Source organism: Streptomyces sp. NEAU-sy36 (genome assembly GCF_013423905.1).
In the GTDB taxonomy this organism is placed as follows: Bacteria; Actinomycetota; Actinomycetes; order Streptomycetales; family Streptomycetaceae; genus Streptomyces; species Streptomyces misionensis.
In genome coordinates, this window is the sequence record NZ_CP058977.1 from 7,361,551 (window position 1) to 7,472,311 (window position 110,761).

Annotated in this window: 108 protein-coding genes and 1 pseudogene (2 of these 109 running past the window's edge); 51 read left to right on the forward strand and 58 right to left on the reverse strand. The window is 72.7% G+C overall.

Translation table 11 applies throughout. The features are described 5' to 3' along the window. The 4 genes from HZZ00_RS32140 to HZZ00_RS32155 all read left to right on the forward strand — a co-directional run. Positions 1–591: the 3' portion of a hemolysin III family protein gene (locus HZZ00_RS32140; protein ID WP_180329661.1), read on the forward strand. Its footprint begins 123 nt before the window's first position; the window shows 591 of its 714 coding nt (coding positions 124–714); the start codon falls outside the window, past its left edge; the stop codon is at positions 589–591. Between the two features lie 120 nt (positions 592–711). Continuing rightward, the gene (locus tag HZZ00_RS32145; RefSeq protein ID WP_180329662.1) at positions 712–1,362 is read left to right on the forward strand and encodes a TetR/AcrR family transcriptional regulator; all 651 of its coding nucleotides are present in this window, start codon (positions 712–714) and stop codon (positions 1,360–1,362) included. Positions 1,363–1,395: 33 nt separating this feature from the next. Beyond that, positions 1,396–2,127, forward strand: a complete 732-nt coding sequence (locus tag HZZ00_RS32150; protein ID WP_180329663.1) for a Mut7-C RNAse domain-containing protein — start codon at positions 1,396–1,398, stop codon at positions 2,125–2,127. Between the two features lie 47 nt (positions 2,128–2,174). Continuing rightward, complete coding sequence (locus HZZ00_RS32155; RefSeq protein ID WP_180329664.1) at positions 2,175–2,519, forward strand: hypothetical protein; 345 nt, start codon at positions 2,175–2,177, stop codon at positions 2,517–2,519. Between the two features lie 8 nt (positions 2,520–2,527). On the opposite strand, the gene HZZ00_RS32160 is transcribed toward HZZ00_RS32155, so the two are convergent. Beyond that, positions 2,528–4,558 carry a thioredoxin domain-containing protein gene (locus HZZ00_RS32160; protein WP_180329665.1) on the reverse strand — a complete coding sequence of 677 codons (2,031 nt, stop codon included), beginning with the start codon at positions 4,556–4,558 and terminating at the stop codon, positions 2,528–2,530. A gap of 196 nt (positions 4,559–4,754) precedes the next feature. On the opposite strand from HZZ00_RS32160, the gene HZZ00_RS32165 reads away from it, so the two are divergent. Further along, on the forward strand, positions 4,755–5,321 hold the full coding sequence (locus HZZ00_RS32165) for a Uma2 family endonuclease (RefSeq protein WP_180329666.1): 567 nt from the start codon (positions 4,755–4,757) through the stop codon (positions 5,319–5,321). An 89-nt stretch (positions 5,322–5,410) separates the two neighbouring features. Here HZZ00_RS32165 and HZZ00_RS32170 read toward each other — a convergent pair whose 3' ends face one another. The 4 genes and pseudogenes from HZZ00_RS32170 to mca all read right to left on the reverse strand — a co-directional run bounded on the left by HZZ00_RS32170 (position 5,411) and on the right by mca (position 8,212). Then, positions 5,411–6,142 (reverse strand): DUF4365 domain-containing protein, encoded by a 732-nt coding sequence (locus tag HZZ00_RS32170; RefSeq protein ID WP_180329667.1) that lies wholly within the window; start codon positions 6,140–6,142, stop codon positions 5,411–5,413. A 581-nt stretch (positions 6,143–6,723) separates the two neighbouring features. Beyond that, positions 6,724–6,915: pseudogene (locus HZZ00_RS32175) on the reverse strand (DUF255 domain-containing protein); the annotation flags it as partial. 180 nt (positions 6,916–7,095) lie between these two features. After that, positions 7,096–7,338, reverse strand: coding sequence for a hypothetical protein (locus HZZ00_RS32180; RefSeq protein WP_180329668.1), 243 nt, complete (start codon positions 7,336–7,338; stop codon positions 7,096–7,098). Further along, positions 7,331–8,212, reverse strand: a complete 882-nt coding sequence (mca, locus tag HZZ00_RS32185; RefSeq protein WP_180329669.1) for a mycothiol conjugate amidase Mca — start codon at positions 8,210–8,212, stop codon at positions 7,331–7,333. Before mca ends, HZZ00_RS32180 begins: the two co-directional genes overlap by 8 nt. Positions 8,213–8,314: 102 nt before the next feature. Here mca and HZZ00_RS32190 point away from each other — a divergent pair, with 102 nt between their 5' ends. Further along, the gene (locus HZZ00_RS32190; protein ID WP_180329670.1) at positions 8,315–8,713 is read left to right on the forward strand and encodes a DUF4307 domain-containing protein; all 399 of its coding nucleotides are present in this window, start codon (positions 8,315–8,317) and stop codon (positions 8,711–8,713) included. Positions 8,714–8,946: 233 nt separating this feature from the next. Further along, entirely contained in the window at positions 8,947–9,447 is a 501-nt protein-coding gene (greA, locus tag HZZ00_RS32195) for a transcription elongation factor GreA (protein ID WP_070029486.1), read from the forward strand. 116 nt (positions 9,448–9,563) lie between these two features. Here the strand turns inward: greA and ilvA are convergent, their stop codons facing one another. Then, positions 9,564–10,793 (reverse strand): threonine ammonia-lyase, encoded by a 1,230-nt coding sequence (gene ilvA / locus HZZ00_RS32200; RefSeq protein WP_180329671.1) that lies wholly within the window; start codon positions 10,791–10,793, stop codon positions 9,564–9,566. A 144-nt stretch (positions 10,794–10,937) separates the two neighbouring features. On the opposite strand from ilvA, the gene HZZ00_RS32205 reads away from it, so the two are divergent. The 3 genes from HZZ00_RS32205 to HZZ00_RS32215 all read left to right on the forward strand — a co-directional run bounded on the left by HZZ00_RS32205 (position 10,938) and on the right by HZZ00_RS32215 (position 12,453). Continuing rightward, positions 10,938–11,462 carry a MarR family winged helix-turn-helix transcriptional regulator gene (locus tag HZZ00_RS32205; RefSeq protein ID WP_257585485.1) on the forward strand — a complete coding sequence of 175 codons (525 nt, stop codon included), beginning with the start codon at positions 10,938–10,940 and terminating at the stop codon, positions 11,460–11,462. 141 nt (positions 11,463–11,603) lie between these two features. Further along, the gene (locus HZZ00_RS32210) at positions 11,604–12,107 is read left to right on the forward strand and encodes a sigma factor-like helix-turn-helix DNA-binding protein (RefSeq protein WP_180329672.1); all 504 of its coding nucleotides are present in this window, start codon (positions 11,604–11,606) and stop codon (positions 12,105–12,107) included. Between the two features lie 97 nt (positions 12,108–12,204). Then, complete coding sequence (locus HZZ00_RS32215) at positions 12,205–12,453, forward strand: hypothetical protein (protein ID WP_180329673.1); 249 nt, start codon at positions 12,205–12,207, stop codon at positions 12,451–12,453. Positions 12,454–12,493: 40 nt separating this feature from the next. Here the strand turns inward: HZZ00_RS32215 and HZZ00_RS32220 are convergent, their stop codons facing one another. After that, the gene (locus HZZ00_RS32220; RefSeq protein ID WP_180329674.1) at positions 12,494–13,648 is read right to left on the reverse strand and encodes a cystathionine gamma-synthase; all 1,155 of its coding nucleotides are present in this window, start codon (positions 13,646–13,648) and stop codon (positions 12,494–12,496) included. 336 nt (positions 13,649–13,984) lie between these two features. Here HZZ00_RS32220 and HZZ00_RS32225 point away from each other — a divergent pair, with 336 nt between their 5' ends. The 4 genes from HZZ00_RS32225 to HZZ00_RS32240 all read left to right on the forward strand — a co-directional run bounded on the left by HZZ00_RS32225 (position 13,985) and on the right by HZZ00_RS32240 (position 19,426). Next, positions 13,985–15,103, forward strand: coding sequence for a hypothetical protein (locus tag HZZ00_RS32225; protein WP_180329675.1), 1,119 nt, complete (start codon positions 13,985–13,987; stop codon positions 15,101–15,103). A 162-nt stretch (positions 15,104–15,265) separates the two neighbouring features. Further along, entirely contained in the window at positions 15,266–16,903 is a 1,638-nt protein-coding gene (locus tag HZZ00_RS32230) for a M48 family metalloprotease (protein ID WP_180329676.1), read from the forward strand. Positions 16,904–16,967: 64 nt separating this feature from the next. Then, positions 16,968–18,059, forward strand: coding sequence for a hypothetical protein (locus tag HZZ00_RS32235; protein WP_180329677.1), 1,092 nt, complete (start codon positions 16,968–16,970; stop codon positions 18,057–18,059). An 89-nt stretch (positions 18,060–18,148) separates the two neighbouring features. Next, positions 18,149–19,426 (forward strand): ATP-binding protein, encoded by a 1,278-nt coding sequence (locus HZZ00_RS32240; RefSeq protein ID WP_180329678.1) that lies wholly within the window; start codon positions 18,149–18,151, stop codon positions 19,424–19,426. An 85-nt stretch (positions 19,427–19,511) separates the two neighbouring features. Here HZZ00_RS32240 and HZZ00_RS32245 read toward each other — a convergent pair whose 3' ends face one another. After that, complete coding sequence (locus HZZ00_RS32245; RefSeq protein WP_180329679.1) at positions 19,512–20,552, reverse strand: NAD(P)-dependent alcohol dehydrogenase; 1,041 nt, start codon at positions 20,550–20,552, stop codon at positions 19,512–19,514. A gap of 183 nt (positions 20,553–20,735) precedes the next feature. Here HZZ00_RS32245 and HZZ00_RS32250 point away from each other — a divergent pair, with 183 nt between their 5' ends. After that, positions 20,736–21,668: a helix-turn-helix transcriptional regulator gene (locus tag HZZ00_RS32250; protein WP_180329680.1), complete on the forward strand. Its 933-nt coding sequence runs from the start codon at positions 20,736–20,738 to the stop codon at positions 21,666–21,668. On the opposite strand, the gene HZZ00_RS32255 is transcribed toward HZZ00_RS32250, so the two are convergent. The 4 genes from HZZ00_RS32255 to HZZ00_RS32270 all read right to left on the reverse strand — a co-directional run bounded on the left by HZZ00_RS32255 (position 21,640) and on the right by HZZ00_RS32270 (position 25,796). Then, a complete protein-coding gene (locus tag HZZ00_RS32255; protein ID WP_180329681.1) occupies positions 21,640–22,323 on the reverse strand; it encodes an ABC transporter ATP-binding protein in 684 nt (227 codons plus the stop codon). The two genes, HZZ00_RS32250 and HZZ00_RS32255, sit on opposite strands and share 29 nt — an antisense overlap. Positions 22,324–22,365: 42 nt before the next feature. Continuing rightward, the gene (locus HZZ00_RS32260) at positions 22,366–23,838 is read right to left on the reverse strand and encodes an ABC transporter permease (protein WP_180329682.1); all 1,473 of its coding nucleotides are present in this window, start codon (positions 23,836–23,838) and stop codon (positions 22,366–22,368) included. Positions 23,839–23,961: 123 nt separating this feature from the next. Continuing rightward, positions 23,962–25,209, reverse strand: a complete 1,248-nt coding sequence (locus HZZ00_RS32265) for an Ig-like domain-containing protein (protein WP_180329683.1) — start codon at positions 25,207–25,209, stop codon at positions 23,962–23,964. A 242-nt stretch (positions 25,210–25,451) separates the two neighbouring features. Beyond that, entirely contained in the window at positions 25,452–25,796 is a 345-nt protein-coding gene (locus HZZ00_RS32270) for a hypothetical protein (protein ID WP_180329684.1), read from the reverse strand. A 109-nt stretch (positions 25,797–25,905) separates the two neighbouring features. Between HZZ00_RS32270 and HZZ00_RS32275 the strand changes: the two genes are divergently transcribed. Both HZZ00_RS32275 and HZZ00_RS32280 read left to right on the forward strand, forming a co-directional pair. After that, positions 25,906–26,244, forward strand: coding sequence for an LAETG motif-containing sortase-dependent surface protein (locus tag HZZ00_RS32275; protein ID WP_180329685.1), 339 nt, complete (start codon positions 25,906–25,908; stop codon positions 26,242–26,244). Between the two features lie 42 nt (positions 26,245–26,286). Beyond that, on the forward strand, positions 26,287–27,063 hold the full coding sequence (locus HZZ00_RS32280) for a hypothetical protein (RefSeq protein ID WP_257585486.1): 777 nt from the start codon (positions 26,287–26,289) through the stop codon (positions 27,061–27,063). A 68-nt stretch (positions 27,064–27,131) separates the two neighbouring features. Here HZZ00_RS32280 and hutH read toward each other — a convergent pair whose 3' ends face one another. From hutH to HZZ00_RS32295, 3 genes are all read right to left on the reverse strand, one after another. Then, positions 27,132–28,670, reverse strand: a complete 1,539-nt coding sequence (gene hutH, locus HZZ00_RS32285; protein WP_180333795.1) for a histidine ammonia-lyase — start codon at positions 28,668–28,670, stop codon at positions 27,132–27,134. A gap of 148 nt (positions 28,671–28,818) precedes the next feature. Beyond that, complete coding sequence (locus tag HZZ00_RS32290) at positions 28,819–29,961, reverse strand: GGDEF domain-containing protein (protein ID WP_074993101.1); 1,143 nt, start codon at positions 29,959–29,961, stop codon at positions 28,819–28,821. A 76-nt stretch (positions 29,962–30,037) separates the two neighbouring features. Beyond that, entirely contained in the window at positions 30,038–30,832 is a 795-nt protein-coding gene (locus HZZ00_RS32295; RefSeq protein WP_180329686.1) for an enoyl-CoA hydratase/isomerase family protein, read from the reverse strand. Positions 30,833–31,012: 180 nt separating this feature from the next. On the opposite strand from HZZ00_RS32295, the gene HZZ00_RS32300 reads away from it, so the two are divergent. Beyond that, a complete protein-coding gene (locus HZZ00_RS32300) occupies positions 31,013–31,639 on the forward strand; it encodes a hypothetical protein (protein ID WP_257585487.1) in 627 nt (208 codons plus the stop codon). 3 nt (positions 31,640–31,642) lie between these two features. Here HZZ00_RS32300 and HZZ00_RS32305 read toward each other — a convergent pair whose 3' ends face one another. Next, positions 31,643–32,764 carry an adenylate/guanylate cyclase domain-containing protein gene (locus tag HZZ00_RS32305; protein ID WP_070026148.1) on the reverse strand — a complete coding sequence of 374 codons (1,122 nt, stop codon included), beginning with the start codon at positions 32,762–32,764 and terminating at the stop codon, positions 31,643–31,645. 284 nt (positions 32,765–33,048) lie between these two features. Then, positions 33,049–33,915 carry a biotin--[acetyl-CoA-carboxylase] ligase gene (locus HZZ00_RS32310; protein ID WP_180329687.1) on the reverse strand — a complete coding sequence of 289 codons (867 nt, stop codon included), beginning with the start codon at positions 33,913–33,915 and terminating at the stop codon, positions 33,049–33,051. A gap of 110 nt (positions 33,916–34,025) precedes the next feature. Between HZZ00_RS32310 and HZZ00_RS32315 the strand changes: the two genes are divergently transcribed. The 4 genes from HZZ00_RS32315 (at position 34,026) to HZZ00_RS32325 (ending at position 36,824) form a co-directional block, all read left to right on the forward strand. Further along, a complete protein-coding gene (locus HZZ00_RS32315) occupies positions 34,026–35,639 on the forward strand; it encodes an acyl-CoA carboxylase subunit beta (protein ID WP_180329688.1) in 1,614 nt (537 codons plus the stop codon). Positions 35,640–35,663: 24 nt separating this feature from the next. Further along, positions 35,664–35,873, forward strand: coding sequence for an acyl-CoA carboxylase epsilon subunit (locus tag HZZ00_RS32320; protein WP_180329689.1), 210 nt, complete (start codon positions 35,664–35,666; stop codon positions 35,871–35,873). Positions 35,874–36,024: 151 nt separating this feature from the next. Further along, complete coding sequence (mmpB, locus tag HZZ00_RS38890) at positions 36,025–36,153, forward strand: morphogenic membrane protein MmpB (RefSeq protein ID WP_257585489.1); 129 nt, start codon at positions 36,025–36,027, stop codon at positions 36,151–36,153. A 53-nt stretch (positions 36,154–36,206) separates the two neighbouring features. Beyond that, positions 36,207–36,824, forward strand: a complete 618-nt coding sequence (locus HZZ00_RS32325; protein WP_180329690.1) for a nucleoside triphosphate pyrophosphatase — start codon at positions 36,207–36,209, stop codon at positions 36,822–36,824. On the opposite strand, the gene HZZ00_RS32330 is transcribed toward HZZ00_RS32325, so the two are convergent. After that, positions 36,796–37,383, reverse strand: a complete 588-nt coding sequence (locus tag HZZ00_RS32330) for a hypothetical protein (protein WP_257585490.1) — start codon at positions 37,381–37,383, stop codon at positions 36,796–36,798. The genes HZZ00_RS32325 and HZZ00_RS32330 overlap by 29 nt on opposite strands. A gap of 362 nt (positions 37,384–37,745) precedes the next feature. Between HZZ00_RS32330 and HZZ00_RS32335 the strand changes: the two genes are divergently transcribed. Both HZZ00_RS32335 and HZZ00_RS32340 read left to right on the forward strand, forming a co-directional pair. Continuing rightward, positions 37,746–39,518 (forward strand): biotin carboxylase N-terminal domain-containing protein, encoded by a 1,773-nt coding sequence (locus tag HZZ00_RS32335; protein ID WP_180329691.1) that lies wholly within the window; start codon positions 37,746–37,748, stop codon positions 39,516–39,518. Between the two features lie 187 nt (positions 39,519–39,705). After that, on the forward strand, positions 39,706–40,362 hold the full coding sequence (locus HZZ00_RS32340) for a hypothetical protein (RefSeq protein WP_180329692.1): 657 nt from the start codon (positions 39,706–39,708) through the stop codon (positions 40,360–40,362). A gap of 178 nt (positions 40,363–40,540) precedes the next feature. On the opposite strand, the gene HZZ00_RS32345 is transcribed toward HZZ00_RS32340, so the two are convergent. Both HZZ00_RS32345 and HZZ00_RS32350 read right to left on the reverse strand, forming a co-directional pair. After that, positions 40,541–41,449 carry a DeoR/GlpR family DNA-binding transcription regulator gene (locus tag HZZ00_RS32345; RefSeq protein WP_257585491.1) on the reverse strand — a complete coding sequence of 303 codons (909 nt, stop codon included), beginning with the start codon at positions 41,447–41,449 and terminating at the stop codon, positions 40,541–40,543. 201 nt (positions 41,450–41,650) lie between these two features. Next, positions 41,651–43,099: an NAD(P)H-quinone dehydrogenase gene (locus HZZ00_RS32350; RefSeq protein ID WP_071828694.1), complete on the reverse strand. Its 1,449-nt coding sequence runs from the start codon at positions 43,097–43,099 to the stop codon at positions 41,651–41,653. Between the two features lie 142 nt (positions 43,100–43,241). Between HZZ00_RS32350 and HZZ00_RS32355 the strand changes: the two genes are divergently transcribed. The 5 genes from HZZ00_RS32355 (at position 43,242) to HZZ00_RS32375 (ending at position 48,777) form a co-directional block, all read left to right on the forward strand. Next, on the forward strand, positions 43,242–43,679 hold the full coding sequence (locus HZZ00_RS32355) for a gamma-glutamylcyclotransferase (protein WP_180329694.1): 438 nt from the start codon (positions 43,242–43,244) through the stop codon (positions 43,677–43,679). A gap of 126 nt (positions 43,680–43,805) precedes the next feature. Then, positions 43,806–44,630, forward strand: coding sequence for a purine-nucleoside phosphorylase (locus HZZ00_RS32360; protein WP_180329695.1), 825 nt, complete (start codon positions 43,806–43,808; stop codon positions 44,628–44,630). Positions 44,631–44,956: 326 nt separating this feature from the next. Beyond that, positions 44,957–46,603 (forward strand): phospho-sugar mutase, encoded by a 1,647-nt coding sequence (locus HZZ00_RS32365; protein ID WP_180329696.1) that lies wholly within the window; start codon positions 44,957–44,959, stop codon positions 46,601–46,603. 166 nt (positions 46,604–46,769) lie between these two features. Then, a complete protein-coding gene (locus tag HZZ00_RS32370; protein ID WP_180329697.1) occupies positions 46,770–48,359 on the forward strand; it encodes a zinc ribbon domain-containing protein in 1,590 nt (529 codons plus the stop codon). A gap of 46 nt (positions 48,360–48,405) precedes the next feature. After that, positions 48,406–48,777, forward strand: coding sequence for a hypothetical protein (locus tag HZZ00_RS32375; RefSeq protein ID WP_180329698.1), 372 nt, complete (start codon positions 48,406–48,408; stop codon positions 48,775–48,777). A 55-nt stretch (positions 48,778–48,832) separates the two neighbouring features. On the opposite strand, the gene HZZ00_RS32380 is transcribed toward HZZ00_RS32375, so the two are convergent. From HZZ00_RS32380 to HZZ00_RS32390, 3 genes are read right to left on the reverse strand one after another with little or no spacing between them, the layout of a single operon-like run. Continuing rightward, positions 48,833–50,614, reverse strand: a complete 1,782-nt coding sequence (locus tag HZZ00_RS32380; RefSeq protein ID WP_180329699.1) for a hypothetical protein — start codon at positions 50,612–50,614, stop codon at positions 48,833–48,835. Further along, positions 50,611–51,558, reverse strand: a complete 948-nt coding sequence (locus tag HZZ00_RS32385; protein WP_180329700.1) for a protein phosphatase 2C domain-containing protein — start codon at positions 51,556–51,558, stop codon at positions 50,611–50,613. The genes HZZ00_RS32380 and HZZ00_RS32385 overlap by 4 nt, the downstream gene beginning before the upstream one ends. Next, positions 51,555–52,238, reverse strand: coding sequence for a hypothetical protein (locus HZZ00_RS32390; protein WP_180329701.1), 684 nt, complete (start codon positions 52,236–52,238; stop codon positions 51,555–51,557). The genes HZZ00_RS32385 and HZZ00_RS32390 overlap by 4 nt, the downstream gene beginning before the upstream one ends. Positions 52,239–52,771: 533 nt before the next feature. Here HZZ00_RS32390 and HZZ00_RS38895 point away from each other — a divergent pair. Further along, positions 52,772–54,583, forward strand: a complete 1,812-nt coding sequence (locus HZZ00_RS38895) for a DNA/RNA non-specific endonuclease (protein ID WP_257585492.1) — start codon at positions 52,772–52,774, stop codon at positions 54,581–54,583. 424 nt (positions 54,584–55,007) lie between these two features. Here the strand turns inward: HZZ00_RS38895 and HZZ00_RS32400 are convergent, their stop codons facing one another. Further along, the gene (locus HZZ00_RS32400) at positions 55,008–55,694 is read right to left on the reverse strand and encodes a PH domain-containing protein (protein ID WP_180329702.1); all 687 of its coding nucleotides are present in this window, start codon (positions 55,692–55,694) and stop codon (positions 55,008–55,010) included. A 169-nt stretch (positions 55,695–55,863) separates the two neighbouring features. Here HZZ00_RS32400 and deoC point away from each other — a divergent pair, with 169 nt between their 5' ends. The 3 genes from deoC to HZZ00_RS32415 are packed head-to-tail and all read left to right on the forward strand — an operon-like array spanning position 55,864 to position 59,161. Next, positions 55,864–56,823 (forward strand): deoxyribose-phosphate aldolase, encoded by a 960-nt coding sequence (gene deoC, locus HZZ00_RS32405; protein ID WP_074993096.1) that lies wholly within the window; start codon positions 55,864–55,866, stop codon positions 56,821–56,823. A 21-nt stretch (positions 56,824–56,844) separates the two neighbouring features. Beyond that, entirely contained in the window at positions 56,845–58,281 is a 1,437-nt protein-coding gene (locus tag HZZ00_RS32410; protein WP_180333799.1) for an aldehyde dehydrogenase family protein, read from the forward strand. After that, on the forward strand, positions 58,274–59,161 hold the full coding sequence (locus HZZ00_RS32415; protein WP_180329703.1) for an aldehyde dehydrogenase family protein: 888 nt from the start codon (positions 58,274–58,276) through the stop codon (positions 59,159–59,161). Before HZZ00_RS32410 ends, HZZ00_RS32415 begins: the two co-directional genes overlap by 8 nt. Positions 59,162–59,227: 66 nt before the next feature. Here HZZ00_RS32415 and HZZ00_RS32420 read toward each other — a convergent pair whose 3' ends face one another. Further along, on the reverse strand, positions 59,228–59,839 hold the full coding sequence (locus HZZ00_RS32420) for a DUF6879 family protein (protein ID WP_180329704.1): 612 nt from the start codon (positions 59,837–59,839) through the stop codon (positions 59,228–59,230). After that, complete coding sequence (locus HZZ00_RS32425) at positions 59,832–60,104, reverse strand: hypothetical protein (protein ID WP_180329705.1); 273 nt, start codon at positions 60,102–60,104, stop codon at positions 59,832–59,834. Before HZZ00_RS32425 ends, HZZ00_RS32420 begins: the two co-directional genes overlap by 8 nt. Positions 60,105–60,221: 117 nt before the next feature. Between HZZ00_RS32425 and HZZ00_RS32430 the strand changes: the two genes are divergently transcribed. After that, positions 60,222–62,354 carry a tetratricopeptide repeat protein gene (locus tag HZZ00_RS32430; protein WP_180333800.1) on the forward strand — a complete coding sequence of 711 codons (2,133 nt, stop codon included), beginning with the start codon at positions 60,222–60,224 and terminating at the stop codon, positions 62,352–62,354. 30 nt (positions 62,355–62,384) lie between these two features. On the opposite strand, the gene HZZ00_RS32435 is transcribed toward HZZ00_RS32430, so the two are convergent. After that, on the reverse strand, positions 62,385–62,798 hold the full coding sequence (locus HZZ00_RS32435) for a hypothetical protein (RefSeq protein ID WP_180329706.1): 414 nt from the start codon (positions 62,796–62,798) through the stop codon (positions 62,385–62,387). 160 nt (positions 62,799–62,958) lie between these two features. Here HZZ00_RS32435 and HZZ00_RS32440 point away from each other — a divergent pair, with 160 nt between their 5' ends. After that, positions 62,959–63,561 (forward strand): uridine kinase, encoded by a 603-nt coding sequence (locus tag HZZ00_RS32440; protein WP_070026166.1) that lies wholly within the window; start codon positions 62,959–62,961, stop codon positions 63,559–63,561. A gap of 210 nt (positions 63,562–63,771) precedes the next feature. Here the strand turns inward: HZZ00_RS32440 and HZZ00_RS32445 are convergent, their stop codons facing one another. Beyond that, a complete protein-coding gene (locus HZZ00_RS32445; protein WP_180329707.1) occupies positions 63,772–64,557 on the reverse strand; it encodes a SigE family RNA polymerase sigma factor in 786 nt (261 codons plus the stop codon). 306 nt (positions 64,558–64,863) lie between these two features. Here HZZ00_RS32445 and afsQ1 point away from each other — a divergent pair, with 306 nt between their 5' ends. The 5 genes from afsQ1 to HZZ00_RS32470 all read left to right on the forward strand — a co-directional run bounded on the left by afsQ1 (position 64,864) and on the right by HZZ00_RS32470 (position 68,706). After that, a complete protein-coding gene (gene afsQ1, locus HZZ00_RS32450) occupies positions 64,864–65,541 on the forward strand; it encodes a two-component system response regulator AfsQ1 (RefSeq protein ID WP_180329708.1) in 678 nt (225 codons plus the stop codon). Next, complete coding sequence (locus HZZ00_RS32455; protein ID WP_180329709.1) at positions 65,538–67,121, forward strand: cell wall metabolism sensor histidine kinase WalK; 1,584 nt, start codon at positions 65,538–65,540, stop codon at positions 67,119–67,121. Before afsQ1 ends, HZZ00_RS32455 begins: the two co-directional genes overlap by 4 nt. Next, entirely contained in the window at positions 67,118–67,735 is a 618-nt protein-coding gene (locus HZZ00_RS32460) for a hypothetical protein (RefSeq protein ID WP_180329710.1), read from the forward strand. Before HZZ00_RS32455 ends, HZZ00_RS32460 begins: the two co-directional genes overlap by 4 nt. A 124-nt stretch (positions 67,736–67,859) precedes the next feature. After that, on the forward strand, positions 67,860–68,423 hold the full coding sequence (locus tag HZZ00_RS32465; RefSeq protein WP_180329711.1) for a VanZ family protein: 564 nt from the start codon (positions 67,860–67,862) through the stop codon (positions 68,421–68,423). 79 nt (positions 68,424–68,502) lie between these two features. Continuing rightward, a complete protein-coding gene (locus tag HZZ00_RS32470) occupies positions 68,503–68,706 on the forward strand; it encodes a PspC domain-containing protein (protein ID WP_180329712.1) in 204 nt (67 codons plus the stop codon). A gap of 77 nt (positions 68,707–68,783) precedes the next feature. On the opposite strand, the gene HZZ00_RS32475 is transcribed toward HZZ00_RS32470, so the two are convergent. Next, positions 68,784–69,134 carry an ATP-binding protein gene (locus tag HZZ00_RS32475; protein WP_180329713.1) on the reverse strand — a complete coding sequence of 117 codons (351 nt, stop codon included), beginning with the start codon at positions 69,132–69,134 and terminating at the stop codon, positions 68,784–68,786. Between the two features lie 157 nt (positions 69,135–69,291). Next, positions 69,292–70,479 (reverse strand): adenosine deaminase, encoded by a 1,188-nt coding sequence (locus HZZ00_RS32480; RefSeq protein ID WP_180329714.1) that lies wholly within the window; start codon positions 70,477–70,479, stop codon positions 69,292–69,294. Between the two features lie 145 nt (positions 70,480–70,624). Between HZZ00_RS32480 and HZZ00_RS32485 the strand changes: the two genes are divergently transcribed. Continuing rightward, positions 70,625–71,386, forward strand: coding sequence for an alpha/beta fold hydrolase (locus HZZ00_RS32485; protein WP_180329715.1), 762 nt, complete (start codon positions 70,625–70,627; stop codon positions 71,384–71,386). Positions 71,387–71,400: 14 nt separating this feature from the next. Here the strand turns inward: HZZ00_RS32485 and HZZ00_RS32490 are convergent, their stop codons facing one another. Continuing rightward, positions 71,401–72,351 carry a LysR family transcriptional regulator gene (locus HZZ00_RS32490; RefSeq protein ID WP_180329716.1) on the reverse strand — a complete coding sequence of 317 codons (951 nt, stop codon included), beginning with the start codon at positions 72,349–72,351 and terminating at the stop codon, positions 71,401–71,403. A 62-nt stretch (positions 72,352–72,413) separates the two neighbouring features. On the opposite strand from HZZ00_RS32490, the gene HZZ00_RS32495 reads away from it, so the two are divergent. From HZZ00_RS32495 to HZZ00_RS32505, 3 genes are all read left to right on the forward strand, one after another. Next, the gene (locus HZZ00_RS32495; RefSeq protein ID WP_180329717.1) at positions 72,414–73,703 is read left to right on the forward strand and encodes an MFS transporter; all 1,290 of its coding nucleotides are present in this window, start codon (positions 72,414–72,416) and stop codon (positions 73,701–73,703) included. A 98-nt stretch (positions 73,704–73,801) separates the two neighbouring features. Next, a complete protein-coding gene (gene dnaN, locus HZZ00_RS32500; RefSeq protein ID WP_180329718.1) occupies positions 73,802–74,926 on the forward strand; it encodes a DNA polymerase III subunit beta in 1,125 nt (374 codons plus the stop codon). Positions 74,927–75,030: 104 nt separating this feature from the next. Next, complete coding sequence (locus HZZ00_RS32505) at positions 75,031–76,044, forward strand: sigma-70 family RNA polymerase sigma factor (RefSeq protein ID WP_180329719.1); 1,014 nt, start codon at positions 75,031–75,033, stop codon at positions 76,042–76,044. On the opposite strand, the gene HZZ00_RS32510 is transcribed toward HZZ00_RS32505, so the two are convergent. Further along, complete coding sequence (locus tag HZZ00_RS32510) at positions 75,928–76,314, reverse strand: STAS domain-containing protein (RefSeq protein ID WP_180333801.1); 387 nt, start codon at positions 76,312–76,314, stop codon at positions 75,928–75,930. The two genes, HZZ00_RS32505 and HZZ00_RS32510, sit on opposite strands and share 117 nt — an antisense overlap. 65 nt (positions 76,315–76,379) lie before the next feature. Between HZZ00_RS32510 and HZZ00_RS32515 the strand changes: the two genes are divergently transcribed. Continuing rightward, complete coding sequence (locus HZZ00_RS32515) at positions 76,380–77,300, forward strand: AEC family transporter (protein ID WP_180329720.1); 921 nt, start codon at positions 76,380–76,382, stop codon at positions 77,298–77,300. A gap of 121 nt (positions 77,301–77,421) precedes the next feature. On the opposite strand, the gene HZZ00_RS32520 is transcribed toward HZZ00_RS32515, so the two are convergent. The 7 genes from HZZ00_RS32520 to HZZ00_RS32545 form a co-directional block, all read right to left on the reverse strand. Next, positions 77,422–78,699 carry a thymidine phosphorylase gene (locus HZZ00_RS32520; RefSeq protein WP_177330035.1) on the reverse strand — a complete coding sequence of 426 codons (1,278 nt, stop codon included), beginning with the start codon at positions 78,697–78,699 and terminating at the stop codon, positions 77,422–77,424. Positions 78,700–78,778: 79 nt separating this feature from the next. Next, a complete protein-coding gene (locus HZZ00_RS38900) occupies positions 78,779–79,123 on the reverse strand; it encodes a cytidine deaminase (RefSeq protein WP_070026377.1) in 345 nt (114 codons plus the stop codon). A gap of 56 nt (positions 79,124–79,179) precedes the next feature. After that, entirely contained in the window at positions 79,180–80,469 is a 1,290-nt protein-coding gene (locus tag HZZ00_RS38905; RefSeq protein WP_257585494.1) for an ABC transporter permease, read from the reverse strand. After that, positions 80,469–81,599: an ABC transporter permease gene (locus HZZ00_RS32530; RefSeq protein WP_180329722.1), complete on the reverse strand. Its 1,131-nt coding sequence runs from the start codon at positions 81,597–81,599 to the stop codon at positions 80,469–80,471. The genes HZZ00_RS38905 and HZZ00_RS32530 overlap by 1 nt, the downstream gene beginning before the upstream one ends. Beyond that, positions 81,596–83,122, reverse strand: coding sequence for an ABC transporter ATP-binding protein (locus HZZ00_RS32535; RefSeq protein WP_180333802.1), 1,527 nt, complete (start codon positions 83,120–83,122; stop codon positions 81,596–81,598). Before HZZ00_RS32535 ends, HZZ00_RS32530 begins: the two co-directional genes overlap by 4 nt. 263 nt (positions 83,123–83,385) lie before the next feature. Beyond that, the gene (locus HZZ00_RS32540) at positions 83,386–84,441 is read right to left on the reverse strand and encodes a BMP family protein (protein ID WP_180329723.1); all 1,056 of its coding nucleotides are present in this window, start codon (positions 84,439–84,441) and stop codon (positions 83,386–83,388) included. Positions 84,442–84,716: 275 nt separating this feature from the next. After that, on the reverse strand, positions 84,717–85,955 hold the full coding sequence (locus HZZ00_RS32545) for an amidohydrolase (protein ID WP_180329724.1): 1,239 nt from the start codon (positions 85,953–85,955) through the stop codon (positions 84,717–84,719). A gap of 235 nt (positions 85,956–86,190) precedes the next feature. On the opposite strand from HZZ00_RS32545, the gene HZZ00_RS32550 reads away from it, so the two are divergent. Then, positions 86,191–86,847, forward strand: coding sequence for a trans-aconitate 2-methyltransferase (locus HZZ00_RS32550; RefSeq protein ID WP_180329725.1), 657 nt, complete (start codon positions 86,191–86,193; stop codon positions 86,845–86,847). Positions 86,848–86,864: 17 nt separating this feature from the next. Here the strand turns inward: HZZ00_RS32550 and HZZ00_RS32555 are convergent, their stop codons facing one another. Continuing rightward, entirely contained in the window at positions 86,865–87,344 is a 480-nt protein-coding gene (locus tag HZZ00_RS32555; RefSeq protein ID WP_180329726.1) for a MarR family winged helix-turn-helix transcriptional regulator, read from the reverse strand. A gap of 44 nt (positions 87,345–87,388) precedes the next feature. Between HZZ00_RS32555 and HZZ00_RS32560 the strand changes: the two genes are divergently transcribed. After that, positions 87,389–88,294 carry an alpha/beta hydrolase gene (locus tag HZZ00_RS32560; protein ID WP_180329727.1) on the forward strand — a complete coding sequence of 302 codons (906 nt, stop codon included), beginning with the start codon at positions 87,389–87,391 and terminating at the stop codon, positions 88,292–88,294. A 3-nt stretch (positions 88,295–88,297) separates the two neighbouring features. On the opposite strand, the gene HZZ00_RS32565 is transcribed toward HZZ00_RS32560, so the two are convergent. From HZZ00_RS32565 to HZZ00_RS32595, 7 genes are all read right to left on the reverse strand, one after another. Continuing rightward, on the reverse strand, positions 88,298–88,762 hold the full coding sequence (locus HZZ00_RS32565) for a hypothetical protein (protein ID WP_257585495.1): 465 nt from the start codon (positions 88,760–88,762) through the stop codon (positions 88,298–88,300). 90 nt (positions 88,763–88,852) lie between these two features. Continuing rightward, on the reverse strand, positions 88,853–90,697 hold the full coding sequence (locus tag HZZ00_RS32570; protein WP_180329729.1) for an alpha/beta hydrolase: 1,845 nt from the start codon (positions 90,695–90,697) through the stop codon (positions 88,853–88,855). Between the two features lie 7 nt (positions 90,698–90,704). Beyond that, positions 90,705–91,154 (reverse strand): hypothetical protein, encoded by a 450-nt coding sequence (locus HZZ00_RS32575; RefSeq protein WP_180329730.1) that lies wholly within the window; start codon positions 91,152–91,154, stop codon positions 90,705–90,707. Between the two features lie 119 nt (positions 91,155–91,273). Further along, positions 91,274–92,530: a hypothetical protein gene (locus tag HZZ00_RS32580; protein WP_180329731.1), complete on the reverse strand. Its 1,257-nt coding sequence runs from the start codon at positions 92,528–92,530 to the stop codon at positions 91,274–91,276. Positions 92,531–92,562: 32 nt separating this feature from the next. After that, complete coding sequence (locus HZZ00_RS32585) at positions 92,563–93,501, reverse strand: N-acetylneuraminate synthase family protein (RefSeq protein WP_180329732.1); 939 nt, start codon at positions 93,499–93,501, stop codon at positions 92,563–92,565. Positions 93,502–93,513: 12 nt separating this feature from the next. Continuing rightward, positions 93,514–94,776, reverse strand: coding sequence for an N-acylneuraminate cytidylyltransferase (locus HZZ00_RS32590; protein ID WP_180329733.1), 1,263 nt, complete (start codon positions 94,774–94,776; stop codon positions 93,514–93,516). A 23-nt stretch (positions 94,777–94,799) separates the two neighbouring features. Continuing rightward, positions 94,800–96,113 (reverse strand): DUF6716 putative glycosyltransferase, encoded by a 1,314-nt coding sequence (locus HZZ00_RS32595; protein ID WP_180329734.1) that lies wholly within the window; start codon positions 96,111–96,113, stop codon positions 94,800–94,802. A 198-nt stretch (positions 96,114–96,311) separates the two neighbouring features. Here HZZ00_RS32595 and HZZ00_RS32600 point away from each other — a divergent pair, with 198 nt between their 5' ends. The 3 genes from HZZ00_RS32600 (at position 96,312) to HZZ00_RS32610 (ending at position 99,921) form a co-directional block, all read left to right on the forward strand. Next, the gene (locus HZZ00_RS32600) at positions 96,312–97,289 is read left to right on the forward strand and encodes a glycosyltransferase family 2 protein (RefSeq protein ID WP_180329735.1); all 978 of its coding nucleotides are present in this window, start codon (positions 96,312–96,314) and stop codon (positions 97,287–97,289) included. After that, positions 97,286–98,620: an alpha-2,8-polysialyltransferase family protein gene (locus tag HZZ00_RS32605; RefSeq protein WP_180329736.1), complete on the forward strand. Its 1,335-nt coding sequence runs from the start codon at positions 97,286–97,288 to the stop codon at positions 98,618–98,620. Before HZZ00_RS32600 ends, HZZ00_RS32605 begins: the two co-directional genes overlap by 4 nt. A 149-nt stretch (positions 98,621–98,769) precedes the next feature. After that, positions 98,770–99,921 carry an acyltransferase gene (locus tag HZZ00_RS32610; RefSeq protein ID WP_180329737.1) on the forward strand — a complete coding sequence of 384 codons (1,152 nt, stop codon included), beginning with the start codon at positions 98,770–98,772 and terminating at the stop codon, positions 99,919–99,921. Here HZZ00_RS32610 and HZZ00_RS32615 read toward each other — a convergent pair. After that, a complete protein-coding gene (locus HZZ00_RS32615; RefSeq protein WP_180329738.1) occupies positions 99,918–100,571 on the reverse strand; it encodes a TetR/AcrR family transcriptional regulator C-terminal domain-containing protein in 654 nt (217 codons plus the stop codon). The genes HZZ00_RS32610 and HZZ00_RS32615 overlap by 4 nt on opposite strands. A 70-nt stretch (positions 100,572–100,641) precedes the next feature. Here HZZ00_RS32615 and HZZ00_RS32620 point away from each other — a divergent pair, with 70 nt between their 5' ends. After that, on the forward strand, positions 100,642–102,027 hold the full coding sequence (locus tag HZZ00_RS32620) for an FAD-dependent monooxygenase (RefSeq protein WP_257585496.1): 1,386 nt from the start codon (positions 100,642–100,644) through the stop codon (positions 102,025–102,027). Positions 102,028–102,064: 37 nt separating this feature from the next. On the opposite strand, the gene leuE is transcribed toward HZZ00_RS32620, so the two are convergent. The 10 genes from leuE to HZZ00_RS32670 all read right to left on the reverse strand — a co-directional run. Further along, positions 102,065–102,715: a leucine efflux protein LeuE gene (gene leuE, locus HZZ00_RS32625; protein ID WP_180329740.1), complete on the reverse strand. Its 651-nt coding sequence runs from the start codon at positions 102,713–102,715 to the stop codon at positions 102,065–102,067. A gap of 64 nt (positions 102,716–102,779) precedes the next feature. After that, on the reverse strand, positions 102,780–104,360 hold the full coding sequence (locus tag HZZ00_RS32630; protein WP_180329741.1) for a methylmalonyl-CoA mutase: 1,581 nt from the start codon (positions 104,358–104,360) through the stop codon (positions 102,780–102,782). 395 nt (positions 104,361–104,755) lie between these two features. Continuing rightward, positions 104,756–105,853, reverse strand: coding sequence for a hypothetical protein (locus tag HZZ00_RS32635; RefSeq protein WP_180329742.1), 1,098 nt, complete (start codon positions 105,851–105,853; stop codon positions 104,756–104,758). Next, positions 105,853–106,539, reverse strand: a complete 687-nt coding sequence (locus HZZ00_RS32640; protein ID WP_180329743.1) for an RNA polymerase sigma factor — start codon at positions 106,537–106,539, stop codon at positions 105,853–105,855. The genes HZZ00_RS32635 and HZZ00_RS32640 overlap by 1 nt, the downstream gene beginning before the upstream one ends. Positions 106,540–106,841: 302 nt before the next feature. Then, entirely contained in the window at positions 106,842–107,534 is a 693-nt protein-coding gene (locus HZZ00_RS32645; RefSeq protein ID WP_180329744.1) for a hypothetical protein, read from the reverse strand. A gap of 86 nt (positions 107,535–107,620) precedes the next feature. Beyond that, positions 107,621–108,238, reverse strand: coding sequence for an RNA polymerase sigma factor (locus tag HZZ00_RS32650; protein WP_180329745.1), 618 nt, complete (start codon positions 108,236–108,238; stop codon positions 107,621–107,623). Positions 108,239–108,373: 135 nt separating this feature from the next. After that, on the reverse strand, positions 108,374–108,775 hold the full coding sequence (locus HZZ00_RS32655; RefSeq protein WP_180333803.1) for a hypothetical protein: 402 nt from the start codon (positions 108,773–108,775) through the stop codon (positions 108,374–108,376). Between the two features lie 219 nt (positions 108,776–108,994). Continuing rightward, a complete protein-coding gene (locus tag HZZ00_RS32660) occupies positions 108,995–109,582 on the reverse strand; it encodes a hypothetical protein (RefSeq protein WP_180329746.1) in 588 nt (195 codons plus the stop codon). A gap of 90 nt (positions 109,583–109,672) precedes the next feature. Then, positions 109,673–110,353, reverse strand: coding sequence for a DUF4328 domain-containing protein (locus tag HZZ00_RS32665; protein WP_257585498.1), 681 nt, complete (start codon positions 110,351–110,353; stop codon positions 109,673–109,675). Between the two features lie 297 nt (positions 110,354–110,650). Next, a protein-coding gene (locus HZZ00_RS32670) for a glycoside hydrolase family 20 protein (RefSeq protein ID WP_180333804.1) crosses the window boundary here: on the reverse strand, positions 110,651–110,761 show its final stretch. The gene runs 1,464 nt beyond the window's last position; only the last 111 of its 1,575 coding nucleotides appear in the window; the start codon falls outside the window, past its right edge — the gene reads right to left on this strand; the stop codon is at positions 110,651–110,653.

A 110,761-nucleotide genomic window follows, 5' to 3' on the forward strand; every position in this document is an offset into this window, starting at 1 on the left:
CCGGCCGTACTCATCGCGGGCCTCGTGCTCACCGCTCTCGCCGACTCGACCAGAGGCCGGGTCGCCTGCGGGATCTACGTCCTCACGGCCTGTCTGCTGTTCGGCGTCAGCGCGCTGTACCACCGGGGCAACTGGGGCCCGCGGATGGGCGGCCTGCTGCGCCGCCTCGACCACGCCAACATCTTCCTGATCATCGCGGGCACGTACACCCCGCTGACCCTGCTGCTCCTGCCGGGCGCGAAGGGCCAGTGGCTGCTGTGGGGCATCTGGGCCGCGGCCGCGGCCGGGATAGTCTTCCGCGTCTTCTGGGTCGGCGCCCCGCGCTGGCTCTACACGCCCTGCTACATCGCGATGGGCTGGGCGGCCGTCTTCTTCCTGCCGGACTTCCTGCGCACCGGCGGCATAGCCGTGCTCACCCTGGTGATCGTCGGCGGCCTGCTCTACAGCGCCGGCGGAGTCGTCTACGGCATCAAGCGGCCCAACCCGTCACCGCGCTGGTTCGGCTTCCACGAGGTCTTCCACTCCCTCACCCTGGCGGCGTTCGTCGTCCACTACGTGGGCATCTCACTGGTCGCCTACCAGCACGCGTGACCCCTCCCCCGCCACCGCGGCCACGGCTCCTGCGAGCCGTGGCCTTTTCCGTGCTCCGCGTCGGGCGAGGCCGTTCCCGGCCATGGCCGCTCCCGCCGTCCATGCCGGACAATGAGCCCCATGACGGCCGCACGACCCACCAGCCCCGCCCCCCACCGCGCCCCCTCGGAAGGCGCCCGTCCCGGCCTGCGGGAACGCAAGAAGATCAAGACGCGGGAGGCGATCCGCGGGGCGACGTACGCCCTCATCGAGGAGCAGGGGTACGACGCCACGACGATCGACCAGATCGCCGACCGGGCGGAGGTGTCGCCGTCGACCGTCTTCCGGTACTTCCCGACCAAGGAGGACATCGTCCTCACCGACGAGTTCGACACGGTCGTCCTGGAGGAGATCAGGCGGCGGCCCGCCGAGGAGCCCTGGCCCGACACCCTCCGGTACGTGCTGCGGCGCGCCGCCCGGGCCGGGCTGGAGGAGGACCCGTGCGTCTCCAGGCTGCGCACCCATCTGATGGCCCAGGTCCCCGCCGTGCGCTCGCGGATGATGGAGAGCATGTCGGCGACCGGCCGCACGCTGTGCCGGGTCATCGCCGAACGCACCGGCCACGACCCCGACGACCTGGAGGTACGGGTCTACGCCATGTCGCTGATCGGCGGCCTGCTGGAGACCGGCGTGTACTGGGCCGAGCACGGCCACCGGGACGACCCGCGGGACCTCGTCGACCGCACCCTCGACGTCATGGAGCACGGCCTGCCCGGCGCCGGAAACCGCTGAGACCCAGCCCGCTCCCCGTGCGATGCTGACGAGGTGAACGGAACCGAGATCCGCGTCGAAGTCGCCCCCGAGCTGCACCTGTTCGTTCCCGCCGCCCGCCGCGCGGGCGCCACCGCGCTCGGCACCGACGGCGTCTCCACGCTCGGCCATGTCATCGAGTCCCTCGGCGTCCCGCTGACCGAGGTCGGCGCGCTGGTCGTGGACGGCCGCGAGGTGCCGGTCTCGCACATCCCGCGGACGGGCGAGTCAGTGACCGTGCGCCCCGTCGCCCGCCCCCAGCACGTGCCGGGCGCCCCGCTCCGCTTCCTCCTCGACGTGCACCTCGGCACCCTGGCCCGCCGGCTGCGGCTGCTCGGCGTGGACACCGCGTACGAGTCCACCGACATCGGCGACCCGGCGCTGGCCGCGCGCTCGGCGGCCGAACAGCGGGTCATGCTCAGCCGCGACCGGGGACTGCTGCGCCGCCGCGAACTGTGGGCCGGCGCGTACGTCTACAGCACCCGGCCCGACGACCAACTCCAGGACGTCCTCGACCGGTTCGCCCCTGAACTGCGCCCCTGGACCCGCTGCACCGCCTGCAACGGCCTGCTCAGACAGGCCACCAAGGAGGAGGTCGCCGACCAGCTCAAGGGCGGCACCCAGCGGTCGTACGACGTCTTCGCCCAGTGCACCGGCTGCGGCCGCGCCTACTGGAAGGGCGCCCACCACGAACAGCTGGAGGCGGTCGTGGCGCGGGCGTTGAGCACGCGTACTCAGGGGGATTGAGTAGGCGGCCCGGTGCCGGGGGCCGGGCGGCGCGGTGGGATGGGGGCATGAACACGATGACTTCGCAGCCGGTCACCCTCACCCGACGCCAGAAGGACCGCTTCATCACCGGCTGGTCCCTCGCGGGGATCCTCCTGCTGCTGCCGATCGTCGTCCTGTCCTGGATGGTGGTGCTCTCCGGCGAGCGCGGCAGCCGGTGCCTGACGTACGGCGAGCAGTGCTCGACGATTCCCGGCTCGGCCCTCTACCTCGCCTTCTTCCTGGCCCTCGGCGCCGGCGTCGCGGCCCTGGCCTGGCCCAGGGGCACGGCGACGTACGCCAGGGCCACGACCGTCTTCCTCCAGTGGGGCGCGCAGCTCGTCCTCGGGGCGATGATCCTCGACGGCGCCTGACGTGCTGCTCAGCGGCCGCCGAGGATGCCGCGCAGCCGGTCCGGGTCGGTGGTCGGGGCGTCGCAGGTGAAGCCGCGGCAGACGTAGGCCGCCGCCGCGCCGGAGACCAGCGGGCGGTCGGCGAGCAGCGGGAACTCGTCGCCGTCCGGGGTGCCCACGGCGACGACCGCGCCCGGCGCGGTGCCCTGGAGCGCCGTCCGGTGCAGGGTCGTCATGGCCTCGTCGGTGAGGGACGGGCCGACGACCGCGACCTCCCGTGGCCCGTCGAGCAGCGCCTCGGCGACGGCGAGCCCCCAGCCGATGAACCGGGGCACCCGCGGCCCGAGCGCCCCCACGACGCCCAACGCCCGCTCGGCAGCCGTGCGATGGGCCTCGGAGCCGGTGTGCGCGGCATAGCTCAGCAGGGCGCCCGCGGCGGCCGACCAGCCGGACGGGGTGGCGTTGTCGGTGGGGTCCTGGGGGCGGCGGATGAGCCGCTCGGCGTCGGCGGCGGTGTCGTAGAGCGCGCCGGTGCCGGGGTCGGTGAAGCGGGCGAGCACATGGCCGAGGAGCAGCCCGGCGAAGTCCAGCCAGACGCCCTCGCCGGTCACGGAGGCGAGCGCCAGGAAGCCTTCGGCGACGTCGGCGTAGTCCTCCAGGACACCGGAGTTGGCCCCGACGCGGCCGTCCTTGCTGGTGCGGGCGAGCCGGGATTGCTCGTCCAGGTGCACCCGCACCAGCAGGTCCGCGGCACCGAGGGCGGCCTCGACCAGGTCGGGGCGGTCGAAGTAGGCGCCGGTCTCCGCGAGCGCGGCGATGGCGAGGCCGTTCCAGGCGGCGACGATCTTGTCGTCCCGGCCGGGCGCGGGCCGCCGGTCGCGGGCCGCCAGCAGCCGGCTCTTGACGGAGGCGATCGTCTCGGCGTCGAACACGCCCTCGTCCTGCGGGAGTCGCAGGACCGACTGGCCCTCCTCGAAGGTGCCTTCCTCGGTCACCCCGAAGAACCGGGCGGCGACCTCGGCGTCGTCGCCGAGGACGTCGCGCAGCTGCTCGGGCGTCCACACGTAGTACGCGCCCTCCACGTGCCGCCCGCTGCCGTCGTCGCTGTCCGCGTCGAGCGCGGAGGCGAACCCTCCCTCGTCCGTGCGCAGTTCACGGACGAGGAAGTCGGCGGTCTCCAGGGCGACCCGGCGGGCGAGACCGGACCCGGTCACCCGCCACAGGTGCGCGTACACCCGGCACAGCAGGGCGTTGTCGTACAGCATCTTCTCGAAGTGCGGCACCGTCCAGTCCCGGTCGACGGAGTAACGGGCGAACCCGCCGCCGAGCTGGTCGTAGATGCCGCCGCGGGCCATCCGCTCACAGGTGTCCCGCGCCATCTGCAGCGCGCCCTCGGCCCCGGTGCGCGCGTGGTGGCGCAGCAGGAACTCCAGCACCATGGACGGCGGGAACTTGGGCGCGCCGCCGAATCCGCCGCGCTGCGGGTCGTACTCACGGGTCAGCCCGAGCAGCGCCTGCGCCAGTTCCTGCTCCCCCGGCGGCCGGGTGCCCTCGTGCGCGATCTCCCGCTGCGCCAGGTCCCGGACGATCTTCCCGGCGACCTCGCCGACCTCCTCGCGCCGGCTGCTCCACGCCTGCTGGACGCCCTCCAGCACCTGCCGGAAGGAGGGCATGCCGTGCCGGGGCTCGGGCGGGAAGTAGGTGCCGAAGTAGAAGGGCTCGGCGTCCGGGGTGAGGAAGACGGTCATCGGCCAGCCGCCCTGGCCGGTGGCGGCCTGTACGGCCTCCATGTAGACGGCGTCGACGTCCGGCCGCTCCTCACGGTCGACCTTGACGCTGACGAAGTGCTCGTTGAGGTAGTCGGCGGTCTCCTGGTCCTCGAAGGACTCGTGCGCCATGACGTGGCACCAGTGGCACGCGGAGTAGCCGACCGACAGCAGAACGGGTACATTACGCCGTTTCGCTTCCTCGAACGCCTCCGGTCCCCACGGCCACCAGTCAACCGGATTTTCGGCATGCTGAAGCAGATAAGGCGAGGTCACACCAGCCAACCGGTTCATACGACCCAGCCTCTCACAGCGTCTGCCACGACCGGTGAAACACTGACGCGCCCGCCCCACTTGGCCGAATTGCACTTATGCGCCATTACGTGGTGGGCGGGTCCTACCCTTCCGAGCCGGGCAGCCCGGCACCTCGGAACAGTAGGCTGAGCGCAGCAGCGCCGGACCTTCCGAGGCCTCTCGAAGGAGGTACACCATGGCCGCCGAGATGGTCGCGCCCGCGTGGATGCATACGCAGATCAGCGCGGAGCAGTACGACTCCTGGTCCGAGGAGCAGTGCGCCGGCATCGAGATCGTGGACGGGATGGTCGTCGTGAGCCCGAGCGCCTCCAAGCGCCACAACCGGCTGGCCCGGATCCTGGCCAACGCTCTGGACGCCGCCGCGGGCCCGGACTGGAACGCCGACACTGACTTCGACGTGCGCCTTCAGGACGTTCCCCTCACCAACCGCCGCCCTGACGTCATCGTCTACCGGGCGGAAACCATCGACCTCACGCCCACCCGCCCCGAGCATGTCCTCCTGGTCGTCGAGGTCGTGTCGCCCGGCTCGGAGACCACAGACCGGATCGTGAAGGTGGACCAGTACGCCAAGGCCGGCATCCCCTTCTACTGGCGGGTTGAACAGGCCGCCACCGGGGTCCCGATCGTCTACACGTACGTTCTGGATCCCGCTACCAGGGTCTACCGGGACGGCGAGGTGTTCACCGGCACGGTGAAGGCCACCGCACCTTTCTCCATCACGGTCGATCTCGGGGCCCTGTAAGGAACCGAGGCGTCGCCCCGCTGTCGGCGTTCGGCTGCCAGCGGGCTTTCCGGGCATGCCGAGCCTTGCGGAATCCAGCACCACCGAATTCAGAAGGGCCCGTCTTCTTCGACTGGTCGGCGCCACCATTCGGTGGACTTGAAGCAGCCCATGAGCCAGTGTGCTTCGGCTTCATCGAGGATGATGTCCCCGATCGACGGGATGAGATCGAGGCGAAGCATCTGCTCCTGGACGCGCACGGGCTCCCAGTCGAGGTCGTGATGCAGCAACACCGCAAACGGCTCCCCGCGCTTCTGCCAGAAGATCATGGGCTCGCCAACTTCGTTGACGAACGGTTTGACGATGTCGTTCGGCTCGAAGTCGACGTCCGCCATATCCGCCCATCTGCCGACACCCTCACGCTCCCGAGCCAAATAGTTTCGCATGCGCCGGACGAAGTCCTCGAAGGTGGAATCGTCCAGCGTGGACTCCCGCCGGACGACAACGGACTTCAACGTCTTGCGCAGCGCTTCTGCCCGGCGAAGCTGACGAGTCGCATTGGCCCAGAAGAGGCCATTCCGCTCCGGATCGTGGACAACGCAGAGCACCGGCAGGGCGCCCTCGCGCCAATTGTCCCCATGGTCCCCGACCTGGACGCGGTACCCTCGCCGGGTGCGCGTCGAGACCCCGCCCTTGACCTGCACGGCCAGAGAGTCCGCCGTTCGTCGCCCATCCTGGACAAAGGTGACGTGCAGATCCTCTCCGTGGTCGTTCGCGCCGTCGATCTCCTGCACGATGTGGCCGTTCCGCTCCAGCAACGAACGCACCTCGTTCACGGCCATGCGTCCAACGCGCCGACTCTCAGGAACCTTAGGCATCTCGCCCCCCTGTTGATCTGTTCGGTCAAGGCTAAGGCGACACGTCCAGCGCAAGCCGACTGCGGAGACGCCGAGAGGGAGCCGCAGCTCCGACCGCTAGCCCGCCGGGCCGCACCGCGGCAGTCGGGCGTCGAGGAAAGGATGAATTGTGATGCAGATCACTTTAGGGGAGAGGATCTCCAGCGCACGGGCGGGCCCATGGCTCCTCGGCCGGGTGCACGAGGCACCCCTGATCGGCCAGGCCGGAGCACATGCCGCCGACGGACGAGACCGCGGCTCAAGCCGATTCGTTCGTCGCCGCCGCCCCGGAGACGAAGACACCGAGCGGGCCCCGCGTGGAGGAGTGGCCGGTCCGCTCGCTGATGCGTGCCTCCGACGCGCTCTCCTTGTTCCTGCGCAACGACCTAGAAATGGCGGCTCGCATCGAAGGGTCCCCCTCGACCGTCCTGACCTCAGACCGAGGCGACTGGTCGAAGCTCTGCGAGCAGTGCGTGATCATCAGGGAGACATGGGCACTGCCGACTCCTGGGTTCGCGAGTTCACCGGCACCAGTGACAGCTGCTGTACCCCACGCTGAGCAGCACCGGTCTGCCGCTTCGGCGCGCCTCCCCGAAGGCCTCGGCCGACCAGGGCCACCAGTCGACGGGGTTGGCGGCGTGCTGGAGCAGATACGGCGACGTCTCATGGGCCAGTCGGTTCACCGTTCCACTCTCCCATGAGCCCGGGCATCTCCCCATGCGCCGGGGGCCGGGTCCCGGGAACCGGCGTGTTCACCGTGCCTCACGAGCCGGCCGGGTCCCCGGTCCGGTCCTCGGTGGCGGCGCACGCCGCCTCCCGGCCGGCCGCTCGCGCGCAGGTCGGGGCATGCGTCCGGACCGCCACGCCCCGATGAGGGTGGCGGTCCGGAGGGCCCGGGGTCAGCCCCGGGGGGCCGCGGAGTCGGCCGGGCGGCCGGTCTCCCCGTTCATGTCGGAGGGCTCCTTGAAGTCGACCTTCCGCATGTGCTTGTTCATCGACTTCATCAGGCCCCACACCGCCAAGGCCATCACCGCGAACACGATGAAGCCGAGGACACCGGGGGTGACCTTGTTCTGGTCGAGATCGGCGAGGGAGACGAGGTCCGTCGCTGCCAGGCTCACGCTTGCGCTCATATCAGGCATTGTCGCGGATGCCCGCGAAGAGGTCGTCCTCGGGGAGGGAGGTGTCCACGAGCGACTTCGCGAGCTCGTACTCCTCCGTCGGCCAGACCTCCTTCTGGAGCTCCATCGGCACCCGGAACCAGCCGCCGTCCGGGTCGATCTGCGTGGCGTGCGCGATCAGCGCCTTGTCGCGGACCTCGAAGAAGTCCGCGCACGGAACGTGCGTGGTCAGTGTGCGTTCGGTGCGCTCCATCTCGCTCCAGCGCTTGAGCCACTCCCCGTACGGCGACTCCAGACCGCGGTCGAGCATCGCCTGGTGCAGGGCCTCGGTGCGCGGGCGGTTGAAGCCCTGGTTGTAGTACAGCTTCAGCGGCTGGAAGGCGGGCCCGAACTCGTCCTCGGGGTACTTCTCGGTGTCCGCCGCGCCCTCGAACGCCACCATCGTGATCTTGTGGGTCATGATGTGGTCGGGGTGCGGGTAGCCGCCGTTCTCGTCGTAGGTGGTGATCACCTGCGGACGGAACGAGCGGATCTGGCGCACCAGCTCGCCGGCCGCCTTGTCGACGTCCTCCAGGGCGAAGCAGCCCTCGGGCAGCGGGGGCAGCGGGTCGCCCTCGGGCAGCCCGGAGTCCACGAAGCCGAGCCACTCCTGCTTGACGCCCAGGATCTCGCGGGCCTCGTCCATCTCCTTGCGGCGCACCTCGTGGATGTTCGCCTCGATGTACGGGTCGCCCTGGAGCTTGGGGTTGAGGATGGAGCCACGCTCTCCGCCGGTGCAGGTCACCACCAGCACGTCCACCCCCTCGGACACGTACTTCGCCATGGTGGCCGCGCCCTTGCTCGACTCGTCGTCGGGGTGCGCGTGAACGGCCATCAGTCGCAACTGATCAGTCAAGACTCAATCCTCGGTAGGTTGGCGCCCCAAGGGTCAAGGCGCAATCGCGGGCTTCTATAGTGACCGAATCGGGGGGCGATTAATTCCGCGGAGAGGACGATCATGAGTACGGCGAGCACGGGGCTGCCCGCGGGCCGCTACGGCCGCTCCTCGGACGAGCGCGCCGACCGCAAGCTCAAGGTCGCCGCGGTGGTACTCGGCGCGGCGCTGCTGGCGCTGGTCGGCTACTTCGCCTACCACTACATCGTGCAGACCGAGATAAGCGCCCAGGTCATCACCTTCGAGGCCACGGACAACGCGGTGAAGGCGCACCTGGAGGTCCACAAGGACGCCGGTGCGGACGGCTACTGCACCCTGCGCTCGCAGGCGGCGGACGGCACCGAGGTGGGCCGCGCCGACTTCCGCTTCACCGGTTCGGCCACCCGCATCGACAAGGTCGTCACGCTCCGTACGACCGCCAAGGGCAGCACGGCCGAGCTGCTGGGCTGCCACGCGGGCTGACCCGGGCATCGGGCCGCCCGGCCGGACGCGGGCCGCGGTCCGGCACGCCCGGGCGCCATGCGGTTCTCGTCCGGAATGTCCGGGGCCTCACCTGCGTTGACGTGATTCTGAGGGCTTATGTCCTCCCCCTTCCGCGGATGAATTGTTAGGCTCGTGGTTTCGCCCATCCATGAGGGAACAGTCTTCTGGGTAGGGCGATGCTTTGTATTCCCAGTACCGACGAGGAGCACCCTGTGACCCAGACCAGCGAGAACGTCACCTGGCTGACCCAGGAGGCGTACAACAAGCTCAAGGACGAGCTTGCGTACCTTACTGGTCCTGCGCGCACGGAGATCGCCGCCAAGATCGCGGCCGCGCGCGAGGAGGGCGACCTGCGCGAGAACGGCGGGTACCACGCGGCCAAGGAGGAGCAGGGCAAGCAGGAGCTGCGTGTGCGGCAGCTGACCCAGCTTCTCGAGAACGCCAAGGTGGGTGAGGCCCCGGCCTCCGCCGACGGCGCCGTCGCGCCGGGCATGGTCGTCACGATCGCCTTCGACGGTGACGAAGACGACACACTGACGTTCCTGCTCGCCTCCCGCGAGTACGCGAGCGCCGACGTCGAGACGTACTCGCCGCAGTCGCCGCTGGGCGCCGGTGTCATCGGCCACAAGGTCGGCGAGGACGCGGAGTACGAGCTGCCGAACGGCAAGAAGGCCTCGGTGCGGATCCTGAAGGCCGAGCCCTACAACGGCTGAGCCGGCCCCGGTCCGCTGACGGGACCCCCGGCGCCCGCCCTGGGCGCCGGGGGTCCCGTCGTGTCGTACCGCCGCACCCGCCGCCGTACCGGCTCGTGCGGGCGGGCGCCGGGGGCTCAGGAGATGACCGTGTAGCCCGCCTCCCGCAGGGCATGGCCGACCTCGGTGCAGTGCGCGGGGCCCTTCGTCTCCAGGTGCAGTTCGACCTCCGCCTCGCTGAGCCCCAGCCGGGGATCGGTGCGGACATGGCTGACGTCGAGGACGTTGGCGTCCACCTCCGACAGCACCCCGAGGAGCGTGGCCAGGGCGCCGGGCCGGTCGGTGAGCCGGAGCCGTACGGCCAGGTAGCGGCCCTGCGCGGCCATGCCGTGCCGCAGTACCCGCTGCAACAGCACGGGGTCCACATTGCCGCCGGACAGCACCGCGACGACCGGGCCCTCGAAGTCGCCCGGGGCCGCGAGCAGCGCCGCGACCGGGCTGGCCCCGGCCGGTTCCACCACCAGCTTGGCCCGCTCCAGGCACAGCAGCAGCGCCGCCGACAGCTGGTCCTCGCTGACCGTGCGCACCTCGTCCACCAGCTCGCGGACGATACCGAACGGCACCACGCCCGGGCGGCCCACCTTGATGCCGTCGGCCATCGTCGCCGGGTTCGCCACGGCCACCGGGTGCCCGAGGGCCAGCGAGGGCGGGTAGGCCGCGGCGCCCTCCGCCTGCACGCCGATGATCCGCACGTCCGGCCGCACGGCCTTCACCGCGACCGCGATCCCGGCCGCGAGTCCGCCGCCCCCGATGCCGACGACGATGGTGCGCACCTGCGGGCACTGCTCCAGGATCTCCAGGCCGACCGTGCCCTGGCCCGCGATGATGTCCGGGTGGTCGAAGGGGTGGATGAAGACGGCGCCGGTCCGCGCCGCGTAGTCCTGGGCGGCGGCCAGTGTCTCGTCCACCACCTGGCCGGTCAGCCGCACCTCGGCGCCGTACTCGCGGGTCGCGCTGACCTTGGGCAGCGGCGCGCCCTGCGGCATGAACACGGTGGCGTGCACGCCCAGCAGGGAGGAGGCGAGGGCCACGCCCTGCGCGTGGTTGCCGGCGCTCGCGGCCACCACCCCGGCCGCCCGCTCCTCCGGCAGCAGCCCGGCGATCCGCACATAGGCACCGCGCAGCTTGAACGAGCCGGTCCGCTGGAGGTTCTCGCACTTCAGCTGCACCGGCGCGCCGACCAGCTGGGACAGGTGCCGGCTGCCCTCCATCGCGGTCGCCCGTGCCACACCGGAGAGCATCTTCCGCGCTCCGCGCACATCGTCGAGGGTGACGGAACGCAGGGCGGCGGCGGTGCGGTGACTCATGTCTCCAGCATCGCAGCTCGCGTCGGCGCCCGGCGGCCGTGACCAAGCTCCGGGACTGGTTTGCGCAGCGCCGGTACGGTCCGGCGCCGGGCCGCGTACCCTGTCCCCCAACCTTGCAGCCCTTCATGAAGCGAGCCTCCGGCCATGCCCACAACACCTGAAATGTCGATGGACATGACGACCGTCGGTGATCCCGGTCTTCTCGACGCCCTCCAGCACGAGGTCGCGGTGTTCGCCCGCCGGGCCGAACAGACGCGCCTCGGCGGTGTCGGGCAGGTGCGCAACTCCATGGACCGCGCCGCCTACCTGCTGCTCAACCGCCTGGACAGCGAGGGCCCGATGGGCGTCAAGGCACTCGCCTCGGGCATGGGCATCGACTCCTCCACGGTCACCCGGCAGGTGGCCCCGCTGGTCGACACCGGCCTGGTCAAGCGCACCTCGCACCCGGAGGACGGCCGTGCGGTGGTGCTCCAGCTGTCCCCGCGCGGCGCGGCCCGACTGGCGGAGGTGCGTTCCTCCAGGCGCCGGCTGATGGCCGAGCTGACCGAGGACTGGTCGCCCGAGGAGCGCGAGCAGTTCTGCACTCTGCTGACCCGGTTCAACCACGCCCTGTCGGCCCGTACGGTGCAGGGCGGACCGGCCGCCGCGGAGCAGCCGCCGGCGTCCTGACCGGCCCGGCCCACGGGTGGTGCCCCGAGTCTTGACCCCGGGCCCCGGCCGGCCTCATATGAGACCCGGGCCCCACGTCGTACGTGATTCACCTGTCCCGTGGCGGACGGGCCGGACGGGGCCCTCGACGGGGGAGGCGCGGTGCGTGATCGGCAGGTGTCCCGGGAGGACCGCCGGGCCCGGGAGTTCGAGTCGTTCGTCGCGGGCGCGGCCGGACGGCTGCTGCGCGCCGCCACGCTGCTCACCGCGGAGGACCCGGACGACAATCCGCGCGCCCGGCGCCTGCTGACGCTGGCCCTCGGCCACACCTACGCCCGCTGGCACCGGCTGCGCGGCGAGGACCCGTACGACTGCGCGCGCCAGTACCTCGCCGTCCGCTTCGCCCGGACCGTCCGGCACCGGCCGTGGGTGCCCGGCCGCACCCGGCCGGGTCCGCGCGGCCCGCTCGCCGCGCTCACCGCGATGGAGCGGCTGGTGCTGGTGCTGCGGGTGTACGAGGGGATCGCCGAGGAGCAGGCGGCGGCGCTGCTGGGGTTCCCGCCGGAGCGCGTGCACACGATCTGCGACCGTGCGGTCTCCGCGGTGCTGCACCCGGTCCGCCCGGCCGGTCCGCGCGCGCTGGGCGCGAAGGTGGCACCGTCGTGAGCCGCCCGGGAGCGAGGGGGCGGGACCGCGCGGCGAGCGGGGCGGGCCGGGCCGGTACGGCGAGTGCGATGGGTACGGCACGTCCGGGGAGGTCGGTGTGAACCGGGCCGAGCGGGAGGCCGCCGTGCGGCGGGTGCTGAACGAGCCGCCGATGCCGGTGCCGCCGGAGCTGCATCCGGAGGCGGAGCGGCGCGGCGAGCGGCTGCTGCGGCGCGGGCGGCGGGTGCGCCGGGTGCTGTGGGCGCTGGCGTGCGCGGCGGCCGTGGCGTTCGGCGTCTGGGCGGTGTACGCACACCCCTGGGTGGAGCCGCCCTCGCGGACGACTCCACCCGTCGACGGCTGGTGACCGGGCCGGCGCCGGCACGGCCCGGCGCCGGTCCGTGCCTTTAGCCCAGGGCCTGGCGCAGGTCCTCCAGCAGGTCGTCGGCGTTCTCGATGCCGACGGACAGGCGGACGAGGTCGGCGGGGACCTCCAGGGCCGAACCGGCCGCGGAGGCGTGCGTCATCCGGCCGGGGTGCTCGATCAGGGACTCGACGCCGCCCAGGGACTCGCCGAGGGTGAACACCTTGGCGCGGTTGCAGACCTCGACGGCCGCCTCCTCGCCGCCCTCGACCCGGAAGGAGACCATGCCGCCGAAGGCCCTCATCTGCTTGGCGGCGACCTCGTGCCCGGGGTGGTCGGGCAGGCCCGGGTAGAGGGCGCTGGTCACGCGCGGGTGGCGGCTGAGCATGTCGGCGACCTTGCCGGCGTTCTCGCTGTGCCGGTCCATGCGCACCGCGAGGGTCTTGGTGCCGCGCAGCACCAGCCACGAGTCGAAGGGACCGGCGACGGCGCCCATCGCGTTCTGGTGGTAGGCCAGTTCCTCGCCGAGCGCCTGGTCGGAGACGATCAGGGCGCCGCCGACCACGTCGGAGTGGCCGCCCATGTACTTGGTCAGGGAGTGCACCACGACGTCCGCCCCGAGCGACAGCGGCTGCTGGAGGTAGGGCGTGGCGAAGGTGTTGTCCACGACGAGCCTGGCGCCCGCGTCGTGGGCGACCTGGGCGACCGCGGCGATGTCGGTGACGCCGAGCAGCGGGTTGGAGGGGGTCTCCACCCAGACGGCCTTGGTGTTGGAGGTGATCGCGGCCCGTACGGCGGCCGGGTCGCTGGTGTCGGCGACCGACCACTTCACGCCCCAGCGGGTGGCGACCTTGGCGAAGAGCCGGAAGGTGCCGCCGTAGGCGTCGTTCGGGATCACCACGTGGTCGCCGGGGGTGAGCAGCGTGCGCAGCAGGGTGTCCTCGGCCGCGAGACCGGAGGCGAACGCGAGGCCGCGGCTGCCGCCCTCCAGCGCGGCGAGGTTCTCCTCGAGGGCGGTACGGGTCGGGTTGGCGCTGCGGCTGTACTCGTAGCCGCCGCGCAGCCCGCCGACGCCGTCCTGCTTGTAGGTCGAGACCTGGTAGATGGGCGGGACGACCGCGCCGGTGAGGGGATCCGCGGTGTTGCCCGCGTGGATCGCGAGGGTCTCGAAGTGCTGACTGATGTGCCTGTCGCTCATGTGCACCGAGCGTAGTGCGCCCGGCCGGATACTGACGCCCGGCGGACCCGGCGGGCGGCGGGGAGAGGGTTTTCCCTGCGTGGACGCCGGGGCGGGATCGGGACCTGACGGTGGGGGCGGGGCCGGGGGCGGGGCTGGGCCGGGCGGCGGGGACCGCGGCGGGGACCGGACCGGGCGGCGGGGGCCGGACCGGGCGGCGGGGGCCGGACCGGGCGGCGGGGGCCGGGCGGAGCCGGTCGGCCGGGCCGCGGTCGGCTGTCATGGCCCGAACCAGAGTTGTCCACAGGCCCGGGGCGGGGTTGGTCAATTGTCGGTCGTGTCTGGTTCGCTTGGGGCATGGCGATTCTCTGGCTGCTCATGGCGCTGCTCATGCTGGGCTTCGTGGCGCTCCCGCTCGTGCGGCGCAGGCGCGGGATGATCGAGCAGGTGCACCCGGGCCACCCGGACGCCGCCGACCCCGCGGCCTACGGCTTCCTGCGCCAGGAGGAGCTGGACATCCGCCTGCCCGGCCCGGACCAGGACCTGCTGGACGCGCTGGAACTGGTGCAGCGCACCCAGGACTACACGGCGGCGGCCCAGCTGCTGGCCGGCACCGAGACGGACGGCGAGCTGCGCTGGCAGCGGGTGCAGGCCCTCGCCGGGGCGGCCGCGCTGGAGCTGCGGCAGCGGCCGGGCGGGGTGCACGAGACGCCGGGCGGCCAGTGGCTGCGGGTGTGGCGGGCCGAGCGGCCGCAGGACGCGGGCGGCGCCGCGGTGCACGCGGAGTTCCTGGTGCAGCAGGGCTGGCGGGCCCTGGCGGACGGTACGAAGGACTTCCGGCTCATCATGGAGGAGGCCCGGGAGGTGTGCGGGCAGGCGGCCGCCCTGGCGCCCGCCGATCCGGTGCCGCACATCATCGAGCTGGCGGTCGCCCGGGGGCTGGGCTGCTCCCGGGAGGAGTTCGAGGGTCTGTGGCTGAAGGTCCTCGACCGTGCCCCGCACCACATGGGCGCGCACCTGGCCGCGCTGCACTACTGGTGCGAGAAGTGGCACGGCTCGCGTGAGCAGGCGTACGCCTTCGCCGAGGCGGCCGCGGCCCGCGCCCCGCGGGGCTCGCTGCTGGCCGCGCTGCCGCTGTTCGCGGTCTTCGAGCACCTGCCCGAGGTGAACCTGGTGCTGAGCCTGTACCGCGGCGAGGTCGTCGCCAAGGCCGTCCTGGGCGCGCAGCACGCGGCGCAGGAGGCCCGCTCGGACGACCCGGTGCTCCCGCACGTCCGCCACATGCTGGTCTTCTTCCTGGTCCGCGCCGAGCGCTGGGCCGAGGCCATGCACCAGCTGATACGGGTGGACGGTCATGTCGGCGCCCTGCCCTGGTCCCTGGCGGCCGATCCGGCGGCCGAGTTCGCCGTCTACCGCGCCCTCGCGGTGGCCGGTTACGAGGCCAACGGCGGCAATCCGGCCAGCCTGCCGCACTGACCCCGGCCGGGTCCCCGGAACAACTCGATTGCCCTTCTGACCTGCGGTAGGGCATACTCCGGCATCCCCCCACACCGCGGCGCGCGCACCGGCATCCACCGGCGCGGGCGTGCCGAACCCGTCCCTTTCCCGTCTTCGAGGTCCTGTGGGGGGATCCACCCGATGGGCGCAACTCTGCGCGCGCTGCGCGCTCTTGTGCTGCTGCTCGGCTTCTATCTGCTGAGCCTGGTCCTGCTGGCCGCACTGGTCGGCGTCGACATCGCCGCCTTCACCTGGGGCCACGGCCCCCTGGTGTTCAAACTCGGCTTCGTCACCGTGCTGCTGGCCATCCCGGTCGTGCGGGGCATGCTGATGCTGCGCACCCCGAAGGGCGAGGACGGCCCGGGGATCGACGTCACCGAGGCGGCCGAGCCCCGGCTGTGGGCGCTGGTGCGGGAGGTCGCGGCTGCGGCCGGCACCCGCGCCCCCGACCGGATCCGGCTCACCGGCGAGGTCAACGCGGCGGTCAGCGAGGAGCCCCGGCTGCTCGGTCTGCTCCCGGGTCCGCGCCGCCTCTACCTGGGCGTGCCGCTGCTGATCGGTCTCACCGAGGCGCAGCTGAGGTCCGTGCTCGGCCATGAGTACGGCCACTTCACCGGCGGCGACACCCGGCTGTCCGCGCTGGTGGTGCGGGGCCGGGTGCAGATCGGCCGGGTCATCGAGCAGTTCCACGAGCGGGCGGACGGCAAGGTGGCCGCCGACCGCGGCAAGCAGGAGCGGGCCGCGGCCAAGCGGGTCGCCAAGGGGAAGAAGGCCAAGGCGGTCGACACCTCGGGCTCCGGGGCGATGTACCGGGTGATGGCCGGGATCTACACCCAGTACGCCAAGCTGTACCTGCGTGCCTCCCTGTCCACGGCGCGCGGCCAGGAGTTCGCCGCCGACCAGGTCGCCGCCCGGATCGCGGGGCGCGACGCGACGGCCGCCACGCTGCGCGAGATCCCGGCGCTGTCCGTCTCCCACGGTTTCTACCTGGACTCGTACGCCACCCTGGGGCTGTCGGCCCGGCTGCTGCCGCCGCGCGGCGAGTTCTTCGGTGGCTTCGGCCGCCTGCTGACGGCCCGTGAGCAGGAGCTGGAGCGGCTGCGCACGGAGCTGCCGGAGGAGACGGAGGACGCGTACGACTCACATCCGCCGATCGCCGAGCGGGTGCGGCGGATCGAGGCGCTGCCCGCCGACGGCCGTGCCGAGGAGGCCACCGGTCCGGCGCTCGCCCTGCTCGCCGACCCGCAGCGGACCCTGGCCGCGCTGGAGGACGCCGTCCTGACCGACGAGGTGCTGGCCTTCGGCCGCGCCACCGGCTGGCCGGAGCTGCTGAACGCCTCGATGGCCTCGGGCCTGTCCGCCGCGCGGACCCCGCTGCACCAGGCGCTGGCCGACTACACCGGGCAGCCGCCGACACTGGCCGCGCTGCTGGAGACGGTCGACGACGGCCGGCTGTGGCAGCTGGCCGACCGGTTGCCGCTGTCGCCGGAGGCGTCCGCGGCGCGGGGCCGGGCCCGGCGCGAGTTCGCCCGGCCGGTGCTGCGCCGGTCGCTGCGGACCATGGTGCTGGCCGAGTTCAGCGCGCGCTCGCTGCTGAACTGGGAGTTCTCCTGGTCCCGCCCGGCCGAGGTACGGCTGCCCGGCGAGACGACGGCGACGGCCGGGGCCGGAACGGCCCCGGAGGCCGCCCTGGAGGCGGCGCTGGACGCGGTCCTGGCGGACCAGCCCGACACCGGCGCCCTGCGCGCCCTGCTGCCGCCGGCCCCCCAGCCCGCGTGACCACCCCCTCCCGCCGGCCTCCCGCCGGCTCCCCCCTGACGAGACGAACGGACCGCACTCACCGATGACCGTCCTCCTGTGGATCCTGGGCATCCTGGCCCTGCCCGTGGTGATCGCCGCCGTGTGGCTCACCGGTGTGTTCCTGAAGGAGCTGTTCTCCCCGAGTCCGCCGGACCCGAACGAGACGGCGATCGCCGCCGAGCAGCGGGGACTGCTGCCCCCGGAGCGGCAGGACACCGAGCACTCGGCGCCCGTGCCCGCCCCCTGGTCGGCCGCCCTGGAGGCGGCGCGCGGCGGCGACTGGCAGCCGGCGGCGGCGCTGCTGCGCGCCAACGGACGTGACTGGGAACGCCGTTCGTCGATCGTGTCGCTGCTGGGCACGCTCGCGGCCCAGGAGGACGGCTGGCTGACGGACTGGGAGGCCGCGCGCCTCGCGGACCCGGACGCGGCCGTGGTCAGGGCGCAGAGCACGGTGTACCTGGCGTGGGAGCTGCGCGGCGCGCAGCGGGCCGGGTCCACCACCCGGGAGCAGTTCGACGGCTTCCACCGCACGCTGGCCACGGCCCGCGAGGAGATCGCGCGGGCCGCGGAGCTGAACCCCGAGGACCCGACGCCGTACGTGGTGGAGGTCTGGGTGGCGCTCGGCCTCGGGTATCCGCACGCCGAGATGGACAAGCTGTGGGCGGAGATCACCAAGCGCGCCCCGCACCACTACGGGGCGCACTACGCGGCGCTCCAGTACTGGTGCGAGAAGTGGCGCGGCTCCAAGCGGCTGGCGTTCGAGTTCGCGGCGCGCGCGGCGGCCGGGGCGCCGCCCGGCAGCCTGCTGACGGCGCTGCCGCTGATCGCGCACTTCGAGCACGACGACACCACCGATGTCGCGGTGGACAGCACCCCCGAGATGCTCGCCCTGGTGGACGCGGGTCTCGCCGACGCCACGGCCTGCGCGGCCGCCGACCCCGACCGTCCGGGCCTCGCCCAGCTGCGCCACCTGCTCGCCTACTACCTCCACCTCCAGGACCGGCACGAGGCGGCGCTGGAACAGTTCCTGCTGGTCGACGGCTATGTGGACGCCCTGCCGTGGAGCTACCGGGGCGACCCGGCGGAGTACTACTGCCGGGTCCGCAACGAGACCGTGGGAGCGGTGGCCGCCTGACCGGGGCCGGGGCGCCGGCGCCCTGAGGTGTCGTCCTCCGCACCCGCGGAGACAATGGAAGACTCCCCCGGCGGTGAGGTGGTGTCCCCATGCCGGCATGGCACCTGCGCGACTATCACGACGACGATCTCGACCAGGCCATCCAGATCTGGGACCAGTCCCGGCAGGCCGACGAGGACCCGGTGTTCCCGGTGTCCGAGGTGATGGCCGCGGCGAAGGCCGGGCAGACGGCGGTGGTCGCCGTGGTCGGGGACGAACTGGTGGGGATGGCCGTGGCCCAGGCCCAGGGCAAGCGGGGCTGGATCCTGCTGATGGCACTCGCCGCCCGCTGGCGCGAGCGCGGGATCGGCAGCGCCCTGCTCGCCGAGCTGGAGCGGCGGCTGCGGGCGCTGGGGGTCCGGTACATCAGCGCGCTGCTGCCCTCGGGCGCCGCCGGTTCGAAGGCGCTGACGAACACCGGTTACCGGTGCCGCGACGACCTCGCCTACTTCGAGAAGCTCGAACCGCTCGGCGCCGCCAACGCGGACGTCCTCACGGCTCTCGGCGGGCGGCTGCTGCCCGCGGGGCTGTGGGACGCCATGGCGGGCATGGAACGGGAGAAGCAGGTGGTGGAGCGCCGGGTGGTGCTGCCGCTGACGGAGCCGGCGCTGGCCGACCGCTACGGCGTCGTGCCGCCCAAGTCGGTCATCCTGTTCGGGCCGCCCGGCACCGGCAAGACCAGTTTCGCCAAGGCGGTCGCCTCCCGGCTCGGCTGGCCGTTCGTGGAGCTGTTCCCGTCCCGGCTCGCCGCCGACACCAGCGAGGGGCTGGCCACGGCGCTGCGGGAGGCCTTCGCGGACCTGGCGGAGCTGGACTCGGTGGTGCTGTTCATCGACGAGGTGGAGGAGATCGCCGCCGCGCGCTCCGGCAAGGCGGTCGATCCCGGCCACGGGGTGACCAACGAACTCCTGAAGCTGATCCCCGTGTTCCGGGAGCCCGACGCCCGGCTGCTGGTGTGCGCGACCAATTCCGTACGGTCCCTCGACGCCGCCTTCCTGCGGCCGGGGCGGTTCGACTACGTCATCCCCATCGGCCCGCCGGACCCGACCGCCCGCGCGGCGATCTGGACCCGCTACCTCAGGGACGCGGGCGACTCGGTCGACCTCGGCCGGCTGGTCGCCGCCACCGAGCTGTTCACCCCGGCCGACATCGAGTTCGCCGCCCGCAAGGGGGCGCAGTCGGCCTTCGAGCGCGAGGTCGCCGAGCGCCGGGGCCGCCCGGCCGGCACCGAGGACTACATGGCCGCGGTCTCCGACACCCGACCGACCCTCACGCCCCGGGCGATCGAGGAGTTCCGCGAGGACATCGACACGTACACCCGGCTCTGAGCCGCCGCCCCGGCGCACGCGCGCACCCGGCCGCGCGCCACGGAGGCAGCGGGCGGCCGGGCGCGCGTACGGCCGGACTACCGGCTCAGATCGTGGCGGTGTCGATCACGAAGCGGTACCGGACGTCGCTCGACAGCACCCGCTCGTACGCGTCGTTGATCTCGGACGCGCCGATGAGTTCGATCTCGGCGCCCAGGCCGTGCGCGGCGCAGAAGTCCAGCATCTCCTGGGTCTCCGGGATGCCGCCGATGCTGGAACTGCTGACGCTGCGGCGGTTGCCGAAGAGGGACTGCAGGACGATCTGGACCGGCTCCTCGGGCAGGCCCACGTTCACCATGGCGCCGTCCGTGCGCAGCAGGGACAGGAACGCGGCGAAGTCGAGCGGGGCCGAGACCGTGTTGAGGATGAGGTCGAAGGTGCCCTTGAGGTCCTCGAAGGTCTTCGGGTCGCTGGTGGCGTGGTAGTGGTCGGCGCCCAGCCGCAGACCGTCGTCCTTCTTGCGCAGCGACTGGGACAGGACGGTCACCTCGGCGCCGAGCGCGTGGGCGATCTTGACGCCCACGTGGCCGAGTCCGCCGAAGCCGACGACGGCGACCTTCTTGCCGGGGCCGGCGTTCCAGTGCTTCAGCGGGGAGTAGGTGGTGATACCGGCGCACAGCAGCGGGGCGGCCACGTCGAGGGCGAGCCCGTCGGGGATGCGGACGACGTAGTTCTCGTCCACGACGATCTTCTGCGAGTAGCCGCCGTAGGTGGGCCGGCCGTCCTTGCCGATGCCGTTGTAGGTCATGGTCGGACGCTGGTCGCAGTACTGCTGGAGGCCGGCCCTGCAGTTGTCGCACTCCCGGCAGGAGTCGACCATGCAGCCGACGCCCACGCGGTCGCCGACGGCGTACTTGGTCACACCGGAGCCGACCTCGGAGACGACTCCGGCGATCTCGTGGCCCGGCACCATCGGGAAGATGGCCTTGCCCCAGCCCTCGCGGACCTGGTGGATGTCGGAGTGGCAGATGCCGGCGAACTTGATGTCGATCAGTACGTCGAACTCGCCGACCGCCCGTCGCTCGATGGTGGTCCGCTCCAGGGGGGCCTTGGGGGCGGGCGCGGCGTACGCGGCAACACTGGTCATGTCGGGGTTCTCCCTCACAGGATCGGGCAGGCGCCGGCTGTCTTTCCACCGAGCGCACCACCCAGCGTGCCCCGTCCGGCCCGGGTCACCCAGCCCACGCCTTTGCGTACGACCGCCGTGCCTACCACTGGCGGGATCAGGCTGACACGCCCACGACCGGCGGCCCCACCGGATACTGGTGGTATGGACGAACAGCCGGAAGCAGCCGTCGCCGGCCCGCCCCTGGACCGGCGGGCCGAGCTCAGCGAGTTCCTGCGCAGCCGACGGGCCCGGCTGAAGCCGGAGGACGTGGGGCTGCCGGACTTCGGCCGGCACCGCCGGGTGCCGGGACTGCGCCGGGAGGAACTGGCGCAGCTGGCCGGGGTGTCGGTGGCCTACTACACGCGCCTGGAGCAGGGCAACGGCCGCAATGTCTCGGCGGAGGTCCTGGACTCCATCGCCCGTGCCCTGCGCCTCACCGACGCGGAGCACGCGCACCTGACGCACCTGGCCAAGCCGAAGTCGCACAAGAAGAAGCCCGCGGCCCGCCAGCAGCACGTGCGCCCGGCGCTGCGGCAGCTGCTGGACACGATGGAGGGCGTACCGGCGTACGTCGTGGGCCGGCGCTCGGAGATCCTCGCCTGGAACCGGATGGCGGCCGCGGTCTTCGGGGACTGGGACGACCTGCCGGCGGGCGAGCGCAACTGGGCGCGGCTGGTGTTCCTGCGGCCCGAGTACCGGGAGCTGTTCATCGACTGGGAGCAGAAGGCGATCGACATCGTCTGCGCCCTGCGCATGGACGCGGGCTGCTGGCCGGACGACCCGCGCCTGTCCGCCCTGGTGGGTGAACTCTCCGTGAAGAGCGAGGAGTTCCGCCGGCTGTGGGCCACGCACGACGTCAAGGAGAAGAGTCACGGCGTCAAGCGGCTGCACCATCCGCTGGTGGGCGACCTGGCCCTGAACTTCGAGTCCTTCCGGCTGTCGGACGGCACCGACCAGTCCCTGCTCGTCTATCACGCGGAACCCGGCTCCCCGTCCGCCGAGTCCCTGCGTCTGCTGGCCAGTTGGGGCGCGGACGCCACCCGGGCGGGGACGTCCGCGCAGCCCCTCAGGCCCCGGCGTTCTCCTTCACCGTGATCCTGCCCCGGCGGATGGTGACCAGCCGGGGGGCCTTCTTCGCGAGGGCGGAGTCGTGGGTGACCATGACGAAGGTCAGCCCGTGCTCCTGCCACAGGCGTTCGAGTACGTCCATGATCTCGTCGCGCATGCCCTCGTCGAGGTTGCCGGTCGGCTCGTCGGCGAGCAGCACCTTGGGTCTCTTCACCAGTGCGCGGGCGATGGCGACGCGCTGCTGCTGACCGCCGGACATCTCCGAGGGGAGGTGGGCGAGGCGTTCGCCGAGCCCCACGGAGTTCAGTGCGTCGGCGGCCAGTTCGCGCCGTTCCTTGGCCTTGATGCCGAGGGGGACGAGGGCGGTCTCCACGTTCTCCTGGGCGGTGAGGGTGGGGATGAGGTTGAAGGACTGGAAGACGAAGCCGATGTTCTCGCTGCGGACCCGGGTCAGCCGGGCCTCGCCGAGCGTGGCCAGGTCCGTGCCGTCGAGGACGACCTGGCCGGAGGTGGGGCGGTCCAGGCCGCCGAGCATCTGGAGGAGGGTGGACTTGCCGCCGCCGGTGGGGCCCTGGATGACGAGGCGGTCGCCGTCGCCGATGGTCAGGTCGACGCCGTCGAGGGCGTGGACGGTCTCCTTGCCCCGGGTGTAGCGCTTGGTGACGTTCTTGAGGTCGTACATGGTGGCTCCTGGGAGGGTTGGGGTGGGTGCGCTGCGCGGCCGTTACTCCACCCGCCGCAGCGCGTCCGCCGGTCGCAGCCGCGACGCGCGCCAGCCGCCGAACGCCCCCGCGATCAGGCCGCCCGCCACCGCGAGGCACACCGCCAGGGCGATGGTCGTCACGCTCACCGGGGCGGTGAGGGCGATCTCCAGGGACTTCGCCGCCTGCCGGCCGGGGCCGCCGAAGCCCGCGCCACCGCCGCCGAAGGAGCCGCCGCCGGGCCGCTCACCGCCGAAGCCGCCTCCGCTCGCGCCCAGTTGGGCGGAGAGGGTGGGGCTGATCGCGGTGACGGCGTAGGCGCCCGCGAGGCCGAGGGCGATGCCGAGGACGCCGCCCACCAGGCCGTTGACGACGGCCTCGCCGACCACCTGCCGGGTGACCCGGCCGGACTTCCAGCCGAGCGCCTTCAGGGTGCCGAACTCGCGGACCCGGCGGGAGACCGCGGACGAGGTGAGCAGCCCGGCGACCAGGAACGCGGCGACGAGCACGGCGATCGACAGCCACTTGCCGACGTTGGTGGCGAGCGAGGAGGCGGTGGACAGGGAGCCCGAGACCGTCTTGGCGAGGTCGGAGGAGGTGGTGACCGTCGTACCGGAGACGTTCTTCTGGATGGCGCTCTTGACGGTGTCGATGCGCTGGGAGTCGGTCGCCCTGACGTAGATGGTGGTGACCTTGTCCTTCTCGCCCGCGAGTGTCTGCGCCTGCTTCAGCGGGATGTACAGGTTGGCCGCGGAGTCGCCGCTGTCCGCGGTGGCGATGCCGATCACCTTGTACGCGGTGCCCTTGATGGTGACGGTGGAGCCGACCTTGTACTTCTTCTCCTTGGCGTAGGCCGAGTCGGCCACGGCCACCTTGGCGTCGGTCTCGGTGGTCTTGAAGCCGCGGCCGCTGGTGATCTTCGAGGAGGTCAGCGGGCCGAGCCCGGTCCGGGTGACGTCGGTGCCGTAGACCGAGTACTGGTTGATGCCGAAGTCGGCGCCACCGCCCTTGACCTCGCCCTGCGGTTCGCCGGAGGCGCCGCCGCGCCGGAAGCCGCCCGCGCCGCCGCCCTGCTGGAACTGGCCGCGGGTGAAGGTGCCGCTGACCTTGACCACGGAGAGGTTCAGCCCGCCTGCCGCGGCCGCCACGCCCCGCTGGCCCGCGACCTTGTCGACGGTGGATGAGGCGAGGGTGGTGAAGCCCTGCACCCGGACCCGGTCGCTGCTCTGCGTCGTCTTGTCGCCCTCGCCGCGCGCGCCGAACTGGAAGCGGGGCTGCTGGGAGCCGGCGGCCGCGGGCGTGGCCGCCTTGGTGACCGTCATGTCCGTACCGAGGCCGTAGAGCGACTGCAGGACCTTGTCCTGGGCCTTGCCCATGCCGTTGGCCACGGAGTTGACCACGATGACCAGCGCGATGCCCAGCGCGAGGCCGGAGGCGACGACGAGCGCCGCCTTCCTGCGGCGACGCAGTTCGCGTCTCAGGTAGGTGAAGAACATGGCGGCACGTTAGGAGCGCAGCGTGACGGCACCCTGAGGCCGTCATAAGAGGGCGATGAGAAGGCCCGAAAACGGCGAGTGCCGCCCCCGAGGGGGCGGCACGGGCACGGGGGTGAGGGCGGCTCAGACGGCCGAACCGGCCTTCCACTGGGCCCAGTCCATGTTCCAGCCGTTGAGGCCGTTGTCCGGGGAGACGGTCTTGTCGCCGGTGTGCTGGATGACCACGACGTCACCGATCAGCGAGTGGTTGTAGAACCAGGCGGCCGGGGTGCTCGGGTCGCCGGCGCCCTTGACGTCCCGGAGGCCGACGCAGCCGTGGCTGGTGTTGACGCTGCCGAACACCGAGGGGGCGCCCCAGTAGTTGCCGTGGATGAAGGTGCCGGAGGTGGTCAGGCGCATGGCGTGCGGCACGTCCTTGATGTCGTACTCGCCCTTGCCGTCGTCGTCGGTGAAGCCGACCGTCGCACCGTTCATGCGGGTCTGCTTGAACTTCTCCGAGATCACCATCTGCCCCTCGTACGTGGTGTGCTCGGGGGAGCCGGCGGAGATCGGGATGGTCTTGACGACCTTGCCGTCCTGCGTGACCTTCATCTGGTGGGTCTGCGCGTCGACGTAGGAGACCTGGTTGCGGCCGATGTGGAAGGTGACCGTCTTCTGCTGGACGCCGTAGACGCCGTTGGCACCCTGGACGCCGTCGAGGGCGAGCTTCAGGGTGACGGTGGAGCCTTCCTTCCAGTAGTCCTGGGGGCGGCAGTCCATGCGGTTGGCGTTGAACCAGTGGCAGGCGACCTCCTGGCCGCTGCTGGAGGTGACCGTGATGCCCTTCTGCACGGCCGCCTTGTTGGTGATCGCCTTGTCGAAGTTGATCGAGACCGGCATGCCCACACCGACGGTCGAGCCGTTGTCCGGGGTGAAGGAGCCGATGAAGCTGTTGGTCGGGGAGACGGTGGTGAAGGACGCGTTCTCGTGGGCTATGCGTCCCTGGGAGTCCTTGGCCTCCGCGGCGATCTTGTAGGTGGTGGAGCGCTCCAGCTGGACGGTCGGCTTCCAGCTGGTCTTGTCCGCGGACAGCTGGCCGGCGACGCTCTTTCCGTCCTCGGTGGTCATGGTGACCGTGGTGAGCGTGCCCTTGCTGACCGTGACGGTGCCGGAGTTGTTGATCGACGCGTTGTTCGAGCCGTCCTTCGGCGTGACCGCGATCTGCGCCTCCGACGACTTCTTGGCCGCCGCCGCGTCCGCCTGGGCCTGCGATGATTCGCCGTTGCCGTGGGCCGAGGCCTTGTCCCCTCCGGAACAGGCCGAGAGCATCAGCACACCACCGAGCAGAGCGGACGCGGCCACCAGGCCCTTGCGCCGCTTACCGTCCGTCATCACAAACTTCTCCATCGTTGCCGAGTCGCAGATAACCCCGAGAGTTCCCCGTGAGAACCTTCAACGCTACGGCCGGTTCGTCCCGTTCCGGATCCGCCGGAGTGTGGGGCACACCACCCCCGCCAGGCGGTTGGCGGTTCGCCGCCGGGCGATGCGTGGTGCGTGACCGTTCCGTACGCCCCCCGAGACGGCGAAACCCCGGACGGCGGTTGCCGTCCGGGGTCAGGAGTGCCCCGGGACGTTCAGCCGATGCCGTCCTCTTCTTCGTCGTCGTGCCCATCATCCCCGTCCATGTCCCATTCGGGCGAGTCAGGGTCGTAGTCGATCCGCTCACTCGACCAGGAGGCCTGCTGGAGTTCCACCCCGGGCACCTCGCTGACCAGGTCGAACGGATCGACGAGATACGCCAGCGCCTCCGCGGTGTCTTCCGTCACAGCGCTCTCGGCCTGGCCGCGCTCGGCCTCCGGCAGCTCCTGGTCGGCGGCGATCCGGCGCAGCGCGGCCTTGGCCACCTCGTCCTCGTCGCGCACCTCGACCACCAGCTCCACGCGAAGCCGCACAAAACGTGATGTCTCTTCGTCGTTCATGGCGCGAGCGTACGGCCGAAACCCGCCGTGACTTTCCCGTGACCCGCGCCTTTCACTAACATCGCCCCACACGGCCAATTCGCCAGCGTCACAAGGGGATCGATATTCCGTGTCATCCGCTCGCCGCCCGTTGCTGACCGCCACCGCCGCGGGCACCCTGCTCTGCGCCCTGTGGTTCGTCCCGTCCGCGAACGCGTCCCAGGAAACCCCGGCGAGAGACACGGCGGCCGGCTCCGCTCCGGCCCTCTCCGCGCCGGTCGCCGAGCAGGCCAAGGCGGTCTCGGCGGACACCGCGCGGACCGGTACCGGGGCGGCGGACGGCAGCGCCCAACTCGCCGACACGGGCAGCCCGGACACCACGCCCTACGTCGTCGGCGGCACCCTGTTCCTCGCCCTGGGCGCCGGGTTCGTGGTGTATTCGGTGCGCCGCGAACGCCTGGGTTTTTAATCTGCCTTGACTGATCTTTCACAGTGATTACATAGTTCGCTCATGAAGAGATCATCGGGCGTGCGACTGTGCGCCGCCGTCGCTGTGAGCGCGCTGTCGTTCGCCCTTGCAACGGGTTGTTCCGGGGGGTCTTCGGACAGTTCCTCGGACGCCAAGGGCAAGAGCCCCGAAAAGGCGTCCAGCGCTGCCGAGTTGAAGAAGCTGGTCGTCACCGGGGACGAGCTGCCCGGGTTCGACGTCGGGCCGGTCAAGCAGGCCGAGGCCAAGCGGATCACCACCGACAGCGCGGACTGCCGCCCGCTGACGCAGGTGCTCAGCGGGCTCCCGCCCGTCGACGCGCAGGCCAGCGCCGACCGGCTCGCCACCGAGAAGGCGCAGAAGCAGCCCGCGAGCAAGCCGACGTCCCTGGACGACCTGGACGAGGACAAGTTCGAGGGCGCGCTGCAGAAGTCCCTGGACCGGGACGTCACCACGGTGACGCTCGCCTCGTACGACGGCGACGGCGCCGAGCAGGCCCTGAAGGCGGTGTCGGCCGCGGTGAAGGCGTGCGCGGGTGGCTTCGTCGGCCAACAGGCGGGCAGCAAGGTGAACTTCACCAAGGTGACCGAGGAGAAGGCCGCGGGCGGCGGCGACGGATCGGTGGCGTTCGCCGCGTTCAGCGAGACCGACGGGAAGACGGCCCCGGTCTACGGCGAGGTCGACCGGCACGGCACCACCCTGTCCGGCTACTTCACGGTGAACCTCGGCTCGATGATGGCCGAGAAGGCGTACGCGGTGACGCCGGCCGTGGTGAAGGCCCAGGAGGCCAAGCTCAAGTGACGTAGAAGGAAAGGGGCCCTGTCCGGTGACAGGGCCCCTTTCCTTCTACACGGATCGCCGCGCGCGGCTTACCGCAGCGGGCCGGTGACCGTCTCCGCGGCCGCGACCAGGTGACCGCCGCGCACGAAGGCGTCGGCCGCGGCCAGGTCGGGGGCGAGGAAGCGGTCCGGGCCGGGGCCCTGGACACCGGCGGCGCGGGCGGCCTCGATCACGGCCCGGGAGGCGGGCGCGGGGCTCAGGCCCTCGCGCAGTTCCAGGGCGCGGGTGGCCGCGTACAGCTCGACGGCGATGATCCGGGTGAGGTTGTCCACGGCGGTGCGCAGCTTGCGCGCGGCCGACCAGCCCATGGAGACGTGGTCCTCCTGCATCGCGGAGGACGGGATGGAGTCGGCCGAGGCCGGGACGGCGAGCCGCTTCATCTCGCTGACCAGGGCGGCCTGCGTGTACTGGGCGATCATCAGGCCGGAGTCCACGCCGGCGTCGTCGGCGAGGAACGGCGGCAGCCCGTGGCTGCGGTTCTTGTCCAGCAGCCGGTCGGTGCGCCGCTCGGCGATGGAGCCGAGGTCGGCGGCGGCGATCGCGAGGAAGTCGAGGACGTAGGCGACCGGCGCGCCGTGGAAGTTGCCGTTGGACTCCACGCGGCCGTCGGGCAGCACCACCGGGTTGTCCACGGCGGAGGCCAGCTCGCGCTCGGCGACCAGGCGGGCGTGCGCCATGGTGTCCCGGCCGGCGCCCGCGACCTGCGGGGCGCAGCGCACCGAGTAGGCGTCCTGGACACGCGGGGCGTCGTCCTGGTGGTGCCCGGTGAGCTGGGAACCCTTCAGGACGGCCAGCATGTTGGCGGCCGAGTCGCCCTGGCCCGGGTGCGGGCGGATGGCGTGCAGCTCGGGCGCGAGCACCTTGTCGGTGCCGAGCAGCGCCTCCAGGGTGAGGGCGGCGGTGATGTCGGCGGACTTGAAGAGGTTGTCGAGGTCGGCGAGGGCCATGACCAGCATGCCGAGCATGCCGTCGGTGCCGTTGAGGAGCGCGAGCCCCTCCTTCTCGCGCAGCTCGACCGGCTGGATCCCGTGCGCGGCGAGCAGCTCGCCGGCGGGCCGCACGACCCCGTCGGGCCCCTCGGCCTCGCCCTCCCCCATCAGGGTCAGCGCGCAGTGCGACAGCGGGGCGAGGTCCCCGGAGCAGCCGAGGGAGCCGTACTCGTGCACGACCGGGGTGATCCCGGCGTTGAGCACGTCCGCCATGGTCTGCGCGACCTCGGGGCGCACGCCGGTGTGCCCGGAGCAGACGGTCTTCAGCCGCAGGAACATCAGGGCCCGGACCACTTCGCGCTCCACGCGCGGGCCCATGCCGGCGGCGTGCGAGCGGACGATGTTGCGCTGCAGCTGGGCACGGAGTTCCGGGCTGATGTGCCGGGTCGCCAGGGCGCCGAAACCGGTGGAGACGCCGTAGACCGGGTCCGGCTTGGCCGCCAGCGCGTCCACGATCTCGCGGGCCGCGGCCAGGGCGGCCACCGCCTCCTCCGACAGCTCGATGCGGGCAGCGCCGCGCGCCACGGCGAGAACGTCGGACGCCGAGACACCGGACGTCCCCACCACCACAGTGTGCATATCCATATTCAGGAGCGTACGCATTGAATGCAGTGATGTCACTAGTGGGGACGGGGAGCGCCCCTTACGGGACGGTGTGGCCTTCGCCTCACGAGGTCACCCCGACGGGGGGCAGGCGGTCCGCGGTCGGCGGACCGGGGACCGGCGGTCACGGCCGGCGGCCGCGGAAGCGGCGGCGTTCGGCGCGGGAGGGCGGCGGCTCGTCGGCGAGGCGTACGACCGGATCGTCCGGCCCCTCCCGGCCGGCCACCACGGGGCGGTCCGCCCGCATGGCCTTGGCCCGGTACTGGGCGGCGTCGGCGAGCCTGAAGAGCCGCCGGGCGTCGTCCACCGGGCCGATCGGGTCCTCGGTCGAGGCGACCCCGCAGGCCACCCCCTCCCCCAGCTCCAGCACGCCCGCCCGGCGGCACAGCTCGTCCGCCGCCTTGACCACCTCGTCGGCGGGCGGGCCGACCGCGAGCAGGCAGAACTCGTCCCCGCCGAGCCGCGCGGCGAGCGCGCCCGGCACCATCGCCCCACACAGCGACAGCACCGACCCGAAGCGCTCCAGGAGGCGGTCGCCGACCGCGTGCCCCTGGGTGTCGTTGACCCGCTTGAGCCCGTTGAGGTCGCAGACCACGAGGCTGACGACGGCACCGTCCGCGCGGTGCCGCTCGATCGCCTCCTCCAGGTGGACGTCGACGGCCCGGCGGTTGGCGAGACCGGTGAGGGAGTCGGTGAAGGCGAGCCTGCGGGCCTCCTCCAGCTGCTCGGTCTGCGCGAGCCCGGCGGCGACGACCGCGGCGAGCACGGTGGCGAAGTCCGCGTCGGCGCGGCCGAAGACCGGAGCCCCGATGGCGCGGGCGACGTACACCTCCCCCCAGGCCCTGCCGTGCAGCACGACGGGGGCGACGACACAGCAGCCGCGTCCGCGGCGGCGCAGGGCGGCGACGCGCTGGTGGAAGTAGCCGGGGGTGCCGGCGGCGGTGCCCTCGGCGGTCTCCACCCAGGCGTTGGGGCCACCGCCGCCGGCCCAGCGCTCGTGCAGGAACTCGGTGATCTCCGGGAACTGGTGCACCGGGTAGGCCTCGGCCTCCGGGAACTCCTGCTCGTCCGGGCGCCGGTCCCCGACGTTCACCAGCACCCGCAGCCGGCCCAGCTCCCGCTCCCACACCGACAGCGCCGCGAAACTGCCGTCCAGCGCGCGGCAGGCGCCGAGGGCGGCGGCCTCCCACGAGTCCCGGGGGGTGTGCGCCGCGGCCATCCCCTGGGCCAGCGCCACCACTGCGGCAAGCCGCTTGTCGTCAGCCATTACTCCAGGCTAGGGAGGTTTTGGGGGGTTTGTGACGTCGGCGGGCGGCGCGGGTGAGCGGTGACCCCGGAGGCGGCTACTCGCCCGGCCACTGCGGCTTGCGCTTCTCGTTGAACGCGGCGACCCCCTCCGCCCGGTCCCCCGAGAAGGCCACCGACCGCCAGGCCGCGTCCTCCACCTCCAGCCCCGTCCGCAGGTCCAGGCCGTGCCCCAGCCGCAGCGCCCGCTTCGCCGCCCGCAGCCCCACCGGGGAGTTCGCCGCGATCCGGGCGCCGAGCGCCAGCGCCTCGTCCCGGTCCCGCCCCTCCTCGACCACCTGGTCCACCAGTCCCAGCTCACCGGCCTCCGCGGCCTCCAGCCGCCGCGCCGAGAAGATCAGCTCGGCCGCCCTGGCCGCCCCGACCCGCCGCGGCAGCAGCTGCGTACCGCCGCCGCCGGGGATCACGCCCACGGACACCTCCGGCAGCCCGACCACGGCCGTGCGGTCGGCCACGATCAGGTCGCAGGAGAGCGCCAGCTCGAACCCGCCGCCCAGCGCGAACCCGTGCACCGCCGCGATCGTCGGCATCGGCAGCTCCAGCACCCCGGTGTACGCACCCCGCGCCACCGGCCGCTGCCGCATCAGGTCGGCGTCGGTGAAGGAGTTCCGCTCCTTGAGGTCCGCGCCGACGCAGAAGGCCCGCTCGTGCGACGAGGTCAGGACGACCACGCGCGCGTCCCGGTCCGCCCCCAGCGCCGTGCAGGCGGCCGCGATCGAGCGGGCCATCTCCGTGGAGACGGCGTTCATCGCCTTGGGCCGGTCCAGCACCAGCTCCGCGACGTACCCGTGCCGCCGTACCAGCACGAACTCCCCGAACCGCGCCTCGCTCATCGCATCCTCCGGTACACCTGTTAACGCGGGTTAACCCACTGTCGGCCCGATCATCGCAGCCGCACCCGATCACAGGAAACCCCACACCGCTACGCCCGTTCGAGTGACATCACGGCCGTCTCCCCCCACATCACCCACAGGAGCGCATAGCGTGCGCTGCGCGGTGGGGGGAGAGAGAACATGCGAGCGACGCGTACTCCGATACGGACGACGACGGCACCGGCGGAGCCGGGCGGCCGGTTCGGCGGCTTCCGGCGCGGCCGGCACCGCAGGCCGCGCCGCCGCAAGGCCCTGCTCGCCGTCGGCGGCCTCGCCCTCGCGGCGGCCGTCCTGAGCCTGGTCCGCATGTCCCCGGAGTCCGGCGTCGGCGCCCCGGGCACCGCGGCGGCCGAACCCCGGCTCGCCCCGGGCGTCACCCCCGGCACCACGGCGGGCCCCACCCTCAAGGGTGGTTCCACGGCCGCCCCCGCGACCCGCACCGCAGGCCCCGGCGCGCTCGCCCCGGCGGTCTCCGTGCCGCGCGGACCGGGCACCGCACCGGACCCCGGTGGCTCCCCGCGGGCGTCCGCCGCGCCGGGCCGTTCGGCGGCGCCGCCCCGGACGGTCACCACCGCGCCGAGCACCCCGACCCGGACGACGGCCCCTGCCTCCACCGCCTCCGCACCGCCCGCCTCGCACCCCGCTCCGCCGCCGAAGCCCACGCCCACGCCCGACCCCGGGCAGAGCGCGCCGGCGCCGGGCCCCGGCGGGCTGTGCCTGCCGGTGATCGGCCTCTGCGTGGACGTGACGGGGCCCCACTGGGGCTGACGGCTACGGCTGCCGGCCGTCCCGGCGGGCGAGCAGCCACGGCTCGACCACGCCGAGCCCGCGCACGGGCCGCTGCCACATCGGCTGGAGCGCGAAGCGGTACGACGGCGGTTCCTCGCCCTCCTTCTCGGCGGCCGCCGCGGCCTCGGCCGCCTCCGCCTCCGAGGCGGGCGCCTCGCGGGTGCGGATCAGCTCCTCGGCGAACGCGCTGTCCACCAGCACGGCGTCGCGCGGGGCGATGGAGGTCAGCCGGGAGGCGAGGTTCACCGTCGTGCCGAAGACATCGCCCATCCGGGTGGTCACGGTGCCGAAGGCCATGCCGACGCGCAGCTCGGGCATCGTCTCGTCGTTGGCCAGCGTCTCCACCAGGCGCAGCGCGATGTCCGCGGCCGTGCCCGCGTCGTCCGCCGCGTACAGCACCTCGTCGCCGAGGGTCTTGATGAGCCGGCCGCCGCGCGCGGCCACCAGGTCGGCGGCGGTGGTCTCGAAGGCCTCGACGAGTTCGCCGAGTTCCTCCTCCTCCATGCGCCGGGTCAGCCGGGTGAACCCGACGAGGTCGGCGAATCCGACGGCCAGGCGCCGGTCGACCATCTCCTCGTCGTCGGCGGCCTGGACGACCCGGCCGGTGGCGGCGGCGAGCTGCCGGCGCCAGACGTAGACCAGGAACTCCTCCAGCTCCGGCAGCAGCAGCTCGACCAGGGGGTACGTCACCTCGGTGCGGGTCATGCCGGGCTCGGGGGGCTCGGTCAGGCCCTCCAGGAAGGAATCGATCTGCCACTCCGCCAACCGGGCGGTGGTCTGGCCGGTCGAACGGGCCACCTGCACCGCCATGGCCTCGCTGAGCAGGCCCGCCTCCACCAGACCGGCGAGCCGGCGCAGGGCGAGCACGTCCGCCTCGGTGAGGGCCTTGGCCTGGCCTATGTCCGCGAAGCCCATCGCCCGCCAGAAGCGGGACGCCAGCTCCATGGAGACGCCTGCGCTGCGGGCGGCCTGGAAAGGGGTGTAGCGGCGCTCGGCGCCCAGGATGAGCTGTTCGAGACGGAGCGCGAGCGGATCCTCGCCGGAGTCGGCGGCGCTGGGGTCCGTCCGGCCTTGCTCGCCGGGGCCCGTGTCGTCGACGGTCACGCCTGCTGCCCTTCCGATCTGCCGCGGTCAGGTATCGACCGGCCTCAACTCTACGGCAGGTGTGCGCCAGCTCACTCCGTTGGGTTCGGCCGACGTCCACTCGCCCCGCACCGGCAGGTCCCCGCGTCCGAGTCCCCCGGAGGCCCGCCCTCAGCTTGCGGCCCCCGGCCGCCGCACGCACCCGCGGGCCACGTCCGCCGGCCCGGCCACGCGTCCCCGCGCCCCTTGCGGGACGCCGGGGCCCGTAGTCCCGACCAGGTGCGACGACCGTCCCCCGCCAGTGGTCACGCCGGGCGCAGATGGACGATGTCCCCCGCGCCCACCGGTTCCTGGACGCCCTCCGCCGTGGCGATGACCAGGCGGCCGTCGCCGTCCACGGCCACCGCCTCGCCGACGAGGTCGCGGTCGCCCGGCAGCTGTGCCCGCACGGTGCGGCCCAGCGTCGCGCAGCCCGCCGCGTAGGCCTCCTGGAGGCCGCACACGGCGGGATCGCCGTCCGCCGCGCGCCAGCGGCCGTACCAGGTCTCCAGGGAACGCAGCACGGCCCGCAGCAGCGGGTCGCGGTCCGTGTTCACGGCGCCCGCCAGCAGCAGCGAACCCGCTGCCGGGACCGGCAGTTCGTCCGCCCGCAGCGAGACGTTGAGGCCGAAGCCGATCACCACGCCGTCGTCGCCGGCCCGTTCGAGGAGGATGCCCCCGGCCTTGCGCTCCTCGCCGTCCACGGTCACCAGCAGGTCGTTCGGCCACTTCAGCGCCGTGTCCACACCCGCCGCCCGCGCCAGCCCCGTGGCCACCGCGACCCCGGTGAGCAGCGGCAGCCAGCCCCAGCGCGCGACCGGCACCCCGGCGGGCCGCAGCAGCACGGAGACGAAGAGGCCGGAGCGCGGCGGCGCCGACCACCGGCGGTCCAGGCGGCCCTTCCCGGTCGTCTGCTCCTCCGCCACCAGCACCGCGCCCTCCGGCACCGGTCCGGCCGCGACCCGGGCCACCAGGTCGTCGTTGGTGGAACCGGTGCGCTGCACCACGTCGAGCCCGGACCACAGTCCGCCCTCGCGCACCAGGGCCCGGCGCAGGGCGGTCGCGTTCAGCGGCGGGCGGTCCAGATCGGACCAGCGGCCGCGGTTGTCGTCTGCTGCATCTCGGGGCGTCATGCAAGCCACCCTAGGTGTGGCAAACGACGCAGTGCTGATCGGTAGGCCCAGCACTACTCTACGAACGAGTAACCGTCCCCCCTTTTGAGCAGGCAGGGAGCCGCATCCCGATGTCCGAGCCGGAAGAGCGTCAAGAGATCCAAGGGATCGACATTCACACGACCGCGGGCAAGCTCGCGGATCTCCAGCGGCGCATTCACGAGGCGACGCACGCCGGTTCGGAGCGCGCCGTCGAGAAGCAGCACGCCAAGGGCAAGCTGACGGCCCGTGAGCGCATCGAACTGCTCCTGGACGAGGGGTCGTTCGTCGAGCTGGACGAGTTCGCCCAGCACCGCTCCACCAACTTCGGACTGGAGCGGAACCGGCCGTACGGAGACGGCGTCGTCACCGGCTACGGCACCGTCGACGGCCGTCCGGTCGCCGTCTTCTCCCAGGACTTCACCGTCTTCGGCGGTGCCCTCGGCGAGGTCTACGGCCAGAAGATCGCCAAGGTGATGGACTTCGCCCTGAAGACCGGCTGCCCGGTCATCGGGATCAACGACTCCGGCGGCGCCCGGATCCAGGAGGGCGTCGCCTCGCTCGGCGCGTACGGCGAGATCTTCCGCCGCAACACCCACGCCTCCGGCGTCATCCCGCAGATCAGCCTGGTCGTCGGCCCGTGCGCGGGCGGCGCGGTGTACTCGCCGGCCATCACCGACTTCACGGTGATGGTCGACCAGACCTCGCACATGTTCATCACCGGCCCGGACGTCATCAAGACCGTCACCGGCGAGGACGTCGGCTTCGAGGAGCTGGGCGGCGCCCGCACCCACAACGCCGTCTCCGGCGTGGCCCACCACATGGCCGGGGACGAGAAGGACGCCGTCGAGTACATCAAGCAGCTGCTGTCCTACCTGCCGTCCAACAACCTCTCCGAGCCCCCGGTGTTCCCGGAGGAGGCGGACCTCTCCCTGACCGACGAGGACCGCGAGCTGGACACCCTCGTCCCGGACAGCGCCAACCAGCCGTACGACATCCGCACGGTGGTCGAACACGTCGTGGACGACGGCGAGTTCTTCGAGACGCAGGCCCTGTTCGCGCCGAACATCGTCACCGGTTTCGGCCGGGTCGAGGGCCGCCCGGTGGGCGTCGTCGCCAACCAGCCGATGCAGTTCGCGGGCTGCCTCGACATCGACGCCTCCGAGAAGGCCGCCCGCTTCGTGCGCACCTGCGACGCCTTCAACGTCCCCGTGCTGACCTTCGTGGACGTGCCCGGCTTCCTGCCCGGCGTCGGCCAGGAGCACGAGGGCATCATCCGGCGCGGCGCCAAGCTGATCTACGCCTACGCCGAGGCCACCGTCCCGCTGATCACCGTGATCACCCGCAAGGCCTTCGGCGGCGCCTACGACGTCATGGGCTCCAAGCACCTGGGCGCCGACCTCAACCTGGCCTGGCCGACCGCCCAGATCGCCGTCATGGGCGCCCAGGGCGCGGTCAACATCCTGCACCGGCGCACCCTCGCCGAGGCGGAGGCGAGCGGCGAGGACGTGGAGGCCGTGCGGGCCCGGCTGATCCAGGAGTACGAGGACACCCTCCTCAACCCCTACGTGGCGGCCGAGCGCGGCTATGTCGACGCGGTGATCATGCCGTCCGACACCCGCGCCCACATCGTCCGGGGCCTGCGTCAGCTGCGCACCAAGCGGGAATCACTGCCCCCGAAGAAGCACGGCAACATCCCCCTCTAGGCCCGCCGAGCGACAGGAGCCGACATGACGATCAAGGTCGTACGAGGCAACCCGACCCCCGAGGAGCTGGCCGCCGCCCTGGCGGTGGTCCGGGCCCGCGCCGCGGCGGCAGCGGTGGCGCCGTCCGGCGCGCCGGGGCCGCGGGACGCGTGGGCGGACCCGTCGCGGATCGCCGCCGCGCGGGTGCCCCGGCCGGGCCCGGCGTCCTGGACCCGCACCTACTGGCCCAGCTAGGGAGATCCTCCAGGCGGTCCACCCAGGGGATGCGCCAGGGGCATCCCCCAAGGGGCGCGCGTACGGGGCCGGGCACCGGGGCGCGACGGCGGGGCCGACTTGAGTACCGGTACTCAGGCGGCCCCCGCCGGCCGGGCCGCACGCTAGGGACATGTTGTGGTCAGACCCGGACGACGAGCCTCCGAAAGAGCTGCGCGACGCGCAGGACATGCTGCGGCGGCTCGGCGTCCTGATGGCCGTCGTCGTCATCCTGGCGATGGCCGTGGCCGGTCTGCGCTAGGGCTTCTCGTCGCCGGGTGAGCCCCGGCGCAACCGGGTGACTAACCTGGCCGCATGACCGCAACGCGCCGCAGGCGACTCGTGCTCGCCTCCCAGTCCCCCGCCCGCCTCGGCCTGCTCCGGCAGGCGGGCTTCGCTCCCGAGGTCGTGGTCAGCGGGGTCGACGAGGACGCCGTCACCGCTCCCACCCCGGCCGAACTGGCCCTCGCCCTGGCCGAGGCGAAGGCCTCCGTCGTGGCGGCGCTGCCCGAGGTGCAGGGCGCCCTCGTGATCGGCTGCGACTCGGTGCTGGAGCTGGACGGGCACGCGCTCGGCAAGCCCGCCGACGCCGAAGAGGCCACCGCCCGCTGGAAGTCGATGCGCGGCCGGGCCGGTGTGCTCCAGACGGGTCACTGCGTCTGGGACACGGAGGCCAAGCGGTACGTGTCGGCGACCGCCTCCACCGTCGTGCGGTTCGGCGAGCCCAGCGACGAGGAGGTCGCCGCGTACGTGGCCACCGGCGAGCCCCTCCACGTCGCCGGGGCGTTCACCCTGGACGGCCGCTCCGCGCCGTTCATCGAGGGCATCGACGGCGACCACGGCAACGTGATCGGCCTCAGCCTGCCCCTGGTGCGCAAGCTCCTCGCCGAACTGGGCGTCGGCATCACGGAGTTGTGGGAACCGGCGAAGTGAACCGGGCGGGGACGGAGTCCTGCGGCTCCTCCCCGTCTCCATCTTGGGGCTCCTCCGTACGGCCCGCCACGGGTTCCCCCGCGGGGCCGGCGGCCGGTCCGTGCCCGGCCCTCGGCTCGCCGCCCGCCCCGCCGTCCCCGCCGGGCACGGACCGCGGCCCGGGGCCGCCGTCGCGGTCGTAGGACACCAGCAGCAGCACGAGGAGCGCCAGCACCACCACCATGACCAGGAAGGCGGTCCAGCCGACCAGGCCCCAGGCGAAGGCGCCCAGCAGGCCGTGCACGACGGCCGCGCTGACCAGCACGACCCGGCCGAACCCGGCGGGGGCGCGGTCGCGGACCGCCACCAGCAGGGCGACCAGCGCGCACAGCGCGAAGTAGAGGCCGAAGACGACGCCGCCGATCTTCGAGGACGTCGACATCAGATGCGGGTCCAGGCCGGCCATGGACATCTTCTGCCGCTCCACGACCACGCCGAGGAACCAGTTCAGCGCCGCGACGCCGAGCGCCTCCGCCAGGAGGACGACGGTCACCACCCACGCCACCGGCCTGCGCACCACCGATCCCCACCCACTCTCGAACCGTTCGCCGTTACCCGCAGTAGTACGGGACGTCGTGAACGCTACTAACGGGTAAACCAGGGGACAAGGGTTCGCGCGGCAGCAAAGAATCGTTGGGCCATTCGTAGGGACTCGACAAAGAAACCGAGTGGGGCGCGGCACGCCCTTACAGAGACCTTGGCCACATGGGCGGGCTAGGGTTTTCCGAAGGAGTCCTGCGTAGCAAGGTGCGACCGGGACTTTCGCGGGTCGGGCGAGCCCCGCATCACGCTCCGTGTGGGCAAGCTCACCATTGGGGACGGGTCGAAGTGCCGTGTCGGCAGTCCCTAAACTCGGCTTGTTTCAAGGAGGGAGCCTCAATCGTGCGCAAGGTGCTCATCGCCAACCGTGGCGAAATCGCTGTCCGCGTGGCCCGGGCCTGCCGGGACGCCGGGATCGCGAGCGTGGCCGTCTACGCGGACCCGGACCGGGACGCTCTGCATGTCCGCGCCGCGGATGAGGCGTTCGCCCTGGGCGGTGACACTCCGGCGACCAGTTATCTGGACATCGAGAAGGTCCTGAACGCCGCCCGCGAATCCGGCGCGGACGCCATCCATCCGGGTTACGGCTTCCTCTCGGAGAACGCCGAGTTCGCGCAGGCCGTGATCGACGCCGGTCTGAACTGGATCGGCCCGCCGCCGCAGGCCATCCGCGACCTGGGCGACAAGGTCGCGGCCCGGCACATCGCCCAGCGCGCCGGCGCCCCGCTGGTGGCCGGCACGCCGGACCCGGTCAGCGGCGCCGACGAGGTCGTGGCCTTCGCCGAGGAGCACGGCCTGCCGATCGCCATCAAGGCCGCCTTCGGCGGCGGTGGCCGCGGTCTGAAGGTCGCCCGCACCCTCGAAGAGGTGCCCGAGCTGTACGACTCGGCGGTGCGCGAGGCGGTCGCCGCCTTCGGCCGCGGCGAGTGCTTCGTGGAGCGCTACCTGGACCGTCCGCGGCACGTGGAGACCCAGTGCCTGGCCGACAAGCACGGCAACGTGGTCGTCGTCTCCACCCGTGACTGCTCCCTCCAGCGCCGCCACCAGAAGCTCGTGGAGGAGGCCCCGGCGCCGTTCCTCTCCGACGAGCAGGTCGCCGAGCTGTACCGCGCCTCCAAGGCCATCCTCAAGGAGGCCCACTACGAGGGCGCGGGCACCTGTGAGTTCCTGGTCGGCCAGGACGGCACGATCTCCTTCCTGGAGGTCAACACCCGCCTCCAGGTCGAGCACCCGGTGTCCGAGGAGGTCGCCGGCATCGACCTGGTCCGCGAGATGTTCCGCATCGCCGACGGCGAGGAACTGGGCTACGACGACCCGGAGCTGCGCGGCCACTCCTTCGAGTTCCGCATCAACGGCGAGGACCCGGGCCGCAACTTCCTGCCCGCCCCCGGTACGGTCACCACGTTCGCCCCGCCGTCCGGTCCCGGTGTCCGCCTGGACGCCGGTGTCGAGGCCGGCTCGGTCATCGGCCCGGCATGGGACTCGCTGCTGGCCAAGCTGGTCGTCACCGGCCGCACCCGCAAGGAGGCCCTGGAGCGGGCCGCGCGGGCGCTGGACGAGTTCCAGGTCGAGGGCATGGCGACCGCGATCCCCTTCCACCGCGTCGTGGTCAGGGACCCGGCCTTCGCCCCCGAACTGACCGGTTCCACCGAGCCGTTCAAGGTCCACACCCGCTGGATCGAGACCGAGTTCGTCAACGAGATCAAGCCCTTCGCCGCGCCGGCCGACGCCGAGGCGGAGGAGGACGCGGGCCGCGAGACCGTCGTCGTCGAGGTCGGCGGCAAGCGCCTGGAGGTCTCCCTCCCGTCGTCGCTGGGCATGTCCCTGGCCCGCACCGGCCTCGCCGCCGGTGCCAAGCCGAAGCGCCGCGCCGCCAAGAAGTCCGGCCCGGTGGCCTCCGGTGACACCCTCGCCTCCCCGATGCAGGGCACCATCGTCAAGATCGCCGTGGAGGAGGGCCAGGAGGTCAAGGAGGGCGACCTGGTCGTCGTCCTGGAGGCCATGAAGATGGAGCAGCCCCTCAACGCCCACAAGGCCGGCACCATCAAGGGCCTCACCGCGGAGGTGGGCGCGTCCATCACCTCGGGCGCGGCGATCTGCGAGATCAAGGACTGATCCCCGCCCCCACAGGCAGCACGACGGCCCCCGGCTCTCCGCCGGGGGCCGTCGGCGTCTTCGGGGACCGGGCCGGCCGACACGGCCCGCCCGGCCGGGTCCGCCGGGTGGATTCGCCGGGACTGTCACCTATGGCGGCCCTCAGGCATGATGATCACCGACCAGAGGCCCACGAGAGGGAGTATCCGTGCACGTGAACAGGGTCTGGGCCAGGAGCGCCGTCGCCGCCGCCGCAGGAACGGCGATACTCTTCGGCACCGCCTGCGAGGGTCCGTCGGCCCTGGCGGACGGGGACAAGGGCAGCGCCTCGAAGAGCGCGCCGAACCCCGGCTTCGCGGCCTTCCGCGGCAAGCCCTGCCCCGAGCCCACCGCTGCCGACAGGACCGACGGCCGTCTGATCACCACGGTCGTGGGCCCGGAAGAAGACGTCACCGTCCGGCCTGGCGGCGAACCGCGCACCGTCCTCGTCAAGCTCTGCAACACCACCGGCACGACACTCCGGGACATCGCGCTCTCCGCGCAGGTCGAGTGGGACTACGCGGGCGAGCGGAAGCCCGGGCTGACGCTGGAACGGCGCGAGGCGCCCGACGGCGACTGGCACCCCGTCGAACTGCGTGTGGCCAACGACTACGACCCCCTGGCCGGCGCTTCCGGTGCCAAGGACCTGCCCGCCCACGGCACCCGCATCGTGGAGTACCGGATCAGCGCCGCCGAGGACGCCCCCGCGGGCCGGGGAGGGTTCGGCATCCATGCCGTCCGGGCCGACACGGACCCGTCCGACATGGCGGGCCTGCGAAGCGGTGGCCACGGAACCTTCCGGCTCGTCACCGCCCCTCGCGGGTGAGGGGAGGCGCGAGGGCCCCCGGGGGCCGGGGCCCACGGCGGACATGCCGGACGCGTGAGACCCGGGACGGCGGGCCGGTCGACTCGGCCCCGCGTCCCGGCACGCCAGGCCCGGCCAAGCCCCCGTCGCCCAGCGCGACCCAGCCCGCCCGCCCCTGGCCGAGTCCCGCGCCCAGCGTTCAGCGGCGGCGCAGGTCCGCGACCCTCGGCCGGTCCGAGGGGGACGGCTGGTCGTTCAGGGGTGGGGCGGAGCGGAGGGTGCCGGCGGGGAGCTGGCCCCTGCGTGGCCCCGGCAGCTGGGCGCGGCGGGTTGCCGGGACCTGGTCACCCCCCGGGTTCCCGTTCGCCCCGGCCACGGCGATCTGCACCCCCTGATCGGCGAGGGCCTGCAGTTCGGTGGCGGCGCGGTCGTCGTGGGCGGGCGGTTCGTCGGTGACCAGACGGGTGATGAGATCGGTCGGCACGGTCTGGAACATCGTGTCCGTGCCCAGCTTGGTGTGGTCCGCGAGGACCACTACCTCGGCCGCGGCCTGCACCAGCGCCCGGTCGACGGAGGCGGACAGCATGTTGGAGGTGGACAGGCCCCGCTCGGCGGTCAGCCCGCTCCCGGAGAGGAAGGCCTTCGACACCCGCAGCCCCTGGAGCGACTGCTCGGCCCCGGAGCCGACGAGGGCGTAGTTGGACCCGCGCAGGGTGCCTCCGGTCATCACCACCTCCACCCGGTTCGCGTGGGCCAGCGCCTGTGCGACCAGGAGGGAGTTGGTGACCACCGTGAGACCGGGCACGCGGGCGAGCCGGCGGGCCAGCTCCTGCGTGGTCGTACCGGCTCCGACCACGATCGCCTCGCCCTCTTCGACGAGGCCGGCGGCGAGATCGGCGATCGCCGTCTTCTCGGCGGTCGCGAGATGGGACTTCTGCGGGAAGCCGGACTCCCGCGTGAAGCCACCCGGCAGTACGGCACCGCCGTGCCGGCGGTCGAGGAGTCCTTCTGCCTCCAGTGCCCGCACGTCCCGCCGTACGGTCACTTCGGAGGTCTGGACGACGCGGGCGAGTTCACGGAGCGACACCGCACCGTTCGCTCGCACCATTTCGAGGATCAATTGGCGACGTTCAGCAGCGAACACGAAACTGACAGTAACCCCAGCGACCGTCTGCTTTCAGCAGTTTGCGCCGAATAACAGAAGTTGTTCGCATGGCGGCAGGCGAAGTGGTATAGGACCTACCCACCACGACTATGCCGGACGCATACCCGGCAACTCCCCGTGACCAGCGGGGAGTTGCCGAAGCCGTCAGCCTTCCGCGCTCGCCTTGCGGGTGTGCAGCTGCCGGGCGACCTCCGCGATCGACCCCGAAAGGGAGGGGTAGACCGTGAACGCGTTCGCGATCTGTTCGACCGTCAGGTTGTTGTCCACGGCGATCGAGATGGGGTGGATGAGTTCCGAGGCGCGCGGCGCGACGACCACACCGCCCACGACGATCCCCGTGCCCGGCCGGCAGAAGATCTTGACGAAGCCGTCCCGGATGCCCTGCATCTTGGCGCGCGGGTTGCGCAGCAGCGGCAGCTTGACGACCCGGGCGTCGATCTTGCCCGCGTCCACGTCCGCCTGCGTGTAGCCGACGGTGGCGATCTCGGGGTCGGTGAAGACGTTGGAGGAGACCGTCTTGAGGTTCAGCGGGGCCACCGCGTCGCCCAGGAAGTGGTACATGGCGATCCGGCCCTGCATGGCGGCGACGGACGCGAGCGCGAAGACACCGGTCACGTCACCGGCGGCGTAGACGCCCGGCGCGGTGGTGCGGGAGACCTTGTCGGTCCAGATGTGCCCGGAGTCGCGCAGCTTGACGCCGGCCTCCTCCAGGCCGAGGTTCGCGCTGTTCGGGATGGCGCCGACGGCCATGAGGCAGTGGCTGCCGGTGATGACCCGGCCGTCGGCGAGGGTGACCTCGACGCGGTCGCCGACGCGCTTGGCGGACTGCGCGCGGGACCGGGCCATGACGTTCATGCCGCGGCGGCGGAAGACGTCCTCCAGGACGGCGGCGGCGTCCGGGTCCTCGCCGGGCAGCACGCGGTCGCGGGACGACACGAGGGTGACCTTGGAGCCGAGGGCCTGGTAGGCGCCGGCGAACTCGGCACCGGTGACGCCGGAGCCGACCACGATCAGCTCTTCCGGCAGCTCGGTGAGGTCGTAGACCTGGGTCCAGTTGAGGATGCGCTCGCCGTCGGGCTGGGCGTCGGGCAGCTCGCGGGGGTGGCCGCCGGTGGCGATGAGCACGGCGTCGGCGGTGAGGGTCTCCTCGGTGCCGTCGGCGACGGTGACGACGACCTTCCTCGACCCGTCGAGCGCCTGCATCCCCTCCAGGCGTCCGCGACCGCGCATGACCCGGGCGCCGGCGCGTGTCACGGAGGCGGTGATGTCGTGCGACTGCGCCAGCGCGAGCCGCTTGACCCGTCGGTTGACCTTGCCCAGGTCCACGCCGACGACGCGGGCCGCCTGCTCCAGCGGCGGGGTGTCGTCGGCGACGATGATGCCGAGTTCCTCGTACGACGAATCGAAGGTCGTCATGACCTCGGCCGTAGCGATAAGGGTCTTCGACGGCACGCAGTCGGTCAGCACCGACGCTCCGCCCAGACCGTCGCAGTCGACGACGGTCACCTCCGCCCCGAGCTGCGCGGCCACCAGCGCCGCTTCATATCCGCCGGGTCCGCCACCGATGATCACGATCCGAGTCACGTACTCCATTGTCCCGCACCCTTCAAGGTGCTACTGCCTGGGGGCGGCGGTGACCCTGTTCACGGGACAAACCGCTCACCCCCTCCGGGACGCCACCGGCTCCCCTCCCGGGCGCGCGGGGCGCGTCGCGGCGCTGCCGTACCCTCTCCCCATGTCGCTCTATGCCGCGTACGCCGGCAACCTCGACGCCCGGCTGATGGCCCGCCGCGCCCCCCACTCCCCGCTGCGCGCCACCGGCTGGCTGAACGACTGGCGGCTGACCTTCGGCGGTGAGCAGCTCGGCTGGGAGGGCGCGCTGGCGACGATCGTCGAGGGGTGGCCGGCCCAGGTCTTCGTCGGCCTGTACGACATCGCCCCGATGGACGAGGAGTCCCTCGACCGCTGGGAGGGCGTCGGCCTCGGCATCTACCGGCGCGTCCGGGTCCGCGTCCACACCCTGGAGGGCGAGCGGCCGGCCTGGACCTACGTCCTCAACGACTACGAGGGCGGCCTCCCCTCGGCCCGGTATCTCGGCGAGGTCGCCGACGCGGCCGAATCCGCCGGCGCACCCCACGACTACGTGATGGAGCTGCGCAAGCGCCCCTGCTGAGCCGCACCGGCGGCCACCTTACTGTTACTTCGGGTAATAGTTCGTCGGAAACGACAAGACAACGATCGCGATCCGGTGAGGTCTGTCATCTACGCGCGTAGGCGAAGAGCGGCTACCCTCGTCCACGTGAACGCATCTCTTCTTCCGGACGACATCCAGGGCGACCCCTACGCCGCCGCCGACGCCGCCGCCGCGCGCCTGCGCGAACTGACCGGCGCCGAGACCCACGACGTCGCCCTCGTGATGGGCTCCGGCTGGGCTCCGGCCGTCGACGCCCTGGGCGCCCCCGACGCGGAGTTCCAGGTCACCGAGCTGCCGGGCTTCCCGCCGCCGGCCGTCGAGGGACACGGCGGCAAGATCCGCTCGTACTCCTTTGGTGACAAGCGCGCCCTGGTCTTCCTGGGCCGCACCCACTACTACGAGGGCCGCGGCGTCGCCGCCGTCGCGCACGGCGTCCGCACGGCCGTCGCCGCCGGCTGCAAGACCGTGGTGCTCACCAACGGCTGCGGCGGCCTTCGCGAGGGCATGCGCCCCGGCCAGCCCGTCCTGATCAGCGACCACATCAACCTCACGGCCACCTCGCCGATCGTGGGCGCCAACTTCGTCGACCTGACCGACCTGTACTCGCCCCGCCTGCGCGCCCTGTGCAAGGAGATCGACCCCTCCCTCGAAGAGGGCGTCTACGCGCAGTTCCCCGGCCCGCACTACGAGACCCCGGCCGAGATCCGCATGGCCCGCGTCATCGGCGCGGACCTGGTCGGCATGTCCACGGTCCTGGAGGCCATCGCCGCGCGCGAGGCCGGCGCCGAGGTCCTGGGCATCTCCCTGGTCACCAACCTGGCCGCCGGCATGACGGGCGAACCCCTCAACCACGAGGAGGTCCTCCAGGCGGGCCGCGACTCGGCCGCCCGCATGGGGGCGCTGCTCGCCCAGGTCCTGGGCAAGCTGTAGGACCGGGCGCCGCGGGACCGCGGCGCTCACCGCGGGGCGGGGCGGCGTAGGGGCCGCCCGGCCCCGGCGACCGGCAGCGCACGGACCGCCGCGGTGCCCGTACCGCGGCCGCACCGCTCGCCACCGCCGCGACATCCGCGAGGCCGCGCCCCGGGACCGAGCGCCGCACGGGCCGTACCCGCCGTCCGATCCCCCCTCGGCCGGTGGCGTCCCCGGCTCGTTCACTCCTCGGCCGGGGTGCCGGCGGGGCGGGCGGGCAGAAGAAGCGGGGGCTGGGGGCGGAGCCTCCAGGGGACCAGGCAGACACACGAGAGGTTGATCCCAAGGTGCACGACGATCTCATCGCCCGGGCCATGGCGTGGCTCGCCGAGGACCCCGACACGGACACCCGTGCCGAACTCGCCGCGCTGATCGACGCCGGTGACGTCGAGGAGCTGGCGGCCCGCTTCGGCGGCACCCTCCAGTTCGGCACCGCGGGGCTGCGCGGCGAACTCGGGGCCGGCCCGATGCGCATGAACCGCAGCGTCGTCATCCGCGCCGCCGCCGGTCTCGCGGCGTACCTGAAGAAGAACGGCACCCCGCACGGGGGCGACGACGCCGGCCTCGTGGTCATCGGCTACGACGCCCGCCACAAGTCCGCCGACTTCGCCCGTGACACCGCCGCCGTGATGACCGGCGCCGGTCTGCGCGCCGCCGTGCTCCCCCGCCCGCTGCCCACCCCGGTGCTGGCCTTCGCGATCCGGCACCTCGGCGCGGTCGCGGGCGTGGAGGTCACCGCCAGCCACAACCCGCCCCGGGACAACGGCTACAAGGTGTACCTGGGCGACGGCTCCCAGATCGTGCCACCCGCCGACGCGGGGATCGCCGCCGAGATCGACGCGATCGCCTCGCTGAACGACGTACCGCGCCCCGAGTCCGGCTGGCGGGTCCTGGACGAGTCGGTCCTGGAGGCATACCTGGCCCGCACGGACGCCGTGCTGGCCGCCGGTTCCCCCCGCACCGCCCGCACCGTCTACACGGCGATGCACGGCGTCGGCAAGGACGTGCTGCTCGCCGCGTTCGCCCGGGCCGGCTTCCCGGAGCCGGAGCTGGTCGCCGAACAGGCCGAACCCGACCCGGACTTCCCGACGGTCGCCTTCCCCAACCCGGAGGAGCCCGGCGCGATTGACCTGGCCTTCGCCCGGGCCCGCGCGACCGGCCCCGACCTGGTCATCGCCAACGACCCGGACGCCGACCGCTGCGCCGTGGCCGTGCGGGACGGCGGCGACTGGCGCATGCTGCGCGGCGACGAGGTCGGCGCGCTGCTCGCCGCCCACCTGGTGCGCCGCGGCGTGCGCGGCACCTTCGCGGAGTCGATCGTCTCCTCCTCCCTGCTCGGCCGGATCGCCGGGAAGGCGGGGCTGCCGTACGAGGAGACGCTCACCGGCTTCAAGTGGATCGCCCGCGTCGACGGGCTGCGCTACGGCTACGAGGAGGCCCTCGGCTACTGCGTGGACCCCGAGGGCGTGCGCGACAAGGACGGCATCACCGCGGCCCTGCTGATCACGGAGCTGGCCTCGGAGCTGAAGGAGGAGGGCCGTACCCTCCTCGACCTGCTGGACGACCTCGCCGTCGAGCACGGCCTGCACGCCACCGACCAGTTGTCCGTCCGCGTCCAGGACCTCTCCCTGATCGCCGACGCGATGCGCCGCCTGCGCGAGCAGCCGCCGACCGAGCTGGCCGGCCTGGCCATCACCCGCGCCGAGGACCTGACCAAGGGCACGGACCTGCTGCCGCCGACGGACGGCCTGCGCTACACCCTCGACGGCGCCCGCGTCATCGTCCGGCCCAGCGGCACCGAGCCCAAGCTGAAGTGCTACCTGGAGGTCGTCGTCCCGGTCGCGGACCACGCCGGCCTGCCCGCCGCCCGCACCCGCGCGACGGCCCTCCTGGACGCCCTCAAGCGCGACCTCTCGGCGGCCGCGGGCATCTGACCCCACCGTCCCCACCGAGCAAGGGGCGCCCCCGGACCCCCGACCGTCCCGGGGGTGCCCCTCACCCGTGTAACGGTCTGGCGTCAGGTGCCGGCACCGGCATCCCCGTCGGCAGCCGTTCGGTGCACCGTAATCGTGACGAGTCCGCCTCAGGGACGGGGGAACCATGGCGCATTCGACGGCGTGCCCCGGGTGCGGCCGGGCCACGGCCACGTGGTCCACGCGGTGCGGTGCCTGCGGTACACCCCTGAACGGCCCGCAGCCGGCCGCCACGCGGTCCGGCGCGCTCGGCACCACGCCGCAGACGGCCAGGGGGCCCACCACCTGGGGCGGCGGGCAGGCACCCCCCGCCACGATCCGGTGGGGCGGCGGCCTGGACGTCACCAGGTACCTGTGCGCGGCCACCTATCTGGACCGCGCCTACGCCGAGTTGCTCATCAGGCAGATCGCCGCGGAACCCCACCTGGGTGTGGGGGCGGCCCCGGCGTGCGACGTGCCCGTGGTGCTCCGGCACGCCTACGTGGCCAATGCCCGCCGCCACCAACGCGACCTGCTGCTCACCCTGCTGCTGGTGCTCACCCTGTTCTCCCCGGCCTGGTTCCGCGGCTTCGCGAGCACCCCGCTCCTGCTGTTCCTGTCCTGGATGACCGTGCTGGTCTTCGAACTCTCGACCCGCTACGGCCGCCACTTGCAGAACCTGCGCCCGAACCGGTTCGACCCGGCGGCCGCGCCTCCTCCGCCCAACGGCGACGCCGCCGCACGCCTCGGCGAGATCAGCGCGTACGCCCACGGCAATGTCACCGCGTACAGCGGGTACTTGCCCTTCGTCGGATACGGGGCCCCGCTCGACTCGTGGTCCCTGACCTTCGACGTCACCGCCCCGGGCCCGCTGGGGGGCACCCCCCGGGACTTCGACGTGACGGAGCTGTACGAGCACGTCGCCCAACGCCTCGGCACCTTGTCGCTGCCCTGCCTGGAGATCGAGGAGCGGCTCTTCGTCGAGGGGACGACCGTCCTCGGGGACACGCGCTTCCTCGCCGACCCGCTCGGCAGGCCCGTCCCGCGGATCGCGCGGAGCCAGATGGACGAGTTGAAGCGCGCGCCGGAGGAAGGCGCCCGCCCCTATCTGGCGGTGCACTCCACGGGCTGGGGCGGCGACCTGGTCACATCGCTCTTCCTGCGCTTCGTCCGTTCCGACTCCAACCTGTGCGTGGAGGCCGTCCAGACGGTGCTGTTCCCCCTCGACGACCGTTACCGGATGATCGACACGCTCATGCCCCGGCCATCCCTGCGCGGGACGGCCGAGCTCATGACGGCGACGCTGTTCAGCACCCCGTTCGTCATGCTGGCGGCGCCCGTGCGGGCGGTCACGGGCTTCTCCCCCGACTACTGGATCACCTGGCGGATCCGGCGGCAGAACAAGCGCATCACGTCGCTGCGCCGGTTCGACTACGGGGCGCGCTGGGGCGTACGGCAGCAGGCCGCCGGCGACCGGCACCAGCGTCATTTCCAGAAGGCCGACAGCGGCCTCGCCCTGAAGATGATCGAGAGGCGTGCCCTCGACGCGTTGATCGAATTCGCCGAGGCGCGGGGCATCGACGTGAGCGAGCTGGTCCAGCGTCAGCAGCTGATCGTCAACAACGGCATCATCGCGACCGGCGGGGCCCAGGTGACATCCAGCTCGATCGCCTCCGGCAGCCAGTCCCGCATCTCCATGCGCCTGCTCAACAAGATCCCCCTGGTGAACACGGATTGACGGCCGCTCGGCCACGGAATCTCCTCAAGGGAAGGCAGCTGCACTCATGGTGAGGAATCACGGGATCATCGCCACCGGCGGTTCACAGGTCGCGGGGAACGCGGTCGCCAGCGGCAGCAACGCGAAGGCCGAGGTCCAGGGCGGCGGCCCGGTCCAGTCGGCCGGGGACCGGCAGTACACACCCGAGGAGATCGGCGGCCTGCTCACCCGGCTGATCGAGGAGCTGGGCCGGTCCGCGCATCCCGAGCGCGCGGACCTGATCGAGGCCGCGCAGGACGCGCGGGACGAACTCGGCTCGCCCGCGCCACGGGTGGGCAAGCTGAAACTGATCTCGCGGGCGCTCGTGGACGCCGTGCCGGGCGTCACCGCGCTGGCCTCGCTGGCCGCGACGATCGAAGAGGCGATCCGCGCGCTCTAGCCGGACCGGCGGCAGCGCCCGGGCCGAGCATCGGGCACTGCCGGCCGGGACCGGACTACAGGTCGGGAAGCCCGTGCCGCTTCCAGATGCCCCGCCCGCACAGGACCGCCCCGCTGTCGGTCTTCCAGAGTTTGTCGTACCCGCACGCGTCGTTGGGGGCGCCGCCCGGGTACACCCTCGTGAGCCGGACGGTGTACTGGTACTTCTGCGGGATGGAGGCGTCGCACGGGGTGACCGCGTTGAAGTACATCGAGAGCGACTTGCCGTCGGCCTCGGCGAACATGCACTGCCCGGCCGCGAAGTTGCGGTCCAGGCAGAGATTGGTCTCGGTGTAGTCGCTGTTGTGGTGGTACCAGGTCAGATCGCTGGAGCCGCAGCTCCCGTCCTCGACGGACGCCACCCGGAAATAGGCGTCGGTGGCGGAGCAACCGACCGTGGTGGGCGTGGAGGAGGACCACTCGGTGTTCTCGTACTCGTAGTAGTCGCTGATGCAGTCGCCTGCGGAGACGGCATCGAACGCCTGGTCCTCGGCGCTGGGCGCGGTGGTGGCGGGGTCGGTGTCCGTCGCGCCGCCGCTGTCGCTGCCGCCGCTGTCGCCGTATCCGCCGTCCGTGCCGCCGCCGCTGCCGTACGTGGCGCCGCCGTCGCCGTATCCGTCGCTCGTGCCGCCGTAGATCCCGGTGGTGCCGGCCTGTGTGCCCGCGGGCAGGCCCGCGCCGCTCGTCGCGGAGCCGGAACCGTCGTGGGAGTGGGTGCTCACGAAGGCGATGACGATCACGATCAGGGCGGCGGCGACGGCGGCCGCCGCCTTGTAGGCGGACCAGTTGACGGTGGGCGGGCTTCCTCCCGGACCGGACGCGGTCCCCGTCTGCCGCCCGCCGCCGGGCCGCTGAGACGTCGAGGCGGTGGACCGCGGCGGCCCGTTCCGGGCCTTGGGCGGCGCGGCGGGGGCGGTGGACGCGATGGCACCCGCGGCTTTGAGCTGCTCGGCCCACGTGGCCGGGGTCGGCCTGCGGGCCACGTCGGGGGCGAGGCCGGCGCGGGCGAGGTCGCCGAGCCCCGGGCTGAGCGCGGCCAGGGCGGCGGGATCGGTGGCGGTCTGGTCCCGGGCGAACAGCCGGACGGCGAGCAGCGCGAGCTTGTAGACGTCACTCGCGCGGGTGGCCTTCTCCTCGCCCGGCAGGACCTGCCAGTCGGGCGTCTCGGCCTGGGGCAGCACGGTGGCGCCCCGTACCCGCATGGCGTCGCAGTCGATGAGGAAGCACTCGGGCCGCGGGTCCGTGGTGAAGAGCAGGTTCTTGGGCGAGAGGTCGCCGACCGTGATGCCGATGCGGTGCAGCCGGGCGAGGGTGGCCGCCAGGTCGGCCAGGATCTCGAACCGGTCGCGTTCACTGATGGTCAGGCCGATCCCCGCGACGTACGCGTCGTCGTTGAGCAGGTATTCCAGGTTCGCCAGCCGCCTCGTTCCCGTCGAGGTGCCGGACAGGCTCCGGAAGGAGAAGCGGAACCGGTCGGGGACGGCGCGCATGAGGAACCCGCAGGCGCTGCCCTGGCGTTCGACGACGGCCGCGGGCCAGGCGCACTTCTCGCACAGCCACTGGCCCTCCGCCGCGCTCAGCTCGCCGAGCAGCCCGACCTGCGCGGCCAGCGCGGCCGCGTCGAGATCGGGCAGCACACCGGCGGCGTACTCCTTGTACGCGACGTCCCAGCCGCCGCCGTCGGCCTCGTTGATCCTCTTGTTGGTGACCTCGTGGACCGTGCCCTGGCCGCCCTGCCCGAACTGGCGTCCCAAGGCGAGCGTGCTGTGCTCGACCACCGGTAACGGCCGGGGACTCATCGTGGCTCCGCCGGGGGGTCCGGCCAGACGACCAGCAGGGTGCGGTCGTCGTCGAAGGTCTCCCGGGAGAAGTCCAGCAGGTGCGCCAGCCAGAGCGCGGGCGGCGGGCCGGCGAGGTGGCGGGCGAACAGTGCGCCGACCTGGCCGTCCCCGTCGCCCAGCGGATCCTCGAACCCGTCGGTCCCGACCAGCAGCGCGTGGCCGGGGTCCAGCCGGACGCGGACCGTTTCCAGCGGGTCGGGGACGTGGGGCAGCGGTGTCACCTCGTTCGACACCACCAGGGCGTCCGAGGAGGTCTTCGAGCCGAACAGCGGCTGGTACCGCCCGCTGGACGGGTTCAGCAGCCAGGCGCCCGAGTCCCCGACACGGCAGATCTCAACCACGGGTGCCGCCGGGCCGGGGCGCACCACACCCGCGGTGAGCGTCGTCGCGTAGAGATCCGCCACTTCACCCGGTCCGGGGTCGGCACCGTCCAGCCGCCACCGGGTGAGCTCCCGCAGCCGCTCGGCGGCATGCCGGACCACCTCCGGGAAGTCCATGTCCCCGCTGTCCTGCGACAGTTGGTCCAGCATGCGCTCCACGGCCGCCCGGCACGCCTCGATCGCCCCTTGCTCGGAGTTCGCGGCGCTGGAGACGCCGTCGGCCACCGCGAAGACGATGCCGCCGGTGGGTTCGTGCACCGCGGCGCGCGCGGCGTCCTGGCGCGGCTGACGGTAGTAGCGGTGCTTGGCCCCGCGCACCGAGGCGAAGCGCAGCGTCAGCGAGGACGTCGACCACCCGTCGCACTCGGTGTCCGGGAAGTCGTAGGCGTACCGGCCGGGCGGCCGCGCCTCGAACTCGGGGCCCGGCACCCCCACCGCGACCCGCCGCCAGGGCTCGGGCCCGGGCGCGGCCACGGGTCTGGCCGGTGATGCGGCGGGGTGGTCGCCTCCCGGGAGGCTCACTGGCCGACCTCGTCGATCGCCATGGTGAACTGGTCCGGGCGGTTCACCACCAGTTGTGGGCTGCCCGAGTTCAGCGCCCGGCCCGAGGCGACGAGGCTCGCGGTGAGCGCGTGGAAGAACTCGGCGACCGCCCGGCCGATGTCGGTCCCCGGCTTGGCGACGAAGGCGAACTCGTCGCGCGTCGCGACCTCGACCATCGTGCGCGCCTGGGCGTCGCCGATACCGCAGGCCACGATGTTCGGGGCGGTCGGTGTCGTCGCCTTGTCGGTCAGCAGGGCGTGGGGCCGCCGCCAGGCCCCACCGTCGGTGGGCTGTCCGTCGCTGAGGAAGAACACCACCGGGCGGTGGACCTTGTACCCCTCGCCCCGCAGCCACTGCACGTCGGAGGGGATACGGTCCAGCAGGTCGTCGAAGACCGCCTCGTAGTTGGTCAGGCCCCGGATGGTGACCTGCGGCAGGCTGGTCTCGGTGCGCATGTCGGCCACCGCGAGACGCACCTGCACGTCATCGGAGAATCCCAGCACCGCCAGCCGCAGCTTGGCCGCGATCATCGGCTCGGCCCGGAGCCCTTCGCACAACGACACGAGGCCGTTCGACAAGTCCTGCCGGTACGGCCCCATCGACTGCGACTCGTCCGCAAGCACATAGGCCGGCAGCAGTACACCCTTGGTCTCCGCCATTCAGTCCGTCTCCCGTTGTCTGGTCCGGTCCGTCGTGTCGGAACTGTGCAGGGATGACTGAACTCCTATATGTATCCCCGTAGTTGAAGTATGTTCCGGCTTGGGTGCGGAGGCTAGCGATACGGGGTGGAGCTTCGGTGGTGAATCGCTCATCGAACGACGGATCCGGCGAACCGAAGCTGCCGACCTGGCGGCAGACCCCCCGTGCCGTGCCACCGCCCCTGGGGCGGCCGGCGCCGCTCCCCTCCCCCCGCTCCGGCGCGGCCGGCACCGCCGCCCAGGGCGGACCGCCCCGAGCTGCGACGGCCGCGAGGAAGCCCGGTGGCCCGGGCGGACCACCGCCCGCCGGTCCGGGGAGGTCGACCTGGACCGGGCCGACGGCACCCCGGTCCGCACCGCTGCCGCCTCCGGGCTCCTTGCCCCCGAACCAAGCCGGGCCGCCCCGGCCGTCCCGCCTTCCCGGGCCACCGCACCAGTACGGCACCGCCACGGGCCCGGCGTTCGGGCACCGCCCCGGCCGCCGGTCGGCGCTCGTGACGTCGGGCCTCGTCGTCGCCCTCGTCGCCGCGCTCGTCGCCGTCCTGCTGACCCGTCACGACTCCGGGACACCGACGGCCGACCGCCGGGCGCCGTTCGCCGCCGCCCTCGTGGACCTGGCCCTGCGACCGGGTGTGCGGTACCGCGCGCCGGCGGGCGATGCCGGCTGGTCGCAGACGCGGGTCACCGCCGGCGGGGAAGCGCTCGGCGAGATGCCGTACGCCGGCACCCGCGTCACGGCCCTGACCGTGGACGGCACCACCTACCTCAAGATGCCGGACACCCCGGCCGCCGGCCTCGGCGACCGGGGCGGCGGTACGGACCTGGCGGGCAAGTGGGTGGCCGGGGTCCCGGCGGCCGAGACCGCGGGCGGCGCGGTGCCGCGGGCGGGAATGAGCCCCACGGCCCTGGCGAACGCGCTGCTCGACGCGGTGGACAGCGAGGGTACGACCGTGTCGGACGCCACTGCGACGGCCGCGCTCCCGAAGGGCGTGCCCGCGCTGCGGGCGAGCACCGCCCGGGGCGACCTGTACGTGACGAAGGCACGCCCGTACCGGGTCCTGGCGTTCGTGCCGCGCGGCCCCGCGGCGGACGGGCACGGCCGCGCGGACGCTGCCGCGTGGCGGGCGGGGACGCGCGAGCCCGCCGCCGGGGCGAGCGCACCCGCCGCCGCCTTCGCGGTCTCCGCGTTGTCCACGGCGGAGGCAAAGGCCCTGCTGGGCGAGATCCAGGAGGACACCGCTCAGCTGTCCGGCGCGCTGGACACCGGCGTCACGGCCCGCCTCGAAGAGAAGCCGCAGGTGAGCTGCTCCGCCGCCGGATGCGAGGTGAGCAGTCACATCACCGGCGTCGTCCCCGGGCCCGAGGCCCGCAAGCGGATCACCGGCGGCCGGGTGACCGTGGAGCTGACGGCGACCCTGACGATCGAGGGCCGTCCTGCCGGCGGTTGCACGGCCACCGAGGAACTGCCCCTCGCGGGCGCGGGCGACATCGCGTGCACCGACGCGGACGCGGGTCCGGTCTTCGCCGAGCAGGAGGACGAGAAGAGGCGGGAGGCGGAGTCCGGCTCCGCGAGCCAGGGCGGGACGCCGGTTCCGTACGACATCCGTTCCGTCGCCGACGTCACCGTCCGTGTCCTGGCAGAGGTGGACGTGGCTGCCCTGCGGCAGGCTCAGCGGCAGGAGCAGGCGGTCCTGGAAGCGCCCGCCCCGGCCACTCTGCTGGAACGGGCCGCGCCCTCCGGTGGTGACGGGGCCGACGACTGCGCCCGGTCCCGCCCGGCCGGGGCGGACACCAACGGCGCGGGCTGGATACTCAACACCCACGGCGCCAACGGCCGCGCCGAAACCGGTCAGGCCTGCCTGAGGAAGCCGCCGAACAACAGCAGCGACGAGACCAAGGCCGATCCGGTCGGCTACCCGCAGGCCCGCGCCAAGGTGCGCGCGCTCGGCCGTGACCCCCGGGACGACCTGGCGCGCTGCCACATCGTCGCGGCGCGCTTCGGCGGCTCCAACACACGGGCGGACAATCTCAGCCCGTGCGGTCAGCGCATCACGAACAACGGCCCGCTGGGCATGTCGGCGTTCGAGAGCGAGGTGGCCGGGCAACTCGCGCGCGAACCGTCCGGCAGCGTCCGCTACCTGGTCCAGCCGTTCTTCGCGTCGCCCCGGAGCGTCATCCCCGAGGGCTTCGTGATGATCGCCATCGGCTACACACCGGCCGGGATTCCCGCCCACGTCCTGTCCCGGTCGGTCCTGAACGTGGTGGAGCCGGCGGGCGGCGGGAGCCTGGTGAACCTCGGCAAGTGAGCCCGGCCACGCGGGACGGGGGATACCGCACGGACGAGCACGCGGAACGACCGGGCACCACGGCGGAACCGAGCGGAACACCCCAGGACGCGAAACCCGCCAGCACAGGACACGGAGCACCGTCAGCGAGCACGCACGACGACCGGGCACCCGGCGCATTCCGGCGGTGCACCACGGCGATCCCGCCGCGGAGTGGCGCACCGGTGAGCATGCGCTCGGTCCGGGCACCGCGGCCGATTCCGCCGCGGAGCGCCGGACGGACGCCGACCCGCCCCGGACGGACGCCGACCCGCTCGGCCCGGGAACCGCGGCCGACTCCCGTGGCGGCGACGGCACCCCGCCCGGTCCCGTCACCCGGCCTCGCCGGGCGCCGCGGACTCCGGGCCGGGCGGACCTTCCCGGCCGGCCCGTCACGGCCCCGGCGTCACCCGTTCGTCGCCAGCAGGATCACCAGCAGCACGGCCCCCGCCACGGCCGGCGCCGCCAGCTCGTAGGCCCAGCGGACCGTCGTCTCCCCCTGGGCGGACTCTTCCTTGCCGCGCCGGTCCAGGGTCTCGCGGAGGTCGTCCATGACCTTGTCGGAGGACGCCCGGGTCGGCCCGCCGTCGGCGCCGCGCGCGGTGAGCGCGCCGAAGCCGAAGGCCCCGGCGCCGGTCGCGGGGCTCCCCGAGGCCGAACGCCGGGCCGCGTTCGCCGCCCGCTGCTCGGCCTTCTTGCGGGCGCGCAGCGAGACCGGGACGGCCCAGAGCTGGTACTTGGTGCCGGACTTGGCCAGCACCTCGTTCGTGTAGCTGGAGCGCAGGGTCTCCACCTCGCCCCAGGGCAGGGTGATCACCCGGAACGGGTTGCGGATCCGCAGCCGGTCGTCGTTGGCGAAGACGGCGGGGCGCAGGGTGAAGGCGATCACCAGCGGAAAGAGCATGATCATCGCGGCGAGGGCCAGCCACGGCGTGCGGCCGTGACCGCGGAACAGCGCGTCGAAGCCCAGCCACGCGACGACCGCGAGCAGCAGCACGCCGCCCACGAGCCCCATGGGCGAGCGGTAGATCCGGTCCTTCACGGTGGGCACCGGAGGCTGCGACGCGGGTGACTTGTGGTCCGGGGTCGTCATGGCCCGATTGTGCATGACGTGCGCACGGCCGCCGCCACGCGCCCCGGTACCCGTACCCATCCGTGATGTGCCGCGCTCCCGGGCCTCCGGGACGACCCGTCCCGGGGGCCGAGCGGGGGACGCGGGGGTGTACAGCCGCTACGCGCGTAGATATGCTCGTCTGGTGACCATGCCCACCACTGCACCCCCCGCACATGCGCTCGCCGACGTCACCGCGTCCGACAGCACGCTGCGCCGCTTCCTGCACGGGCTGCCCGGCGTCGACGCGGTCGGCCTGGAGGCGCGCGCCGCGTCCCTCGGCACCCGTTCCATCAAGACCACCGCGAAGGCGTACGCCATCGACCTCGCCATCTCGATGGTCGACCTGACGACGCTGGAAGGCGCGGACACCCCGGGCAAGGTCCGGGCGCTCGGCGCCAAGGCCGTCCACCCCGACCCGACGGACCGCACGACCCCGACCACGGCCGCGGTCTGCGTCTACCCCGACATGGTGGCCGTCGCCAAGGAGGCCGTCGCCGGCTCCGGCGTGAAGGTCGCCTCGGTCGCCACCGCCTTCCCGGCCGGCCGCGCCGCCCTCGACGTGAAGCTGGCCGACGTCCGCGAGGCCGTCGCCGCGGGCGCCGACGAGATCGACATGGTCATCGATCGCGGCGCGTTCCTCGCGGGCAGGTACCTCAAGGTGTACGACGAGATCGTGGCCGTGAAGGAGGCCTGCGGGACGAGCGCCCGGCTGAAGGTCATCTTCGAGACCGGCGAGCTGTCGACGTACGACAACATCCGCCGCGCCTCCTGGCTCGGCATGCTCGCGGGCGCCGACTTCATCAAGACCTCGACGGGCAAGGTCGCCGTCAACGCGACGCCCGCCAACACCCTGCTGATGCTGGAGGCGGTGCGCGACTTCCGCGCGCAGACCGGCGTCCAGGTCGGCGTGAAGCCGGCCGGCGGCATCCGCACCAGCAAGGACGCCGTCAAGTTCCTCGTCCTGGTCAACGAGACGGCCGGCGCGGACTGGCTGGACAACCACTGGTTCCGCTTCGGCGCCTCCTCGCTGCTGAACGACCTGCTGATGCAGCGTCAGAAGCTGGCCACCGGCCGCTACTCCGGCCCCGACTACGTGACGGTGGACTGAGACCTCATGGACATGGAAATGCTGTCATCCGCATTCGAGTACGCACCGGCGCCCGAGTCCCGCTCGGTCGTCGACATCGCGCCGTCCTACGGCCTCTTCATCGACGGCGAGTTCGTCGAGGCGACCGGCGGCAAGGTCTTCAAGACCGTCTCGCCGTCCACCGAGGAGGTCCTGTCGGAGGTCGCCGAGGCCGCCGAGGAGGACGTCGACCGCGCGGTGCGGGCCGCCCGCAAGGCCTTCGAGAAGTGGTCGGCGCTGCCCGGCGCCGAGCGCGCCAAGTACCTGTTCCGCATCGCCCGGATCATCCAGGAGCGCAGCCGCGAACTGGCCGTCCTGGAGACGCTGGACAACGGCAAGCCGATCAAGGAGACGCGGGACGCCGACCTTCCGCTGGTGGCGGCCCACTTCTTCTACTACGCGGGCTGGGCCGACAAGCTCGACCACGCCGGTTTCGGCGCGGACCCGCGTCCGCTGGGCGTGGCGGGCCAGGTCATCCCGTGGAACTTCCCGCTGCTGATGCTGGCGTGGAAGATCGCCCCGGCGCTGGCGACCGGCAACACGGTCGTCCTGAAGCCCGCCGAGACGACCCCGCTGTCCGCGCTGTTCTTCGCGGACATCTGCCGCCAGGCGGGCCTGCCCAAGGGCGTCGTCAACATCGTGACCGGTGCCGGCCGGACCGGCGCGGCGCTGGTCGCGCACCCGGACGTGAACAAGGTGGCGTTCACGGGCTCGACGGCGGTCGGCAAGGAGATCGCGCGGACCGTGGCCGGCACGCGCAAGAAGCTCACCCTCGAACTGGGCGGCAAGGGCGCGAACATCGTCTTCGACGACGCCCCGATCGACCAGGCCGTCGAGGGCATCGTGAGCGGCATCTTCTTCAACCAGGGCCAGGTCTGCTGCGCCGGCTCGCGCCTCCTCGTCCAGGAGTCGGTCCAGGACGAGCTGCTGGACGCGCTCAAGCGCCGCCTGTCCACGCTGCGCCTGGGCGACCCGCTGGACAAGAACACCGACATCGGCGCGATCAACTCGGCCGAGCAGCTGGCCCGGATCACCGCACTGGCCGAGAAGGGCGAGGCGGAGGGCGCCGAGCGCTGGTCCCCGGCCTGCGAACTGCCGTCCTCCGGCTACTGGTTCGCGCCGACGCTGTTCACGAACGTCACGCAGGCCCACACCATCGCCCGCGAGGAGATCTTCGGCCCGGTGCTGTCGGTCCTGACCTTCCGCACCCCGGACGAGGCGGTCGCCAAGGCGAACAACACGCAGTACGGGCTGTCGGCGGGCATCTGGTCCGAGAAGGGCTCGCGGATCCTGGCGGTGGCGGGCAAGCTGCGCGCGGGCGTGATCTGGTCCAACACGTTCAACAAGTTCGACCCGACCTCGCCGTTCGGCGGTTACAAGGAGTCGGGCTTCGGCCGCGAGGGCGGCCGCCACGGCCTGGAGGCGTACCTCGATGTCTGACGCACGACTTTCCGTCTTCAAGACCTACAAGCTGTACGTGGGCGGCAAGTTCCCGCGTTCCGAGAGCGGCCGGGTGTACGAGGTGACGGACGCGAAGAACAACTGGCTGGCCAACGCTCCCCTGTCGTCCCGCAAGGACGCCCGGGACGCGGTGGTCGCCGCGCGCAAGGCGTTCGGCGGCTGGTCGGGGGCGACCGCGTACAACCGCGGCCAGGTCCTGTACCGCGTCGCGGAGATGCTGGAGGGCCGCCGCGAGCAGTTCGTGCGCGAGGTCGCCGACGCGGAGGGCCTGTCGAAGTCGAAGGCCGGCGCGGTGGTGGACGCGGCGATCGACCGCTGGGTCTGGTACGCGGGATGGACCGACAAGATCGCCCAGGTGGTCGGCGGTGCGAACCCGGTGGCGGGGCCGTTCTTCAACCTGTCCTCGCCGGAGCCGACGGGCGTGGTGGCCGTGCTGGCCCCCCAGGACTCCTCGTTCCTGGGCCTGGTCTCCGTGCTCGCCCCGGTGATCGCCACCGGCAACACGGCGGTCGTGGTGGCGAGCGAGAAGTCCCCGCTCCCCGCGCTCTCCCTGGCCGAGGTCCTGGCCACCTCCGACGTCCCCGGCGGCGTGGTGAACATCCTCTCCGGCCGCACGGCGGAGATCGCCGCCCCGCTCGCCGCCCACCAGGACGTCAACGCGATCGACCTCGCGGGCGCCGACGAGGACCTGGCGAAGGAACTGGAGATCGCGGCGGCCGACAACCTGAAGCGCGTCCTGCGTCCCCAGCCTGTGGATTACTCCGAGACCCCGGGCACCGACCGCCTGACGGCCTTCCTGGAGACCAAGACGGTCTGGCACACCACGGGCTCCCTGGGCGCCGGCGGCTCCTCCTACTGACCGGCCCGCCGCGACGCCGAACGCCGCGCCCCTCCACCGGGGCGCGGCGTTCGCCGTGGCGTTCGGTCAAGGAGCGGCCACAGGCGGGGGCAGCGGTGCGATCTCCCTGTCGAAGAACACGTGGAAGTCCTCCCCGCGCTCGTACAACGCCTCGAACCCGGCCGAGGTCTCCCGGATGAGCTCCGGATCGGTGAACCGATTGGCACCCGCGGCGTTCCCGTCCTCGTCGTAGAGCACCTCGTACATGGCGACGTTCCCGAGGATCACGACTTCCGGTACGGGACGTTCCCGCTCGATGTCCGAGATCTTGCGTGCGTCGAGCACTCTGATCTCGTCCCCGAGCTCCACCCGCAGGCGCAGCACGAACAGTTCCCACTGCACGTAGGGGGTCACCGGGAACTCCACCACCCGCAGCCGGCGTTCCCGGATGCCCAGCCGCGCCGCCTCACGGAACTGCTCCGCGTAGATCTCGCGCTTCTCCTCGATGAGGGACAGCGCCCGGTCCCATTCACCGGTGGCGAAGGCCTCCCAGCTGGCGAATCCGCGCTCTTTGAAGTGCTGGCCGCGTTCGAGCTTGTTCATGTGGGAGATCCCGCTCGCGCGGACACGCCGGAAGTCCGCGTGATACGCGGGGCGGTCCATACGCTCAAAAACGCCCTGCGGGAAGGAGTCAAACATTCGGGATGTCCGGTTTCGCCGCGATCAACATGTTCCTCGGGATGACTACGAGCCGTTCGTCCGCCCCGATGGAGACCCCGGTCGGCAGCCTGCCGCCCAGGGACTCCGTGAGGTCCCGGCCCACGACGGCTATGTCCCCGTTCTCCAGCTCCCAGATGTCGGGGCAGTCGGGGTTGTCGGTCGTGTTGCCCAATTCCCGCGGTGATTTCCCGAGCCGCCGCTTGAACGTCGTGGTCGGGTCGGCTTCCCACGGCCTGTCCGCCATACCGTCGTCCCCCTACGCTTGACCGAGAGCAGCACACCGTAGTACTCAGCGTAACGGCCGGTTCGCGATCGAGAGCCGCACATTCTGGTCAAGGGGGGAGCTGTGGGGGCAGGCGCCATGGACGGCCGCGCCGAGGACCGTGGCCGTGTCTACCAGGCGTCCGGCGACCAGCACATCACCGAGCATCACCATTACGGGGGACTGCCTGCCACACCCGGTGGCCCCGACTCGGTGCGGCGTCCGGCGGTCGGCCGGCCCCCGGTCGTACTGCGGGACCGTGCCGAGGTGCTGGAACGGCTTCGGGCGAGTGCGCGTACGCGCCGTGGCGGAGAGGTCTACGTACTCCACGGCATGGGCGGCTGCGGCAAGACCGCGGTCGCCTACATGTTCTTCCAGCAGGCGACCGGCGAGTTCGGCAGGGTGGGCCTGTGGGTCGGCGCCGCCGACCGCGCGAGCCTGCGTGCCGGCATGCTCGCCGTCGCCGCCGACCGCGGCGCGGACGACGGTGAGTTGCTGGCCGCGCGCAACGGACTGCGGCCCGCCGCCGATCTCGTATGGCAGTACCTCGACCGGTCGCCCGAACCCTGGCTGCTGGTACTGGACAACGCCGACCAGCCCGAGATCCTGCGGGACGGCCATTGGCTGAGGAGCAGTCCGGGAGGCATCGTCGTGGTGACCACGCGCCGGTCGGCACCTCACTGGTGGCCCGGTGCGCGGTTGCAGCACATCGGTGTGCTGCCGCGGGAGGACGCCGCGCGAGTGCTGTGCGACCTCGCCCCCCACAGCGGCACACGCGAACAGGCGGCGCAGGTGGCGGAACGGCTCGGCCGACTGCCGCTCGCGCTCACGCTGGCGGGCGGTTTCCTCTCCCAGCAGGTGCTCGATCCCTGGACGATGGAGACCTACGGGCACCGCCTCGACGAGGGGGAACGGGTCGAACTCATCGATCAGGGGGCTGATGCCTTGTCGGAACAGGATCCACGGCACACGGTAGGGCTGACGTGGCAGCTCACGCTCGACGCGTTCGAGGCCCGAGGACTGCATGAAGCGACCGCCCTGCTGAGGCTGCTGTCCCGCTTCGCCCCCGAGCCGCTGCCGCTCTCGGTGCTCGACCGCGCCGAGATCGACGGTGTCGTCCCCCGGTCCCGTTGCGAGAGCGCGCTGCGAGCGCTGCTCGACCAGTCCCTCACCGAACTGGTCGACGTGGGGGTGCGGTGCGCGCAGAGCCACGGGGTGCTGCTCGACAGCGTCGCGGCGGCCACACCGCAGCAGCAGGTGCCCGTTCTCGACACCACGGCCGTCCGTCTGCTCGACGCGGTCGTCCCCGCCGTCCCGGACGCGGGACCGCACGACCCGTTGCTCCGGCTGCTGGTGCCCCACGCGCTCGCCCTGCTGCGGCGCGTCCAGGATCCGCGGGCATCGGCCGACGCGCTGGCCGTCGTGACCCGGCTGACCGTCGCCCTGCACCGCACCGGGGAGTACCTGTCCGCCTGGGAGACCGCCCGGGCCGCGGCGGACCTCGGCGAATCGCGGCTCGGCGCGGAACACCGGCTCGTGCTGGCCGCCCGCTCCAGGTCCGGACGGGCCCTCTTCCGGCTGGGCCGGTACGAGGAGGCCGAGTCGCTGCTCACGCGTGTTCGGGCCGTACAGGAGCGTCAGTTGGGGCCGCGCGATGCCGACACCCTGGACAGCTGCCACGGCCTTCAGCTCGTGCTGGGCAATCTCGGACGGCGGGACGAAGCCATCTCCCTCCTCCGGGCCACCATCGCCGGCCGGCGCAGGACGCTGGGGTCCGCCCACCCCCTGACCCTGCGCTCCCGCGCGAGCCTGCTGGTCCTGCTGCCGGCCGCGCGGCTCGTCGCCGAGGACGGTGGCGCGCTGCTGTCCTTGCCCGCGGAATGCGCCCGGCTCCTCGGCCCCGACCACACCGTGACCCTGGGCGCGCACCACAACCACGCCTGGGCGCTGTACCTGCTGGGCCGCTTCGACGAGGCCGACCAGGAACTGCGGCTGGTCACCGAGGCCTACCGGCAACGTTTCGGACCCGACTACCCGATCGCGCTCTCGGCCCAGCAGTTGCTGTCCCGGACCCGCGCCGCCCGCGGGCACATGGACGAGGCGATCGCGCTCATGTCGGACGTCGCGGCCATGAGGGAGCGCGCCATGGGCGCCGACCACCCGTTCACGGTCGCCGCCCGGCAGCTGCTGGACGAGTTCACATCGGGGCGCTGGCAGCCGCCCCGGGCCTGACTCCCGGGCCGGCCGGACGGGAGTCGTGCATCAGCCCCGCCCCCCGCCCAGCAGCCCCATCACCTGCCCCACCACCGGCACCGCCCCGAGCGACTCCGCCTCCGCGATCGGGGCGGTCAGCATCTGGGAGCCCACCGGCTTGAAGTCGGCGACCTGGGTGCCCACTCCGTTGTCGAGGGGGTCGACGCCGGTGCCGGCCAGGGGGTTGGGCTTGAGGCCGGCGATCGGGCCGGTGACGTAGCCGACCGTGCCGGTGAGGACCGTGAGGCCGGCCTGCGGGTCGACCTTGCCGAGGGAGGTGGGCCGCCACGGCACGTCCACGAGCGGGGCGCCGGCGTCCGCGTGGGCCGTCGCCGCGCCCGCGCCCAGTGCCGCGCCCGTGGTCAGCAGGGCGAACAGGGCGCGCCGCGCGGTGGGGTGCTGGGTCTTGCTGTGTCGGGCCATCGCTGGTGCCACCTTCTGGTGCGCAGGGTAATGATGTCGCGACACAGGGTAGTTGAGAGGTGACCCGCGCTTCAAAAGCGAACCGCGGGGTCGGCAGGCGGCGCCTCATGCGTCAAACTGGTGTTCCGTGAGCATTCATCCCCCGTCCCCCGCCCGTGTCGTGCTGCTGTGCGGCCCCTCGGGTTCGGGCAAGTCCCTGGTCGCGGCCCGTTCCGGGCTGCCCGTCCTGCGCCTGGACGACTTCTACAAGGAGGCCGACGACCCGACGCTGCCCCTGGTCGAGGGGAGTTCGGACATCGACTGGGACCATCCGCGGTCCTGGGACGCGGACGTCGCCGTCGACGCCATCACCCGGCTGTGCGCCACGGGGTCGACTCCGGTGCCGGTGTACGACATCTCGCTCAGCGCCCGCACCGGCGAGGAGACGCTGCGGCTGGGCCGTACGCCGCTGTTCATCGCGGAGGGCATCTTCGCCGCGGAGATCGTCGAGCGCTGCCGGGAACTCGGGGTGCTCGCGGACGCGTTGTGCCTGCGCCGGGGTGCGGTCACCACCTTCCGGCGGCGTTTCCTGCGCGATCTGAAGGAGGGCCGCAAGTCGGTGCCCTTCCTGCTGCGCCGCGGCTGGCGGCTGATGCGCGCGGAGCGCACGATCATCGCGCGCCAGGTGTCCCTCGGCGCCCACCCGTGCGACCGGGACGAGGCCCTCGGCCGGCTCGCGGCCGCGGCGGCGGGACGCGGGGCACGGCAGCAGACGGCCGCCTGACCGCCGTACGGGAGATCACGCGGAGAAGACGGAGAAGAGGGACTGGTCGGGCCCCCCGGTCCGACCAGTCCCTCTCCGTTCCTCCCCCGTGCTCCCCCGTGTCCCCCCTGCTCCTCCCCCGTGGGTCCACCACCCCCCGGTGGTTCCCCCGTGGTCCCCCGTGTCTCCCCCGTTCTCCCGGGCAGCCCCCCAGCCGCCCGGCCCCCGCCCTCAGGCGACCAGTTCGCCGAAGGCGTCCTCCTCGTCACGGCCGAAGCTGAGGACCTCGTCCTCGCGCAGCCGGCGCAGCGACCGCCAGATGCTGGACTTCACCGTGCCGACACTGATGTTGAGTATGTCCGCGATCTCCGGGTCCGTACGGCCCTCGTAGTAGCGCAGGACCAGCATGGTGCGCTGCAGCTCGGGCAGCCGGGCCAGCGCCTGCCACAGGACCGCGCGCAGCTCGGTGCCGCGCATCGCGTCCGTCTCGCCGGGCGTCTCCGGGAGTTCCTCGGTCGGGTACTCGTTGAGCTTGCGCCGTCGCCAGGCGCTGATGTGCAGGTTCGTCATCGTGCGCCGGAGGTAGCCGCCGACGGCCGCCTTGTCGCTGATCCGGTCCCACGCCCGGTAGGTCGAGAACAGCGCGCTCTGCAGCAGGTCCTCGGCCTCGAAACGGTCGCCGGTCAGGTGGTAGGCGGTGGCGTACAGGGAGGCGCGGCGCTCCTGGACGTAGGCGGTGAACTCCGCCTCCGTCAGCGAGCGACGCTCCCCCGGGTCCTCCCGGTACGCGCTCGGCCCCTGCGGCTCCGCCGTACGCGCGTCGACCACCGTCATGTACGGCTGCTGCGCGTACCCGGTGTGCTGACGCCCGGTGCCGCGGCACCCCCGCCCTCCCCCACGCTCGAACGTGCTCGTGCGGGAGGGACCCCCCTCGGCACCGGACTTCTCGGAACCCCGGTGCACGTCGTGCAGACGCGTGACCACTGCGCTGGTGCTGATGCCGTGCAGCGTGTTCATCTCGCGCTCCCCGTCGTGGACTTCCGGTGATTCGGTCGTGCTCCCGGCCTCGCCCGGTCGTGCTCCGGGCTCCGCCTGGTCGTGCTCCGGGCTGTTCCGGCCGGTGCGGCCGGATCCGGCTCCCCGCCGTGCCCGTGACCAAAAGCCTGCCGCGATCACTTCATCGCCGTGTCCGCCGACTGTCACAGACCTGTCACAGGACCCGGGACACCGGCCGCGTCACAGGAAGTGCACAGCCGGTGGTGATGGTGCGGGCCTGATACGGACAGGTCGTACGACACCCCGGCCATGGGCCAGAATGGGCGGGTGCCTTCCCTGTTGCTGATCGAGGACGACGACGCCATCCGTACGGCCCTGGAGCTCTCACTGACGCGCCAGGGGCACCGTGTGACCACCGCTGCCAGTGGCGAGGACGGTCTGAAGCTGCTGCGCGAGCAGCGGCCGGACCTGATCGTGCTGGACGTGATGCTGCCCGGCATCGACGGGTTCGAGGTGTGCCGGCGCATCCGGCGCACCGACCAGCTGCCGATCATCCTGCTGACCGCGCGCAGCGACGACATCGACGTGGTCGTCGGACTCGAGTCCGGCGCCGACGACTATGTGGTCAAGCCGGTCCAGGGGCGGGTGCTGGACGCCCGGATCCGGGCCGTGCTGCGGCGCGGGGAGCGGGAGTCCAGCGACTCGGCGACCTTCGGCAACCTGGTCATCGACCGCTCGGCGATGACGGTGACGAAGAACGGCGAGGACCTCCAGCTCACCCCGACCGAGCTGCGGTTGCTGCTGGAGCTGAGCCGGCGGCCCGGACAGGCGCTGTCGCGGCAGCAGTTGCTGCGGCTGGTGTGGGAGCACGACTACCTGGGCGACTCCCGCCTGGTGGACGCGTGTGTGCAGCGGCTGCGCGCCAAGGTGGAGGACGTGCCCTCGTCCCCCACCCTGATCCGTACCGTCCGTGGTGTCGGCTACCGCCTGGACGCTCCTCAGTGACCGATACGCAAGGGGGGCTGCGCGGCTGGGCCGCGGGCCGTAGGGGAAGTCTGACGCGGCTCAGGTTCACGAGTCTCAGGCTGCGACTGGTCGTCGTCTTCGGGCTCGTCGCCCTCACCGCCGCGGTGTCCGCGTCGGGCATCGCCTACTGGCTGAACCGCGAGGCCGTGCTGACCCGCGCCCAGGACGCGGTGCTGCGCGACTTCCGGCAGGAGATGCAGAACCGCGCGGGCGCCCTGCCGGCCCACCCGACCCAGGACGAACTCCAGCGCACCGCGGGCCAGATGGCCTCCAGCAGCCAGAGCTTCAGCGTGCTCCTGGTCGGCCAGGACCCGCACGGCAAGACGGTGTACGGCAACTCGGGCGGCATCAACGGCTTCTCGCTGGAGGACGTGCCCAAGTCGCTGCGTACCGCGGTGAACCGGCAGCAGAAGGTCTCCGACGTCAACAAGCAGCCGTACCACCTGTACTGGCAGCGGGTCGTGGACCACGGCACGCCCTACCTGGTCGCCGGCACGCGGGTGATCGGCGGCGGCCCGACCGGCTACATGGCGAAGACCCTGGAGCCGGAGGCGAAGGACCTCGACTCGCTGGCCTGGTCGCTGGGCATCGCCACCGGGCTCGCGCTGATCGGCGCCGCGCTGCTCGCGCAGGCCGCCGCCACCACCGTGCTCAAGCCGGTGCACCGCCTTGGCGTCGCCGCGCGGCGGCTCGGCGAGGGCAAGCTGGACACCCGGCTGCGGGTCTCCGGGACGGACGAACTCGCCGATCTCTCCCGGACGTTCAACAACGCGGCGGCGGCCCTGGAGAAGCGGGTCGCGGACATGGCCGCGCGGGACGAGGCGTCCCGGCGCTTCGTCGCCGACATGAGCCATGAACTGCGTACGCCGCTCACCGCCATCACCGCCGTCACCGAGGTGCTGGAGGAGGAGCTGGACTCGGAGGCGGGCGGCATCGACCCGATGATCGAGCCCGCGGTCCGGCTGGTGGTCAGCGAGACCCGGCGCCTGAACAACCTGGTCGAGAACCTGATGGAGGTCACCCGCTTCGACGCGGGCACCGCCCGGCTGGTCCTGGACGACGTCGACGTCGCCGACCAGATCACCGCCTGCATCGACGCCCGCGCCTGGCTGGACGCGGTGGAACTGGACGCCGATCGCGGCATCCACGCCCGCCTCGACCCGCGCCGCCTGGACGTGATCCTCGCCAACCTGATCGGCAACGCGCTCAAGCACGGCGGCTCGCCGGTACGGGTCTCGGTGCGCGAGGCCTCCGACTCGGTGGTCATCCAGGTCCGCGACCACGGCCCCGGCATCCCCGAAGAGGTGCTCCCCCACGTCTTCGACCGCTTCTACAAGGCCAGCGCCTCCCGCCCCCGCTCCGAGGGCAGCGGTCTCGGCCTGTCCATCGCGATGGAGAACGCGCACATCCACGGCGGCCAGATCACGGCGGCCAACTCGCCCGAGGGCGGCGCGGTGTTCACCCTCCGCCTGCCCCGGGACGCCTCGCTGCTGACGGAGGAACCGGCGCGGAACGACGGCGGGAACGGTGACGACGCCCCGGGGAAGGAGGGATCATGACGCCGGTACGACGCCGGGGCCTGCTGGCCCTTCCCCTCCTGGCCGTCCTGCTCACCGGCTGCGGCATCCGGGCCACCCAGGTGCCGACCGACTTCGGCCCGGCGCCGTCGCGCGTCCCGTGCTCGCTGGCGGGCCCCGACCTGGCGACCCAGACGTCACACGGCGTCCCGGTGCAGGTCTTCCTCCTGTGCCGGGAGTCCCTGGTCACGGTGGACCGCACGGTACGGGTCCCCGAGGGCACCCCGGACGCCCGCCGCCGGGTGATGGTGGCCCAGGGCCTGCTGGACCAGCTGGCGGCGGCCCCCTCACCGGCGGAGCGGTCGGCGGGCTACACCACCCGCGTCCCCGGCGGCCTCACGGTCTCCGGCCCCGCCCCGCACGACCCCGAGGACACCCTCCGCCTCGGCACGCCCCCGTCCCGCCTCCCCGCCACCGCCCTCGCCCAACTGGTCTGCACCCTGTCCGACTCGGCCGCCACGGAAGCCGACGGCTCGGTCGTCCTCGGCGGTCCCGCGCCCTCCCCCCTGCGCCGCTACGCGTGCACGGAGGAGGTCCGCAACAGGCCGGACGGTACGCCGCCGCCGCAGAGCGAGGTGACGGAGGGCGCCGGGTAGCGACCGGCAAGGGGCACGTCCAGCGCGGGCGGAGGTCGAGCGCGCCGGTGCCCCGAATCCCTCCCACACCGGCCCGAAGCGCCTATGCGGAACCGATCGTGCGGACCCGCGCGTCTACGGGGGCGTGCAGCGTCAAGGGGACTTCGGCGGCAGCGCCGCCATCCGCATCCGTGCGGCAGGCGGCATCCTCCTCCTCGCCCACCTCGCCTACGTCGCCTGGCTGATGCTGCGGCCTCTGGACGTGCCGTGGGTGACGCCGCCCAATCTGCACCCGCTCGCCGGCATCAGGGCCGACCTGGCCCTCGGGTGGCCTGCCGCGGTGAAGCCGCTGGGTGAGGGGGTCGCCCTGCTCGCGCCGCTCGGCGTGCTGCTGCCGATGGCCAACGGCCGGCTCACCGTCTCGCCGCTCGCCTCCCTGCTCCGCACCGCCGCCGCGGCCGCCCTCGTCTCCCTCGGGATAGCCCTGTTGCAGACCGGGGTCCCCGGCCGGGTCGTGGACGTGGACTCCCTGCTGCTGAACACGACCGGCGTGATCCTGGCCCATCTGCTCGTCGTACCCGCGGCGCGGGCGCGTCTGCGCAGGTGGGAGCGGATGCGCGAGCAGTCGGACAGCGAGCCGGCCGTCGTCCCGGAGGAGCTTTCTCAGGGGCGGACCCCGAGGATTCCCAGGGTCGGAATAGCTCCTTAGAGTGACGCTTCGTCCGCTTCGCACCCGTATCGTCGAAGGCAGTTGGAACGAGCGATCGACGACTACGGAGGACAGCGACATGACCGCCCTTGCCCGCCCCACCCACGGCCGCATGATCGGCGGAGTGTGCGCGGCCCTCGCCCGCCGCTTCGGCACCTCCGCCACCACGATGCGGGTGATCTTCCTGCTGTCCTGCCTGCTGCCGGGCCCGCAGTTCCTGCTCTACATAGCCCTGTGGATCCTGCTGCCGTCCGAGGACAAGGTCCACGCCGCCGGTTGGTGACACACGCGCGGCTGGGGCGCCCCGGTCGGTCCCGGGGCGCCCCAGCGCCGTTGTACGGGCTGCGCCGTGCGGCGGTGTCAGCCGAGCGGAAGACCGTTCAGGCCCATGCCGTGCGTGGGCAGGCCGGTCTTGCCCACCGGCAGACCGCCGAGCAGCCCCGCCACGGGCGCGGTCGGCCCCTGTGCGAGCACCTTCCGCACGGCGGGCTGCGCGGCGGCCACTCCGGTACCCAGGGCGTTCTGCCCCTGGGCGACCGCCTCGACGGTTCCCGGCAGCGCCTTGGCGACGTTCTCGGCCGGCAGCGACGTGGCCACGCTGTCCAGGGCCTGCGAGGTGGCGGGGGCCGCCTGGGCGGCGCCCGCGCCGACGGCGGCGATGGCGGCACCGAGGGCGGCGACACCGAGGGTCTTGGCGGCAGACTGCTTCATGGTAAATGCGTCCTTGAATGCGGAGACGGGAGAGGGCGGATCGCAAACGATCCGAGCGGTCCACGACCGTAAACACGGTATGCCGCACCCCGCAAACACCGAAATGCGGACACGCTGTGAAAACGTGTCCGCATGCCGAATCCAAAAAGACGGTGCGCTACCCCTCGAACCCGGCAGAACCGCTGGTCGGAGCGGCCTGCTGAAACAGCCATTCGGATTTCAGCTCCGCGTATCCGGGCTTGATGACGTCATTGATCATCGCAAGTCGTTCATCGAAAGGAATGAACGCTGATTTCATCGCATTGACGGAGAACCACTGGATGTCGTCGAGCGTGTAACCGAACGCGTCGACAAGGTGCTCGAACTCCTGGCTCATGGTGGTGTGCGACATCAGACGGTTGTCGGTGTTCACCGTGGCCCGGAAGAACAGCCGGCGCAGCAGCCCGATCGGATGCTCGGCGTACGACGGCGCGGCCCCCGTCTGGAGGTTGGAGCTGGGGCACAGTTCCAGCGGGATCCGCTTGTCCCGGACGTACGACGCGAGCCGGCCGAGCCGCACCGACCCGTCCGGGCGGACCTCGATGTCGTCGATGATCCGCACCCCGTGCCCGAGCCGGTCGGCGCCGCACCACTGGAGCGCCTGCCAGATGGACGGCAGCCCGAACGCCTCGCCGGCGTGGATGGTGAAGTGGTTGTTCTCGCGCTTGAGGTACTCGAAGGCGTCCAGGTGCCGGGTGGGCGGGTGACCGGCCTCGGCACCGGCGATGTCGAAGCCGACGACGCCGGAGTCCCGGTAGCGGTTGGCGAGTTCGGCGATCTCCAGCGAGCGGGCCGCGTGCCGCATGGCGGTCAGCAGGGCGCCGACCCGGATCCGGTGCCCGTTCTCGCGGGCCAGCCGCTCCCCCTCTCGGAAGCCCTCGTTGACGGCCTCCACGACCTCTTCGAGGGTCAGCCCCCGCTCCAGGTGCTGCTCGGGTGCGTACCGCACCTCGGCGTAGACGACACCGTCCTCGGCGAGGTCCTCGGCGCACTCCCGGGCGACCCGGACCAGGGCGTCCCGGGTCTGCATCACGCCGACGGTGTGCCGGAAGGTCTCCAGGTACCGCTCCAGCGAGCCGGAGTCGGCCGCCTCGCGGAACCAGATGCCCAGCTTGTCGGGGTCGGTCTCGGGCAGCTCCGCGTACCCGGACTCGTGGGCGAGTGCGACGACGGTGCCCGGCCTGAGCCCGCCGTCGAGATGATCGTGCAGCAGAACCTTGGGCGCCCGGCGGATCTGGTCCGGCGTCGGAACCGGCGCCGGGAGGTTCGCCGGGACGGTCCCCTTCGGTGCAGTCTGGCTCGTCATTTCCGCACTGTAACGCCTACGCGCGTAGAAATCGCCGGGTCCACACCCGGACGAGGCCGGACGTTTTCCGTCTCCTTTACGCCGATACGCAAAGGTGACCGCACGTACGGGTTTTGTACACCGCGCCTTCTGACACTGTTCTGTCATGGGACAGCAAGCGACTCGGGTCCGAACGGCCGGGCTGGGCAGGGTGGTCGGGGCGGAGCCGGCCTCGGTGTGCGGGGCGGTGCTGCTGCTGCCCGGTGGGGAGGAGGTCTCCACGCGCAGGCGGTCCCCGGTGTGGTCGGCGGCGTTCGTCCGGTCGTTGGGGCGCCGGTTCGCCCGGGAGGGGCGCGCGGAGGGGGTGGCCGTGCACGCCGTCCGCTACCGCTGCCGGGGCTGGAACGGCAGCGAGGCCCGGCCGGCCGCCGACGCGGAGTGGGCGGCGGACGAGATCGTACGGCGGTACGGGGACGTTCCCGTGTGCCTGGTCGGCGTCGACATGGGCGGCCGGGCGGCGCTGCGGGCGGGGGGCCACGAGGCGGTCAACTCCGTGGTGGCGCTGGCCCCGTGGCTGCCCGAGGAGGACGTGGCCGCGCCCGCCGAGCCGGTGAAGCAGCTGGTGGGGCGGCGGGTGATGATCGTGCACGGCACCAACGACCGGCGTACCGACCCGGAGTTGTCGTTCCGGCTGGCGGCACGGGCGAAGAAGGTGAACCGGGAGGTGTGCCGGTTCGAGGTGCACTCCGACGGGCACCGGTTGCTCGGCCACCGCAACGAAGTCGTGGCGCTGGCGGCCGACTTCGTGCGCGGCGCGCTGTTCGGGCATCCGGTCTCCCGGCCGGTCGAGGACGCGCTGGCCGCGCCGCCGCCGATAGGGCTGCGGATGCCGCTGGCCGCCGGGTTCGGCAGGTCGCTCAGGCGCTGAGCCCCGGGGCCGGTTCAGGGCAGCAGGTTGCCCCGCCTCGACAGCAGGAACTTCTTGAAGGCGGCCACCGGCGGGGTGTCCGGGCGGCCGGCCGGCCAGGCGACGCCGATCTCGCGGACGGCCCGGGGCGCGGTGACCGTCAGTTCCACCACCCCCGGCCTCGGCACCGTGGGCGGCGGCAGCAGGGCGACCCCGAGGCCGGCCGCGACCAGCCCCCGCAGTGTCTCCGCCTCCTCCCCCTCGAAGGCGATCCGGGGCGCGAATCCGGCCTCGCGGCACAGGGCGTCGGTGATGCGGCGCAGGCCGTAACCGGGTTCCAGGGTGACGAAGTTCTCCTCGGCCGCCTCGGCCAGCCGGATCCGGCGGCGGGCCGCCAGCGGGTGGTCGGCGGGCACGACCAGGCGGAGCTTCTGCTCGTCCAGGCGGCGGGCGACCAGGTCGGGGGCGTCCGGGACGGGGGAGGTCAGGCACAGGTCGAGCCGGCCGGCGCGCAGTCCCTCCAGCATGGCCTCGCCGTAGTTCTGGACCAGGCTGAAACGGATGCGGGGGTGCTCGGCGCGGAAGGCGTGCAGCAGTCCGGGCACGGTCTCGGCGCCCATGGTGTGCAGGAAGCCGAAGGCGACCTTGCCGGTGGCCGGGTCGGCGTCCGCGCGGACCTCCTCGGCGGCGCGTTCCACCTCGGCGAGGGCGCGTTCGACGGAGGCGAGGAAGGCGCGGCCCGCGGTGGTGAGGACGAGGGTGCGGCCGCGACGGGCGAACAGGTCGACGCCCAGGTCCTCCTCCAACCGGGCGATGGCGCGCGAGAGGGTGGACTGGGGGACGTTCATCTCCTGGGCGGCGCGGGTGACGTGCTCGGTGCGGGCCACGCCGGCGAAGTAGGCGAGGCGGGGCGCGAGCAACAGCGCCATGTCTTCTGTGTCACCAGATGGTGACAGGCGGGGCTGTGACCTCTGCTGATGCTCCATGGGATCGATTATGGCGATTCCATGCATTGGACGGATGTAAGGAGTGTCCCTACGGTCGAGGCATGTCTCCCGCCAGTACCGGGGCGTCCACGACCGTGGACGCCGACGCGCCCGTCACCGCCACCGAGTCCCGCACCGCCGCCGAGACGCCCGACACCCGGATGACGCCGGGCGGCCCCGGCTACCGCCGGATGAGCCTCGCCCTCTTCCTCGCCGGGGTCGCCACCTTCGCCCTGCTGTACTCCACCCAGGCCCTGCTGCCGCTGATCTCCGACGACCTCGGGGTCGCGGCGAGCGAGGCGAGCTGGACCGTGGCGGCCGCGACCGGTGGTCTCGCGCTGTTCGTGCTGCCGATGAGCGCGCTGTCGGAACGTTTCGGCCGCCGTGCGGTGATGACGGCGTCGCTGTCGGTCGCGGTGGCCGTCGGCCTGCTGGTCCCCTTCGCGCCGTCGATCGGCGCGCTGGTGGCGCTGCGCGCGGTGCAGGGTGCGGCGCTGGCCGGGCTGCCCGCGTCGGCGCAGGCGTACCTGGCCGAGGAGGTGCGGCCGCGGGCGCTGGTCACGGCGATCGGTCTGTTCGTGGCCGGCAACAGCGTCGGTGGCATGAGCGGCCGGGTGATCACCGGCTGGGTGGCGCAGCTGTGGGGCTGGCGGGTCTCGGTCGGCGTGATCGGACTGGTCGCGGTCGGGTGCGCGGTGGCGTTCCGGCTGCTGCTGCCCGCGCCGCGGCACTTCACGGCGGGCTCGCTGCGCCCCCGCGTCCTGCTCGGCACGGTCCGCGACCACCTGTGCGACCCGCTGTTGCGCCGCCTGTACGCGATCGGCGCGCTGTTCATGACGGTGTTCGGCGGCGTGTACACGGTGATCGGCTACCGGCTGACGGGCGCGCCGTTCGGGCTGCCGCAGGGCATCATCGGTTCGATCTTCCTGGTCTATCTGGTGGGCACGGTCTCGGCGTCCACCGCGGGCCGGCTGGTGGGCCGGGTCGGCCGCCGGGGCGCGCTCTATCTGGCGGGCGGCACGACCGCGGCGGGGCTGCTCCTCTCCCTGGCCGGGTCGCTCCCCCTGGTGCTGCTCGGTCTGGTGCTGATCACGGCGGGGTTCTTCGCCGGGCACGCGGTCGCCTCCTCGGCGGTGAGCAAGACCGCCACCCACGGCCGTGCCCAGGCCTCCGCCCTCTACCAGTCGGCCTACTACATCGGTTCCAGCGTCGGCAGCACGGTCGGGGCCGTGGCCTTCCACTCCGACGGCTGGTCCGGCACGGTGGGCGTCGGCCTGCTCGCGATCTGCGGGGTCGTCGCCATCACGGTCCTCGGCTCGCGTGCGGCGCGGCGGGAGCCGGCTCCGGCGTAGCCCGCGAGGTCTCGCGTTCCCCCTGGTCGGGGCCGGTTGTCAGTGGGCGCGGATAGCGTCCGCGGGGCAACTGGCCATCGACGCAGGGGGTTTGCCGTATGGAGTTCCGGATCGCGCGCGGGGAGCTGGCGGAGGCGGTGGCCAGGGCGGCGCGGGCGCTGCCGGCGCGGACGCCGGTGCCCGTGCTGGGCGGACTGCTGCTGACCGCCGAGGCGGGACGGCTGACGGTGTCCGGGTCCGACTTCGAGACCTCGGCCCGGGTGGAGACCGGGGCGGAGGTGGGCGCGGCGGGCCGGGTGCTGGTGCTCGGGCGGCGGCTGCTGGACGTCTGCCGGGTGGTGCCGGAGGGGCCGGTGAGCTGCGCGCTGGAGGGGACGCGGTTCACCGTGGAGGCGGGCGGCACCCGGTTCGGGCTGTCGACGCTGCCGTACGAGGAGTATCCGGCGCTGCCCGCGGCGCCGGCGGAGTACGGGGCGGTGGACGCGGAGGCGTTCGCGACGGCCGTCGGTCAGGTGGCGGTGGCCGCGGGGCGGGACGACACGCTGCCGGTGCTCACCGGGGTCCAGCTCCGGCTGGAGGGCGCGGAACTGACGTTGTCGGCGTCCGACCGGTACCGCTATGCGGTACGGCGGCTCACGTGGCGGCCGGGGGCGGCGGCCGGGGAGCCGGTGGAGGTGCTGCTGCCCGCGCGGCGGCTGCTGGAGACGGCGCGGGGGCTGGCGCGGTGCGGGTCCGCGCGGGTGCTGCTGGCGCCGGGGGACGGGACGGGCGGGGTCGTGGGGTTCGAGGGCGGGGGCGCGCGGACGCTGCTGCGGCGTCTCGACGGCCGGCTGCCGGGGTACGGCACGCTGTTCGAGCTGACCGGTGCCTCGGTCGCCGAGGTGGACACCGAGGCGCTGGCGGAGGCGGTGCGGCGAGTGGCGGTGGTGGCCGAGGCGAACAGCCCGGTGCGGCTGGACTTCGCCGCGGACGGGGGCACGCTCCTGGTGCGGGCGGGTTACGGGGACGACGTGGCGGCACAGCGGCTGCCGGCCGTGCTGCGCGGCGCGGAGGAGGCGACGGTGGCGTTCAATCCGGCGTACCTGCTGGACGCGCTGAACTCCTTCGCGTGCCCGGGGCTGCGGATCGAGCTGCTCGGGGCGGGTCAGCGGGCGCTGCTCGGCGGCACCGGGGCGGCGGACGACCATCGACACCTGCTCATGTCCGTAAAGCAATTGGTCTGATTCGGTCGCTTTACGACTCCGGCGGTCATTGTCAGTGGGCTGCGGTAGCTTCGCGAGTGGTGGGACGCGAAGACGCGTACGAACGGTCAGGGGACGGGTGGGCGATGGGTGACGGTACGGCGACGGCGGGGATCGACGTCGTCCTGGAGAGGCACCGGACCGAGCTGACCGGTTACTGCTACCGGATGCTCGGGTCCTCCTTCGAGGCGGAGGACGCGGTGCAGGACACGCTGGTGCGCGCCTGGCGCAGCCACGACCGGTTCGAGGGCCGGTCGTCGCTGCGCTCGTGGCTGTACCGGATCGCGACGAACGTGTGCCTGGACATGCTGTCGGCGGGCAACAGACGGGCGCGGCCGATGGATCTGACCGACGCGACACCGCTGGCGCAGGCGGCGCTGTCCCCGCGCCCCGACCACACCTGGCTGGAGCCGGTGCCGGACGCACGGGTGCTGCCGGCGGTGGGCGATCCGGCGGAGGCCGCGGTGGCCAAGGAGTCGGTCCGGCTGGCGTTCATGGCGGCGTTGCAGCAGCTGCCGCCCAAGCAGCGGGCGGTGCTGATCCTGCGCGAGGTGCTGGCGTGGAAGGCGAGCGAGGTCGCCGAGCTGCTGGACACCTCGGTCGCCTCGGTCAACAGCGCGTTGCAGCGGGCGCGGGCCACGCTCGCCGAGCGGTCGCAGGCCGGTGCCGAGGGCGAGGTGTCCGACCCGCTGGACGAGGAGCAGCAGAAGCTGCTGGAGCGCTATGTGAAGGCGTTCGAGGGCTACGACATGGCGGCGCTGACGGCGCTGCTGCACGAGGACGCGGTCATGACGATGCCGCCGTTCGACCTGTGGCTGCGCGGGCCGGCGGACATCACCGGTTTCATGTCCACCATCGGCGCCTCCTGTGCCGGCTCGCGGCTGGTGCCGGTGCGGGCCAACGGGCTGCCGGGGTTCGCGCACTACAAGCCGGACCCGGACAACGGCGGCTTCAGCCCGTGGGCGGTGCAGGTGCTGGAGCTGTCAGGGGGCCGGATCACCGGTTTCCACTGCTTCCTCGACACCGGGCGCTGGTTCCCGCTCTTCGGTCTGCCCCTCCATCTGGAAGCTGAGGCCGGCGAGGGCGAGGAGGGCGCGTAGCGCGGGGGCGGGAGCACGCAGCCGGATCCGCCCGCCGGCCCGGCGCGCGGCCAGCTCCAGCCGGGCCAGCAGGTCCACCTCGGCCAGGCCCGGCGGCCCGAACGCGCCCACGTCGCACACGACGGTCCGGGCGCCGGTGCGCTCCAGCGCGGCCCGTACGGCGGCACAGAGCACCGGCACCTCGTCGCGCCCCGCGGTTCCGGGCAGCACGAGCACGGGGAGTTCCTCGGCGTCCACGGGAGGTAGACGACCGGGCGGGGCGAAACTCATCGCGGCGCCGGGGACGATCGGAATCACATTGACCAACCGCGCGTGCCCGCTGGAGGGTTGGGGCCGTGACGGGGGTACTCAGCGGTTTCGCGGTGATCGCGGTCGTGATCGGGGCGGGCTATGTGCTCGGGCGGCGCGGGACGCTCGGGGCGCAGGGCGTGGAGGTACTGACGCGGCTGGCGTTCACGGTGGCCGGTCCCGCGCTGCTGTTCACCACCCTGGCCAAGGCGGATCTGTCCGTGCTCTTCTCCGCCCGCCTGCTGGTGACGGCGCTGAGCACCGCGGCGGTCTGCGCGGTGTTCGTCGCGGTCGGGGCGGCGCGGCGGTGGGGGACGGGCCGTACGACGATCGGCGCGCTGTGCTCGGGATACGTCAACTCGGGCAACCTCGGCATCCCCATCGCCGCGTACGTCCTCGGCGACGCGTCACTGGTGGCGCCGGTGCTGCTCTTCCAGGTCGTCCTGGTCACGCCGGTCGCGCTCACCGTGCTGGACCTGTCGGGCACGGGCGACAAGGGCACGCTCGGGCAGCGCCTGCTGACGCCGCTGCGCAACCCGATCGCGGTGGGATCGCTGTCGGGGGTCGTGGTGTCGGCCGCGGGCTGGAGGCTCCCCGGCCCGGTGATGGAGCCGCTCACCCTGATCGGCGACATGTCCGTCCCCGCCGCCCTGCTGGCCTTCGGCATGTCCCTGCACGGCAGCGCGGCACCCTGGCGCGGCCCGGACCGCCGACTGGTCTTCCTCTCCGTGACGTTGAAGGCCCTGGGCCAGCCACTGGCCGCCTGGGCCCTGGCCACGTCCCTCTTCCACCTTCACGGCGCCCCCCTGCTCGACGTGGTCGTCACCTCCGCCCTCCCGGCGGCCCAGAACCTCTTCACCTACGCCACCCGCTACCACGTCGCCCAGTCCCTGGCCCGCGACTCGATCCTGCTGTCGACGGTGGTCTCGGTGCCGGTACTGGCGGGGGTGGCGACGGTCCTGGGGTGAGCGTCGGCCGACGGTGCGTGCGCCCATGGCGATCTCCTGTCGGGCGTCGCCGGTCCCGGCATGCCGAACGGGACCGGCGCAGGTCCACCGGTCCCGTTCATCCGCATGAGGAGGCAGCAGGTCAGCCGATACGTTCCAGCACCACCGGGGTGGGCGTGAAGTCCGTGCCCGGGGCGGCGATGTCGTAGGAGCCCCGCACCGCCTGGAGGGCGTAGTCGAAGCGGTCCGGGGTGTCGGTGTGCAGGGTCAGCAGGGGCTGGCCCTCGGTCACCGTGTCGCCGGGCTTGGCGTGCAGCTCGACGCCCGCGGCGGCCTGCACCGGGTCCTCCTTGCGGGCGCGGCCGGCGCCAAGGCGCCACGCGGCGATGCCGATGTCGTAGGCGTCGAGGCGGGTGAGGACACCGGAGGACGGGGCGGTCACCACGTGCTGCTCACGGGAGGTGGGCAGCGGGGCGTCCGGGTCGCCGCCCTGGGCCGCGATCATGCGGCGCCAGACGTCCATCGCCGAACCGTCGGCCAGCGCCTTGGCCGGGTCGGCGTCCTTCAGGCCGGCCGCGTCCAGCATCTCGCGGGCCAGGGCGAGGGTCAGCTCGACCACGTCCGCCGGGCCGCCGCCCGCCAGGACCTCCACCGACTCGCGGACCTCCAGCGCGTTGCCCGCCGTCAGGCCGAGCGGGGTGGACATGTCCGTCAGCAGCGCGACCGTGCGCACGCCGTGGTCCGTGCCCAGGCCCACCATGGTGGAGGCCAGCTCACGGGCGTCCGCCAGGGTCTTCATGAAGGCGCCGGAGCCGACCTTCACGTCCAGCACCAGGGAGCCCGTGCCCTCGGCGATCTTCTTGGACATGATGGAGGAGGCGATCAGCGGGATGGCCTCGACCGTGCCGGTGACGTCGCGCAGCGCGTACAGCTTCTTGTCGGCGGGGGCCAGACCGTCGCCCGCCGCGCAGATCACCGCGCCGACCGAGTCCAGCACGTCCAGCATCTCCTCGTTGGAGAGCAGGGCGCGCCAGCCGGGGATGGACTCCAGCTTGTCGAGGGTGCCGCCGGTGTGGCCGAGGCCCCGGCCGGACAGCTGCGGTACGGCCGCGCCGCAGGCCGCGACCAGCGGGGCCAGCGGCAGGGTGATCTTGTCGCCGACGCCTCCGGTGGAGTGCTTGTCGGCGGTCGGGCGGGACAGCGTGGAGAAGTCCATGCGCTCGCCGGAGGCGATCATGGCCGCCGTCCAGCGGGCGATCTCGCCCCGGTTCATGCCGTTGAGCAGGATCGCCATGGCGAGCGCGGACATCTGCTCGTCGGCGACCTCGCCGCGGGTGTACGCGTCGATGACCCAGTCGATCTGCTCGTCGGTCAGCTCGCCGCGGTCCCGCTTGGTGCGGATGACGGAGATGGCGTCCATGGCCATGGCTGGTGGCTTCCTTCCGGGAGGTGCGAAGGTGTACGGCCCCCCTGAGGTGGTCAGGGGGGCCGTACGGGAGTTACTTGGTGAGATGGTCCGGGCCGAAGGCCTGCGGGAGCATCCCGGACAGCGGCAGGACGCCCTCGGGGGTGTCCAGGAGCAGTTCCGGGCCGCCGAACTCGTACAGCAGCTGGCGGCAGCGGCCGCACGGGACGAGCAGCTCGCCCTCACCGTTCACGCAGGTGAAGTGGGTGAGGCGGCCGCCACCCGTGCGCTGCAGCTCGGAGACCAGGCCGCACTCGGCGCACAGGCCGAGGCCGTAGGAGGCGTTCTCGACGTTGCAGCCGGTGACGGTGCGGCCGTCGTCGACCAGGGCCGCCACCCCGACGGGGTAGCCCGAATAGGGGGCGTAGGCGTGCACCATCGCCTCCCGGGCCGCGGCGCGCAGCGCCTCCCAGTCGAACCCGTCGTCTTCCCGGCTCACTTGCCCTGACCCTTCCGGTACCGCATGCCGTCCGCCTTCGGCATCCGCAGACGCTGCGCGGACAGCGACAGCACCAGCAGCGTGACGACGTACGGCGTGGCACCCACGAAGTCGCTCGGCACCTCGTCGGTGAACAGGTACCAGACCAGCACGGCCGCGGCCACGACCAGGCTGATCACGCCCTGCCACGTCGCCTTGCGGTACAGCTTCCACCCGGCGAGGGCGACGAGCAGCACGACCAGCAGGAGCAGCAGCGCGTGCACGGTCGTGCCGCCGTTGCGCAGCTGGAGGGCGTCGGAGTAGCCGAACAGGCCCGCGCCCATGGCCAGGCCGCCCGGCCGCCAGTTGCCGAAGATCATCGCGGCGAGGCCGATGTAGCCGCGGCCGCCGGTCTGGCCCTCCAGGTAGGTGTGCGAGGTGACGAGCGCGAGGAAGGCGCCGCCGAGGCCGGCGAGGCCGCCGGAGACGGCGACGGCCGCGTACTTGTAGCTGTACACGTTGACGCCCAGGGACTCCGCGGCGACCGGGTTCTCGCCGCAGGAGCGCAGCCGCAACCCGAACGGGGTGCGCCACAGCAGCCACCAGCTGCCCACGAACAGCACCACGGCGAGGATCGTCACCACGGACAGGTGGGTGACCACGCCGCCGAGGATGCCGGCGAGGTCGGAGACCAGGAACCAGTGGTGGCCCTCGATCGACTGGAGGCCGTCGGACAGGCCGGGGACGGTGACGTCCGGCAGGGCGTCCACGGGCGGGGACTGCTTCGGGTTGCCGCCCGCGTTGGCCGCCGCGCCGTCGGTGAAGCAGAGCTTGGCGAGGTACTGGGTGGCGCCGAGCGCGAGCAGGTTGAGCGCCACACCGGAGACGATGTGGTCGACGCCGAAGGTGATGGTGGCGACCGCGTGCACCAGGCCGCCGAGGACGCCGAAACCGATGCCGCACAGCAGGCCGAGCCAGGGGCTGGACTGCCAGCCGGCCCAGCCGGCGCCGAACGTGCCGAGGATCATCATGCCTTCGAGGCCGATGTTGACCACGCCGGCCCGCTCCGACCACAGGCCGGCGAGACCGGCGAGGCCGATCGGCACGGCGAGCCCGAGGGCGGCGCCGACCTGGCCCGCGGAGTCGAGGTCCTGCGAACCGGTGATCACCCGGACCGCGGCCAGGAGCAGCAGCGCGCCCGCGACGAGCACCAGGATCTGGCCGAGCGAGCGGCCCGAGCTGCGCGGCGCGGCGTCCGCGGCCTTGGGCGCCGCGGGCGGCGGCGCGTCGGTCATCGTGGCAGTCATCACGCCACCTCCTGCTTCTTCATCGGGGCGGCGGCGACCTGGGCGGCGAGTTCCGCGCCGACCCGCTGCTGCTGGCGCTTGAGGCCGTACCGGCGTACGACCTCGTAGGCGATCACGACGCACAGGACGATGACGCCCTGGATCACGCCGAGGATCTCCTTGTCGTAGCCCTGGAACTCCAGGTGGTTGGTGGTGCGCTCCAGGAAGCCCCACAGCAGGGCGCCGAGCGCGATGCCGATCGGGTTGTTGCGGCCGAGCAGCGCGATGGCGATGCCGGTGAAGCCGATGCCGGTCGGGAAGTCGCTGCTGAACTGGTAGCTGTCGTTGAGCAGGGTCGGCATGCCGATCAGACCGGCCACCGCACCCGAGATGATCATGCTGGTGGCGACCATCTTCTTCACCGACACACCGCTCGCCGCGGCCGCGCTCTCGGACTGGCCGACGGTGCGCAGGTCGTAGCCGAACCGGGTGCGGCCGAGGACGAACCAGTACGCGATGCCGACGAGGGCGGCGATCACGATGAAGCCCCACAGCTCGCCGGCCGGGCCGGTGTCGATGTTGAAGAAGTGCGACGACGACGGCAGCGGCTTGGTGGCGACGACGGTGCCGCCCTGCTGGAGCTGGGCGAGCTTCCCGGGCTGGAGCAGGTAGGCGATGACCGCGGTGGCGATCGAGTTCAGCATGATGGTCGAGATGACCTCGCTGACGCCCCGGGTCACCTTGAGGACACCGGCGATGGCCGCCCACACCGCGCCGGTTCCCATGGCGCAGATCAGGATGAGCAGCACGGAGAGCCAGCCGGGCAGGGTCAGCGCTCCGCCGAGCACGGCGGCGAAGAACGCGGCGAGCCGGTACTGGCCGTCGACACCGATGTTGAACAGGTTCATCCGGAAGCCGATGGCCACCGAGACACCCGCGAGGTAGTAGGTGGTCGCCTTGTTGAGGATGTAGACCTGGCTGTCGCTGGCGAAGCCGTAGGTCAGCATGTCGCTGAAGGCGGGGCCGGGGTTCTTGCCGGTCGCGAGGATCACCAGGGCGGTGATCACGAGCGCGGCGACGATCGCGAGCAGCGGCGCCGCGATCCCGAGGAGCAGCCGCTCCTTGTCGATCCGTGAGGTCAGCTTGTTCATCGCGCGTCGTCCTCCGCGTGCTCCAGGTGGCCGGTGGCCGCACCCGTCATGGCGGAGCCCAGCTCCTCGGGCGTGATGGTGGCGGGGTCGGCGTCGGCGACCAGGCGGCCGCGGTACATCACCCGCAGGGTGTCGGACAGGCCGATCAGCTCGTCCAGGTCGGCGGAGATCAGCAGCACCGCGAGGCCCTCGCGGCGGGCCTCGCGGATGTGGTCCCAGATGGCCGCCTGCGCGCCGACGTCCACCCCGCGGGTGGGGTGGGCGGCGATGAGCAGCTTGGGGTCGTGGCTCATCTCGCGGCCGACGATCAGCTTCTGCTGGTTGCCGCCGGACAGCGAGGCGGCGGTGACGTCGATGCCGGGGGTGCGGACGTCGTACGACCGCACGATCCGCTCGGTGTCGGCGCGGGCGCCCTTGGTGTCGAGCAGCGCGCCGCGGGAGTTGGGCTTCTCGGTGACGTGGCCGAGGATGCGGTTCTCCCACAGCGGGGCTTCGAGGAGCAGGCCGTGGCGGTGGCGGTCCTCGGGGATGTAGCCGATGCCGGCCTCGCGGCGGTCGCGGGTGGCGCTCTGCGAGATGTCGGTGCCGTCGAGGGTGATGGTCCCGGCGTCCGGGTTGCGCATGCCCATGATCGCCTCGACCAGCTCGGACTGGCCGTTGCCCTCCACCCCGGCGATGCCGAGGACCTCGCCCTTGTGGATGGTGAAGGAGATCCGGTCGAGGACGACGCGCTCGATGCCGTCCAGGTCGGTCTGGCCGAGGTGCAGGCCGTCGACCGTGAGCATCGGGACGTCGGTGACCGTGGACTCCTCGGTCTCCGGGGTGGGCAGCTCGCTGCCGACCATCATCTCGGCGAGCTGCCGGGGGGTGGTGGAGGCCGGCTCGGCGGTGCCGACGGTCGTGCCGCGCCGGATGACGGTGATCTCGTCGGCGACGGAGAGCACCTCGCCCAGCTTGTGCGAGATGAAGATGACGGTGAGGCCCTCGGCCTTGAGTTCGCGCAGGTTGTCGAAGAGGGCGTCGACCTCCTGCGGCACGAGGACGGCGGTGGGCTCGTCCAGGATGAGCGTCCGGGCGCCGCGGTAGAGGACCTTGAGGATCTCCACGCGCTGGCGGTCGGCGACGCCCAGCTCCTCGACGAGGACGTCGGGGCGCACGTTCAGGCCGTACGCGTCCGAGATCTCCTTGATCTTCGCGCGGGCCTTGCCGCCGATGCCGTGCAGCTTCTCCGCGCCGAGGACGACGTTCTCCAGCACGGTGAGGTTGTCGGCGAGCATGAAGTGCTGGTGCACCATGCCGATGCCGCGGGCGATGGCGTCGGCGGGGTTGTGCAGGACGGCCTGTTCGCCGTCGATGGTGATGGTGCCCTCGTCCGGCTGCTGCATGCCGTAGAGGATCTTCATCAGGGTGGACTTGCCGGCGCCGTTCTCACCGCACAGGGCATGGACGGTGCCCTTGGACACGGTGATGTCGATGTCGCGGTTGGCGACGACGCCGGGGAAACGCTTGGTGATGCCGCGCAGTTCGACGGCAGCGGGAGGGCTGGACGCGTTGATGGCGCACTCTCCTCGGGGAAAGGGGCTGCGTAGGGGAGGGAGGGCAGGCGTCGGCGACGCTAGCGCGGCAACTCCTAGCTACACGCGTAGAGTTGACACATTGTTATGGCTCGGCGAAGGGGCCGCGAACGACTCACCCGCGCCGAGCCGGGGTCCGGTGGACGGACCGGACCCTTGGGGGCCGACGGGTCCGGTGTACGGCCGGACCCCTACAGGTCGGCCGGGTCAGCTCAAGGGGTGGTCTTGACCTTGATCTTGCCGTCGACGATCTGCTGCTTGGCGGCGTCCAGCTTGGGCTGGATGTCCTTCAGGTAGCCACCGCTGGTGGCCAGGGAGACACCGCCCTTGGCGAGGGAGTACACGTTGTTGCCGGCGAGCGGCTTGCCGTTCTTGACGGACTGGATGAAGTCGAAGACGCCGACGTCGACGTTCTTGACCGCGGAGGTCAGGATGGAGCTCTTGTACTTCTCCATGCCCGGGATGTTGTACTGGTCGGAGTCGACGCCGATCGCCCAGGCGCCCTTGACGCCGTTGACGGCCTCGATGGCGCCGGTGCCGGAGGAGCCGGCCGCCGTGTAGATGACGTCGGCGCCGTTGTCGAGCATGCCCTGCGCGGCCTGCTGGCCCTTGTCCGGGCTGGAGAAGCCGGAGGTGTCCTGGCCGTGGCTCAGGTACTGGACGTCCACCTTCACCTTGGGGTTGGTGTCGTGCACACCCTGCACGTAACCGGCCTCGAACTTCTTGATCAGCGGGTTGTCGACACCGCCGATGAAGCCGATGTGGTTCTTCTTGGTCTTCAGCGCGGCGGCGACACCGGCCAGGTAGGAGCTCTGCTCCTCGGTGAAGGTGATGCTGTCGACGTTCTTGCCGTCCACGACCGAGTCGACGATGCCGAAGCTGGTCTTGGGGTACTTCGCGGCGATCTTCTGCACCGACGGGGCGTAGGCGTAGCCCACGGCGACGATCGGGTTGTAGCCGGCGTCCGCCAGGTCCTGGAGGCGCTGCTCGCGGTCGGCCTCGGTGTCCGAGGTCTTGGCGGTCAGCTCCTTGATGGAACCGCCGAACTGCTTCTCGGCCTTGTCGGCACCGCGCGCGGCGGAGTCGTTGAAGGACCGGTCGCCACGGCCGCCGACGTCGTAGGCGAGACCGATCTTGACGCCGCCCTTGCCGCCGCCCGAAGGGGAGGAACTGGCGTCGTCGGAGGACGTCTTGCCACAGGCAGTGGCGGCAAGGGCGAGGGCCGCGGTGGTGAGACACGCAGCGGAAATCTTGGCTACCCGGCGCACGGGAAGGCTCCTTCACCTGACCTGAGCGCCATGTCGGCGCTTGAGCCGAACACCCCGGCGGCGACGGCTTCGCGGCATCGTAACGCGCGTAGATGTCGCAAAAAACCCTCTCTCGAAGCCGTTATCGATTCGAGGCAAACAGTGTCTGAACTCGACGTCCGAGCCGTCTCGCGGGGGTGTCGCGCACCACACAGGATTGGCTTGCGGATGTGTTGCGCCCAAGCGGCGGGCCCGCTCTGCGGACCCGGGCGCGGCCCCCGGAGGGGCCGCGCGGCTCAGGTCTGCCGGCCGTCGCTGTCGTCCAGGAACGCGGCCGCGGTGAACATCTCCACGCCGACCGTGATGGCGTGCTCGTCGGCGTCGAAGTCGCCCTGGTGCAGATCGCGCACGGTGCGCTCGCCGGGGCGGCGCACCCCGAGCCGGGCCATGGCGCCGGGCACGTGCTCCAGGTACCAGGAGAAGTCCTCGCCGCCCAGGCTCTGCTCGGTGCTCTCGATGGAGTCCCGGCCCCGGCGGGCGGCCATCGCCCGGCGCAGCAGATCGGCGGCGCCGCGGTCGTTGACGACGGGCGGCACCCCGCGCACGTAGTTGATCTCGGACTTGGCCCGGTGCAGGGTGGCGACCTCGTCGATGGCCGCGTGCACGATGTCGGGGGCCTGCCGCCACGCCTCCAGGTCCAGGCAGCGGACGGTGCCGGACAGCTCGGCGTGCTGCGGTACGACGTTCGGCGCGTGCCCCGACTCGATCCGGCCCCAGGTGAGGGCGAGCCCGACGCGGGTGTCCACGCGGCGGGCGATCAGCGCGGGCACGTCGACCGCGACCCGGGCGGCGGCGGTGACCAGGTCGGTGGTCAGGTGCGGGCGCGCGGTGTGTCCGCCGGGGCCGTCCAGGGCGATCTCCAGCCGGTCGCAGGCGCTGGTGATCGGACCGTGCCGCAGCCCGATCCGGCCGGCGTCGACGCGGGGGTCGCAGTGCACGGCGAGGATCCGTCCGACCCCGTCGAGCGCGCCGTCCGCGATGGCCGCGAGGGCGCCGCCGGGCAGCACCTCCTCGGCGGGCTGGAAGATCAGCCGTACGGGCCGGGTGAGCAGGCCCTTGGCGTGCAGGTCGGCGAGGACGAGGCCGGTGCCCAGCACCACGGTCGTGTGCATGTCGTGCCCGCACGCGTGCGCCCGGTCGGGGACGGTGGAGCGGTACGGACAGTCACTCTTCGTGTCCGGGATCGGCAGCGCGTCGATGTCGGCGCGCAGCGCGAGCAACGGTACGGCGGGGCGCTCGCCCTCCTTCAGCCCGATGTCGCACACGAGTCCGGTTCCGGTGGCGAGGACGCGGGGGCGCAGCCCGGCCTTCTCCAAGCGCTCTTTGATCGCGGCGGTGGTGCGGAACTCCTGGTTGCCGAGCTCCGGGTGCATGTGCAAGTCGCGGCGGAAGGCGACGAGTTCGGCGTGCAGGGACTCGCTCAGCACGCCGGGGAGCACATCCCCCGAAAGGCCGGCCTCGGACTCTAGGGACATCAATTGCTTCACCCTCTGAAGGGTAGGACGCCCCGCCGGTCAACTACCCCTCGATCAACAAAAGTTCAGCCCGATAGGGGAAGAAAATCTGACCGCCGGACGCATGGGTGCGGACTCTGATGGGTAAATCCCTCTGTTTTCCTCCTTCCACGGATACCACGCCTCACCGGTGTCACGCTCGCCATGTCCACGAACCGGACCTCCGGTCGGCCCGCGCCCGCTAGGGTCCCCAGCCGTGACCGAAGCGACCGAGGACTTCCTGCAGACGACCCGTACCTCCTACGACGCGATCGCCGGGGACTACGCGGCCCGCTACCCGTCCGGCCTGGTCCACCCCCTGGACCGGAGCGTCGTCATGGCGTTCGCCGAGCTGGCGCGGGGCACGGCCCCGGTGGCCGATCTGGGCAGCGGACCCGGCTACGTCACCGCGCTGCTCCACGAGCAGGGGGTCCCGGCGTTCGGCGTCGATCTCTCCCCCGCGATGGTGGCGCTGGCCCGCGAGGCCCATCCGGGGCTCCGCTTCCGCACCGGCTCGATGACGTCGCTGGACGTCCCGGACCGGTCCCTGGGCGGCCTCCTCGCGCTCTACTCCACGATCCACGTGCCGGACGCCCGCCTCCCGGGGGTCTTCGCCGGATTCCACCGTGCGCTCGCCCCGGGCGCCCCGGCGCTCCTCGCCTTCCAGACCCCGAAGCCCGGCGAACCGCTCCCCCGTCTCCACCTCTCGGAACGCTTCACCCACAGGATCGCCCTGGACTACTACTGGCGCTCCCCCGAACAGATCACGTCCCTGCTGGCCGAGGCGGGTCTCGCCCTGGTGGCGACGGTGCGCCGGGAGCCGTCCGGGGAGGAGACCCGCCCCCGGGCGTTCGTGCTGGCCAGGAAGGCGTAGGGGGCGGGGCCGCGCCCTCAGCCCGTGGGCACCCCCACCTGCCCCCGCTCCAGCGTGGCCCGCAGCTCCCCCATCGCCCGGGCCGCGACGGCCAGCCGCTCACCCTCGAACGTGCCGCCCATCAGCTCGGCCAGGCACTCGCCGAAGGTCCCGGCCGCCGCCTCGGCCAGCTCCGCCCCCGCCTCCGTCAGCTCCAGCAGCGACGACCGGCGGTCGGCGGGGTTGGGGCGCCGCACGACCCACCCGCGCCGCTCCAGCCGGTCGATGCCCTTGCTCGTCGCGCCGATGCCGATCGCGAAGTCGGTGGCGAGGTCGGCGACCCGGGCGCCGGGGCGGTCGCGGAGCCGGCGCAGGAACTCGTACTGGGACGTGACGATGCCGTGCCGCTCGCGGAGGCGGTCGTTGAGGGCGTTGTACAGGCGCGTCTCGCAGCGCACGAGGTCGTCGAAGAACGCCGCGAGGGCCGGGGCGCCGTCACCACTTGATTTATATGCCACGGCATATAGTGTAGCGGCAGTTATCGACGATCGGAGCTGCAGTCATGAGCAAGGAACAGCGAGCGGCGCTGCGCGCGCAACTGCGTCACGCACCCCAGCCCGAGGGCCCCTGGTCCATCGAGGAACGCCGGGCCGGGTTCCGGGCGCTGATGGCACAGATGCGCGTGCCGGACGGAATCCACACGACGACCACCGACCTGGGTCCCCGCCCGGCCCTCCTGGTCGAGCCCGCCGGCCCGGCCCCCGCGCCGCGTCCCGGGACGATCCTCTACTTCCACGGCGGTTCCTTCCTCCTCGGCTCGCCCGAGACCGCCCTCTGCCTGACCGCGAACCTCGTGGTCAGGACCGGGATCAGGGCGCTGTCCCTCGACTACCGCCTCGCCCCGGAGCACCCCTTCCCGGCCGCGACCGAGGACTGCCTGGCCGCCTACCGGGCGCTGCTGGACGGCGGCGAGGACCCGGAGCGGATCGTGTTCGCCGGGGACTCGGCCGGGGGCGGCCTGTCCGTGACCACGTGCCTCGCGGCGCGGGACGCGGGGCTGCCGCTGCCCGCGGCGATCGTGGCGTTCTCGGCGGGCCTCGACGCCACCCGGACCGGGGAGAGCCTCGACTCCAAGGCCGGGATCGACCCCTTCTTCACCCGCGAGGGCCTGGAGCACAGCGGGGCGCTCTACCGCGCGGGGCAGGACCCGCGCCACCCCCTGCTCAGCCCGGCCGTCCATGCCGATCCGACGGGCCTTCCGCCGATGCTGCTCCAGGTGGGCACGGACGAACTCCTGCTGGACGACTCCACCCGGATGGCCGAGCGCGCGCGGGCGGCCGGCGTGGACGTCGTACTCGACGTCACCGCGGACGTCCCGCACGTCTTCCAGGCCTACGCCGGCTCCCTGGACGAGGCCGACCAGGCCCTGGACCGCGCCGCGCTCTTCCTCACGCAGCACATCCGCTGACCCCTAGAAGTGCTCCACCTTCTGCCCCTCGGGAACCCGGTAGCAGCCGGAGACGACCATCAGGCTCAGCTTGGGCGGGTTCCTCTTCTTCATCTGGGTGATGTGGACGCCGGCCTTCTGCTCGTCGTTGTCCGCCACCAGGGTGAGGTTCTTGTTCTGGCTGGTGTCGGGGCCGTACTCGACGATCTTCCAGCCGTGCTCGGGCATCCCGTCCTTGAGGTGCTGCATCGCGGCGTCGAGATCGCCCGCCGACGCGGGATAGAAGCTCCACTTGTGGAAGATCCGGAAGTACGTGTCCCGGTCCTTGCCCGAGCACTCCTGGACGCCGGGGCCGCTGTCGGAGGCCTTTCCCTTGACGCCGATCAGGTCGTAGAGCCGGCTGGACACGCTCTCCGTCCTGTCGGCGGCGTCCCGTGACGTGCTGGTGCCGGCGGACGGAACGTCGTCGGCTTCCGTGCTTGAGGTCATGCTGCATCCAGTGAGGGTGATGAGGACGGTGGACGCGAGGAGCGCGGCGGCGCTCGTGCGGTTCTTCAAGATCGGCGGGCCTCGCTCTTCCTAACGGGTGTACTTCCAGGTCGGCGTGGGTTCCTTCAGCTGCACGTCCTCCCCGTGTCCGGCGACGACCAGGGCCTGATTGAGCAGACTGTCGGAGCCCTCGTCCCAGTAACCACTGTGGCCCTTCGTGTCGGTGGTCATCTGGTTGGCGCCGAAGCGTTCGTCGCTGGGCACCGTCCAGGGTCCGTCCCAGTCGGTACCGCCGTGACCGAAGCGGCCGATGTCCGGCACGATGTCGCCGTCCGCCTCCTCGTTCCAGACATGGCCCTTCGGGACGTCCAGCTGCTCCGCCTTCGGCACCGTCACACCGGGGCTGCCCGCGGTGATCACGTCGTCCGCGTTCAGCGTGCCGTGGTCGGCGGCCGAGCCGACGAGGGTGGTGCCGTACGAGTGCCCGATCACCGTGCGGTGCGGCGGGTCGTCGCCCGAGTGCGCGGCCTCCAGTCCGTCGAGGAACTGGTTGAAGGCCGGGGCGCCGTCGTCCGCGTAGTGCCGGAACGGCGAGTCCTTCACGATGTCCTGCGGGGCGTCGTAACCGAGCCAGGTGATGGTCGAGACGGGCTGCCCGTCGGCCTCGTCGGTGGCCACCCGCCAGGTGGCGGTCATCCGGTCGACGTTGCCGCCGATGTTGCTCAGATTGGAGGTCGTGCCCGGCACGTACACGGCCTGGTGCCGGGCCGTGTCCGGGTCGCCGTTGGCGATGATCGCCCGGCCGTTGCCGTCCGCGCTGAAGCCGAGGAGGAAGGCCGGGGGCAGGCCCGTGCGGTGGTCCTTGGTGCCCAGGCCGGTCGAGTCGAAGCGGCTCTGGATGGCCTCCATGCCGTTCAGCGATTTGGTGAGGTGGTCGTAGCGCTCGCCGTACTTGCGGTACCAGTCCATCCATTCGTCGGTGTGCACCTTGGACGGCATCGCCCCGAAGCCGCCGTAGGCGGTGATGTACGTCCACTCGTTGGCCGGTGGCTTCGGCATGCCGTCGAGTTCGATCCGGTAGCGCGCCTGCGTCTCGTCCAGCACCACGCGATTGGCCTCGTCGCGCACCGTCGAGGGCAGGCCGTCGAGCTTGCCCACGCTGTCCGGGCGCAGGGACAGCCATGCCGCACGCTGCTCGGGAGTGAGGCCCTTCCACCAGGCCGCGTTGTCCTTCGGGCTGCCCTTCTCGGGCGGCTGCGGCAGGGAGTCCAGGTACTTCTTGCCTGCGTCGCTCACCCCGTCCTGGTCCGACTTCACGTCCGACCAGTCCCGGTTCGACACCACCAGATCGTCGTCCGCCTTCAACGCCCGCAGTTTCGGGGCCCACTTGGCGTCCGCGTCCGTGGCTTCCTTCAGGGCGTCGCCGATGCGGTCGGCGAATTCCACGGCCTTGCCGAAGTTCGGGTTCGGGTGCATGTTCACGGCCTGGCGCTCCAGCGCGGACGCCGTCGGGTCCGTCGGACTGGTGCTCGCCCGCACGGTGCCGCCCTCCGGCACCTTGCCGTCGACCTCCTTGCCACCTGCGGGGAAGGTGACCGAGCCGTCCGCGCCGACCTTGCAGCCCGCCGCCTCGGCGTCCGCCAGGGCCGCCTCCAGCTTCCGCTTGGCCGCGGCCATGTCGAAGGCGAACGCGTTCAACGCGGTGCTGACCAGCGCGCACTCGGTCTGCACGTAGTGGAAGTTCTTGCCGAGTTCCTTCAGCTCGCGCAGGGCCGCCTCCGCCGCCTTGCCTTCGAGCTTGTTGCGTATCGCCGCGCTGATCCCGTTCTCGATGGTGTCCTTGGCCGCGCTCGCGGTGTCGCCTGCGGCCTGGTAGCCGTCCGCGGCCTCCTGGTACCGGGACGGTTCGAAGGCCTTCAGGGTCGCCAGGTCCACGCCCCCGTCACCGGCCCTTCGCCTGGCCGCCGACGGCCTCGGTGTCCTGGTACTTGGTCTTCAGCTTGTCCAGGGCGGCCTGCACATCGCCGTCGGTCATCGACAGGTCGTGCCCCGCGCGCTCCAGCAGCCCGCCGAGTTCGCCGCAGCGGCCGTTCACGTCCTCGACGTACTTCTTCCAGGAGTCGTGCAACTCCTTCTGCGCGGCGGCGGACTGGCAACCGGCCGTGTCCCCCAGTCCCGACTGGCCGTCCTCCAGCTTCCCCAGCGCCTTGCCGAGGCCGTCCTGGAGGCCCTTGGTGTCCTCGCCGGCCTTCGTCCAGACCTTCTTGTCCGACTTGAGACGGGCGGCGTCGGCGCCGCCGCCTCCGCCGGGATCAAGCTGGTTCAGTCGCATGCCGGTGCCGCCGCGGGTCGCGGCGTCCGCTTTCAGTTGCTCCCACTCGTCCCAGGACACGCCTGCAGCCTCCCCGTTGTCCCCGTCGCCGGCAGGCCGCGCCGGCGACGCCATGCTCCCCGTGAGGCAGGTAAGAAATCAAGTCAACCTCTTACCCGGGGTATGCGGGGGCGAGGGGGCTACGCGGGGCTCACTCTCGCCAGTCGGTGCACGTCGCGGGCCGTTCCCGTCACCCCCGACAGGAAGCCCTGGGCCCGGGGGGAGGCGTGGTCGGTGAGCCAGGCCGGGTCGATGTCGCAGACGGCGACGCGGACTCCGGTACCGGCGAGGGCCAGGGGGAGGGTGTGCACCACGGTGGAGGGGAAGCTGAGGATCGTACGGCCGATCGGGCCGCGGCGGGCGATGAGTTCGAGGGGCAGGTCGGGGCGGACGATCTCCAGTCCGGTCTCCGCGGCCAGCCGGTGCAGCTTCTCCGTGCTCTCCCGGCGGTGGGCGAAGTAGCGGGTGGCGCCGTGGGCCTTGGCCAGGGTGCGGACGGCGTCGAGGTAGCGCTCGCCGTCCACCACGCCCGTCTCCACCAGGGAGGTGCCCACCATGTCCGCGCCCTTGGTGATGCGCGGCGGGCCGAAGCGGGCGCGGGTCCAGGCGAAGTCGTTCGCGGTGACGGTCACGCCGTCCGGGACCTCGGTCACCGGCATCGAGGAGAAGACCTCGACCCGGCGGCGGCCGCCGGGGGCCAGCCTGCGGCGGGCCGAGGAGGAGACCGGGGCGAACAGCAGGTCGCGGGGGCCCGGACGGCCGCCCTTGCGGTGCCAGCGCACCAGGCGTTCGCCGCGGGCGAGCTGGGCGACGAACTCCATCGTCGCGGTGCCGTCGTCCACCACGACCAGGTCGCGCGCGCGGGTGATGGTCAGCAGCAGCTGGACGTAGCGGGAGAAGGGGTCGCCCATGACGACGCGGTCGGCCCGGCGGAGCAGCCCCGCGAGGCCCCCGATGGTGGCGAAGGGCGCGGTGGCTCCGCCGCGCGCCTCCTCCCAGCGCACCCGGTACCCCTCGTCGCGGGCCAGGTCCGCCATGCGGCGCAGCTGACCGCGGGTCATGGGGTCGGTCGGGGACAGCACGACGACCGTGAGGTCCGCCCCGGCCTGCGCCGGACCGCCGGCCACGGTCCGGCGCACCTGCGCGGGCACGGACGGCAGCGGTTCGGAGGCGGGCGGGCGGTCCGTGCCCGTCGGCCGGTCCGGGTCCGGCACCGGCGCGGCGCCCGTGACCGGACCCGCGTCAAACCCGGCACCGGTCCCCCGCACCACGTCCGGTTCCCTGCCCCGCAGGCCGTGCGGACGCGCCCACTCCAGCACGTTCAGCAGCTGGACCGGGCTCTCCACGAAGGCGAGCGTGCGGGAAGGGGGGCCGGGGTGGCCGGCGCGGGGGCTCATCGGGGGGTGACCGTCCCGTCGTAAGTGGGGATTCACACCGTGACCGGCTCGCCGGCGGCCGCCGCGATCTCGGCCTCGGCGACGACACCGGCGACGCGGCGCAGCTTCTTCATCGGGCCGAGCTCGGAGTCGTAGACCTTCTTGACGCCGTCGCCCAGGGAGGCCTCGATGGTGCGGATGTCGCGGACGAGCCGGGTCAGGCCCTGCGGCTCGACGGAGGCGGCCTGGTCGGAGCCCCACATGGCGCGGTCGAGGGTGATGTGGCGCTCGACGAAGGTGGCGCCCAGGGCGACGGCGGCCAGGGTGGTCTGCAGGCCGGTCTCGTGGCCGGAGTAGCCGATCGGGACGTTCGGGAACTCCTTCTCCAGCGTGTTGATCACGCGGAGGTTCAGCTCCTCGGCCTTCGCCGGGTAGGTCGAGGTGGCGTGGCACATCAGGATGTTGTCCGAGCCGAGGACCTCCACCGCGTGGCGGATCTGCTTCGGGGTGGACATGCCGGTCGAGAGGATGACCGTACGGCCCGTGGCGCGCAGGGCGCGCAGCAGCTCGTCGTCGGTGAGGGACGCGCTCGCCACCTTGTGGGCCGGCAGGTCGAACTTCTCCAGGAAGGCGACGGCCTCGGTGTCCCACGGGGAGGCGAACCAGTCGATGCCCTTCTCCTTGCAGTACGCGTCGATCCGGCGGTACTCGTCCTCGCCGAACTCCACGCGGTGGCGGTAGTCGATGTAGGTCATCCGGCCCCAGGGGGTGTCGCGCTCGATGTCCCACTGGTCGCGCGGGGTGCAGATCTCCGGGGTGCGCTTCTGGAACTTGACGGCGTCGCAGCCGGCCTCGGCGGCCACGTCGATCAGCTTGAACGCGTTCTCCAGCTCACCGTTGTGGTTGATGCCGATCTCGCCGCAGATGTAGACGGGACGGCCGGGGCCGACCTCGCGCGAACCGAACGAACGCAGACGGGAGTTGGTGCTCATCAGGGGATGTCCTTACTTGGGGAGGGAATCGAGAGAGGGGCCGAGGATCCAGCTGGCGATCTCTCGGATCGCGCCGTCACCGCCGGGGACGGTGGTGACCGCGCGTGCGGCGCCGCGTACGACGTCGTGAGCGCTCGCGACCGCCACGGGCCAGCCGACGAGGGCGAAGCACGGGAGGTCGTTGACGTCGTTGCCGACGTAGAGCACGCGCTCCGGCGCAATGCCCTGCTCCTCGCACCACTGCTTGAGCGCGAGGTCCTTGCGGTCGATGCCGTGCAGCACGGGAAGTCGCAGCTTCCGGGCGCGGGCGGCGACCACAGGGTTCTGTTCCGTGGACAGGATCAGCATCCGCAGCCCGCTCCTGCGCAGGGCCGCGATGCCGAGTCCGTCGCCGCGGTGCACGGAGACGAACTCCCGTCCTTCGGAGTCGATCAGCACCCGGTCGTCGGTCTGGGTGCCGTCGAAGTCCAGTACGACCGCGTCGATGTCGTCGGCGGTCGGCAGCGCACCGTCCGGGGTCCCGTTCGGGCGGTGCCGGGAGTGGGGGAGGTCCGCGTCGAAGAGGGGGGCCAGCGCGCGGGCCCGGGCCAGGTCGTGCGGGTCGTCGATCTCCAGCACCCGCGCCGGGTCGGTGCGCACGAGTTCGGTGCGGCCGAAGAAGCGGTGCAGGTGCTTGCGGAAACCGGCCGCGTCCATGGCGTAGGCGGCGCCGGTCTCCAGGAAGTCCTGGGGACGGTCCTGGCGGCGGGGGCGGTACGACTTGTCGTGGTTGACCCCGGCCCCGCCCCCGGTGCCGGTCTCGTCGTGCCGCCAGACGAAGCCGTGGAAGGGGGCCACGGTGACCGCGGTGTCCGCGCCGTCCTCGACCACCGCGCCGGCCACCCCGTCGATGTCCTCGCGGACGAGGAAGGGGCTGGTGCACTGCACGAGCAGGACCGTGTCGACGACCTCGCCGTGCAGGGCCTCGTGGGCGTCCATGGCGTGCAGGACGGCGGCCTCGGAGGTGGCGGTGTCCCCGGCGATGGCGGCCGGGCGGAGCACCACCTCGGCGCCGGCCGCGCGGGCGGCGGCGGCGATGGCCTGGTCGTCGGTGGAGACCACGACGTCCGTGACCAGCCGGGTGGCGCGGCACTCGCGCACCGCGCGGGCCACCAGCGGGACGCCGCCGACCGGGGCGAGGTTCTTCGCGGGCACGCCCTTGGAGCCGCCGCGGGCGGGGATCACCGCGAGCACCCGGCGCACCGAGGCGCCCTGGCCCGCTTGCGGGTCGGACATGGGTTCCACTCCTTGCGTAGAGGTCACAGCTCCCCCATCCGCCGGATCACCGGGGCGACGCGCTGGACGCCGTGCCGGTAGGCGCCGCGCGCGGCCCGGCGCACGATCTGGCGGACGGGGCCGGGCGCCTTGTCGGCGGTGGGGGCGCCGGGCAGCGGGGCGCCGTCGGGGCCGAGGTGGTGGCGGGCGAGGATGCCGGGCAGATAGCCGGGCGCGGTCTCGGAGGTGTAGTAGGGGGTGAGGGGCGGCAGTCCGCCGGGGCGGTCGAGCAGCCCGGCGATGCGCTCGCGGGCCGCGAAGAAGCAGGACTCGTACGAGCCTTCGCCGGCGGCGACGCCCTGCCGGGCCACCCACTCCTCGTCCGGGGCGGGGCGGTGCCCGGCGTCGAGCTGGTCCCAGGAGGCGAGGCAGCCGGAACCGGTGAAGTGGTGGTTGCCGAGCGCCTCGCGCACCCCGAGGTCGGTCAGGACGGCGGTGGGCACACGCCGGTGCAGGGCCTCCAGGGCGGCCGTGGAGCTGACCGTGACCAGCAGGTCGGTACGGTCCAGCACCTCGCCCATGTGTCCGTACACCAGCCGGAAGTTGGCGGGCACGTCCTTGCCCTGGACCAGCTTCTGGTAGGGCAGTTCCTCGATGTGGGTGGTGTGTTCGCCGGGCTTGGAGCGCAGCTTGAGCAGCACCTCCCGCTCGGGGTGTTTGCGGGCGTGTCCGATGAGCCGGTCCAGCAGGTAGGTGCGGTCGCGGCGGTTGTCCGGGACGGACGGCTGCGCCGCGAACACCACGGTGTAGGGGTCGTGTTCGCCGGTGTACGGTTCCCCGCCGAGGAAGGGCAGCGCGACCTCGGTGACCGAGGAGGCGTCCGCGCCCACCCCTTCGTACACGGCCCGGAAACGGTCCGCGTCGTGGCGGGAGTTGGCGAGGACCAGGTCCGCGCCGTGCCGCAGCAGCAGGCCGTCGGTGAGCTTCTCGTAGACGACGCCGACGTAGCCGGTGACGACGACGGGCCGCCGGCCGGTGCCCCAGACGTTGCGCAGGCCGTGCAGCATCGCCTGGACGCCGCCGCCGACCAGCGCCAGCACCAGCACGTCGTAGGGCTCCCGGCCCATCGCGTGCAGGAACTCGACGCCGGTGACCTCGCGGAGGGAGTCGGCGCGTACGCCCACCTCGCTGAGCTGACGGGCGGTCGGGGTGGCGCGGCCGCGCAGGAGGTAGCCGTCGAGCCGGACCTCGGCATCCGCCGGAGTGAGCCGCCGCGCGGTGAGCGCGCCCCACTTCCAGCGGGTGTCGGAGTCCGCGAGGACGGCGACCCGCAGGGACTTCGTTGCACTTGCTGGCACGCCGAAGACGCTAGGAAGGCATTCCGCCGTTCCGCCCAACCTGAAAGCAACAAACGGTTAACAGCACGTCGCCGGACGGCGAATCGGCCTGCGGGAGGGCCGTAATAAAGCCTGGTTCACGGCTTCGCCACATGCCATTCACCCAGTATCAAGCACGGCGTCAAGACGAATGACGGGCGTCCGCCTAACGTCCCTGACGTGGTCAAGCTCTCCGTCATCGTGCCGTTCTACAACGTGCAGCAATACGCGCCCGACACGCTCAGGAGCCTGAAGGCGAACGCGCGTGAGGACTTCGAATTCATTCTCGTCGACGACTGTTCCCGCGACGGGACACCCGCGATTCTCGCGCGCGCGGAGCGCGAGCTGCCCGGGGCGGTCCTCGTCCGGCACGAACAGAACGGGGGTCTGGCGACCGCGCGCAACACCGGCATCGACCGCGCGCGCGGCGAGTACCTGACGTTCCTGGACGGCGACGACTGGCTCGCCCCCGGCTACTTCGGCCAACTTGTCGGCGCCATAGAGGAGTTGGGCGTCGATTTCCTGCGCACCGACCATGTGCAGTGCACCGCGCGGGCCCGCCAGGTGCACCGGGTGCCGGTCGGCCGGCGGAACCAGGTGCTGAACCCGCGCGAGGCGATACTGCCCGCGGACCGCTCCACCTCGGTGGACTACGCGTTCGCCTGGGCGGGCGTCTACCACCGCCGGCTGGTCGACAAGGGGCTCCTGCACTTCACCGACGGGCTGCGCACGGCCGAGGACCGGCCGTGGATCTGGAAGCTGCACCGGGAGGCGGAATCCTTCGCCGCGGTGAGCCTGCTCGGCGTGTTCTACCGGCGCGGGGTCGCCTCCTCGCTCACCCAGATCGGCGATGTGCGCCAGCTCGATTTCATCCGGGCATTCGATCAGGTGATTGCGGAGACCGCCGCGGACCGCGATGCGGACGCACTGCTGCCGAAGGCGGTCCGTACGTATTGCGCCATCATTTCCCATCATCTGGGATCCATCGAAAGGTTCGAGCCCGCGGTGGCGAAGAAACTGAAATCCCTGAGTGCCGCCGCACTGCGCCGCATGCCGCAGGACGTGCTGGACGAGGCCCTGGACTCCATGGACGTGCAGCGCGCCACCAAGCTGCGCCGGCTGCGCCGCCGTCCCGCCGCCGCGGGGGCCGCCGCGTGACCACCCAGATCTTCCAGGCGTCCACGCTGTACGGCATCGCCACCCTCGCCGCCGCCCTGGACTCCGGCTGCTTCGACTCCGCCGACCGGCGGATCCTGCTGGTCTGCAACAACGCGGCGACGCCCGAGACGACGCCGGGCCCCGACGAGATGCCGGGGTTCGAGCGGCTGCGCGACCGGTTCGACGACGTGATCTCGTACAACGAGACGATCTTCCCGTTCCACCCGGGCGGCTGGGCCCCCCGGGTGGACGACATGCCGCTGTGGGAACGGTTCCTGCGGCACGAGTGGCGGCTGGGCGACGAGGACGTCGAGTTGGCCGTCGAGTCGATCCAGGTCAATCCGGCGCTCGCGCTCGCCCAGATCTTCAACGGCGCCCCGGTCACGGTCTACGCGGACGGCCTGATGTCCTACGGCCCGACCCGCAACAAGATCGACCCGCTGGTCGGCACGCGCGTCGACCGGGTGCTCCACCTGGACCTGGTGCCGGGGCTGGCGCCGCTGCTGCTGACCGAGTTCAAGGTGCCCGGCGAGCTGGTCCCCACCCAGGCCTTCACGAAGGTGCTCGCGGAACTCGCGCAGACCGCCGGCGAGTCGCCGGCCGCCGAGGAGCCCGCGCTGCTGCTCGGGCAGTACCTGTCGGCGCTGGACATCCTCACCGCGGAGCAGGAGGAGGACCTGCACGTGCGGATGCTGAGGGGCGCGGCGGCCCTGGGCCACACCGCGGTCGTGTTCAAACCGCACCCCACCGCCCCGGCACGCTACACCCGCTCGCTGGAGCAGGAGGCGGAGCGGCTCGGCGTCGAACTGACCGTCGTGGACACGCCGGTCCTCGCCGAGGTGCTGTACCAGCGGATGCGTCCCGCGCTGGTCGTCGGCTGCTTCTCCACGGCCCTGCTCACCGCCTCCGCGCTCTACGGACTGCCGGTCGCCCGGGTGGGCACCGAGCTGCTGCTGGAGCGGCTGACGCCGTACGAGAACAGCAACCGGATCCCGGTCACCATCGTGGACGCCCTGCTGCCGGACCTGTCCGACGCGGCCGCGGTCACCGAGCGGCGCCAGGGCATGGACGTGGACCGGCTGGGCGCGCTGGTGCGCGCGGTGGGCTTCGCGATGCAGTCGAAGATCCTGCCGGGGCTGCGCGCGGAGACGGAGACCTGGCTCGCGGCCAACTTCGGCCCCGAGAACTCCCGTTACTTCAAGCGCCGCAGGCTCACCTCGCTCGCCCTGCCCGGCGGGATCCCGTCCCAGCTGGCGTTCATCCCGCGCAACGTGACCGTGCGCCGGGTGGCGAAGAAGGCGCGCAGCCTGCGCAGGACGGTACGGCGCTGAGCCCGGGCGGACCCGTCCCGCACCCGGGTCCGCCGCCACCCATACCCCGTGTCGTTAACCCGGACGTAAGCCCAACTACCGCAATATTTCAGGTAGTTTCATGTGATCGTGAGACATGAATCCCGGTGTCCGGGTAGGTACCGGGCACCATGGCTGCTTCCTCCCCCGCCCTCGACGCCGTCCCCGCCCCGCCCGACCGGACGACGGCCGCCCCCGCCCCCACCGCCACCCCCACCGATCGCCGGAGCCGGCTGCTCGCACTGGACGGGCTGCGGCTCGTGGCCGCGCTGATGGTCTGCCTGTACCACTACACCGGCCGCGGCGGCACGGTCTCCGAGTCCTGGCACCAGAGCCCGGCCACGCTCTTCCCGGCCCTGTCCCGGCTGTCCGTCTACGGCTGCCTCGGCGTCCAGTTCTTCTTCGTCATCAGCGGCTTCGTGATCTGCATGAGCAGCTGGGGCCGCACCCTCGGCGACTTCTTCCGCTCCCGGGTCTCGCGCCTCTACCCCGCCTACTGGGTAGCGCTGGTGCTGGTCACCGCGGCGTCCCTGGTGCTGCCGGTCGTCATCGCGCCGGTCCGCCCGGACGAGTTCCTGGTCAACCTGACGATGCTGCAGCAGCCGATGGGCGCGACCCGCGTGCTCGGCGTGTGCTGGACGCTGTGGGCCGAGGTCCGCTTCTACGCGCTGTTCGCCCTGCTCGTCGTCCTGCGGGGCGTCACCTACCGCCGGGTGGTGCTGTTCTGCTCCGTGTGGACGCTGGCGGTGGTGGTCTGCCGTACCACCGGCAACGCGCTGACCGACCAGATCCTCATGCCCGAGTACGCGCCCTTCTTCATCGGCGGCCTCGCCCTCTACCTGGTGCACCGCTTCGGCGGGAACCTGCTGCTGTGGGGCATCGTCGCGGTGTCCCTGCTGCTCGGGCAGAGCGAGGCCACCCGCGGCCTGTGGCGCCCGGCCGGCCACTTCGGCTTCCACCGCGACCCCTATGTGGTCATCCTGATCGTCGCCCTCGCCTTCGCCACCGTCGCCGCCGTCGCCGTCGGCCGGACCCGCTGGGCGTCCTGGCCCTGGCTGACCACGGCCGGCGCGCTCACGTACCCCTTCTACCTGGTCCACGAACACCTGGGCTGGTTCGTCATCCGCGTCCTGCGCCGGACCCTCGGGCTGTCACCGGGGGTTGCCCTCGCCGCGACGGTCCTGGCCATGCTGCTCCTGGCCTGGCTCATCCACCGGTTCGTGGAGAAACCGTTCGGCCCACGGCTCAGGCGGGCGCTGAAGGCGCGGAGCCTTTCCGCCTAGGACGCCACCCCGTACCGCGCCCCGATCCCCGCGATCACGACCGCCAGTCCTTCTTCGAACTGGCGGTCGTAGTCGTCGAAGAGGAGTTCGCCGGCCGCCGCCGCGAGGGGGTGGTCGGCCAAGCGGCGGGCGCGGTCGGCGATGTCGGTGCGGACCTTCTCGTCGCCCGGCAGGGGGCGCATGCCCTGCTCCTCGGTGACGAAGCCGATGGTGTAGGCGTAGGCCGTGCGGCCCGCGTCGACGGCCTGGGCGAAGGTCAGCCCGGCGTCCGTCAGGAGCCGGAGGTTCGCCTCCAGGGCGGGGGCGTGGTCGACGCCGGTGAAGCGTGAGCCGCTGAAGACCTTGGCGCCGTCGCGGTAGCCGAGCAGCGCGGCGCGCAGACCGCGGTTGACCTTCAGCAGGCGTTCCCGCCAGGTGTCGGCGGGGTCGAGTTCGGCGCCGGCCGCCATCCGCCGGAACATCTGCGTCGCCATCTCGTCCAGCAGCGCCTGCTTGTCCTTGAAGTGCCAGTACAGGGCAGGCGCCTTGACGTCCAGCTCCTTCGCGATGGCGCGCAGGGTCAGCCCGTCGAGGCCGACCTCGTTCAGCAGCCGCAGCGCCGTGTCGGCGACCCGGGCACGGTCCAGGGGCGATCGTCGTTCCGCACTCACGCTTGACAGCTTAACAGCGTTAAGGCCACCCTCATGGCAAGGCACTTAACGGCGTTAAGGAGATGTGGTCGTGGATACGACGGACGTCCTGATCGTGGGCGCGGGCCCCACCGGACTCACCCTCGGCATCGACCTGGCCCGGCGCGGGGTCGCGGCCCGGCTCGTGGAGCGCGCGGACGCTCTGTTCCCGGGCTCGCGCGGCAAGGGGATCCAGCCCCGCACCCAGGAGGTCTTCGACGACCTGGGCGTCATCGACGCGGTCCGCGCGTCGGGCGGGCCCTACCCGGACCGGATGGTCTGGCGCGATGGCGAGCGGGTCGGCGAGGAGTCGATGTTCGAGCGGTTCGAGCCGGACGCGGGCACGCCGTACCCCGCGCCGCTGATGATCCCGCAGTGGCGCACCCAGGAGATCCTCCACGCCCGGCTCACGGAACTGGGCGGGAAGACCGCCTTCGGGCGCGAGGTCACGGGCCTGACGCAGGACGCGGACGGCGTGGACGTGGCGTTCGCCGACGGTACGACGGTCCGCGCGCGCCATGTGGTGGCCGCCGACGGCGGTCGCTCGCGGATCCGGCGGGCCCTCGGTGTCGGCATGACCGGCGAGACCGTCGACCCGGCACCGTTCGTGGTGGCGGACCTGCGGGTGCGGGGCCTGGACCGGTCGCACTGGCACGCCTTCCCGGCCGCGGACGACAGCGCCCTCGGGCTCTGCCCGCTGGCCGGCACCGAGGAGTTCCAGATGGCCGCGCGGCTGCCGGTGGGCTCGGAGCCCGATGTGACCGAGGACGGCGTGCGCGAGCTGGTCGCCCGGTACACCCACCTGGCCGCCTCGGATGTGACCGAGGTCCGCTGGGCCTCGGAGTTCCGGCCCCGGGCCGCGCTCGCGGACCGGTTCCGGGTGGGCCGGGTGTTCCTCGCGGGCGACGCCGCGCACGTGCACTCACCAGCCGGCGGACAGGGCCTGAACACCAGCGTCCAGGACGCCTACAACCTCGGCTGGAAACTGGACGCGGTCCTGCGGGGCGCCCCCGAGTCCCTGCTGGACACGTACGAGGAGGAGCGGCGGGCGAACGCCGCGGCCGTGCTGGAGCTGTCCACCGGCGTGCACCGCGGCGAGGTCCGGCGGGGCCGGGCCACCGTCCAACTCGGCGTCGGATACCGGGAGTCGTCGCTCAGCGCCGAGACCCGGGCCGACCCGGGACGGGTGCGCGCGGGCGACCGCGCGCCGGACGCCGACATTCCCGGCGGCCGCCTCTTCGACCTCTTCCGGGGCCCGCACTGGACCCTGCTGGGCGCGACCGCCGCCCCGCGAGCGGGCGTGCGGACCCTGCCGTCGGCCCCCCGGTCCTACGGCCCCGGCGTCTTCCTGGTCCGCCCGGACGGCTACGTCGGCTGGGCGGGCGAGACGGCGACGGATGACCTGGCGGCGTACCTCGACGCCGTCGTCGGCGGCTGAACTCCGGCGCCCCGGCCGCTCCTGCCGCCCCGCGCCGCTACGACGCCAGCGACAGCTTCACCGCGAAGCCGAGGAAGAGGACGCCGGCCGCGGATGTCGCCGTCGCCGACAGGCGCTTGCGGCGGCGGAAGGCGGCGGCGAGGCGCGTGCCGCCGAATATGAGGGCGCTGAGGTAGAGCACGCTGGCCACCTGGGCGAAGGCGCCCAGCACGACGAAGGAGAGGGCCGGGTAGGCATAACTGGTGTCCACAAACTGGACAAAGAAGGCCACGAAGAACAGGATCGCCTTCGGGTTGAAGAGGCTCACCACGAGGGCGCGGCGATAGGGGCGTTCCTCGGTGGTGACGGCCGCCTCCGCCGCCTCCTCCGGCTGCCGCTCCCGCCGGGTGCGCCACATCCGCCGGGCCGCCCGCATCATGCCGATCGCCAGCCAGGTCAGATATCCGGCGCCCGCGTACTTCACGATCCCGAACAGCACGGCGTTGGCCTGGAGCAGCGAGGCGACTCCGGCGGCGGACAGGGTCATGAGCACCGTGTCCCCGCAGAACACCCCGGCGGCCGCGGTGTACCCGGCGCGCACCCCGCGGCGGGCGGCCACGGACAGCACATAGAGGGAGTTGGGCCCGGGCAGCAGCACGATCAGGGCCACGCCCGCGAGGTACGTGGGGAGATGGACGACACCGAACATGGCAAGGAGTGTCGCACGGGGGTACGACAACGGGACCTGGCGGTGACCCCTCACCGGCCCCGGCTCAGAACGCGTCGCTCGGCACGTGACTCCCCCACACCTCGCGCAGGGCCCCGCACACCTCGCCCAGCGTGGCCCGCGCCCGCAGCGCCTCCCTCATCGGGTGGAGGACGTTGTCCGCGCCCTCGGCCGCCTTCGCCAGCGCGGTCAGGGCCGAGTCGACCGCGCCCCGGTCGCGTCCTGCGCGCAGCCGGGCGAGGCGCTCGCACTGGCGGGCCTCGATGGCGGGGTCCACGCGCAACGGCGCGTAGGGCTCCTCCTCGTCCAGCCGGAAGCGGTTGACGCCGACCACCACCCGCTCGCCGGAGTCGGTCTCCTGGGCGATGCGGTAGGCGTTGCGCTCGATCTCGGCCTTCTGGAAGCCCCGTTCGATCGCGGCCTGCGCGCCGCCCATCTCCTCGATCTCGCGCATCAGCTCGACGGCCGCCTCCTCCACGTCGTCGGTCATCCGCTCCATCGCGTAGGACCCGGCGAACGGGTCGACCGTCGCCGTCACGTCCGTCTCGTGGGCCAGCACCTGCTGCGTGCGCAGGGCGAGCCGCGCGGAGGTGGCGGTGGGCAGCGCGATCGCCTCGTCGAAGGAGTTGGTGTGCAGGGACTGGGTGCCGCCGAGGACCGCGCCGAGGGCCTGGACCGCGACCCGCACCAGGTTCACCTCCGGCTGCTGCGCGGTCAGTTGCACCCCGGCGGTCTGGGTGTGGAAGCGCAGCATCAGCGACTTGGGGTCGCGCGCCCCGAACTCCTCCCGCATCACCCGGGCCCAGATCCGGCGCGCGGCCCGGAACTTGGCCACCTCCTCCAGGAACGTCGTGCGGGCGACGAAGAAGAAGGACAGGCGCGGGGCGAAGTCGTCCACGTCCATCCCGGCCGCGACCGCGGTGCGCACGTACTCGATGCCGTCGGCCAGGGTGAAGGCGATCTCCTGCACGGGGGACGCGCCCGCCTCGGCCATGTGGTAGCCGGAGATGGAGATGGTGTTCCACCTCGGGATCTCGGCCGTGCAGTACCGGAAGATGTCCGCCGTCAGCCGCAGCGAGGGCCTGGGCGGGAAGATGTAGGTGCCGCGGGCGATGTACTCCTTGAGCACGTCGTTCTGGACCGTGCCGGTCAGCCGGTCAGCCGGCACCCCCTGCTCCTCCGCCACCAGTTGGTACAGCAGGAGCAGCGGCGCGGCCGGGGCGTTGATCGTCATCGACGTGGACACCCGGTCCAGCGGGATGCCGTCGAACAGCACCCGCATGTCCTCGATCGAGTCGATGGCCACGCCGACCTTGCCGACCTCGCCGTGCGCGAGGGGCGCGTCGGAGTCGTGGCCCATCTGGGTGGGCAGGTCGAAGGCGACGGACAGCCCGGTGGTGCCGTGGGCGATCAGCTCCCGATAGCGGGCGTTGGACTCGGCGGCCGTGCCGAAACCGGCGTACTGGCGCATCGTCCAGGGGCGGCCGGTGTACATGCTCGGGTAGACCCCGCGGGTGAAGGGGTACGCCCCCGGCTCCCCGAGCCTGTCCGCGGGGTCCCAGCCGGTCAGGGCGTCCGGCCCGTACACCGGCTCGATCGGCAGGCCCGACTCCGACTCACGCGCCATAACCGCCTCCGCAGGACGTTCCGTACCTCCCCACCATGCCCCGCGGTCCGACGGCGGTCACGCGGAGAGGCGCCCGGAGCGTGCGGCCCCCGGCGATCCCGCCGCGGGGACAAGGGCTGGGTGCGTCGGCGTCCGGGGGGAGGGGATCTCGCGCGGCCGTCCACCGGGGACGCGGGCGGGCGGCGAGGCCGGCGGGGGGGGCGACGAGTATGGGGCGCGGGCGGGACCGGGGGAACATGTCCCGCCCGCGCCGGGTGCACGAGCCGTGGGTACGGGGGGAACCCCGGCTCGGTGCAACAGCCGATGACCAGTCGGCTCACTTGGTACTGCGTCCGGGGGCCGAAAAGTGTCACACCCTGCGCGAGAAAATTTTCCCGGCCGGGCGAAACCGCAGGTCAGGAGGGTGATGGGGACGCGGATCCGCCGGGTTCGCCGGCGGTGGCGCGAGGGCGCCGGGGGCCGTGGGCGGAGGGTGCCGGGGCGGGAGTGGCGCCACCGCGCTGCCGGACGCGGACCTGGCCCGGGGCGGAACCCCGGCCGTCCTTGCCGAGTCCGTTCCCCTTGCCGTCGCCGGGGTGGCTGTCGTCGTCACCGCCCTGGCCGTTGCCGTTCCGGTCGCCGCCGCCCTGCCCGGAGCCCCGGCCCGCGCCGCGGCCTTCGCCCTGGCCGCGGCCGCCGTCGTCGCCGCCCTTGCCGGGGGTCGGGCTCACGGCGGTGTGCTCGCCGGCGGCCAGCAGCAGCTTGCAGTACTGGGCCACCCGGGCGGAGCCGCCCGCCAGGTTCTCGAGCGCGCGTCTGCGGTCCGCGCCGAGACCGGTGCCGGCGCGCAGGTCCCGGCAGGCCGTGGCGGCGCCGCTCCACCGGCCGCCGGGGGCGCTGGGCGCGCCGGAGCCGGGGTGCGTGCCCGTGCCGGTACGGCCGTCCTGGCCGGTGGCGCGGTCGGAGCCGCCGGATCGGGCGGTGCCCGGGGCGCCGCCCGGATCGGCGGTGCCGGTGGGTGCCTGCGGGGTGGCCGGGGCGAGCGGCCGGCCGGAGGGGGCGGCGCTGGCCGCGGGGGCCGGGCGCTCCTCGTCGAACGGCGTGGGCAGCACTCCGCTGCCGGCGGCCACGGCGACCCCGCCGAGGGTGCCCGCCGCCACCACCGCGGCCAGCGCGAGGCGCACCGGGCGGCGCCAGGCGGGGCGGCGGGCGGGGGCCCCGGCGCGGGCGCCGATGCGGATCAGGCCCGCGTCGTGTCCGCGGGTGCTCCCGCCGGGCGCGGCGGCGCGCTCCTCCGCGGCGGCGTCGCGGGCCTTGCGGAACGCGGCCAGTGCGGCCTGCTCGCCGGGGAGTTCGGAGGTGGCCGGGGCAGCCTCGGCGGACAGCGCGCCGAGCAGCTCGAAGAGGCGTTCCGCGCGGTCGGCGGCGGACGCGTCGACGGCCTCCGCCGCCTCCCCGGCGAGCAGGCGCTCCGCCGTCTCCCGGTTCAGCCACTTGTCCTGCTCGTCGGCCATCACATGTCCTTCTGCGTCCGCGCTCGCGTATGCGTCACAGTGCCGGACGTCACCGCTCGGCGGCGCGGTTCTCGCTGGACGGCCCGCTCGGCCGTCCGGGGAGGCGGCAGCGCGTCGAGCACGCCCGCGGCCTCCGGGTCGTCACCCAGCAGTTCCGCGAGCCGTTTGAGGCCGCGGTGCGCGGCGGTGCGGACGGCCCCGGCGCGTTTGCCGAGGGTCTCGGCCGCGGACTTGGCGTCCAGGCCGACCACCACGCGCAGGACGACCGCCTCGGCCTGGTCCTGAGGGAGCCGCGCGATGAGGGAGAGAGTGTTGCCCGTGGTGAGCGCCTCGATGGCCTCGCCCGCGGTGTCGCACTCGGCTGCCCGGCCGGTCAGTTCGGTCTCGTCGCCGCCGATCGCCGGGCGGCGGCCGCGCATCCGGATGTGGTCCAGGGCGCGGTTGCGGGCGATCCGGGCGGCCCAGCCGCGGAAGCGGTCGGCGTCGCCGCTGAACCGGCCGAGGTCCCGGGCGATCTGCAGCCAGGCTTCGGAGGCCACGTCCTCGGCGTCCGGATCGCCGACGAGCGTGCGCACGTATCCGAGCAGGCGCGGGTGTACCGCGCGGTAGACCGTGCGGAAGGCGCTCTCGTCACCGTCCTGTGCCGCACGCACCGCGGTGGTCAGCTCCGCGTCGTCCCCCAGCACCGCACTCCCTTTACGCCTGTCTCCGGTCGGCGCGAATGGCACGTTACGGCGTGAAACCTTTCTTCGTCCATGTCCGTAGAAGATGCAACTAACTCGTGACCGGGTGCGGGTGTGCGCAGGGTGAGCATCCGGTGCGGACCGGGAGCGGCCGGGGTGTGACAGAAAACGCACGCGCGACGCTGTAGGGAGTACGGGTCGCCGCGCGGCCCTCAGCGCGACGGCCGGGGCCTCTCCTGTGGGGGGTGGCGGCCCCGGCCGTCGCCCTGTCCGGCGCCCTGCCGCTCGCCTCTTGCCCTTCGGCGCTACTTCTTACCGTCACCCGCTTGCGAACCGCCGCCATCTTTGCCGGTTTTGCCCGCTTTCCGGGTCGCGCGGTACGCGGCGCCCCGCTCCGGGCCGCCCGCAGCCGCGACGAGCCGCCGCCAGGCCGTGGCATCCGTCGCCTGGCCCCGCCGCCCCGCTTTCCCGTGGGCCCGGCAGTGGACCGGGGTGTCGCGGGCGGTCGCCGGACGGGCCGGGCTCGGGGCGGTGGACCGCGGGGGGCCGCTCGGCCGGGTGGCCGTACCGGTCGAGGGGACCGGGACCGCGGGGCGCGGTGTGCCCGGGGCGGATGCCGCCGGGCGTACGACGGGGTGCGGGGCGGCGCGGGTGCCGGACCCGGCGGAGCCGATCGCCGCGGTGGCGGCCCCGCCCAGCGCGAGGGACGCCAGCGTCACCGACAGCACGGTCCGCAGCGCACGGCGCCGCGCCGTGGGCCGCCAGTCGTCGCGGGGCCGGGTCCGGGAGGGGCGCGTCCCGGCGGCGCGGGCACCGCGGAAGGCGGCGACGGCCCGGCGCTCGGCCTCGGGATCCGCGTCGTAGACCCGCAGCGCCGCGCCGAACCGCGCCTCGAACTCGCCGACGCCGAGGTCCGCGTCGCGGCGCCTCGGCAAGGGCACGCCCGTGCCCACGCGCCGCCGCCCGGACACCCGGCCGCCGCCCTTCCGCTCACCCATGCCCGTTCCCGTCCTCGTCCCCCGCACCTGCGCTCCGCCGGCACCGCCCCTGTCGCGCGCGCACGCCCGTGTCCGGCCCGCGCCCCTCACGCCGGCTCCCCCGGTGTTCCGGGGGCCTCGTCCGCCGTGCCCCGGCCGGGCATCCGACGGGCGAGGCGTTTGAGGCCGCGGTAGGTGGCGGTGCGCACGGCGCCGGGGCGCTTGCCGAGCACGCGGGCGGCGGCAGGGCCGTCGAGACCGACGACCACCCGGAGCAGCACGGCCTCGGCCTGGTCCCGGGGCAGGGAGCGCACCAGGTCCAGGGCCCGCGCGGTGGACAGGGACTCCAGCGCCTGGTCGTGGGTGCTGTGCGGTCCGGGCAGCTCCAGCACGTCCTGTTCGAGCGCGGTGGTCCGGGGCCGGGTGCGGCGGCGGCGCAGATGGTCCAGGGCGCGGTGGCGGGCTATGGTCGCGGTCCAGCCCCGGAAGCCGGCGCCGTCCCCGCTGAACCGGCCCAGGTCACGGGCGATCTCCAGCCAGGCGTCGGCGGCCACGTCCTCCGCGTCCTCGCCGACCAGGCCGCGCAGATAGCCGAGCAGGCCGGGCTGCACGATCCGGTAGGCCACCGCGAACGCCGTCTCGTCGCCGTCCTGGGCCCGTGCGACGGCCGCGCCCAGTTCCGCGTCCCGCGGCCACCGGCGGCGGGGGTCCCCTCCCTGGCCCAAGACCGTCCTCGTCGTGCCGAGTTCAGGCCACCGCGGGGCGTCCCGCACGGTGTGACACGCTCCGGCCGTGTCTGTCGCCCTCCATGGTCATCAGCGTCCGCCCGCACGGAAGTGTCACAGCGAGCCGATGGGCCGTCAGGCGCCGGCGGTCGCGTCCCGGCACAGCAGGCGCAGCGAGCCGTGGCCGGTGTAGCAGCGGCGGGCCTCCTCGATGGGGTCCCAGAGCCGGCCGTCGGGCGTGCGCACCCAGTGCTCGCCGCCGGTCGCCCACCACTCCGCGCCGGTGTGCCGGACGACCACCTCCCCGGCGTAGGCGCCGAAGCCGCGCAGCACGCTGTCCACGGCCTGCATCGGCGCCCCCTCGCGCCGTATCTCCTCGATCACCCGGTCCACCCGCCACAGGCTCTGCGCCGAGTAGTCGAGGCGCAGCCGGGCGCCCTCGCGCATGGCCGCGACCGCGTCCGCCGCCCAGCGCACGGGCTTCACGGCGGCCTGGGGCCTGGTCCGCTGCGGCGCGGTGCCGTCCGGGGCGGTCACACCGGCCGACGCGTCGGCCGGCGCACCGGCGGTCGGGCGGGCCGGCACACGGGCTGTCACAGGGGCTGTCACATGGGCGTTCACATAAGGAAGAGCGAGCGGGGCCCGGCTTCCGTCACGCCTGGCGGCCGCCTCCCGACAACCGGCGCAGGACCGCCCCACCTCCACCGCACGACCGGCACAGGACGCCCGCACCCGGGGAGCCGTCCCGCGCGGGTGTCAGCCGACGGTCCCGGCGGTGCCCCGGGCCCGCCGGGAGACCACCGCGCGCAGCACCCGCCGCCCCTCCCCCGACAGCTCCAGGGCATGGCGCAGGCCGTGCCCGCCGTGCCCGGCGAGGAGTTCGAGGACGGCGATCTGGCGGCGCAGCTCGGCGGCGACCAGCGGGGACGGCTCCTCGGCCCCGCCGGCACGCGCGGCCGTCGGGGCGGCATCGTCCGGGGCGGCATCGGCGGCCGGGTCGAGCAGGCGGTGGATGCGCAGGGAGGCGAGCGAGCAGGCGTCCGTCCAGGGGCGCAGGGCCTCGACGGTGCGCTCGGCGGGGGCCGCGTCCAGCATGTGCCGGGCCAGCCGGACGGCCTCGGCGCCGGACGCGCCGGACACCCCGGCCTCCCCGCCCGTTCCGCACACGTCCCGCGCCCGCTCCAGGTGGCCGCTCCAGTCGGAGCCGTCGGCGAGGCTCCCCCACAGCGGGCGCAGCGGTTCGTCGTCCTCGCCGAGCAGCGGCAGGCACCGATCCAAACAAGCCAGTCCGGCCGCGGCCAGTCCCCGTTCGTCGGCCCGCGCGATCAGTTCCACCAGGCTCATGAAGCCCCCCGTTCTGGGTTCCGACCGGTACGGGACCCGTGACTCCCCTTACTGCGTGCGCGGGGGCGGGAGTGTCACAGTCGTTCGGTTTCAGCCAAACACCGGAGCGGCGAGCAGCCGGTGCCGCTGCATCCGGGTCAGATGGAGGACGACCACGACGGCGAGGATCCCGGCCGCCGCGTCGAGCCCGTCGGAGACGAGCATCAGCCGGGCGGCGGAGGCCAGTCGCGCCGGGGTGTCGGCGTCGCGGAACTGCGAGGCCGCGGGCCGGCCGAGCAGGAGGCCGAGGATCCACAGCGTCCACCAGGCGTTGACCGGGGCGCGCCTGACCCGGGCGCCCGGCGGGGTACTGGCCGTCCAGCTGTCCAGCACGACCCGGCGCGGGAACCACAGGTTCACGATCGGGCAGAACCAGCCGCCGATCACCCAGCCCCGCTTCAGCTGGTGCCCGTCCGGCCGGAACGCCTCGGCGTTCACCCGCACCCGCCACAGCCAGCACAGGTAGACGACCATCGTCGCCACCAGGGTGACGCCCTGGGCGATGCCGGCGGAGCCGTAGAGGGTGTCGGCACGGTCGGCCCGGTGGACGACGTCCGCGCCGGTGGCGCCGCCCATCAGGTCCTGCGCGACGTTCATCTCGCCCAGGTCCGCGACGCAGGCGAACAGGTCGGCGGCGACGGCCACCCCCAGCAGCACCGCGGCGGCCAGGCCGAGCCCGGCGGGCGAGCGCAGCCGGGCCGGGGGCGGGGCGCCGAGGGGACCGGCGGGCATGGGTGGGACGGGCATGGGTGTGGCCATGGGCTGAGCTTCCCCCGAGGTGATGACGGTGACCGGCGGGCGGCGTGCGAGCGGCCGGCCGGAAAGGCGAACACCGGAAGATACGGCCGAAGATCATTCCGTGTCCACGGATTTCGCCGGTTCCGTCCGGTTCCCGGCCGGACCCGCGGGGAGCGGGCGGGGTCGCTCCACCCGCCCGCTCCCCGGCCGTTCCCCCGTCCTTCGCCCCGGCCGCTCGGCCACCCGTCCCTCAGGGCCCCGCCGGCCCGGCCCCGCCGGACCGTCGGCGCCTCAGCCCAGCCGGTTCGCCAGCGCCTTGAACTGCGTCCAGGACAGCGCGGGCGTGCGCGGGTCCCACAGTTTCTGCACGGTGGCCCGCAGCGGCATCCGGATCCCGGCCGC

Coding starts and splice junctions, on each gene's coding strand:
- HZZ00_RS32350 (WP_071828694.1), bottom strand. CDS start 43,099: ATGGAGTACGTGACTCGGATCGTGATCATCGGTGGCGGACCCGGCGGA.
- HZZ00_RS32265 (WP_180329683.1), bottom strand. CDS start 25,209: ATGACGGACGGTAAGCGGCGCAAGGGCCTGGTGGCCGCGTCCGCTCTG.
- HZZ00_RS32660 (WP_180329746.1), bottom strand. CDS start 109,582: ATGAGCCTGGTGGAACTGATCGCGCGGGCCGACGAACGGGGACTGGCC.
- HZZ00_RS32565 (WP_257585495.1), bottom strand. CDS start 88,762: ATGACCTCAAGCACGGAAGCCGACGACGTTCCGTCCGCCGGCACCAGC.
- HZZ00_RS32585 (WP_180329732.1), bottom strand. CDS start 93,501: ATGAGCACCAACTCCCGTCTGCGTTCGTTCGGTTCGCGCGAGGTCGGC.
- HZZ00_RS32235 (WP_180329677.1), top strand. CDS start 16,968: ATGACCGTCCTCCTGTGGATCCTGGGCATCCTGGCCCTGCCCGTGGTG.
- HZZ00_RS32320 (WP_180329689.1), top strand. CDS start 35,664: ATGACGATCAAGGTCGTACGAGGCAACCCGACCCCCGAGGAGCTGGCC.
- HZZ00_RS32255 (WP_180329681.1), bottom strand. CDS start 22,323: ATGTACGACCTCAAGAACGTCACCAAGCGCTACACCCGGGGCAAGGAG.
- HZZ00_RS32345 (WP_257585491.1), bottom strand. CDS start 41,449: ATGGTGCGAGCGAACGGTGCGGTGTCGCTCCGTGAACTCGCCCGCGTC.
- HZZ00_RS32280 (WP_257585486.1), top strand. CDS start 26,287: ATGAAGAGATCATCGGGCGTGCGACTGTGCGCCGCCGTCGCTGTGAGC.
- HZZ00_RS32635 (WP_180329742.1), bottom strand. CDS start 105,853: ATGGCCGACGAGCAGGACAAGTGGCTGAACCGGGAGACGGCGGAGCGC.
- HZZ00_RS32420 (WP_180329704.1), bottom strand. CDS start 59,839: ATGTTTGACTCCTTCCCGCAGGGCGTTTTTGAGCGTATGGACCGCCCC.
- HZZ00_RS32240 (WP_180329678.1), top strand. CDS start 18,149: ATGCCGGCATGGCACCTGCGCGACTATCACGACGACGATCTCGACCAG.
- HZZ00_RS32180 (WP_180329668.1), bottom strand. CDS start 7,338: ATGCCTGATATGAGCGCAAGCGTGAGCCTGGCAGCGACGGACCTCGTC.
- HZZ00_RS32520 (WP_177330035.1), bottom strand. CDS start 78,699: ATGGACGCCATCTCCGTCATCCGCACCAAGCGGGACCGCGGCGAGCTG.
- ilvA (WP_180329671.1), bottom strand. CDS start 10,793: ATGAGTCACCGCACCGCCGCCGCCCTGCGTTCCGTCACCCTCGACGAT.
- HZZ00_RS32610 (WP_180329737.1), top strand. CDS start 98,770: ATGGCTGCTTCCTCCCCCGCCCTCGACGCCGTCCCCGCCCCGCCCGAC.
- HZZ00_RS32375 (WP_180329698.1), top strand. CDS start 48,406: ATGGTGAGGAATCACGGGATCATCGCCACCGGCGGTTCACAGGTCGCG.
- HZZ00_RS32495 (WP_180329717.1), top strand. CDS start 72,414: ATGTCTCCCGCCAGTACCGGGGCGTCCACGACCGTGGACGCCGACGCG.
- HZZ00_RS32290 (WP_074993101.1), bottom strand. CDS start 29,961: ATGGCTGACGACAAGCGGCTTGCCGCAGTGGTGGCGCTGGCCCAGGGG.
- HZZ00_RS32355 (WP_180329694.1), top strand. CDS start 43,242: ATGTCGCTCTATGCCGCGTACGCCGGCAACCTCGACGCCCGGCTGATG.
- HZZ00_RS32170 (WP_180329667.1), bottom strand. CDS start 6,142: ATGGCCGTGAACGAGGTGCGTTCGTTGCTGGAGCGGAACGGCCACATC.
- HZZ00_RS32205 (WP_257585485.1), top strand. CDS start 10,938: ATGCCCACAACACCTGAAATGTCGATGGACATGACGACCGTCGGTGAT.
- HZZ00_RS32155 (WP_180329664.1), top strand. CDS start 2,175: ATGAACACGATGACTTCGCAGCCGGTCACCCTCACCCGACGCCAGAAG.
- dnaN (WP_180329718.1), top strand. CDS start 73,802: ATGGAGTTCCGGATCGCGCGCGGGGAGCTGGCGGAGGCGGTGGCCAGG.
- HZZ00_RS32475 (WP_180329713.1), bottom strand. CDS start 69,134: ATGAAGCAGTCTGCCGCCAAGACCCTCGGTGTCGCCGCCCTCGGTGCC.
- HZZ00_RS32430 (WP_180333800.1), top strand. CDS start 60,222: ATGGACGGCCGCGCCGAGGACCGTGGCCGTGTCTACCAGGCGTCCGGC.
- HZZ00_RS32380 (WP_180329699.1), bottom strand. CDS start 50,614: ATGAGTCCCCGGCCGTTACCGGTGGTCGAGCACAGCACGCTCGCCTTG.
- HZZ00_RS32480 (WP_180329714.1), bottom strand. CDS start 70,479: ATGACGAGCCAGACTGCACCGAAGGGGACCGTCCCGGCGAACCTCCCG.
- HZZ00_RS32510 (WP_180333801.1), bottom strand. CDS start 76,314: ATGAGTTTCGCCCCGCCCGGTCGTCTACCTCCCGTGGACGCCGAGGAA.
- HZZ00_RS32230 (WP_180329676.1), top strand. CDS start 15,266: ATGGGCGCAACTCTGCGCGCGCTGCGCGCTCTTGTGCTGCTGCTCGGC.
- HZZ00_RS32310 (WP_180329687.1), bottom strand. CDS start 33,915: ATGACGCCCCGAGATGCAGCAGACGACAACCGCGGCCGCTGGTCCGAT.
- HZZ00_RS32145 (WP_180329662.1), top strand. CDS start 712: ATGACGGCCGCACGACCCACCAGCCCCGCCCCCCACCGCGCCCCCTCG.
- HZZ00_RS32390 (WP_180329701.1), bottom strand. CDS start 52,238: ATGGCGGAGACCAAGGGTGTACTGCTGCCGGCCTATGTGCTTGCGGAC.
- HZZ00_RS32435 (WP_180329706.1), bottom strand. CDS start 62,798: ATGGCCCGACACAGCAAGACCCAGCACCCCACCGCGCGGCGCGCCCTG.
- HZZ00_RS32530 (WP_180329722.1), bottom strand. CDS start 81,599: ATGAACAAGCTGACCTCACGGATCGACAAGGAGCGGCTGCTCCTCGGG.
- HZZ00_RS32260 (WP_180329682.1), bottom strand. CDS start 23,838: ATGTTCTTCACCTACCTGAGACGCGAACTGCGTCGCCGCAGGAAGGCG.
- HZZ00_RS38900 (WP_070026377.1), bottom strand. CDS start 79,123: ATGGTGCACGCCTACGCCCCCTATTCGGGCTACCCCGTCGGGGTGGCG.
- HZZ00_RS32645 (WP_180329744.1), bottom strand. CDS start 107,534: ATGGGTGAGCGGAAGGGCGGCGGCCGGGTGTCCGGGCGGCGGCGCGTG.
- HZZ00_RS32665 (WP_257585498.1), bottom strand. CDS start 110,353: ATGCCCGCCGGTCCCCTCGGCGCCCCGCCCCCGGCCCGGCTGCGCTCG.
- HZZ00_RS32325 (WP_180329690.1), top strand. CDS start 36,207: ATGACCGCAACGCGCCGCAGGCGACTCGTGCTCGCCTCCCAGTCCCCC.
- HZZ00_RS32470 (WP_180329712.1), top strand. CDS start 68,503: ATGACCGCCCTTGCCCGCCCCACCCACGGCCGCATGATCGGCGGAGTG.
- HZZ00_RS32460 (WP_180329710.1), top strand. CDS start 67,118: ATGACGCCGGTACGACGCCGGGGCCTGCTGGCCCTTCCCCTCCTGGCC.
- HZZ00_RS32225 (WP_180329675.1), top strand. CDS start 13,985: ATGGCGATTCTCTGGCTGCTCATGGCGCTGCTCATGCTGGGCTTCGTG.
- HZZ00_RS32425 (WP_180329705.1), bottom strand. CDS start 60,104: ATGGCGGACAGGCCGTGGGAAGCCGACCCGACCACGACGTTCAAGCGG.
- HZZ00_RS32445 (WP_180329707.1), bottom strand. CDS start 64,557: ATGAACACGCTGCACGGCATCAGCACCAGCGCAGTGGTCACGCGTCTG.
- HZZ00_RS32220 (WP_180329674.1), bottom strand. CDS start 13,648: ATGAGCGACAGGCACATCAGTCAGCACTTCGAGACCCTCGCGATCCAC.
- leuE (WP_180329740.1), bottom strand. CDS start 102,715: ATGTTCGGTGTCGTCCATCTCCCCACGTACCTCGCGGGCGTGGCCCTG.
- HZZ00_RS32505 (WP_180329719.1), top strand. CDS start 75,031: ATGGGTGACGGTACGGCGACGGCGGGGATCGACGTCGTCCTGGAGAGG.
- HZZ00_RS32485 (WP_180329715.1), top strand. CDS start 70,625: ATGGGACAGCAAGCGACTCGGGTCCGAACGGCCGGGCTGGGCAGGGTG.
- HZZ00_RS32370 (WP_180329697.1), top strand. CDS start 46,770: ATGGCGCATTCGACGGCGTGCCCCGGGTGCGGCCGGGCCACGGCCACG.
- HZZ00_RS32160 (WP_180329665.1), bottom strand. CDS start 4,558: ATGAACCGGTTGGCTGGTGTGACCTCGCCTTATCTGCTTCAGCATGCC.
- HZZ00_RS32545 (WP_180329724.1), bottom strand. CDS start 85,955: ATGTCCCTAGAGTCCGAGGCCGGCCTTTCGGGGGATGTGCTCCCCGGC.
- hutH (WP_180333795.1), bottom strand. CDS start 28,670: ATGCACACTGTGGTGGTGGGGACGTCCGGTGTCTCGGCGTCCGACGTT.
- HZZ00_RS32165 (WP_180329666.1), top strand. CDS start 4,755: ATGGCCGCCGAGATGGTCGCGCCCGCGTGGATGCATACGCAGATCAGC.
- mmpB (WP_257585489.1), top strand. CDS start 36,025: ATGTTGTGGTCAGACCCGGACGACGAGCCTCCGAAAGAGCTGCGCGAC.
- HZZ00_RS32270 (WP_180329684.1), bottom strand. CDS start 25,796: ATGAACGACGAAGAGACATCACGTTTTGTGCGGCTTCGCGTGGAGCTG.
- HZZ00_RS32630 (WP_180329741.1), bottom strand. CDS start 104,360: ATGGCGCGTGAGTCGGAGTCGGGCCTGCCGATCGAGCCGGTGTACGGG.
- HZZ00_RS32415 (WP_180329703.1), top strand. CDS start 58,274: ATGTCTGACGCACGACTTTCCGTCTTCAAGACCTACAAGCTGTACGTG.
- HZZ00_RS32590 (WP_180329733.1), bottom strand. CDS start 94,776: ATGTCCGACCCGCAAGCGGGCCAGGGCGCCTCGGTGCGCCGGGTGCTC.
- HZZ00_RS38905 (WP_257585494.1), bottom strand. CDS start 80,469: ATGACTGCCACGATGACCGACGCGCCGCCGCCCGCGGCGCCCAAGGCC.
- HZZ00_RS32190 (WP_180329670.1), top strand. CDS start 8,315: ATGAGTACGGCGAGCACGGGGCTGCCCGCGGGCCGCTACGGCCGCTCC.
- HZZ00_RS32315 (WP_180329688.1), top strand. CDS start 34,026: ATGTCCGAGCCGGAAGAGCGTCAAGAGATCCAAGGGATCGACATTCAC.
- HZZ00_RS32245 (WP_180329679.1), bottom strand. CDS start 20,552: ATGACCAGTGTTGCCGCGTACGCCGCGCCCGCCCCCAAGGCCCCCCTG.
- HZZ00_RS32560 (WP_180329727.1), top strand. CDS start 87,389: ATGAGCAAGGAACAGCGAGCGGCGCTGCGCGCGCAACTGCGTCACGCA.
- HZZ00_RS32580 (WP_180329731.1), bottom strand. CDS start 92,530: ATGAGCCCCCGCGCCGGCCACCCCGGCCCCCCTTCCCGCACGCTCGCC.
- HZZ00_RS32250 (WP_180329680.1), top strand. CDS start 20,736: ATGGACGAACAGCCGGAAGCAGCCGTCGCCGGCCCGCCCCTGGACCGG.
- HZZ00_RS32295 (WP_180329686.1), bottom strand. CDS start 30,832: ATGAGCGAGGCGCGGTTCGGGGAGTTCGTGCTGGTACGGCGGCACGGG.
- HZZ00_RS32490 (WP_180329716.1), bottom strand. CDS start 72,351: ATGGAGCATCAGCAGAGGTCACAGCCCCGCCTGTCACCATCTGGTGAC.
- HZZ00_RS32400 (WP_180329702.1), bottom strand. CDS start 55,694: ATGACGACCCCGGACCACAAGTCACCCGCGTCGCAGCCTCCGGTGCCC.
- deoC (WP_074993096.1), top strand. CDS start 55,864: ATGCCCACCACTGCACCCCCCGCACATGCGCTCGCCGACGTCACCGCG.
- HZZ00_RS32300 (WP_257585487.1), top strand. CDS start 31,013: ATGCGAGCGACGCGTACTCCGATACGGACGACGACGGCACCGGCGGAG.